Here is a 115,343-nt window from a genome sequence, read left to right on the forward strand (position 1 = left end):
GACTCTCTGCGCGCCGTTAGCTTTATATTAGAACATATCATGAACAAATGAGCCAGCCGTTGGTTCTTCTTTTGAGGCCACGGCATCCATCTTTAGGGAGCGGCGAGCATGAGTGGCGCACGCATGAGCGCGCTTGCGACCTTGCGCAGCCAGATCGAACGGATCGAGACAGCGGAAGTCGTGCATCATCACGACCGGGTCGCGCTCGGCCATAACGAGGTCGACCACGTCTTGAAGGGCGGGCTCGCGCGCGCGGCAATCCACGAGGTGTTTTGCGAGGGGCGTCAGGGCGCCGCCGCCACCGGTTTCGTGATGGGGCTTGCGGGCCGCGTCACGACACAGCGGCCGCTGCTCTGGGTACGGCAGGATTTTTCGGAGCTTGAAGCGGGCGCGTTATCGATGAGCGGGCTTGCCGAACTCGGCCTCGATCCGCGCCGCGTGGTGATGGTGCGTGCGGCTGACGTGGAGAGCGCGCTGCGCACCTCGGCCGACGCGCTCGCCTGCGATGCGCTCGGTGCCGTCGTGCTCGAGCTCTGGGGCGAGACAAGACAGTTCGATCTCGTGGCGAGTCGCAAGCTGACGCTGGCTGCGCAATCGTCCGGAGTCACCGGCCTGTTGCTGCGGATGGCCGCGCAGCCGCTGCCCTCGACTGCCGAAACCCGATGGATGCTGCGCGCGGCGCATTCGCCGCCGGGACCTGCGTGGAGTGCCTGGGGTGCGCCGCGCTTCGATGCCGAGCTGTTGCGCAATCGTCATGGCCCCTGCGGCCGCTGGATCATGGAATGGAATTGTGATGAGTGCCAGTTCAGTGAACCGTCGACGTATTCTCAGCCTGTGGCTGCCGCGCCTGCCCATCGACCGGATCCAGCGGTTCTTCAACAGCGCCGGGCTGGGTAAGAATACCAATGAGCCGAGTATCGTTGTCATCAAGAACAACAATGCGCTGGTGATCCACGCGCTTGACGAGGCCGCCGAGCGGCTCGGCCTGCATATCGGGCAGCCGCTGGCCAATGCGCGGGCGATGTGCCCGGATCTGAAAGTATTCGACGCCGATGTCGTGGCCGATGCGAAGACGCTCAGCGACATCGCCGATTGGTGCGACCGCTTCACGCCGCTGGTGGCGCTCGATCCGCCGCATGGGTTGTTCCTCGATATTACCGGTTGCGCGCATCTGTTCGGTGGCGAGGCGGCGCTGCTAAAGACGCTGATTCATGCGCTGGCGCGCCAGGGCTTTGCCGTCAGTGCGGCCATCGCCGGCACCTCGGTCTGCGCGCGCACGCTGACGCGGCAAGCCACAACCAGCATCGTCGCCGACGGCGGAGAGGCGGCGGCGATCGATAGGTTTCCGGTGTCCGCGCTCGGTGCGGACGAGGCCATCACCACCGGCCTGCGCCGCGCCGGCCTGAAGACCATCGGCGATGTCGCCTCGCGCGCCCCGAGCGAAATCACGGCGCGGTTCGGTGCGCGGTTCTCGACGCTGCTTGCGCATGCGCTGGGACAGGGCGATGCGCCGATCAATCCGCGAAAGCCGCTGCCCGATTACATCGTGGAAAAACGTTTTGCCGAGCCGATCGCGACCGACACCATGATCGCGATGACGCTGTCGCGGCTGGCCGACACGTTGATCGCATCCATGGAGAAGCAGGGCAAGGGCGCGCGACGGCTGGAGGCGGCGTTCTTCCGCACCGACGGCGCGGTGCGGGCGATCATGGTCGAGACCGGACGCCCCGTGACGCGAAGCGCGGTCATCGACCGCCTGTTCCGCGAGCGGCTCGATGCGCTTGCCGATCCCCTCGATCCCGGCTTCGGCTTCGACATGGTGCGGCTGTCGGCGAGCCGCACCGAGATCGTGGTGCAGGAGCAGCGCGATCTCGATGCCCATGTCCATGACAATGACGAGCTCGCCGCATTGATCGACCGCATCGCCGCGCGCATCGGCGGCAAGCGCGTTGTCGTGCACCTGCCGCAAGACACGCACATCCCCGAGCAGGCGGTGCTGGCCGCGCCGGCCCAGCATCATCTCACTGCTGCCATGCAGGCCGAATGGCCGGCGCACGCCGAGAGCGAGCCGCCGCTGCGCCCCCTCAGGCTGTTCGGCCAGCCGGAGCCGGTCACAGTGCCGTTCGCGACGGTGCCTGACGGCCCGCCGCATCAATTCACCTGGCGACGAGCGAAACATGCGGTGGTGCGGGTGGAAGGACCCGAGCGCATCGCCATGGAATGGTGGCGGCAGGACGGCAAGCAGCTGACGCGGGATTATTTCCGCATCGAGGATGCCGAGGGGCTGCGCTTCTGGATTTTTCGCGACGGTCTTTACGAGGGAGAGGTGTTCGACGCCGACGGCAAGCCCGCGTCTCCCAACTGGTATGTGCATGGTCTCTTCGCATGAATACGCCTGCTTATGCCGAGATCGGCATCACCTCCAATTTCTCCTTCCTGCGTGGCGGCTCGGATCCGCGTGCTTATGTGCATCAGGCCAGCAGGCTCAACATCCCCGTGATCGGCATCGCCGATCACAACACGCTGGCCGGCGTGGTGCGGGCCTACAAGGAGCTCGACAATGACAAGGTATTGCATAAACCAAAATTGTTAATCGGTGCCCGCATCGTCTTCATCGACGGCACACCCGACATTTTCGTCTATCCGCGCGACCGTGCTGCCTATGGCCGGCTGTGCCAGCTTCTCACCCGGGGCAAGCGCGGCGACAACATCACACGGATCGAGAAGGGCGAATGCCATCTCAGCTTCGCGGATCTGCTCGAGTTCTCCGAGGGGCAACTTCTGATCCTGAAGCTGCCGCATCGGTTCGATCAGGCGCAAGCGCTGGACCTTCTCGCAAAGCTGAAAGGAAGCCGTGCCGAGGGCGTGTGGCTAGCGGCGAGCCTGATCTATCGCGGCGACGACCGCCGCCGCCTGGCGCGGCTCGACGATCTCGCCGCCAAGGCAAAGGTGCCGCTGCTCGCGACCAACGAGGTGCTCTACCACGATCCCGGCCGCCGTCCGCTTCAGGACGTGCTGACCTGCATCCGGGAAAAGACCACGATCGAGGCGGTCGGACGCAAGCTGGAAGCCAACGCCGAACGCTTTCTGAAGGCGCCCCGCGAGATGGCGCGACTGTTTCGCGATTTCCCCGATGCAATCGCGGAGACCATGCGCTTTTCCGATCGTATCGATTTCTCGCTCGACCAGCTCAAATACCAATACCCGGACGAGCCGGTGCCGCCGGGTAAGACTGCGCAGGGGCATCTGGAGGATCTGACCTGGGCGGGTGTCGATAAATATTTCGGCGGCAAGATCGACGACAAGCTGCGCGCGACGCTCAAGAAGGAGCTCGCGCTGATCGCTGAGCTGAAATACGCGCATTACTTCCTCACCGTGCACGACATTGTCCACTATGCGCGCAGCCAGAACATTTTGTGCCAGGGCCGCGGCTCGGCGGCGAACTCGGCCGTGTGCTACGTGCTCGGCATCACCTCGGTCGACCCGACCAAGGTCGATCTGTTGTTCGAGCGCTTCATCTCCAAGGAGCGGCTGGAGCCGCCTGACATCGACGTCGATTTCGAGCATTCGCGGCGCGAGGAGGTGATGCAATATGTCTATCGCCGCTACGGCCGCCACCGCGCCGCGATCATCGCCACTGTCATCCATTATCGTCCGCGCAGCGCCATCCGCGATGTCGGCAAGGCGCTGGGGCTGACCGAGGACGTCACCGCCGCGCTCGCCGACACCGTCTGGGGCAGCTGGGGCAAGGGCCTCAACGACATGCAGGTCCGGCAGGCCGGGCTCGACCCCGGAAATCCCATGATCAACCTCGCGGTCGAGCTTGCGACCGAGCTGATCGAATTCCCGCGCCATCTCTCCCAGCATGTCGGCGGCTATGTGCTGACGCAGGATCGGCTCGACACCTATGTTCCCATCGGCAATGCCGCGATGGACGACCGTACCTTCATCGAATGGGACAAGGACGACGTCGACGCGCTGAATATGATGAAGGTCGACGTGCTTGCGCTGGGCATGCTGACCTGCATCAGGAAGTGTTTTGATTTGATCGATCAGCATAAGGGCGAGCGGCTTGTCCTGGCGACCGTCCCGCAGGATGATGAAAAAGTTTACGACATGCTGTGTGCCGGCGAGTCACTCGGCGTCTTCCAGGTCGAGAGCCGCGCCCAGATGAACATGCTGCCGCGGCTGAAGCCGCGGACCTTCTACGATCTCGTCATCGAGGTCGCAATCGTACGCCCGGGGCCGATCCAGGGCGACATGGTGCATCCTTATCTGCGCAGGCGGAATGGTCTGGAGAAGGTGAGCTATCCGTCTCCGTCGCCGGATCACGGCGACAAGAATGAGCTTTACAATGTGCTGCACAAAACGCTGGGCGTGCCTCTGTTCCAGGAGCAGGCGATGCGCATCGCGATAGAGGCGGCGAAATTCACCCCCGAGGAAGCCAACGGCCTGCGCCGCTCGATGGCGACCTTTCGCAATGTCGGCACCATCGGCCAATACGAGGAGAAGCTGATCGGCAACATGGTCGCGCGCGGCTATGATGCAAACTTCGCCAGAAGCTGCTTTGACCAGATCAAGGGTTTTGGAAGCTACGGCTTCCCGGAGAGCCATGCCGCGAGCTTTGCCCAACTGGTCTACATCTCGTCATGGCTGAAATACCATCATCCCGACGCCTTCTGCTGCGGCCTGTTGAACTCGCAGCCGATGGGCTTTTACGCCCCTGCGCAGATCGTCGGCGATGCCCGCAAGAACGGCGTCGAGGTGCGCGAGATCGACGTGTCCTACAGCTGCGCGCAGAACACGCTGGAGAACACCGACGACAGATATTGTGCCGTGCGTCTCGGATTTCGTCAGATCGACGGCTTCCACTGGCTGGACGAGGATGAGGAGAGGCTGAAGCGCTCACAGTCGTCATTCCGGGGCGCGCGTAGCGCGAGCCCGGAATCCGTCGGGCCGCATACGCTCGGCGGAATGGATTCCGGGCTCGACGCTGACGCGTCGCCCCGGAACGACAAGAAAGAAGATTGGGCCGACCGCATCATTGCTTCGCGCAATCGCCGGCCCTTCACCTCGCTCGAGGACTTCGCCCGCGACACCGGCTTGCCCAAGCGCGCTCTGATCCTGCTGGCGGATGCCGATGCGTTCCGCTCGCTCGGGCTCGACCGCCGCGAGGCGCTGTGGCAGGTGCGGCGGCTGCCCGATGACGTCGCGCTGCCGCTGTTCGAAGCGGCCACCGCGCGCGAGCAGCCGGATGAGCATGCCAAGCCGTTGCCTGAGATGCCGCGCCCCGAGCAGGTTGTCGCCGATTACCAGACCATCCGGCTGTCACTCAAAGGCCATCCGATGGAATTCCTGCGCGAGATGTTTACGCGCGAGCGGATTGTCGCCTGCAAGGACATCAGCCATGACAACGAGCGGCGCCGCGTCCGCTGCGCCGGCGTGGTGCTGGTGCGGCAGCGACCGGGCAGCGCCAGTGGCGTCGTGTTCATGACGCTGGAGGACGAAACCGGCATCGCCAATGTCGTGGTGTGGCCAAAAATTATGGAGCAGTACCGCAAGGAGGTGATGGGCGCGCGCCTTATCGAGGTGCAGGGCTATATCCAGAGCAGCCCCGAGAAGGTGACGCATCTGATCGCCCAGCGCATGATCGACCGCTCACACGATCTGATCGGTCTCGCCAATGATGCCCTGAGCCGCAAGCACCCGGTGCCCGCAGGCGCCACGGTAGTCGAACCGCTCAACGAAGACCCTCGCGCCCTCGCGGACATGCCGGCGCAAAAAATCCGCCACCCCCGCAACGTCCGCATCCTGCCGCCGTCGCGGGATTTTCATTGAGGTTGGTTCTACGCACAAACCTCTCACCGTCACCCCCGCGCAACGGCGGAGCCGTTGTTGCTGGAGGTGCTCGCCTCTTCGGCGAGCCTCGAAGGGCGACGGCTCGGTTGCGTCCGGGCCGTTCATCCTTCGAGGCTCCCCGTGCGCCGCGTTGCGCCGCACCGCTCGCACCTCAGGATGACGGGGCGAGATGCGCCCGCGCGCCAACCCTCTAAAAATTCACCCGGTTCGAGATCGCGCCATCCACGACGAGATTGGATCCCGTGGTGAATGCCGACACCGGGCTCGCCAGAAACACCGCGGCACTTGCGATCTCCTGTGGCGTCGCCATGCGCCCCGTCGGATTGCGCTTCATCGCGTCGTTGTAACGCTCCGGCATGTTCTTCTCGATCATCTCCCAGACGCCGCCCTTGAAATAGACGGTGCCGGGCGAGACCACGTTGACGCGGATCTTCTTCTTTGCGTATTGCCGTGCCAGCCCCTTGGCCATGTGGATCAGCGCCGCCTTGATCGGGCCGTAGGAGCTGGCCGTGTCGGCCTGGGCCGCCGAGATCGAGGAGATGATGACGAAGGCGGCATCGCCGCTGCTCGCCCCCCTGGCTTCGAGGAACGGCCGCGCGGCGTCGAACGCATGCACGGCGCCGAGCACGTCGAGTCGGAAATTCTGCTCCCACGACGCGGGATCATGGCCTTGCGCCATGGCCCCGGCATTGGAAAACAGCATGTCGATGCCGCCGAGCTCTTTTGCAGTGTCTTCGACCCACGCTTTCAGCGCGGCGCCGTCGGTGACGTCGAGCGCGCCGCCGGTGGCCCGAATGCCGCTCGCTTTCAGTTCATTGACGGTCGCTGCGACCTGCTCCGCGTTGCGCGCACAGACCGCGACATTGGCGCCTTCACCAGCCAGCGTCGCCGCAATCGCCCGACCGATGCCGCGCGTGCCGCCGAGCACGACCGCGTTTTTGCCTTTGAGACCGAGATCCATTGTGGGGTTTTCCTTCTTGTTGATCGCAGGGAGCTTAATTGTTTAAGCCAAGATGTCGAATTCGTTCTCGGTGTCATACCCCCCCGCGAAAGCGGGGTATCCAGTACGCTGCGACGTCTCGATTCTATCACCAGCGTCTCTGGAATACTGGATCATCCGCCTTCGCGGATGATGACATCGCGCAAGATTGCTAAGAGTGCCCCCCTCACTCCGGCGCAGCCCCCACCGGCGGACCGCCGGGCGGGCGGTGCAGGAAGGTCAGCGACGCATAGGCGCCGATCCAGGAACCGGCCGCCGCGAAAGCGACATAGATGGCGTTCTCGGTGTAGCTGATCACGGCGTAGGAGGAGAGCAGATACCAGATCGCGCTCCAGCTCGCCGCCGGCACGCGCTTGCGCGCGACGACCGCTGAGGTGAACATCACATAGACTGCGTCGGTGGCCGCTGTCGCGACGAACACGGCGCCTGCGGTGAGGGGATCGATGGCGGCCATTGCAATCCTTTCCGTGCTAATGGGATCATGGCAAAGCTAAAGGGAGAGAAGAAGCCATGCAAAGCCCCGCCGACATTCTCAAGGGTATCTGGACCTCCGTCGGCGGTGACGCGGCCGCGCTTCATCGCGTGCGCCTGACCGGCGAGGAGCCACAAATTCCATCCTCCTTCCGCGTTGCCGTCGCGGGGCAGGCAACGATCGCCGCCGCCGGTCTTGCAGCTGCCGAAATCTGGAGATTGCGCAGTGGCGAGGCGCAAGATGTCACCGTCGATATGCGTCACGCCGTCGTCGAATGCCGTTCCGAGCGTTACCTGCGCCTCGATGACAAGCCGCCTCCACCGGCCTGGGACGCCATTGCCGGCGTCTACAAGACCGGCGACGACCGTTTCGTCCGCTGCCACACCAATTTCCCGCACCATCGCGATGCCGTCTGCAAGGTGCTTGGCTGCGCGCCGGAGCGCGACAAGGTGCAGGCCGCCTTGAAGCAATGGAAAGGCGAAGATTTTGAAACGGCGGTCTATGCCGCCGGCGGAGTCGTTGCGCTGATGCGCTCCTACGACGAATGGTCCGCGCTGCCGCAAGCGCGCGCGCTCGCCCAGCTGCCGCTGATCTCGATCGAGAAGATCGGTGACGCCCCGCCAAAGCCTTGGTCTAAAAAGCCGTGGTCTGAAGGCGATCGGCCGCTCGCAGGCCTCCGCGTGCTCGATCTCTCCCGCGTCATCGCAGGGCCGGTCGCCGGGCGCACGCTCGCGGCGCACGGGGCGGATGTGCTGCTCGTTTCGGGGCCCGATCTGCCGGCCATTCCCTGGCTCACCATCGACACCGGCCGCGGCAAGCTCACCACCTTTGTCGAATTGAAGAGCGAAACAGGTCGGGCGCAAATGCGCGAACTGCTGAAAGACGCTGACGTCTTTTCGCAGGGCTATCGCCCGCGCGCACTCGCAGCTGTTGGCTTCTCGCCGGAGCACGCCGCGGAGATCAATCCCGGCATCGTCTACGTCACGTTGTCGGCCTATGGCCATGTCGGCCCTTGGGCCGAGCGGCGCGGATTCGATTCGCTGGTGCAGACCGCGACCGGCTTCAACGATGCGGAAGGGAAGGCCGCCGGCATCGATAGCCCGAAGGAATTGCCGGCACAGATGCTCGACCACGCCACCGGCTATCTGATGGCGTTTGGCGCGATGATGGCGAAGGCGCGCCAGGCGAGCGAAGGCGGCAGCTGGCACGTGCGCGTGTCGCTGGCGCAGACCGGACGCTGGCTGTGGAATCTCGGCCGGCTCGACGGCGGCCTCAACACCCCGGATATCAGGGGCGAGGCCGTACATGCTGCGTTCATGGAAACGGTGTCATCTGGCTTCGGCACGTTGAAGGCGGTGCGCCATTCGGCCGTGTTGTCGAGGACGCCCGCGCACTGGAGCCGTCCAGCGATGCCGCTTGGCAGCCATCTGCCGCAATGGCCGCGCTGAAGCTGACGTGAAGCTGACGGTGTCGCAAAATTTTAACGCAAACCGAAAGACGAGCTGCGTTTTTTAGGTTGTCTGAAATCTCAATTCGGCACTATTAGCGCGACCGATGAGGCAGTCGTCTGCCGAGATCGTCGCAGACATGTCCGGGCCCCATGGTAGCTGAAAATACCAAACGATTGCAGGTGCTTACAAAGCGACGGGTGATCACATCCGTAGTTTTACTGGCGCTTGCCGGGGCGGGTGTCTACGGCTTGATGTTTGCAGGCGCAGCCAAGGAGAAGAAGCACTCCGAAGTCTCCAGCCAGTCGCGCAAGAACGCTCAGAATTTCACGCCGACCCCGTCAGAATGGGCGACGCTGACGATCGAACCGGTCAATGCCAAGACCTTCCGCGCCGAGTACGTCACCGAAGGTAAGGTCGCGGTCGATGAGGACCGCTCGACGCCGGTGTTCTCGCCCTATGCGGGCCGGGTAACCAAGCTGCTCGCCAAGCCGGGCGAGAGCGTGACCCAAGGTCAACCGCTGTTCACAATCGAGGCCGCCGACACCGTGCAGGCCCAGAACGATTTCATCGCGGCGATGACATCGCAGAACAAGGCAAGGTCGGCGCTCGAGCTTGCCGACATCCAGTACAAGCGCGCCAAGGATCTGTACGAGGGCCGCGCCATTCCGCTCAAGGACTATCAGCAGGCGGAAGCGACCCAGGTCCAGGCGCAGAACGACATGCGTTCCGCGGTGACGGCGCTGGAGGCTGCAAACAACAAGCTGCGCATCCTCGGTTTCACCGACGAGACGATCAAGGCGTTCCAGAGCAAGAGCACCATTAATCCGGAGATCACGATCTATGCGCCGATCTCGGGCACGGTCGTGCAGCGCAAGATCGGTCCCGGACAATATGTTAGCGCCGGCGCCAGCGATCCGGTCTTCGTAATCGGCGATCTCTCCACGGTCTGGCTCACCGCCTTCGTGCGCGAGAGCGACGCCGCACAGGTCAGCGTCGGGCAGGACATCTCCGTGAACGTGATGGCGCTGCCGGGCCGTCCGCTGACCGCCAAGATCAATTACGTCGCCGCAGCGATCGATCCCAGCACCCGCCGCCTGCTTGTCCGTGCCACCATCGACAACAAGAACGGCGCGCTCAAGCCGGAAATGTTCGCCAACGTCACGATCTATTCGGCCGGTGACCGCGCGGCGCCTGCGGTGCCGAAACAGTCGCTGATCTACGAAGGCAACCAGGTCAGGGTCTGGGTTGCGCATGAGGACAAGTCGGTCGAGCTCCGCCAGATCAAGATCGGCCTGATCAACGGTAACCTCGTCGAGGTGACCAACAACCTGAAGCCCGGCGAACAGATCGTCGTCAAGGGCAGTCTGTTCATCGACCGCGCGGCGTCCGGTAGCTGATCGACGAGCCCCGAGAAACTGCGAAAAACCTGAATGGACCGTCTCGTCGCCCTTGCCGTCAACCGGCGCTTCCTGATGGTCGGCATGTTCGTCGCCGTGTTCATCGGCGGCCTGATCGCGTTCAACCAGCTCAACATCGAGGCCTATCCCGATCCGACCCCGCCGATGGTCGACATCGTGACGCAGAGCCCGGGCCTGTCGGCGGAAGAGATCGAGCGCTACATCACGATCCCGATCGAGACCCAGGTCGCGGGGCTGAAGAATCTCACGACCATCCGCACCATCTCGCTCTACGGTCTCTCCGACGTCAAACTCCAGTTCTCGTTCGCCTACACCTATGACGAGGCGTTGCAGCAGGTCCTGAACCGGCTGGCGCAGCTTGCGCCGCTGCCGGGCAATGTGCAGCCGCAGATCTCGCCTTTGAGTCCGATCGGCGAAATCTTCCGCTATCGCCTGGTCGGCCCGCCAAACTACAGTGTGCTGGACCTCAAGACCGTCCAGGACTGGATCCTCCAGCGCCGCTTCCGCGCCGTGCCCGGCGTGATCGACGTCACCGGCTGGGGCGGCAAGAGCAAGACCTATGAGCTCCAGGTCGACAACAACAAGCTGGTCGCCAACGGCCTGACGCTGCCGCAGCTGCTCCAGGCGGTCAGCAATTCCAACGTCAATGTCGGCGGCAACACCGTCAATATCGGCCAGCAATCCGCCGTGGTCCGCGGCGTCGGCCTGATCCGCTCGATCGACGACCTCGCCAACACCATGGTGGCGCAGACCAACGGCAATCCGGTGCTGGTGAAGGACGTCGCCACCGTTACCGTCGGCCAGAAACCGCGTCTCGGTATCGCCGGTCTCGACGATGCCGACGACATCGTGCAGGGCATCGTGCTGATGCGTCGCGGCGAGCAGAGCACGCCGACCATCAATCGCGTCGAGCAACTCGTCGCCCAGATCAACAATTCCACCATTCTGCCGCCGGGCGTGCACATCGAGCGCATCTACGATCGCAAGGACCTGATCGACCTCACCACCCACACCGTGCTGCACAACATGGTGGTCGGTATCCTCTTGATCGTGTTGTTGCAGTGGATCTTCCTCGGCGATCTCAGAAGCGCGCTGATCGTCGGCGCCACCATTCCGTTCGCGCTGTTCTTCGCCGTGATCATCCTGGTGCTGCGCGGCGAATCGGCCAATTTGCTGTCGGTCGGCGCCATCGATTTCGGGCTGATCGTCGATGCCACCGTCATCATGGTGGAGGCGATCTTCCGCCGCCTGACGCAGACGACGCCGACGACGGAGTCCGAGCATATGTCGCCCGAGACGCTGTTCGGCATGAAGAGCCACGCCATCCTCAGCGCCGCGGCCGACGTGTCGCGTTCGATCTTCTTTGCCGCCGCCATCATTATCGCAGCCTTCCTGCCGCTGTTCACGCTGTCGGGCGTCGAGGGCAACATCTTCGGGCCGATGGCGCGCACCTATGCCTATGCGCTCGCCGGCGGCCTGCTGGCGACCTTCACCGTCACGCCCGCGCTGTCCGCGATCATCCTGCCCGCGCATGTCGAGGAGACCGAGACCCGGGTGATGCAGGTTCTGCACCGGCTCTACATGCCGGTGCTGAATTGGGCCGTCGCCAACCGCACCATCGTGCTCGGCGGCGCAGCCGGCCTCGTGGTGATGACGATCGTGTTCGGCCGGCTGCTCGGCCTCGAATTCCTGCCCAAGCTTGAAGAGGGCAACCTCTGGATCCGCGCCACGCTGCCGCCGACCATCTCGCTCCAGGAGGGCAACTCCTACGTCAACGAGATGCGCAAGCTGATCCGTGCGCGGCCCGAGGTCGAGGCCGTGGTGTCGCAGCACGGCCGTCCTGATGACGGCACCGACGCCGCCGGCTTCTTCAATGCCGAGTTCTTCGCGCCGCTGAAGCCCGCAAGCGAGTGGCCGGGCACGCATGACAAGGAAGTTCTGACGGCAGAGCTGCTCAAGCAGCTCGACGACCGCTTCCCCGGTGTCGAGTTCAACTTCTCGCAATATCTGCAGGACAACGTTTCCGAAGCCGTCTCCGGCGTGAAGGGCGAGAACTCGATCAAGCTGTTCGGCAGCGACCTGCAGGCGCTGACCGACACCGCCAACAAGATCAAACAGGTGTTGTCGACGGTGCAGGGCGTCACCGATCTCGCGGTCTTCACCTCGCTCGGGCAGCCGACCGTGCAGATCGATATCGATCGCGCCAAGGCCGCGCGCTACGGGCTCGCGCCCGGCGATATCAACGCCACCATCAAGGTGGCGATCGGCGGCGACACGGCGGGCGATCTCTACGAGCCCGGATCCGACCGCCACTTCCCGATCATCGTTCGCCTTGCGCCGGAATATCGCCGCAGCGCCGAGGCGATCCAGAACATCCGGATCGGCGCGCCGGGGCCGAACGGCTCGATCACCCAGATTCCCTTAAGCGAAGTCGCCACCATCAGCCTCGTCTCCGGCGCCGCCTATATCTATCGCGAGCAGCAGGAACGCTATCTGCCGATCAAGTTCTCGGTGCGTGAGCGCGACCTCGGCAGCGCCATCCGCGAAGCGCAACAGAAGATCGCCGACCAGGTGCAACTGCCGCCCGGCTCGCACATGGAATGGGTCGGCGAGTTCGGCAACCTCCAGGATGCGATCCGACGCCTGTCGATCGTGGTGCCGATCTCGCTGGCACTCATCGGCATCCTGCTCTGGTTCAATTTCGGCTCGATGACCGACACGCTGCTCGCCATGAGCGTGATCCCGATGGCGATCTTCGGCGGCGTGCTTGGCCTCTTGATCTCCGGCACCGCCTTCAGCGTCTCCGCGGCGATCGGCTTCATCGCGCTGTTCGGCATCGCCGTGATGGACGGCATCATCATCCTCTCGCAGTTCAACCAGCTGATCGAAGAGGGCATGGACCGCATGAGCGCAGTGATCCGTACCGGCGAGTTGCAGCTTCGGCCCGTGCTGATGACCTGCGTGGTCGCAGGCGTCGGCCTGCTGCCGGCCGCGTTGTCGGAAGGCATCGGCTCGCAGGTGCAGAAGCCGCTCGCGGTCGTTGTCGTCACGGGCATGATGCTGGCGCCGGTCGTCATCCTCGTCACCTTGCCAGTGCTGATCTCCTTCTTCTCGCGCCGCGCGCGCTGACAGCCGCCGCGACTCAGAAGCCGTACAGTCGCGCAGGATTATCGACCAGGATCTTCTTGCGCACTTCGGCATCCGGCGCCCACGCCGGAAGCTGGTTGAGCAGACGGCCGTCGTCGATCTGATAGAGCGGCGCGATGTCGGTGGCTTTCCGCCCCTCGACGTGACTCGAATCCGGATGCGGCCAGTCGGTGCCCCAGACGATGCGGTCGGCGTTCGCAGCGATGAGCGCGCGGGCATAGGGCACCATGTCCTGATAATCGGGCGCGAGCTTCGAGGAGCGGTAGGCACCGGAGATCTTCACATAGGCCTTGCCGGATTTGACGAGCGCAACGAGGTCAGCAAAGCCGGGCTGCTCCAGTCCGAGCGAGGCGTCGAGACCGCCGAAATGGTCGAACACGGCGGGGACCGGTGAAGCCAGCACGAGATCCCTGATGGCGGAGATCATCGGCAGCGTGGTGTAGAGCTGTACGTGCCAGCCGCGTGCCTTCATGCGTTCGGCCGCGGCCGTGAAGCGGGCGCGACCGACATTGGGATCGCTGATGCCGCCGGTCGCGAGATTGATGCGGATCCCGCGAAAACCCTCCTGCTGCATCGTGTCGAGCTGGGCTTCCGTCGTCTTGTCGTCGATCACGGCGACGCCGCGCGCGTTCGCTCCGCGCGCCTTCATGCCGAACAAGGTCGAGGAATTGTCGGTGCCGTAGACGCTCGGGGTGACGATTACGACGCGCTCGATATGTAGTGCCTTGTGCAGGGCGGCCATCTCTTCCGGCGAGGCCGGTTCGGGCGTGTAGACCCGGCCCGGGAAGAAAGGAAATCTTTCGACATCGCCGTGGATGTGGGTGTGGCAGTCGCAGGCATGCGGCGGGACGTCAAAATTGACCGGCGTTCCGGGTTGCGACGCACGGGCGTGGACTCTGGTGGTCATGGCTACTCCGCCGGCGAGAGAGGCAAGCAGGACACTGCGTCGATTGAGCATGGCTTCTCTCCCTGCTTCGTTGCCTCATGTCTTGTTGTGAAGAACAGTATCACATCATCCGAGCAGTCGCTGTGCTTCGCTGCATAGCAGATCGACCAGCTCGGCAACGGGGCGTGAGCCGTCAACGCGGACCACCGGGCAGGGTAGGGGAGCGAGCCATGCCTCATCTCTTATCAGACTGCGTCCGTCGCGATCACCGGCTTCGTAGTGCGAGGCCCATTCTACGAACGCCTCCATCTCCTGGCCGCGCCAGCCCCCGGGCGCGACAGCGTCGGCACCGAAGTGCGTAGCTTCGCGGGCGCGCAGACGCTGCATGCGAAGCTCGCGCGGCGTGGCCACGAAGACGACAACATCGAAGAACTGGACGAGCTCGTCGCCCCAGCCGGTGACGGTGCCGCTGAGCACCCAATCGAGACGCGGCAGAAACATCTCACGCATCAGGCGCAACCGGTCGGCGGCAGGGCGGGTCGTCTGACAAGGCGGCGCAGTCGGCAGCCAGAAATAATCGTCGGTATCGTGATGCGGCAGGGCCAACCGGTTCGCAAGCGCGCGACCCAGCGTCGTCACGCCGGAACCCGAAGCTCCCATCAGATGAATGCGGCGGCTCTTCATCGATGCCGACCGAAAAATTACTGCCCCGACGGCGTACGCAGGCCGTGCCAGGCGTCGCGGACCTGATGGTAGTGCACTTCGGGCAGATAGTCCGGGGTGTTCAGGCTCAGCGTCTTGACGTCGAGATGGCCGACCGCGCTGAGCAGCGTGTAAGAGGCGATGACGCGATCGCGCAGGGCGCCGATCAGGCGGGCCCTGGCCTGGATCAGATCGGCTTGCGAGTTCAGCACGTCGACCGTGGTGCGCTGTCCTCCGGCGGCCTCGCGCTGTACGCCCTGGAGCGCGACGGTCGCCGCCTTCACCTCGGACTCCGAGGCCGAGACTGCGATCTTGGCGCCTTCATTGGCAACCCAGGCGCTGACCGCGGCGGTGCGCGCCTGGTTGCGCACCTGGTCGAGCACGAGCCGGCTCTGCGCCGTGACTTCCTTGGCCTGCCGGGTCTGCGAGGCGGCCTGGCCGCCGTCATAGATCGGCGCGGTGACGTTGGCGACGATCGAGGCCTGGTCGGTGGCGCGGGTGCCGAGTGTCTGGTCGCTGTCGCGGCTGCGGCTGACGCTGCCCTGGAGGGTGGCGCTCGGCAGCAGCGCGCCTTCGGCGACGCGGATGTTGGTCGAGGCGACGTCCACGTCGAAGCTCGCAGCCATGACCGCCGGATGCTCGCGGATCGCCATCGCGATCGAATCCTCACGGCTCTTCGGCAGATAGCGATCGACCACTTCGGCGGGGCGAAGCGCGGCGGGCGCATTGCCGATCACCTGGGCATAAGTCGCCTGGCTCACAGCGAGAGCGACCTCGGCGGCGTTGAGGTCGGCAAGGCCGCGATTGAGCCGCGCCTCGGCCTGGGCGGTATCGGTTGGGGTGACGTCGCCGGCGTTGAGACGACGCTGGGTGATGGAAAGCGTCTCGCGCAGGAAGGCGACGTTGGAGCGCTGGGCTTCGACCAGCGACTGGTTCGCCAGCACATTAGTGTAGGCTGTGACCGCGTCGAGCAGCACGCCCTGACCGACATTGCGCAATGCCTCGCGGCCGGACTGCACCTGGAGTTCGGCGACCCGCACGCTGTTGGCGGTGCGGAAACCGTTGAACAGGGTCTGCGACACCGTGACCCCGATGGTCCAGGGCTTCAGCGTCGCGGTCTGGATGGTGTTGTCAGGAAGCAGGTTGCGCACCGCCTGCAAGCCGGCGCTGAGGCTCGCCACGATCTGTGGCCGATAGCCGGCGAGCGCCTGCGGCACGTTCTCGTCAGTGGAGCGTTGTCTTGCGCGCTCGGCATTGAGTTGCGGATTGGTCTGGTAGGCTTTGACCAGCGCCTCGGGCAGAGCCTCGGCGTAGGCTGCAGCGGGCAGGGTGCAACAGAGCGCCAGTGTGGTCCATGTCGCCAGGACAGGACCCACGCCCGATCGACGCCGCGTCCTCACGCGACCAATTCTGGCGCCACCCCCAATCATGTAATCCCGCAAACCCCGGCTGTCCGCCCCCGCCGACGGCGGCTCTCTTAACTGTTTACCCAGCGCTGGTCGCGCAGGCAAACTGCCGCGGAGGAAACCCCCATGAAATCCGTGCTTGTTGCAGGCGCGTCACAGGGGTTCTGCGGGAAAGGGACGCAGCCTTACACCAGCCTGACCATTCGTCGGCTTTACCGGTTCTTGTTCACCGGCTTACGCTTCTCGATGAACGCGGCCATGCCCTCGGAGCGGTCTTCGAGCGCGAAGGTCGCGTGAAACAGGTTGCGCTCGACGCTCATGCCTTCATTGAGCGTGGTCTCGAAGGCGCGGTTGACCGCCTCCTTGGCCATGGCGATCGCGGGCCGCGACATCGCGGCGATCTTCTCCGCGGCCGACATGGTCTCCTCCATCAGCCTATCGGCCGGTACGATGCGGCTGACGAGGCCACTGCGCTCCGCTTCCGCCGCATCCATCATACGGCCCGTGAGACAGAGATCCATGGCCTTGGACTTGCCGATCGCGCGCGTCAGGCGCTGGGTGCCGCCGATTCCGGGGATGGTGCCGAGCGTGATCTCGGGCTGGCCGAATTTGGCGGTGTCGGCGGCGATGATGAAATCGCACATCATGGCGAGCTCGCAGCCGCCACCGAGCGCGTAGCCGGCGACCGCCGCAATGGTCGGTTTGCGACAGCGTGCGATACGGTCGCCGCCGATCGCGGCAAAGTCCTCGGAGAACATGTCGATGAAGCTCTTCGGCTGCATCTCCTTGATGTCGGCGCCGGCGGCAAAGGCTTTTTCGCTGCCGGTCACGACGATACAGCCGATGGCGTCGTCGGCCTCGAGGTCGTCGACGGCCGCGGCAATCTCGCGGAAAACGCCGAAGGAGAGCGCGTTGAGCATCTTCGGCCGGTTCAGCTTGATGATGCCGACCGCCTTGATGCTTTCGACGATGATGTGTTCGAACGTGCTCATGTTCCACCCACGCTTCTGATTGAGTGGGCAATGTGCCCGCTGGCGGGGTGGGCTTCAAGGGGTCAGAAGCCGCTGGAACGCGCGCAAGACGCGCGCTCCAGAAAAGGGGCTCAGGCCAAAAATCGGGCCAAAAATTCAGGCCATGAACATGCGCGCGGCGGAGGCCAGCGTTAGCAGCGTACCGACGCCAATGAAGATCTTGCCGATCAGCGAGCTCTGGTCCCAGGCCGAAGAGCTGAGCTGGCTGCTCGCCATCACGGGCGCCGGACGCGGCTGCGCATCGGTTGTGGCGATCACCGCTTTCTGGGCGGGCGGGTTGTCCTGTTGCAGGGCGCGATCGAGGTCGTTGAGCTGGTCGGGTGCGACCACCTGGTTCTCGGCATTGGGGCCCGCGGTATTATCGGCTGCCGCTTGAACGTTGTCGTTGGCGCGGCCCGTCATTGCGGAGGCTGCTGCTGCAGGCGGCGTATCGGCGGGAGCAAGCTGCGCATTGGCATTGGCGACTTGCGGGGGCATCTGGCTCGAGCCCGGCACATCGGTGCCGGCCTGTTTGCCAGCCTTGGTCTCGTCGGGCTGCGCCGTCGGATCCGTCTGGTCAGGCTTGTCGGCTTTGTCGTCGGATTTCTGCACCGTCTTGCTGTCGGTATGACGGCGAGACGAATGGCTCCGCTGCTTGGCTGGCTTGCTCGCATCGGCCTGTTTGCTGGCGCTCGTGCTGGCCGCAGAGCTTGGCGCGGCCTGCGCCGCCGCGCCAAACAGCAGCAATAGTCCGGCCAGAATGACCAATGCCGCGCGTTCGCTGGCTTTCATCATGTTGACGATCTCCCCAATACGCCCGTCCCGGGAGCGAACAGAGACCCTGGCGCATGACGACAGCGGGGCAAAAAATGGGAATCTTCGGGCCACACCGGGCAAAACCGGGGCAAAGCGGTCGGCCCGAGCCGTCCGGCCGCGTGCGGCAGGGACCGATCGGTGTTATGAGCCCTGACCGGAATTTCTGCGGTTGCTTCGGGGCGGGCCTGGCGACATCACGATTTCGTGATCTCTTGCGTCGTGGCGTAACAAGTTGAAAGAGCGGCCGAATTGCAATGGTGAGGGGCGCGCGTGCGCGGACGTGAGGACGAGTGGACCGGCCTGATGCGGTCGGCCATGGCTGGCGATGATGCGGCGTATCATCGCCTGCTGAAGGCGGTCACGCCGGTGCTGCGCGCCGCCGCGAGGCGCGGCCTGGCGAGGGCCGGGCAGCCTCCCGACCAGGCTGAGGATATCGTGCAGGAGATTTTGTTGGCGGTGCATCTAAAGCGGCACACCTGGGACAGCGAAGCGCCCTTCGCCCCCTGGCTGTTCGCGATCGCGCGCAACAAGCTCATCGACGCGCTCAGGCGCCGCGGCCGGCGTGTCTTCGTCAACATCGACGATTTCGCCGAGACGCTGCCCGGCGAAGCGCCGCAGGAGACGGCGTCCGCGGGCGAGGTTACCGCGCAGCTCAACACGCTGCCGCAGCGCCAGCGCGACGTGTTGCAGTCGATCGCCGTCGACAGCGCCTCGATCAAGGATACGGCGACGAAATTCTCGATGAGCGAAGGTGCGGTGCGGGTCGCGCTGCATCGGGGGCTTGCAGCCCTGACCGCCAAACTACGGGACCATTAGTCATGGACACCGATCAACTCATCCGCACGCTCGCGGCCGACAATACCCATCGCGCCCCGCGCGTCGGTGTGCTGCTGACCACGGGACTGCTGGTCGCCGCGCCGTTGTCGATCCTGATTTTCGCGACATTCCTGGGCGTGCGCTCGGACGTGATGAGCGCCATGCATAATCCGTTCTTCGATATGAAGTTCGCGGTCACGCTATCGCTCGCGATCCCCGCGATCATCATCAGCCTGCATCTGTCGCGGCCCGAGGCCTTGATGCGCGGCTGGGGCTGGCTCCTGCTGCTGCCCGTCGGACTGCTTGCGGTTGCCATCGGCAGCGAGGCGATGATGGCGCCGGCCATGCCGATGACGATGCGGCTCGTCGGCAAGAACTCACGGGCCTGCTTGTCGGCGATCCCCGCAATGTCGCTGCCACTTCTTGCCGGCGCCCTGTTCGGCCTGCGCCACGGCGCGCCGTCGCGGCCGGCACTTGCCGGCGCACTCGCCGGCCTGCTGTCGGCCGGGCTTGCCGCCACGCTCTACGCCTCGCACTGCACCGACGATTCGCCGTTGTTCGTCGCAACCTGGTACACGATCGCGACCGCGGTCGTGACGGCGATCGGCGCGGCGGTTGGGTCGAGGGTGTTGCGGTATTAGGCCGCCGGCGTCGTGTTCTGCATGCGATGGAAGCGCAGCACCTGCTGCGCGGTGGAGCTGCGCAAGGCCTCATAGGTATCGCGCAGCGACAGCATGTCGGTCTGCGAGCCGCCCGAGAGCTTTTCGCGCATGGCGATGATCGCGCGCACGCTCGACCATTGCATGCCGGCGACCTTGGCGAGGATCATGACGCCCTCGGTGCGGCTCTCGACCATAATATTCTCGGCAGTCTCGACCGCGACGCCGGCCAGCGCCGCGAGGCCTGCGTTGGTCTCGTCGAACTTGCCCTGTTCGGCGAAGGTCGTGATCTGGAACTCGTCGAGACGGCCGTCGTCGTGAAGCGACTTTACCAGCGCGCGTGCCATCTCGGTCTGCCGGGTCATGGCGGCGGTACGGACCCGCTGCGCCGCCTCCTGGACCACGCTCGACACCTCGTCGGCAAGTTCGGGGTGGGCGGCCTGCAGCTTCCTGCGCACGCTCATGGACGCCCGGGCGACCAGCTTCAGATAATGGTGGCGCGGCAGGTCGGGCCGCAGGCCTATGCAAGCGGCGAGGTCGTCGTCACGCTCGGCGCGGTTGACGAGATCGGCGAGGCTATCCTCGGAGAGCCTCGCGCCCGGATTGCTGACGGTCGACTGCACCACGTCTTGATCACCGCGAGTCACCAGCACATCGGTCAGCGCCTCCGACAGCACCCGCCGCAACGAGATCGCCTTGAGATGGGCCTGACTCTTGTTGCGCGCGATCTCGATCAGGGTCATCTCTTCCAACCGCTCCGACCTGGACAGCACGGGGCCGGCGACTTCGATAACGTCGTCGCGCGCGAGCGTGCGGATGATCTGGGGCGGTGCGGTGTTGATCGGCGCGAGCCGATCGGCGAGCAGCACCTTTGCCGATGTTTCGATCTGCTCGATCAGGCATTGGAAGACGTCGTCGAACACGCGGATATGGTCGTCGGAGTAATCCACCGCGTTGCCAACAAAGAGATCGGTGATGCGGCGCAGCGTCTCGACCCGGCGCGCGACGGTGCCGTGCGCGAGCGCGGTCTGCAATTCCTCGAGCAAATTTGCGGGTGATTTGACGGATCTGGATCTCATAGCCCTGTCCTGGAGCGTTCAGTCCGGCGCCGTCTTCTCACGCGCCGGCGGCAATTGAAGTGGTCAGCCCGTGGCAATGCGGTTGCGCCCTTGCGCCTTGGCGGAATAGAGCGCGCTGTCGGCGCGCGCGAGGAACGTGTCGGCAGTATCAACGTCGCGCAGCATCACGACGCCGGCGGAAATCGTCACGCTCATGCCGGGCGAGAATGCGCTCCAGTCGAGCTCGGCGACGATGCTGCGCAGCCGGTCGAGCATACGCGATGCGGCCTCGCTCGTGGTGCCCGGCAGCAGCAGCAGAAACTCCTCGCCGCCATAGCGGCCGAAGCGGTCGTCGGGCCGGATGTTGGCGAAGATGGTGAGGGCGAAGGTCCGCAGTACCTCGTCCCCAACGGGATGACCGTAGACGTCGTTGATGCGCTTGAACCAGTCGAGGTCGATCAGCGCGATGGCGCAAGGGCTGCCGTTCTGACGCGACTTCTCCATCTCCAGATCGAGAAGCCGCATGATGCAGCGGCGGTTATAGGAGCCGGTCAGCTCGTCGAGCTCGGCGAGCTCCTCGATGCGCCGATAGGCGGCCTTCAGCTCGTTGCTGCGCCGGTAAAGGATCTTGCGCAACGTGGCGCCGAACAGGCCGAGGAAGGCGCACTGCCCGATCACCAACGCGAAGCATAGCATCGAAGCGGCGCGCTCGAGGCGGCTCGCAACCGGTAGCCCGATCGGCAGGTCCGAGCCCAGGAACACGAAGGCGAGCCCGCAGGTGGCGAGCCCCCAGGTGATCATCGCCTGCCGCGAAGTCATGCGCAGTGTGCCGAATGCGAAGATCAGGAACAGCACCGCCAAAAAGGCGATCCCGAGGGTCGGCACCGACACCAGGAACACGAATTGCAGCGCCATATGCGCCGAGATCTGGAAGACGCTCAGATAGTGGTCGGCAAACCTGTCGCCGACGCCGGCTTCCGACAGCACCGTGAAGGTGCCGATGATCAGCAGGCCCCCGAACCAGAACAGCGTCGGAACATTGGTCGAGACGGCGCCGTCGAAGGCGTAAAGCAGCAGCACCGAGGCGCCGAGCGAATAGCTTGCGACCTGGCCGACATACATCTGGCGGCGCTGCCGTATCCGTCGCGCGCGCACGTCCGGGGACGCGGCATCGGACGCGAGCACGATATCCGCCACCTCAGCGGCATTCCGCTCCGGAAAGGACGTCGCGGCCGTGCTCATGGTCCCGCCAATGGTGGATGTCAGTCGAAAAAATCTACGTGGCAAGCCTTTAGGTTTGGTATCCTTTTCGAACCGAATCCGAAGGGGACACTGCGCCCGTGAGGGGTCTTCGGCGGCGCGGAATTTTGCAGCCAGTTAGGCATCGCAGGCGATATCGCGGACCAAAGCCGGCGCCGTGCGACATAAGGTGCAAGGGCGTGTTATGGACCGGCTCGATGGAGCCGTCTGTTCCGGCCCACGGTCCAGTCCGAAGAGAGTGTTTCCATATTATGTTACCGTTCCGGAGAAAAGCCGCGGACCGAGGGTGGGACAAGGGAACCGCGCGCATGTGGGGTAGATCACACAGGTCCCCGTATGACCGCGGTAGATTGAACAATTTTGCACCTCCCGTCGAACCGTCCCCCGCATCGACCCGACCAACTTTGCGAGACGGCCTTTGAGCGTGACACAGGCGGCTACGGACGAGGTCCTCATCGCCAGGATCGCCCAAGGTGACCGGCTCGCCATGCAGGTGCTGTACGGGCGGCACCATGTCAGGGTCTACAGATTCGGGCTCAGGCTCGTGCGGGACGAGCAGACGGCGGAAGACCTCATCAGTGAGGTGTTTCTCGACGTTTGGCGTCAGGCCGGCAAGTTCGAGGGGCGGTCCGCTGTCTCCACCTGGCTCCTGGCCATCACCCGATTCAAGGCCCTGTCTGCGCTTCGGCGCCGAAAGGATTTTGAGCTGGACGACGAAGCCGCCAACGCGATCGAGGACCAATCCGATGATCCCGAAACGGTGGTGCAGAAGAAGGATACCAGTGAAGCGTTGCGGGAGTGTCTGACGGGCCTCTCGGCGGACCATCGGGAAATCGTCGACCTCGTCTACTACCACGAGAAGTCAGTGGAAGAGGTAGCCGAAATCGTCGGCATCCCGGAGAACACGGTAAAGACGCGCCTGTTCTATGCGCGCAAGAAATTGGCCGAACTGCTGAAGGCAGCCGGCGTTGAGCGAGGCTGGCCATGATGGCATTGAGCAAGAAGATGCTGGAGCAAGAGCCCAGTGAGATCGAGATGCTGCTGCCTTGGCACGCCGCCGGCACGCTGAACGCACGTGATGCCCGCCGCGTCGAGGAAGCGCTCGCCAGCGATCCGGAGCTTGCAAAACAATATGCGGTGATACGCGGCGAATACGAAGAGACCATCCACCTGAACGAGAGCCTGGGTGCTCCCTCGGCCCGCGCGATGCAGAAGCTGTTTGCTGCGATCGACGCCGAGCCGGCGCGCACGACGGGCGCGCTGCCGCTGTCGGCTCGTGTTGCGACGTTCTTCTCGAGCCTTTCGCCGCGCACACTGGCCTGGTCGGCGAGCTTGGGCGCCATAGCGCTGCTGCTGCAGGCCGGCATCATCGGCGCCGTGCTGATGAAGACCCAGACAGCGACGTTCCAGACCGCATCGCTCTCGACCGGTACGCCGGTCACGCGCGAGCTCGGGATAGCTGCTCCTTCGCGGGCGCTGGTGCGTTTCTCGCCCGAGGCGCGCGTTGCCGACATCACCGCGCTGCTCGACAGCTACCAGGCCTCGATCATCGGCGATGCCAAAGGCGGCATGTTCCGCCTCCAGTTCGACAAGGCGATGAGCCAGGAAGAGCTCACCGCGCTGCTCGGCAGGATGCAGCGCGAGAAGTTCGTCAACCTCGCCGTGGCGTCGCCTTAAACCCGCCTCTGCACCCATGACGCGCAAGTCCGAGAGTCAGTTGCGAGCCGGGGCTCATGCTTCGTCGGTCGGAGCTGCGCTCCTGCTGGCCGCCTGCCTTGGTATCGAGGTGGCGCACGCCCAGGCGATCATGCGAACGCCCACGATCAGCGTTCCCTCGCGCACGCCAACGATATCGCCGAACGTCGCGGCACGCGCCATGAACGTCGATCGCGGTCCGCGCGTGACGCCGCCGACGGCTCATATCACCGCGCGAATGGCGCCGAACCTGGTTCAGCCCTATGTGCACTACTCGCCGAACCTCTATCCGGCGTGCTCCGCGCCCTATCGCGATGCCGACGGCGAGTGCCTCGGACAGCCAAGCGGCGGCGGCTCCGGATCCGGCAAATCGGCCAAGAAGAGCACCGGTAAAGGACGAGGAAACAATACGCCCGCCACCATCGACGCGCGCAGCTTCGCCAACGAATTCGTCGCCGAGATCGACAGCGCGCTATCACCGACCGAAGCCGACGAGCTCGCCCGACGTCACGGCTTGACCCGCGTTTCGTCAGAGAATTTCCTGCTCATCGGAGCCACGGTCGGCCTGTTTCGCATTACCGACGGCCGGCCCTATGAGACGGTGCGGCGCGAATTCGCCGCCGACGGCAGCGTGCGCTCGCTGCAGCCGAACTTCCGCTATCTGCTTCAGGATCAGAAGCCGCCTGTGCCGAGCGAAGGCGATCCGGCGCAATACGCGCTGTCGAAGCTGCGCCTGCCGCAGGCGCACACGCTGGCGCATGGCACCAACGTCACCATCGCAGTGATCGATTCCGGGATCGATGCCGGGCATCCCGAACTCGCCAATTCGATTGCCGACAGTTTCGACGCGCTCGGCAGCGGCGAGGGGACCCATATCCACGGCACCGGCATTGCAGGCGTCATCGTGGCGCATGCGAAGCTGATGGGCAGCGCGCCGGAAGCACGCATCATCGCCATCAGGGCCTTCGGCGGTACCACCGGCAGCGCCGAGAGCTCGTCCTACATCATCCTGCGCTCGCTCAATTATGCCGCCGAGCACGGCGCCCAGATCGTCAACATGAGCTTTGCTGGTCCGAAGGACGCGGTGATCGAGCGCGCGATCGCGGCAACCGCCGGCCGGGGCCTGGTGCTGATTGCGGCCGCCGGCAATGCCGGCGCCAAATCGCCGCCGCTCTACCCCGCCGCCAATCCCAACGTGATCGCGGTCAGCGCGACCGATCAGCAGGACAGGCTGTTCACCGCCTCCAACCGCGGCAACTACATCGCGCTGGCTGCGCCCGGGGTCGACATCTTCCTGCCGGCGCCGGACGGCAAATACCAGATGACGTCTGGCACCTCGTTCTCGGCCGCCTATGTCTCCGGCGTTGCGGCACTGCTGCTCGAGCGCAACTACGCCTTGACGCCGGAAGCGCTGCGCATGACGCTGGCAAAAACCGCGCGTGACCTCGGTTCCCCCGGGCGTGACGATCTCTACGGCGACGGCGAGGTCGATGCGTTTGCCGCGGTGTCGGCCGTTCCAGCCGACAGCGCGACGCCGCTCGCATCTTCATCAGGTACAACTAAACGTGAAGACGCCGAGAAGCGCCGCGAGGACCCCGGTGTGCGCGCGATCGAACAGCCCTCGCTATCCAGTGCGGACGATAAATCCACGATTTCTCAGGTAGATAGACCGGCGGCGCGCTAGCGCCTGCGACAACATTGCGCGCGGGTCAAACGTTAAAAAATCGAACGCCGCTTTTGAACGTTCAGCCAGCTGTCACGACCAAATTATGTGGGAGCGGTCATCCCTCCCCATCAGTCATATCAGGCGCGAGCGCCCATCCACCCCAAGCGCCCATATGGCTTGACCCGTCCGGTTGTCCCCCCGGACGGGTCTTTTCTTTTCGGGCATCTGATTTCTGGAACGTCGTGTGAGATCAGCTTTCGGTTGAGCCCGCAGGTGTGATCGTTGTCGGGACTCGGCAGCGCCGCGCGGCAAGCCCGCTATGCTTGTGCGAAGCTTGACTCGCAAACCTCTTAAAAGTCCGCACGACTACGGAGTTTTTTGACGAGAGCCGTGTCGTTGCTGGACAAGTCAAATCTTTTCCACAAAATATTCATGTCGCTTCTAAATTGATTCGTGTGCGTTGCGTCGCGTCCGTGTTTTCTCCAAACGGGCTTATTTATGACACATCGCCAAGAGTCGGTTCGTGCCGCGGCTGCAGGTCGCGACATCGCTGCACGTTGGTGTGCTCTTGCCGAGCAGCGGCTGCAGCATCTCTCCGAAATGTTCGAGACCGGACGCTGGCGCCGCTACCACTCCGAGCTCGCCTTCCTCGAAAACATCCAGGAAGCCAAACGTGCGGTCGAAACCTGGCGCGCACTTGCAACCGGTGGGGACGTCGCCGCGGCCGCCGCGAGCGTGACCTCGGCATTCGGCTGGTCGCCGGCGACGATGCCGCGCGTGTTTCCGCGCGATCAGGCCGAGACTGTGCAGGCTCAGACTGTGCAGGCTCAGACTGTGCAGCCAAAGGCCGTGCACATCGCGCCCGAGAGCGCCGTTCCGGTCAGGCTCGAGCCGAAGCCGGACGTGCTGGCCGAAATCGTCGAGGCGCCGATCGCACCGATAGCGCCGGTCACTCGGGCGGCGCCGGCCGGGCGGATGGCGGCGCCGGCGGCTCCGCTGGCGCCAGCCGCGCCGTCGATCGCGTCCTTCCTTCAGACGTTCTCGCCGCCTGCCGATGAAATCGTCGCGGCTCCCGAGCGCGTGGTCGAATTCACCTTCAGCCTCGACGGCATCGAGGCGAAGTACCCCTTGCTGCGGAATACGTTCTAAACGCCGCTAAGGCGTCCGCGTCCTCTCCGACCTATCACCTGAGGTGCGAAGCATGGGACGCAGCGCGTCCCATGGAGAGCCTCGAAGGATGAACAGCCCAGCTGCTGACCGCCTGCCTACTGCCGCACAGCATTTCCGCCGACCATCACCTGCGCGAAACGTTGCGCACCGTCCGCCGTCAGGTCGGAGGTCACGGCCCGTGCATGGTCAAGGCCGACCACGGCGCCGCGCGGGGTTTCCGAGATCATGTTGTTGTTGACGAGGGCGGTGCCGGCGCCGGGTACGACGGAGATGCCGATTCCGGCGAGCGCCTTGCGGATCACGTTGCCCGTGATCGCCACGTCGCGCAGATATTTGCCCCAGCCGGCGACGATGCCGTAGGACGGCGCATTCTCGATCACATTGCCCGTGACGGAGGTGTCGGCCTCGACATAGATGCCGATGCCGGCATCGTCGTCAGGCGCGGTGCCGATCGGCCGCTTCGGGATCAAATTGCGGATGATGTTGCCCTGGACCACCGCAAGGCGGCCGCCTTCGTTGAAATTGCAGACGGAGACGCCGACCGCGGCGCCGTCCACGGTGTTGTTGGCGATCACCGCGGCTTCGAACGCAAACTCGGAATAGAGCGCGACCTCGCGCACGTCGCTGATGCTGTTGCCCGATATGTGGATGTTGGAGGCCGAGTTGCCGCGCACGGCTGAGTAATCGCAATTCTTGATGCGGTTGCCGCGCACGATCACGTTGCCGGCCCGGAAGGCGTTGATGGCGTTGCCGTACTGGCCGGAGCCGCCCGGGCCCGCCTTGATATCCTCGATGCGGTTGTCCGCGACCAGCGTGCCGTCGTCGCCAATGGCCGTGCGCAGGATCTCGACGCCGTTGTCGCTGGTGCCGACAATGGTGTTGCGGGACACGCTGAGGCCCCTGGCATCGAACGAGACCACGGCGGTCACGGCGGTGTTGGTCAAGATGTTGCCGGAGATATCGCCGGAGACCTGCTCCAGCCAGATCCCGCTGCCGCCGGATGCGGTGATCTCGCAATCGGTGATGCGGACATCGCGGCCGCCGAGCACATGGATCAGCCCGCGCCGTGTCGGCAGCGGAATGCCGCCGCCCTCGAAGGTGAGACCGGTGAGGCCGATCGCATCAGAGCCATCGCTCTGGATCGCGGACGCTCCGCCAGTGAAGACGAGCTTCGTCGCGCCGCGCACGCCGATCAGCTGAGCACCATCAGGCAATCGCAATAGTCCGGTGCGGTAGACACCAGGCGGAAGTGCCAGCGGCACCTGCGCGCGGGCCGTCGCGTCGATCGCCCGCTGCACCGCGCGGGTCTGATCCTCGTTGCTGCCGGCTCGTACGCCATATTGGGTCGCATCGCGGCCGAGCAGCGACGTCAGCGGCGCCCCGCGGGCAGCGTCTACAGGCATGGCGAGCGCGCCGGCGATGCCGGCGGTCGAAGCTCCGATGAGATGACGGCGATTGAGGTCCATGACGGGTCCTCCGGCGGACGCGGGAGTGTCCGCAGAAGGTTAGGTAGCGCAGGGCGTGCGGGACCGTGAGGAATGTTCGCGGTAGGGTTAAATGTTTACCGCAAGGTGTGCGTGTTCCGCGCCTTCCTTGCCAGCTGCACCATCTCCATCAGCATCGCTTCGCCCGCATCCACCAGCTCCTCAAGTGTGATCCGCGGGGCGCCCTTGCGCCGCGCGGCGCCGCTACGCGTGAGCAGGGGAATGTGGACGAACGCCGCCAGCCGCGGCCCGCCAACCCTCACGTTCTCGATCGCGCGCCAGCTTAAGTAGTTGCAGAGATAGGCCCCCGCATCGCGCGAGGGCCGCGCATCGATGCCGGTGAGGCGCGCGGCGCGCAGCAGCCTTGCCGTGTGTGGGCCGAACGTCATGGCGTCGGCGTGACCGGCAATGCCGCGCTTGCTCGAGCGGGTGTTGGCGGCATCGGGCCACAGCATGGTGACGGCGTTGCGTGCGCGGCTCTCGATGCGCAGGTACGGCGTGCGCGCGGCGAGGCCGAACATCAGCAGCGCATCCGGCTTCACCTTTGCCAGCACCTCCGGCAATTGCCGGTCGACTGCGGCGTAGGTCACCGGAAAGATATGCTGCGATAGCTCGACACCGTCCAGCGCGGGACGGCGCAGCCGCGCCAGCCGTGCCACCAGCGGTTGGGTCGGATTATGCGGCGCACCCGGAAACGGTCCGAACCCGGTGAGGAGAATGCGGAGCTTATCGGACAATGGATGTGATCCTCTCGATCCTGCCGGGACGCTGGCATCCAGTAAACACCGGGACCAGCCGACTTCCAAGCGCGCAGGTGGTCAGGACTCCGATGTGGGATCGTGCCGGTGGCGTTCGCGGTAGGTCCGCGTCTTTTCCCGATTGCCGCACAGGGTGGTTTGGCACCAGCGCCGTGTGCCGGGCTTCGAGCGATCGAAAAACACCCGCTGGCACTCGTCGGCGGCGCACATCTTCAGCCGCCCGAGCATGCCGGCCGACGCCGCGTCGTACAATTCGGCGACGATCGCCGACAGCCCCGCTTGCGCATCGCTCATCACCGGCCGGAGCGCGAAACCATCCTTGCCGATCGTGGCGACACGCAGTGCAAACGGCTCCATCGCGGCATTGAGAGGGGCGGTGACGGCCGGTTTGCGATGACGCTCCGTGGGCTCGCATTTGAGGTAGTCACGGATCGCGGCGCGCAGTCGCAACGCCGCCTCGAATGTCTTCTGCGATGGCGCAGCACGTTCGATCAGCCCATGCTGACGCATCCACTCGCCGAGCGCGGCGGGATCTTGCAACGCGTCCGCCTGCTGATGCTGGACGCCGCGATGGGTGAAGTGCCGCAGATCCAGCGTATTGGCGAAATCGTAGAGATTCGCCAGCGCATCCGGCACATGGAACTTGCGCGATTCCTTCGACATGGAACACCATTTAATCTTGTTTACCGGTTGAAACAAGTAACAGGTATAGATCGTTTACTGGTGTGCAAGACAGAGAACGGAGTTTCATCATGTTGCACGTCAACCATCCCCCGATCTCCACCGAGGAAGTCACTTACCGGAAATACATCGAAGTGCTCGATACGCAGATGGCCTATGTCGACGTCGGAACCGGCGACCCGATCGTGTTCCTGCACGGCAATCCGACGCCGTCTTATCTGTGGCGCGACATCATCCCGCATCTGCTGCCGTACGGCCGTTGCCTCGCGCCGGACTATGTCGGCATGGGGAATTCGGGCGTTGCACCGAAGGGCTCCTATCGCTTCGTCGATCACCAGCGCTATCTCGACGCCTGGTTCGATGCGATGGGGCTGAGCAGGAACGTGATCCTTGTCGTGCACGATTGGGGTTCGGCGCTCGGCTTTCACTGGGCCCATCGTCATCCCGAGAGGGTCAAAGCGATCGTCTACATGGAGGGCATCGTGCGCCCGTTCCGTTCCTGGGCCGAATGGCCCGACGCGACGCGCGCCTTCTTCCAGGCGCAACGGAGTCCGCAAGGCGAAGACATGATCCTGCAGAAGAACCTGTTCATCGAATATCTCCTGCCGCTGCGCCATATCGCGCCGGAGGCGCTGGAGGTCTATCGCCGCTATTTCCGCAATCCCGGTCCGAGCCGCCAGCCGATGCTAACCTGGACGCGCGAATTGCCGATTGAGGGCGAGCCTGCCGATGTGATCGCGATCGTCGAGGCCTATGCGGATTGGATGTCGAAGAACCGGATCCCGAAGCTGTTCATCGATGCCGAGCCGGCAGGCTTCCTGATCGGCGCTCAGCGCGAGTTCTGCAGGGCATGGCCCAACCAGGAGACCGTCCTGGTGAAGGGATCGCACTTCCTGCAGGAGGAGGCGCCTCAGGAGGTCGGCGAAGCAACCGCGCGCTTCGTCTCGAAAGTGCTGGCCGGGCAGATCAGTTAGGTCATCGCGAGTTGGACTTCGCTTCACCTCTCCCCCGCCGGCGAGGGGTGAAGCGGCTTCATTGCAGAAGCTTCATGATCTCCTCGGCGGCGAGCGCCGGCGCGAGATGGCCATCGGCAACTTCGGTCTCGATCTTGCGGACCTTGGTCCGTACCGATGCCTCGCTGCGCAGCCGCGTCAGCATGCGCTGCTCCAGCATTGACCACATCCACTTGACCTGCTGGTAACGCCGGCGCGCGGCGAACTCGCCGCACGCGTTCATTGCCTTGCGGTGATCCAAAACCTTCTGCCAGAGTTCGGCGATACCGGTGCCGGCCAGCGCCGAATAGGTGACGACAGGCGGATGCCAATGCTCCGACCGTGGCGTCAGGATATGCAGCGCGCCGCGATAGTCGGCGGCGGTGATGTTGGCGCGTTTGAGATTGTCGCCATCGGCCTTGTTGATCGCAATCATGTCGGCGAGCTCGACCAGGCCCTTCTTGATGCCCTGCAGCTCGTCGCCGCCCCCAGGCAACATCAGCGCGAGAAAGAAATCGGTCATGTCGCAGACCGCAGTCTCCGACTGGCCGATGCCGACGGTCTCCACCAGCACGACATCGAAGCCGGCCGCCTCGCACAAAAGCATCGCCTCGCGCGTCTTGGCGGCGACGCCGCCGAGCGTGCCAGACGACGGCGACGGGCGGATGAACGCGTCGTTGGACGCCGACAATCGTGCCATCCGTGTCTTGTCGCCGAGGATCGAGCCGCCGCTGCGCGCGGAGGACGGATCGACTGCGAGCACGGCGACCTTGTGGCCCTGCTCGATCAGATAGGTCCCGAGCGCATCGATCGTGGTGGATTTGCCGACGCCGGGCGAGCCGGTGATGCCGACGCGAACCGCCTTGCCGGTGTCCGGCAGCAGCATCTGTACCAGCTCGCGCGCCAGCGCCTGATGGTCATTGCGCCGGCTCTCGACCAGCGTGATGGCTCGCGCCAGCGCCGCGCGATGGCCGGCGCGCAAGTCGCGAGCGAGGCCGGGAATGTCCATAGGCGTCTTCTTCTCAACCATGCCCTGCTTTACAACGGCGGAAGCAGGCAGGCGAGGGGCCAGCAGGCCTTCGTCATTCAGGACTTGGCAAAACCGGCCGCCCTCATGGCCTGACCCATCTGGCGATCCGCCTGCTCCATGAAGGTCTCGAACTCGCCGGCATCGCGCCACACCGTGCCGAAACCGCGTCCGGTCATGAAGTCCTTGAACGCGGAGGAGTCGGAGACTTTCTTCAAGGCCGTGGTGAGCCTGGTGACGATTTCCGGGGACACGCCCTTGGGAGCGGCAATGCCGCGCCAGGAGCTGGTGGAATAGTCGACGCCGAGCGTCTCTTTCAGCGTCGGGACGTCCGGGAAGCTCGGATTGCGCGCGTGCGCCATGATCGCAAGACTTCGCGCCTGACTGGCCTCGATGGTGGCGCGCGCCTCAGGCACCGAGCAGGTGGTGAGATCGAGGTTGCCCGCGACGAGATCCTGCATGGCGGGTGCGGCGCCGTTCGACGCCGACCAGGCGACTTGATTTGCCGGCATTCCCATCGCCTGCATCCAGCCGACCAGCGCGAGATGCCAGATGCCGCCTTGTCCCGTGCCTGATGCCCTGAACCGTCCCGGGGGCGAAGCCTTGATGGCATTCACGAGATCTTTCGCACTCTTGTATGGCGAGGAGGTGGAGACCTGGACGCCGGGCGGGTCTTCGTTCATCAGCGCCAACGGAGTGAAGTTCCGCGGCGTCAAATGCGTCATGGCTTGCCAATGCAGCATCGCGATTTCGACGGTCAGCATCCCGATGGTGTAGCCGTCCGGCCGCGCGGTTGCGATCTCGCCATGGCCAACGACGCCGGATCCGCCGGTGAGATTGACGACGTTGAACGGCTGGCCGAGCTCCTTCTCCAGCAGCGTGGCGATGATGCGCGCCGTTGCATCCGAGCCGCCGCCCGCGCCCCAGGGCACGATCAAACTCACCGGCCGTGCCGGATAGACCTGCGCGCGTGCGGGCGTGAACAGAGTGGACGCGGCGGCGGCCACAGAAGAAGCCGCAAAAACCCGGCGGGTGATCCCTGGCATCGATGAACCTGGCGGCGCCCTCGGGAATCGGGCTGGTGTCAAGCCGCCATTTTACGCGGCCTTGTACGGATGTCGCAGGCGGCCGCTCCGCGGCGCCATGAGCAACGGGTTTCGTCGGAGCTCATGGCTGTTCGTCAGAGTCGCCCTTTGGTCGCGCGCCGCCGAAAATGCGTGTCCCCTCCGGCGCAAGGAAGGGCTTCAGGCTCTCCCACGGGACGAACGCGACATATTGGCCCTCGGCGTAGGGGCCGACCGCATAGGGCGGGTAGTGGAAGGTGAGGCCGGAACTCCTGCCTGTTTCGGTCGATGGCGCGAGCGTCACGGCGCCGATCTTGAGCAGGCTAGGTGTGAGGTCTTTGAACCATTCCTCGGTCGCGGTCTCGCTGCTGTCGCGCTTCTTCTTCTCGATCTTCAGCGAGGCGATCACGGCTTTCACCATCGCCTTCATGGTCGGGCCATTGTCGGCGGTCTCGGTGAAGAACGGCCGGATCGAGATCCGCTTGTTCTCGGCCTTGTCCCAAAGATCGTATTCACGTCCGAATTGGGATGGGCGCCGTGGGTATCCATGTAGTCGTCGCGCAGGACGCTGATATAGCGGTCGCCAACCACCGAGCGGATCGAATATTTGCGCTCGAAATCCCAGCCGCCATCCCTGAAGAATTGCGGATCCTGCTTGCGCGAGGCGGCAGCTTCGGCGGCGTTCTTGTCGAGCCACTTCTTGCCTTCGGCGAGGCAATCGGCGGCGAGTGCAGCATCGGCCTTGATGTTGTCGTCGAGGAAGATTCGCGCGTCGATGTTCCTGTTCTTGACGACGGCATCGGGCTTGGGATCGGCGGCGAGGGAAGGGTAGCCCAGGGCGATCGTCGCGACAGCAGAAAGGATTGCGAGGAAGCCGGCCCGCGCATTTGCACGAAGATATGTCACTTCAATATCCATCAATCTGTATCCGACCGCCGTCAAGGTGCTCGGATCCCTGCGTGAACGTAGTGATTGCAAGATGAACCGGCGCAGAACGCGCGACGCGAATGACCGGATCGTGGAGATTGGTCGCGGCGGCGTGCTTGGCGGTTTGATACCGATTGAGCGCGGCCGATCTACTCCGCCGCCTCGCTATGCCCGAGCCGGGCATTCAGCTTGCGGATCAGCTCCTCAGCGGCGTCCGCGATCACGGTGCCCGGTGGGAAGATGGCCTCGGCGCCGGCGGCGTAGAGCGCGTCGTAATCCTGCGGCGGCACCACGCCGCCGACGATGATCATGATGTCCTCGCGTCCCTGCTTCTTGAGCGCGGCCTTGAGTTCAGGCACGGCGGTGAGGTGCGCGGCGGCGAGCGAGGAGACACCGAGGATGTGGACGTCGTTCTCGACCGCCTGCCGCGCCGCTTCGTCGGCGGTAGCAAACAGCGGCCCGATGTCGACGTCGAAGCCGATATCGGCAAAGGCCGACGCGATCACCTTCTGGCCGCGGTCGTGGCCGTCCTGGCCGATCTTGGCGACCAGGATGCGCGGGCGGCGGCCCTCGGCCTCCTCGAAGGCGTCGATCAGCGCCTGAACCTTCTCGACCTGGTTGCCCATGCTGGATGCTTCCCGCTTGTAGACGCCGGTGATGGATTTGATCTCGGCGCGGTGCCGGCCGAACACTTTCTCCATCGCGTCCGAGATTTCGCCGACGGTGGCTTTGGCCCGCGCCGCGTCGATCGCGAGCGCGAGCAGGTTGCCGTTGCCTTCGCCGGCAGAGCGCGTGATCGCGGCGAGCGCGGCATCGACGTCCTTCTGGTTTCGCTCCGCCTTCAGCCGCTTCAGCTTGTCGATCTGAAGCCGGCGGACATTGGTATTGTCGACCTTCAAAATCTCGATTCTGTCCTCGTCGGTCGGCCTGTACTTGTTGACGCCCATCACCGCCTGCTTGCCGGCATCGATCCGGGCCTGGGTCTTGGCCGAGGCCTCTTCGATGCGCAGCTTGGGCACGCCCGCCTCGATGGCTTTCGCCATGCCGCCGAGCTCCTCGACCTCCTGGATATGACCCCAGGCCTCGGCGGCGAGATCGCGCGTCAGGCGCTCGACATAGTACGAGCCGCCCCAGGGATCGATGATGCGGGTGGTGCCGCTCTCCTGCTGCAGGAACAACTGGGTGTTGCGGGCGATACGCGCGGAGAAATCGGTCGGCAGCGCCAGCGCCTCGTCCAGCGCGTTGGTGTGCAGCGACTGGGTGTGGCCCTGCGTCGCCGCCATCGCCTCCACGGTTGTGCGCATGACGTTGTTGAACACGTCCTGCGCGGTCAGCGACCAGCCCGAGGTCTGGCTATGCGTGCGCAGCGACAGCGAGCGCGGGTCCTTCGGGTTGAACGGTTTCAGCAGCTTCGCCCAGAGCAGGCGCGCGGCGCGCAGCTTGGCGACCTCCATGAAGAAGTTCATGCCGATCGCCCAGAAGAACGACAGCCGCGGCGCGAACCGGTCGACGTCGAGCCCGGCGGCCAGGCCGGCGCGTAAGTATTCGACGCCGTCGGCAAGCGTATAGGCGAGTTCGAGGTCCTGCGTCGCGCCAGCCTCCTGCATGTGATAGCCGGAGATCGAGATCGAATTGTACTTCGGCATCTTTTGCGAGGTGTAGGCGAAGATGTCCGAGATGATCCGCATCGAGGGCGCAGGCGGATAGATGTAGGTGTTTCGCACCATGAACTCTTTCAGAATGTCGTTCTGAATGGTGCCCGACAGCTTCTCCGGCGGCACGCCCTGTTCTTCGGCCGCTGCGACATAGAGCGCGAGGATCGGCAACACCGCGCCGTTCATGGTCATGGATACGCTCATCTGGTCGAGCGGAATGCCCGCAAACAGCGTGCGCATGTCGTAGATGGAATCGATGGCGACGCCGGCCATGCCGACGTCGCCGCCGACGCGCGGATGGTCGCTGTCATAGCCGCGATGGGTGGCGAGGTCGAAGGCGACCGAGAGGCCCTTCTGGCCGGCCGCGAGGTTGCGGCGATAGAACGCGTTGGAATCCTCCGCCGTGGAGAAGCCGGCATATTGCCTGACGGTCCAGGGCTGGTTGACATACATGGTCGGGTAAGGGCCGCGCAGGAACGGCGCGATGCCCGGATAGGTTTCGAGGAAATCGAGCCCGGCGAGATCAGCCTCGCCGTAAGCGGGCTTCACCAGAATGCCCTCGGGCGTCAGCCACGGCTCGGCGCTGCCTGACGGCGCGGCGGCTGCGGTGCGCTCAAAGGCGACATCGGCGAAGTTGGGAATGCGGCTCATGGCTTCAACCATCATAAACGCTCAATCATGATCCGGATGCTGATGGCTGACGATCGTCGCCATCTTCTCCGGTCCGTAATTCTGCTGCGTGGTTTGGCTCGGCAAATTGGAGATGCCGACCACCCAGCCAAGGCGGGATTCAGTTCCGTACTGCCGCGTCGGGATAACCCGGTCGGGGCGGTCGAACGCGCCGGTCATGATCTCGATCCGGTCACCGTCAATGCGACCAAAACTCAGCGGCGTGCCGCAGGCGGCGCAATAGCCGCGGTCGGCGATCGTGGAGGAACGGAAGAATGACGGCTCGCCCTTGGTCCAGGCGAAGTCGGTTTTGTTGATGTCGGCAAAGGAAGCGAAGGGCGCGCCGCTCGCCTTCTGACACATCCGGCAATGGCAGATCGAAACCCGGTTCGGTGCCGCGGTCAGCGCAAAGCGCACCGCGCCGCATTGGCAGCCGCCGGTGAGAACGGGTTTGCTGGCCTCGGTCATGCCTGCTCCATCCGAAGATAAGCGTCCTGTAGCGTTGCAAGCGCATCGCCACCGGCGAAGACGAAGCCCGTGACGCCAGCGGCCCGCAGGGCAGCCTCGGCCTCCCCGGGGCGGCCTGCCAGATAGATATGTCGCGCACCCGCCGTTTGCAGGGCCTTTGCCGCGGCTTCAGCGTGTTCCGCATAGACCTTGTCGCTGGAACAAAGGCAGGCAAGCCCGGCGCCGGAAGCCTTGAAGGCCGCGGCCAGCGCGGCGGGATCGGCACAACCCTCGCTGTCCGTGGCCTGGATGCCGCCGGCCTCGAAGAAGCTCTTGGCGAAGGTCGCGCGCGCCGTGAAATCGGCGGGCGTGCCGAGATTGGCCAGGAACACGCTTGGCCGCGCGCCGCGTGCCTTGAGGGCTGCATCGGATTTGTCGCGCAGCACTTCGAACGGCTGCGACAGCCGGATCGGCGGCAGCGGATCGAACTTGTACTTCTGCTCGCCATAAGGCGCGAGCGCGATCGGCGCCGCCTTCAGCACGGTCGCCTCGCTCTCATGCAGGTTCGGAAACTCACTGGCGCCGGTCAGCACGTCGCGGCGCTTGGCGATATTGGCCTCACGTGCTTTGCGCGTGGCGGCGACCTTGCTCTGGAACAGGCCCTGCTGAAGTGCCGCAAAGGCGCCGCCGGCTTTCTCACTCTCCTGGAACAACGCCCAGGCGGCGTCGCAGAGCTGTGCAGTCAGGGTTTCGATGCCGCCGGCGCCGGCTGCGGGATCGCTGACCTTGGCGAGGTTGCTCTCTTCGAGCAGCACGAGTTGCGTGTTGCGTGCCACGCGGCGCGCGAAGGGATCGGGCAGGCCGAGTGCCAGCGTGTGCGGCAGCACGGTGATCGCGTTGGCGCCGGCAAGGCCGGCTGCGAACGTCGCAATGGTCGCGCGCAGCATGTTCACGTAAGGGTCGCGCTGCGTCAGCATACGCCAGGCGGTATCGGCGGCGATGAACAACGGCTTCGGCGTCAGGCCGCATGCGGCTTCGATGCGCGCCCACAACAGCCGCAGCGCGCGGAACTTTGCCATCGTCAAAAACTGGTCGGCATCCGCGGCAAGCCGCGCATAGACCATGCCCTGCGCCTGCTCGAGGGGAATGCCGGCCCCTTCGATCGCGCGCAGATAAGCAACGGCGCAGGCGAGCACGAAGGCGAGCTCCTGCACTTCGGAGCCTCCGGCATCGTGAATCACGCGTCCGTCGGCGGAGGCGAATGGTCCCTTGAAGCCGAGCGCGGCAAGGCCCTCGATGGCGCCGGTGACGGCCGGAACGATCTCATCCCAGGTGTAGGGGCTATGACCCCACACCGCGCCGGCCGCAAGCGGATCGAGCCCGAAGCGGATGTTGCAGGCGGCAGGATCGAGACCATTGCTCTTCACATATTCCGCGACATGGATCGCGGCCATCCGCGATTGCGGACCGATCTCAAGCTCGATACCGATGTCGGCATCGAGATGAATGTCCTTCAACACTTTTGCGATCGCATCGGCCGAAGGTTCCAGGCCGAAGCCGCGCGCGCCGTTGGCGCCGGCGAAGACGAGCGCAAGTCCCGTCGCCCCGTTCTCCAGATCCTGCAACGCCTGCGCATTCGCGAGAGCCGCATCGGGATGGTCGATCCGCTGCATGATCTGCCATGGTGCGGCGGCCGGCCGTCCGACCACCGGCGCAATGCCCTTGGCGCGCGGATAGAGCGGCTCGATCTTCAGACCGTCATAGGTCTTGCCGACCAGCTTCTCGAACGGCGCGCCCTTCAGCACGCCGTCGACGAGCTTGCGCCAATCCTCGACGGTCGCCTTGGGAAAATCGGCCGCCAGCGGCAGATCGTCGGTCACGGAGGTCATACGGCCAAGGGCTCCCAAGCGGCTTGTTATTCGCAGGCGAAATTGCCACGGCGGACCGCCCCTGCAAACGGTTGTTTTTGGTTAACCGGTATCCGGAAGCCGCTCAATGCCTTGCGTCGAGACGCTGGCAAGCCCGTCTCGCACACGAATGCCTGAGATCACCCGGTCCGGTGCGATTTCGGCCAGCGGCACCAGCACGAAAGCGCGCTCGAACAGGCGCGGATGTGGCAGGGTCAGATCGGGCTTTTGCAGCGACACGTCGTCATAGGCGATCATGTCGAGATCGAGCGTGCGCGGACCCCAGCGCCGCTCCTTGGTTCGCGTGCGGCCGAATTTCTGTTCGACCCTCTGAAGCACGAACAGCAGTGCATGCGGATCGAGGTCGGTCTCGATCTCGACGCAGGCATTAATGAAGGGATCCTGGTCCTCATCGCCCCAGGGCGGCGTCGCATAGTCGGACGAGCGCGCGACCACCGCACCTTGCGCCATGCCGCAGATCTGGACGATCGCCTTAGCGAATGTCGCGCGGACATCGCCGACATTGCCGCCAAGCGCGATCAGCACGCTTGCCATGTCAGGGATGCCGCGAGCGCGTCAGCATGATGCCGACATCGTCGAAGATCGCGGCGATCGGCGCATGCGGCTTGTGCACGGTGATCTTCACGGCACGGATGCGCGGGAAGTGCGACAGGATGGCATCGGCCACTGCGCCGGCCGCGCGCTCCAGCAGCTTGTAATTGGTGTTCTTGAACGCCGCCGTCGTGGTCGCTACCACGTCGGCATAGGAGACGGTATCGGCGAGGCGGTCGCTGCGCGAGGGTTCCGACAGGTCGGTGTAGAGTTCGAGATCGATCACAAAACGCTGGCCGACTTCGGTCTCGTGATCCATCACGCCGTGGCGGGCGTGGATCGACAGGCCGGTGACGAAGATCGTATCGGTCATTGCTTGCTCTCGATTGCGTGTGCGACCCGCAGGGCCTGCAAGGTCTCGGCGACGTCATGGGTCCGGATGATTTTGGCGCCCTTCTGCGCGGCGATCAGATGCGCGGCGATCGAGCCGGCGAGCCGCTCTTTGGGCTCCGATGGCGACACCGAGGCGATGAAGCGCTTGCGCGAGGCGCCGACCAGGATCGGCAGGCCGAACATTTCGAGCTCGCGCAGGCGCGCCAGCGCGATCATGCTCTGCTCGGCGGTCTTGCCGAAGCCGATGCCGGGATCCAGCACGATCTTCTCGCGCGCGATGCCGGCCTTGGCGGCGATATCGAGCGAGCGCAGGAAGAACGTCTTCATGTCCGCGATGATGTCGATGGCGGAATCGACGCTGTCGCGGTTATGCATGACGATGACGGGAACGCCTCGCGCGGCAACCAGCGGCGCCATGCCGGCATCGCGTTGCAATCCCCAGACGTCGTTGGCGATGGCCGCGCCCTGATCGAGCGCGAAGTCCACGACCTCCGCCTTCATGCTGTCGATCGAGACCGGCACACCGAGCGCGATGATATCGGCCAGCACCGGCTTCAGCCGGGCCAGCTCGTCCGCCGCCGTCACCGGCTGCGCCCCTTTGTAGGGCCGGGTGGACTCGGCGCCGATATCGATGATGTCGACGCCATCAGCGATCATCGCTCGTGCCCGCGCCAGCGCCAGGTCCGGCGCGATGAAATCGCCGCCGTCAGAGAAGGAATCCGGCGTCACGTTGAGCACGCCCATCACCGCCGGCAGAGGCCGTTCCAGCAGGATCCGCAGCGCATCTGGCCCGGCCGAGCCGGCCGGCGGGACGGATGGGGAGGGCGAGGCGATCATGGGCCCGATGTGCGCGGTCGGGCAGGGGGAGTCAAGACCAACCCTTGGCTGTCATTGCCCGCGAAAGTGGGCAATCCAGTATTCCGAGGCAGTGCCGTGACATGGAGGAGCCGCAGCGTACTGGATACCCCGCTTTCGCGGGGTATGACACCAAGAGCTAAGGTTGGAGGTCGTATGCCGAGAGAGACGTCTAATACGTAATCTTCGGCGGCAGCTTCCTGGCCTTGGCGATGATGTCGCCAACCGACTTCTCGGAAGGCAGCATGCGGACGAGCTTTTTCCGGTCGTTGGCCTCGCGCATGCTCTGCGCCAGTCTTGCCGGATTCCGATAGGCGAGTTCGCGCACCGTAGTGACGCCGGCGGCACGGACGAGGCCGACCTTGGCCCGCCCCATGCCGGGAATGCGCATGTAGTCGGAGACGTTGGCCCACTCCAGGAGCTGCTGCTCGCTGATGCCGGTCTTGGCCGAGAGCGCCTTGCGGCCCTTGGCGGTGCTGGCGGCGTCCAGCAGCGCGTCGGTGGTGCGGATGCCGTGCGCCTTCAGCTTGTTGGCGGCAAAGGCCGGCAGGCCCTCAATCTCGGAGATCGGATATGTCATGATACTCGGTATAAAATTGCGACAGCTTCAGGCGAATTGGCTGAGGCCTGGCGTCCCTGCGATGATCTTGCCCATCTGATCCGCTCCGATTTTGTCTCGACCGAAACGGAAAAGTTCACGGGCCACGATCTGGATGTCGGACATGCCGAGCCCAAGGCCCATCAGGCGGGTGCCGACGGCCATGAGACCGCCGCCCATCAGCCGCGACAGTCCGCCGCCGCTCCTGGACGCTTCGATCGCCCCTTCCGCGCCCGGAATCTGGTCGATCAGGGCCTGCACGCTGCCGGACGGGCCTTCGCTGCGAAGGAAACCCAGGATAATGCCGACAGTCTTTTCAGCGACAGCACTATCTATGCTGGCGCTTGTCGCCAGCCGCCCGATCAGCTCGTCCATATTGACCGCCCCTCAGCCGGTTTGCACGCCGGAGATTATTTCGAAAAACGATCTTGAGCCGGTGCGATGTGAAATTCAAGCGATGAACGCACGCAACGTCCCGAAGACGCGGAAGGTGTTGCAGTGATGCAAGAGCGGAGAAGAAATTCATGAGAAATTGCCGCGATGCGAATGCGCGCTTCCGACTTTTGGCGCATGCCAGGCACATCTTCTCCGATAAAGTCGCATGTCGGCGGCGCCTTGAACGGTTTCATTCGGCTTGCGAGATGCGGTAAACTGGGGAACTGGCGGGCTCGGGTTTCAAACCGCGAAATCAACGATAGAGAGAGTGATGACGGCGCAGGACAACAAGCTCGGCGATACCGACGACAAGATCTTCGTCGGCAAGGGAGACGAGCAGGCCTGGCTGACGCTGGCGCTCGCCAATCGCCACGGCCTCGTCACGGGCGCGACCGGAACAGGCAAGACGGTCACGCTGCAGGTGATGGCGGAAGGATTTGCACGCGCCGGTGTTCCGGTGTTCGCTGCCGACATCAAGGGCGACCTGTCCGGCATTTGCGAGGTCGGCGAGGCAAAAGATTTCATCGTCAAGCGCGCCACCGAGATGGGGCTGACGTTCCAGCCCGACCAGTTCTCGACGGTGTTCTGGGACGTGTTCGGCGAGCAGGGCCATCCGGTGCGGGCCACCATCACGGAGATGGGGCCGCTGCTGCTCGCGCGCATGCTCGATCTCAACGACGTGCAGGAGGGCGTGCTCAACGTCGCCTTCCGCGTCGCCGACGACAACGGTCTTGCGTTGATCGACATGAAGGACCTGCGGGCGTTGCTCGACGCCATCGTGCCCGACAGCGGCAAGAAGGGACCGGACGCGGAGGAAGATCCGCTCGCACCGATCCGCAAGGCGGCCCAGGGTTTTGGCAACGTCACCAAAGCCACCGTCGGCACCATCCAGCGCCAGCTCCTGGTGCTGGAGAACCAGGGAGGCACCAAATTCTTCGGCGAGCCGGCGCTGACCCTGAAGGACTTCATGAAGACCGATCGCGACGGCCGCGGCATGATCAACATCCTCGTCGCCGACAAGCTGATGCAGAGCCCACGGCTTTACGCCACGTTCCTGCTATGGATGCTGTCGGAGCTGTTCGAGGAATTGCCCGAGGCCGGCGACCTGCCCAAGCCCAAATTGGTGTTCTTCTTCGACGAGGCGCATCTCTTGTTCAACGACGCGCCGAAGGCGCTGATGGACAAGATCGAGCAGGTGGTTCGCCTGATCCGTTCCAAGGGCGTCGGCGTCTATTTCGTCACGCAGAACCCGATCGACGTGCCCGACCGCGTGCTCGGGCAAATGGGCAACCGGGTGCAGCATGCGTTGCGCGCCTTCACCCCGCGCGACCAGAAGGCGGTCGCTGCCGCCGCCCAGACCTTCCGGCCCAACCCGAAGCTCGACACCGCGAAGGTGATCATGGAGCTCGGCAAGGGCGAAGCGCTGGTGTCGTTCCTGGAAGGCAACGGCACGCCGGCGATGGTCGAGCGTGTCATGATCCGTCCGCCGTCAGCCCGCATCGGGCCGATTACGCCGGAGGAGCGCAAGGCGATCATGGATGCGAGCCCTGTGAAGGGCAAATACGACACCGCTGTTGATGCCGAGTCCGCCTATGAGATCCTTCAGAAGCGCATCGCCGGCACCGCGGCGCCGGCCGACGGCGAGGCGGGAGCAAGCGGCGGCATAATCGGCCAGATCGGTTCGATCGTCGGCACCATCTTCGGCACCAATACCGGACGTAACCGGCTGACGACGGGGCAGCGTATCGCGCGCGATGTCACGCGCACGGTGACCAACAAGGTGGTCGGCGGCGTCGTGGCCGATCTCGGCAAATCGGTCGGCGGCCAGCTCGGCGGCTCGGTCGGCCGCGCGCTCGTCCGCGGCGCGCTCGGCGGATTGCTGCGAAGGTAGGCAGCTGGCCCGCAATTGAGGCGATTCATCCGCGAATGGGGGGCGGCTCGATCGGGGCCGGGACGGAGGTCGCGCGCGACGGTGCACAATCGGGTGAGGGGGACTCTCCAATCGTCCGTCGGTCTGCTACGTGCAGTTTGTTTCCGATTGGACATCATGTGACACTCTGGATTTCATCCGATAAGCCTCGTGCATTGCGGCTGCCCTCGCTGCGTGCGCCGCTCGACCTGCTTTTCCTGGTCTGCTGCGTCATCCTCACCGCCGACGTCCTCGGTCCCGAGATCTTCGGCCACGGCAAGACCAAGGATTATGCGCTGTGGTACTGGGCCGGGCAGCAGGTGCTGAATGGCGGCCCGCTCTATCCCAGCGATATCCATCAGCAGTTCGAGTTCATCTATCCGCCGTTGCCGGCGATCCTGCTGGCGATTCCGAGCTGGTTCGGCAAGATCCCGCTCTACCTGGTGCTGTCGGTGTTGAACGCTATCGCCTGGTGGTACACGGGCATCATCTCCAATGCGATGACCGGCTCGAACCGCAGGCCGGGCCCATGGCTCGAGGCGCTTCCGGCGTTCGCCACCGTAACTTTCGTGTTCGACATGTTCGACCTCGGTCAGCCGAACCTCGTGCTGCTGGCGATGATGCTCTACGGTTTCTGGAGTCTTCGGTATCGGCGATCCTGGTTCGCAGGGTTCATGTTCGCGCTCGCTTCCGCCATCAAGGTGTTCCCGATCGCGGTGCTGCCCTATCTGGTCTGGCGGCGGCAGTGGGCGGCCGTGGTCAGCATGATCGCCTTCATCGGCATCCTGCTCTACGTGGTGCCGGCGCCGATCCGCGGCTTCGAGCGCAACGCCGCCGAGCTCAACACCTGGTACCAGGGCATGGTCGGCTCGAGCTCGGAAAAGGGCTTTGGCCAGCGCGACGAGCAGAACTGGTCATGGGTGAACCAGTCCATCATCGCGGTCACGCACCGGCTGGTCCGGCCGATCAACTACAATCTCGACGATCCCAGCAAGCCGACGCGCACGATGAACGTCATCGATGTCGGCTACTGGACGGCGAACTGGATCGTGCTCGCGGTGTCGATGCTGGTCGGGCTCGGCTTCATCGCTGTCATGCCGTCGGCGCACAGGCGAACGGCACGATCGGACGCCGATGAGCTCGGCATCCTGTTCTGCCTGATGAGCGTGGCCTCGCCGCTGGCGCGACAATATTACTTCATGTGGTTGTTCCTGCCGTTCACGGTGCTGATGCATCGAGCCGCGTTCGACATGCGGCCGAGGGTTCGGCTGGGAACCTGGCTCGCGCTCGGCGCTGCCGGCATTCTCATGCTGCTGTCGCTGCCGTGGTTTCCGATCGCCTTCCAGGCCTGGGGCAACAACCTCGCGGCCACGGCAATCCTCGCCGTCAGCCTCGCCTGGCATATGCGGCATCCGCCAGTTGCGGCTAGCTCCGATGCCGCCGCAGGGCTAAAACCACACCCATCGTGAGACTCGAAAAGTGGGATATCCGACTATGGCCAACGCGCAGCTTCAATCCGTGCTCGACCACATCGACAAGGACTTTGACAACAGCCTTGAGCGCCTGTTCTCGCTGCTGCGGATCAAGTCGATTTCCGCCGATCCCGCCTATGCTGGAGATTGCAAAGCGGCGGCCGAGCATCTGGCCAAGGACATCGCCAGCCTCGGTGTCGCGACCGAGGTGAGGCCGACCGCCGGTCATCCCGCCATCGTCGGCAAAACCAGCGCCGGCGGACGGCCGCATGTGATCTTCTACGGCCATTATGACGTGCAGCCGGTCGATCCGCTCGACCTCTGGCATCGCCCGCCGTTCGAGCCCGTCGTGACCGACCATGCCGACGGCCGCAAGATCATCGTGGCGCGTGGCGCCGAGGACGACAAGGGCCAGGTGATGACCTTCGTCGAAGCTTGCCGCGCCTGGAAGAAGGTGACGGGCTCGCTGCCGATCGATATCACCTTCCTGATCGAGGGCGAGGAGGAGGTCGGCTCCAAGAACTTCGTGCCCTTCATCGAGGCCAACAAGGACGAGTTCAAGGCAGACTACGTGCTGGTCTGCGACACCGGCATGTGGGATCGCAACACGCCGGCGATCACGACGTCGCTGCGCGGCCTGCTCTATGAGGAGCTGAAGATCACCGCCGCAAACCGAGATCTGCATTCCGGCGTGTTCGGCGGCAGCGCGATGAACCCGATCCGGGTGCTGACCAAAATCCTCGGCGGCCTGTTCGACGACGACAACCGCATCACCATTCCCGGCTTCTACGACGGCGTGAAGGACCTGCCGCCGGATATCCTGGAGCAATGGAAGAAGCTCAATCTGACGCCTGAGATGTTCTTGAAGCCGATCGGGCTATCGATCCCGGCCGGCGAGAAGGGCCGGCTCCTGATCGAGCAGGCCTCCTCGCGTCCGACCTGCGACGTCAACGGTATCTGGGGCGGCTATATCGGCGAAGGCTCCAAGACGGTGATCCCCTCGCATGCTTCCGCCAAGGTCTCGTTCCGTCTGGTCGAGGGGCAGGATCCTCAGAAGATCCGCAAGGCGTTCCGCGACTACGTCACGGCGCGGCTGCCCGGCGATTGCAAGGTCGAGTTCGGCGACCACTCCGCCGCGCCCGCGGTGGCGCTCGACTGGAACATGAAGCCGCTTGCTGCTGCCAGGCAGGCGCTGACGGAGGAATGGGGCAAGGAGACCGTGCTGATGGGCTCGGGCGCCTCGATCCCGATCGTCGCCGATTTCAAGCGTACGCTTGGGCTCGACTCGCTGCTGGTCGGCTTCGGCCTCGACGACGACAACATCCACTCGCCGAACGAGAAGTACGATCTGCGCAGCTTCCAGAAGGGCATCCGCTCCTGGGCCCGCATCCTCGCCGCGCTGGCGGAGGTGAAGTAGGGCAAGGCGACGTGGGGGGCAAAGTCCGCCCTACGAATCTGGCAACAACTGAATTGTTCCTTCCGTCATCCTGAGGTGCGAGCTGTGGAGCGCAACGCGCTTCACGGCGAGCCTCGAAGGATGCACGGCCCCGCTGCTGCAGCTGGGCCGTCGCCCTTCGAGGCTCGCCGAGGAGGGCGAGCACCTCAGGGTGACGGCGATAGTGATCGCGCTTAGGCCCAAAATAAAAACGCCGCCCGGGATTGGACGGCGTTTCATTCCGAAATGTGTAGAGGTCGTTGGCGTCTACCCTACACGAAAATTCGAAAATCTCAAGACCGGTAGCCCGGCAGCTCGCGGTCGAGCTTGCGCAGCAGCGGCGGCCAGACGAGGTTCGTGGCGCGCAGTTCGGCGCGGTCGCGATTGGCGAGCAGCTCCGTGTTCTTCTCGATCGCGATCGGCTCGACCGGATAGACCGGCGTGCCCAGCGCGCGGGTGCGCACCTGCATCGAGCAGGCGCGCTCGAGGTGGTACATGCGCTCGAACGCCGAGGCGACCGAGCGACCGACCGTCAGAGTGCCGTGGTTGCGCAGCAGCATGTGGTTGTGGTCGCCGAGGTCCTTCTGGAGGCGTGGCCGCTCGTCGTGATCGAGCGCGATGCCTTCATAGTCGTGATAGGCGAGATCGTGGGTGACGAGCTGCGCGGTCTGGTTCAGCGGCAAGAGACCTTCGGCGCAGCTCGACACTGCGGTGCCGTCCAGCGTGTGGAGATGCAGCACGCAGATGGCGTCCTCACGCACCTCGTGGATCGCCGAATGGATGGTGAAGCCGGCCGGGTTGATGCTGTACTCGCTCTCGGAGAGCTGATTGCCGTGCAGGTCGACCTTGACCAGGCTCGAGGCCGTGATCTCGTCGAACATCAAGCCGTAGGGATTGATGAGGAAGTGATGGTCGGGGCCAGGCACGCGCGCGGAGATGTGGGTGTCGACCAGGTCATCCCAGCCGTACAGCGCGACGAGCCGATAGCAGGCGGCGAGATTGACCCGTTGCTGCCACTCGGCGTCCGTCATATCAGACGGCAATTCCTTCAGACGGGCTTCAGCTGGCGACATGGCAAGTCTCTCCGAACCTCATTGTTGCGGGGAGGGAGCCTAGTCGTGCCCTGGAGTGGCGGCAAGCCGCCTAAAGCGCGGCTGTTCAGCGTAGCCCGCATGGAGCGTAGCGAAATGCGGGGAGCCACGATCACGGTTCCGGATTGCGCTGCGCTCTGTCCGGGCTTCTGACGAGAATTATTACGGCGCCGGGATCGACAGCAGGCTGGATATGCTGCGGCCGCGGATGTCGTAGACGCGAGCGAACACGACGTCGTCGCGCTTGATCTCGACCATCACGGGCGCGCTGAGGCCCTTGCAGTAGAACTCACCGAGCGTCATCGCGAAATCGGCCGCGTTGGAATCCCATCCGATGGTGAAATCGGGGCCGAGCGCGACCTGGGCCGGGCGCTGCGGACCGCACACTGCGACCTTCCATTTACGATTGCGCGGCGGCACTTCCTGACGCTCGACCAGTTGCTCGCGCAGTCCGTCGGAAGCCTGCTTCAGCGCGAGGCCCCAATAGTCCAGCATAAATCGGTCGTCTGCGCCGCGCACCGTGCCGGCGATGTAGTTGAAGTGGGTGTACTGATAGGGATGCAGCCGGATCATCTCGGCGAGCGGTAACGCGAGGCCGAAGCAGAACAGGGCGAGCACGGCCGGCTGCCAGGCGCGGTGATTGGCGCGCAGGCGCTCCATGGTCCAGGCGAAGCCAACGCCGCCGAGCACCGCCATCGGCGGGATCACGAAGACGAAATGGCGGATGCCGTTGTAGAGCGCCGGACGCTTCACCATCGCGATCACGAGCGGCAGGGTAGCTGCCAGCGTCAGCATCAGCATGATGGTCTTGCGGCGGGCCGGAACCCCACGGCGCGGCAGCAGCACGAAGGTGCCGATCACGCTGGCTGCCATCAGCACCAGCATCACCTCGGGCAATTGCAGCGCGAACAGCGTCGGCAGATACGACCAGGGCATGTCGGGCACGGACACGATCGCGCCGTCGAACATCTCCTTCCAGGGCTTCTCGAAGAAGTGCGAAAAATAGGTCAAAGCCTCGAAGGGGTTGCCGGGCTCCATGATCGACCACGGCCAGATCAGGCCCATGACGAGATAGCCGAGCACGAGGCCGGGCAGCAGCACGTAAACGACATGGGCGAAGCGCCTGACAGCCTCGCGCGCGCCTTCGGTGCGCAGTTCCTCCAGGAACAGCGGGACGAAGCCGATCATTGCGTAGACCAGTGCGAGCCCGCCGAGAATGCGTGAGCCGATCGACAGGCCGGCACCAAGGCCGACGATCAGGATCGTGCGCGGCGAGGGATTTGGATATTCCTCGGCGAGGCGGACCAGGCCGAGCATCAGGACGATCATCGCCACCGCGAAGGGCGCATCCTTCGGGTTCATGAACATGTGGCCGTAGAAGATCGGGCAGAGCGCGAGCAGCAACAGCGCGCCAAGACCGGCAAGAGGTCCCCCGACGCGACGACCGAGCCGCCAGGTCACCGCAAGTCCGATCACGCCGACGATCGCGCCGACCAGGCGTCGCGTTTCGAACAGCTCGAGCGGAATGACCTTGTGCAGGAGCGCTGCGACCATGTCGAAGCCGCCGCCATACATATAGAGGTTGGCGAACGAGAGCGCGGCGGTGTCCCTGAAACCGGAGCCGTACATCCGCAGCAGCAGGTCGGCATATTCGGCATGGGTGTAGTCGTCCCAGCCGAGGCCGTAATCGCGGAAGGTCACGCCTGCGACGACGGCGACCGCAGCCAGAACCAACATGGCGAGATCGTCGCAAGTCCGTTCAACCGAGCGCCCGAGAGGCGTGTCGATCGCCGAGGTCGTGATGGATGTCATGGCTATTGGTGACCCGGAATCCCCTCTTGGCCCCGTCGGTGCGCGCGGGCCTGTTCCCCGGAATCCCTATAGCGCAGTTCCATTACCAAGTAATTGGGCATTATGGCTAAATTCCTGATGCGACGCAGCAATTTCCGATAACTTGGGAGCACATGACACCTAGCGGACCGTTGCTGAAGGGAATGTGAATAAGTCCCTGATATCCTTCCCTTTGGGAACGGTGGCGGCAAATGGTCGTTGGCGTGCAACGCAGGATGACGGTATCGTGGCGTAACGGGTGTCGCGCGTGGATGCGCGGCCGGGGGTGTGTTCGATGAGCGTGGCTTTGTTGATCGCTGGGATTTTCGCCGTCGTGGCGGGCCTCCTTGCGGTCGCGTTCGGCTATTCGATCCGGGACTTCAGCCTCGGCAGCACGCTCATAACGAGCGGAACGATTGGCGTCTGCACCGGAATGCTACTGGTCGGCCTCTATGCCGTGCTGCTCGAGCTGCAAGCCATCGCGCGCCGTCTGGCCGGAGCAGCCGCAGCGTCGGAGGTTCGCGTCAAGCCGGTGCTGCCGGGCCTTGCCGGATCGGGCGCGCCAGCGCCGGAGCCCGCTCCAGTGATGCGGGCTGAGCCGGCGCCGCCGCCATCGCCGGCCGCGCCGCCATGGCAGGCCGAGGCGCCGGCGCGCCTGGGCGCCGAGGCACCTGCCGAGCCGGAAGTGCCTCCGCCCTCGCCTGCAGCTCCGGAAGCGCCGCGCAGACGCAACCTGTTGTTCGCCTCGAGCTCGCGCAAGGAGCGTGAGCGCGCCGAATCCAAAGCGGCGGAGAGCGCGCCATCCCCACCACATGCAGAGCCTGCGGCGCCTGATGCTCCGCACGCGAGCTTCGACGACGCCTGGCCGAAGCTGGACCGCGCGCGGCCGCCGGAGCCGCCTCCGGCGCGCCGGCCGCCGCCGCGCCCGTCGTCGACCTTCGAACCCGCTGTGTCTCAGCCTGCCGCCCCACCACCGGCGCCCCAGCCGTCGGCGCCCGAGCAGCCGGCCGTGACCGTACTGAAATCCGGTATCGTCGACGGCATGGCCTATTCGCTTTATTCCGACGGCTCGATCGAGGCGCAGATGCCGGAGGGGATGATGCGCTTTGCATCGATCGACGAGCTCCGCGCCCATCTCGACCAACGCGGCTGAAGACCCCCGGCGTTCAAGTCCCCCTGGCGTTCAAGTAAAGTCTCGCAATTCTTGTGGCGAGATCAGTAATTAGTTCCTGTTGGTAAGTTGTCCTATTTCGGCCAAACGTATTGTTGACAGGAATTACTTCACTGTCGCCAATGCAGCGACGCACCCCTGACTGGAGAAAGGTCGCGCCCATGTCGGATGCCGGGGCCAAGAATTTCATCGAGCTGACGGCGAGCATCGTGTCGGCCTATGTCGGCAACAACCCGACGCCGGCCGCCGAGATTCCGAACCTGATCAGCCAGGTGCACGGCGCGCTGACGCGGGTGTCGTCGGGCCGTACCGAGACGACGCCGCTCGAGCCGGCAAAGCCTGCGGTGTCGCTGAAGAAGTCGATCGCGCCGGACTATCTGGTGTGCCTGGAAGACGGCAAGCGCTTCAAGTCGCTGAAGCGTCATCTGCGCACCCAGTACAACATGACGCCGGAGCAATACCGCGAGAAATGGGGCCTGCCCGCCGACTATCCCATGGTCGCGCCGAACTACGCGGTGGCGCGCTCGCAGCTGGCCAAGAAGATGGGGCTCGGACAGCAGCAGCGAAAGAAGGGGAAGTAGTGCGGTGCCCGAGATGTCGTAGGGTGGGGTTAGCCGAAGGCGTAACCCACCTCTTGGATTTCGGCGGAAACAGCAGTTACGCTGCGCTAACCCGCCCTATGAAGCTACGAAGCTCCCTCACGACGCTTCGGCGAGCGCCTCTTTCGCATCCGTCTTGATGCGCTCGACCATCGAGCGCAGGCCGTTGGAGCGCTGCGGCGTCAGATGGTCGCGGAAGCCGAACTCGTTGAACACGGCAATCGCGTCGGTATTGAGGATCTCTTGCGGCGTGCGGCCGGAGTACAGCGCTAGCACGATAGCGACCAGGCCGCGCACGATATGTGCGTCGCTGTCGCCGCGATACTTCAGGACCGGCGCGCCGCCGTCGCGATCGACCAGCTTCTGGAGCCAGACCTGGCTGACGCAGCCCTGCACCTTGTTCTCGGCCGAATGCTCTTCCTCAGGCATTGGTTCCAGGGTACGGCCGAGCTCGATGACGTACCGGTAGCGGTCGTCCCACTCGTCCAAAAGCTCGAAATTGTCCCTGATTTCGTCAATCGTCGTCATTGATGGCCCGTGGTTCCAGTTCAGGCCAATATAGGCACGCGAAGCCTCGAAATCGATAGGACTGGGGGCCTAATTCGCCGTCTCCGGCCCGTGCCATTCCAGCGCGAGATCGTCCTGCGTGAGCGTGTCGTGCGGCGCCTCGGTTGCTGCGGCCTCGCCTTCACCGGCAACCGCGATCGAACCAGTGCGGTCGGGCATCTTCTTGTCGTTCTTGTCGTTCTTCTCGTTCCTGATCTGCTCTTTTTTCTCGTTGATGATCTGGTAGATCTTGCGCGCACCGTCCTGGGCCCGCTGGCCGATGATGGTCGCGGCCTGTCCACCGACCTCGCAGGCCGCCGGCTGGCGCTTGCAGAATTGAGTCATGTCGGAGACGGCCGCAGTTGCAGCCTGCACCGCATCGGCGGCGCCGATCTGCGGCAGCTTCTCCGATTCGGGCGTCTTGTCCCGCGGCAGGAGCACCAGCACCAGCCCGAGCCAGAATGTGATGCGAAGTAGAAAGCGCATCCTATCGACCTGTATGTTAGATCCCGCGAGGGCGATTTCCGCACGCGTTTCGACCTAGCAACTCTCGATAGATCGCAAGTCATTGCCTTGAGCTTAATTCGCGGAAAATTTACGCAAGAATCTTCGCGGATCGAGCTGTCGTAAATATTCGATTGACGCGGGCGCCCGTGGTTGTCCGGCGCTGCATGTCCACCAATTCGAAACCATGAGCGGGGCGACGAAACCCTGTGTTCACCATCATCCGATGATGACATCGCCAAATCGCCTAAAAATCTCCGCGACGACACGGTGGCGGGCGGCGGCCCGATCCGCCTTAGCACTCGTTTAAGGTCGCTCTGACACGGTGGCTCAACGACAAGGAGGCGTTCCGGCGCGTCTTCTAAAGACGATTGAGCCGAAGCGCGAGACCCGTGACAGTTTTGAGTATCATCCGCGATTGTCTCGATGCACTGCTGCATCCCTCCGCGCGTTACGATGCGCTGACGCGTGCACGTCATCGGGCTTTCATGGCGCCGCGGCTTCTCGGAAGCCTGGCTGCCTTCGCCGCATTCCCGGTCTATCTCGTGCTGCGCGGCGCGCCGAGCGCCATTGAAGTCGCGGCCTTTGCCTGGCTGGTCGCGCCGATCCTGCTGTCCTGGTTCCTGTCGCGTACCGGCCGCTATGAAGGGGCCCATGTGCTGTCGTCGCTGGCGCTCGCCGGCCTGATCATGGCGATCGCGGCCACGACCGGCGGCATCGAATCCTTCGCTGTGATCTGGCTGGTCGTGGTTCCCTTGGAGGCCGCTCTGTCGGCCTCGCGCCGCGTTGCGGCCTTTGCTTCCCTGCTCGCGCTGTCCTGTGTCGGCCTGTTGATCCTGCTCAGCCAGCTCGGCTGGCTGCCGGACGGCGAGCTCGGCGCCGTCGACCGCGGTGTGATGATGGCGCTGGGCGTCGCCTCGGCGACGCTCTATGCCACGGGCCTCGCCTTCGGCGCGGAGTCGCTCACGCGTACCAGCGTTACGCTGCTGTCGCGCGAGGAGGAACGCTATCGCCTGCTGGCGCGCAATATGAGCGACGTGATTTCGCGCCATCAGCGCAACGGCGCGGCGCAGTTCGTCTCGCCGGCGGCGGAAGCCATGCTCGGCATTCCGGTCGCCCAATTGCTCGGCCATGGCCTGTTCGATCGCGTCCATGTCGCCGATCGTCCGGCCTATCTCACCGCGTTGTCCGACGCCGCGCGCGGCGACGTGCGCAGCGTCGAATTCCGGCTTCGGCGCGAGGCTTCCGGTTCCGAGCCTGGCCAAGGAAATTATCACGTCGATTTCATCTGGGTCGAGATGCGCTGCCGGCCGCTCGATCAGGATCCCGGCCGCGATCCCGCCCGCGAGGCGGAAGTCGTCGCCGTGATGCGGGACGTCACCGATCGCAAGCTGTCGGAGCAGGCGCTTGATCAGGCGCGCAGCGCGGCGGAAGCCGCCGATGCCGCCAAGACGCGCTTCCTCGCCACCATGAGCCACGAGCTGCGCACGCCGCTCAACGCCATCATCGGCTTCTCCGAGATGATCGCGCAGGAGCAGACCCTGATGCTGGCCGCCGGCCAGCGCAAGGAATATGCCGAGCTCATCAACGCCTCCGGCCAGCACCTGCTCTCGGTCGTCAACGGCATCCTCGACATGTCGAAGATGGAATCGGGCAATTTCGAGATTTCGGCGGAGCCGTTCGCGCCACGCGCCTCGCTGATGCATTGCTGCAATCTGCTGGCGCTGAAGGCGCGGGAGAACGGCATCGACCTCATCACCGACGCGCCTCAGGACCTGCCCGTGATGACGGGCGATCCCAGGGCCTTCAAGCAGATCGTGCTCAACCTCGTCGCCAACGCCGTCAAATTCACCGAGCGCGGCGGCCAGGTTACCGTGTCGGCATCGGCATCGGCCTCACAACTCACGCTGCGCATCAGCGACACCGGCGTCGGCATCGCGCCCGACGATCTCAAGCGCATCGGCGCGCCGTTCTTCCAGTGCGGCAAGACCTATCAACGCCGTCACGAAGGCACTGGCCTTGGCCTTTCGATCGTGAAGAGCCTCGTGGCGTTGCATCTCGGCGAATTGACGGTACAAAGCAAGCTCGGCGAGGGCACCGCCGTCACCGTCAAGCTGCCGCTCGTCTATATGCCGCCGCAAGCAAAGCCGGCCGAGAGCAAGGTCGCGACGCTGGCGCCGGCGCTCCGTCACGAAATTCAGGACCAACCTGCTCCGGTGAAGAAAAGTGCCTAGAAAATCTGCCAACGACGAAGCCGTTCCGCGCCGCCGTGGCGCCAAAGCTGGTGTCAAGGCCGCGGTCGTGGATGTCGAGACCGAGCGCAATCTCGTGATGCGCGTGCTCTTGCACAGCCCCAAGGATACGCTGGCAGGTTTCGTCGCCGCCGCCGCCATCAGCGCCATCGTCGCCAACGCGCTGTTCCTGCAGACCGGGCGGCATCCGGCGCCGATGTTCGGCACCGTGATCAACCTTCCTGCGCCGTCCTCGGTGTCGCTCGCCAATCCCTTGCCGCGCCCACGTCCCGTCGGCGCCGACACGTCGCCGCTCGAGCCGAAGGCGACCGAGTTTCGCGTCGAGCCGAAGCCGGCCGAGAAGCCGGCGGAGAAGCCCGCCGAGACGACGGCTTCGACACCGCGCTCGGGCGATCCCATGACCAATCTGGTGATCAAGTCCACCACGGCGACGCCGCCGGCCGTCGCCATCGCGCGTCCGCCGGCGCCGATCCCGGTGCAACAAAGCCCGGCGGCGCGTCGCCTCGCCGGCGTGCAGCGCGCGCTGTCCGAATATGGCTACGGCAATTTGAAGATCACGGGCACGATGAGCGGCGAAACCCAGTCGGCGATCCAGACCTTCGAGCGCCAGCACAAGATGCCCGTCACCGGCCAGGTGTCGGAGCGTCTGTTGCGCGAGCTTGCCGCGGCGATCGGCCATCCCGTCGAATAATCGGCAGCATCTGACAAAGGCGGAAGGCTGGTGCTGCTTGCAGCACTGGCCTATCCTGCGCGCATGCGTTTGAAATCAAGTATCTGGGTCTCTGCCTATTTGCGCCGGTGCCAGACCGACGGCGTGTTCGGCGCGGTGCGCCATCGCGGCGCCGAGGAGGCGGGCGCAGTGTTCGTCAAAGTGTCGCTGCTCGATGGCAATGCGATGCTCTACGTGCCGGCGCCGCAGACGTCTTATGACGACGGCCGGCCCGCCGATCGCTTCTTCGTCCCGGCGGCGCCGCAGCCGATGCCGGAGTCCGCCGTAGAGGAGCGCCTGGCCAAGGAGCTTCGCTTCGATCCGGATGCCTGGATCGTGGAGACCGAGGACCGCGCGGGGCGGCACTTTCTCGATCTCGCAAGGACCTGACTATCGCTCCGACGATCCGCTGCTGCCCGTGCGCACCGCCGGGTTCGAGCCGGGCTGCACGCTTGGCCGGGACTGGCTGGCGCCGGCGCGTGCGCGCTGGCGGTCGCTGTCATGCAGCGACGGCTGGTACTTGGCGCGCGTGACGGCGAGGGTCGAGCCGCGCCAGGCGGCGAGCATCACCAGCGCGGAGCGGTCGCTGAGGCGGTCGTAGAGCCGCGACAGGCGGTAGACCTCGTTCACGGAATTGCCGATCGCGGGCTTGAAGAACAGCAGAATGCGCTGGAAGTTCGGGCTCGGCATGTCGAGCGCGCGTGCGGCGACCGCAAGCGCCTCGCCGCCGGCATCGTCGACGATCTGCGCCGCGACGCGCGAGGGCAGGATCAACGTGTCGCCGAGCTCGTAGGCGAAGCTCTCGACATCGCCGGCAATCGCAGCCATCTCAAGGATCTGGATCGCCCGCTTGGCGTGCACGGTCGGAATCCGCGGCGCGGCCTTCAGCGGCGTCTGCGCCAGATTGTGCAGGATCTGCGCGCGCTGGGTCGCATCGGCGCGGAAGAACATGTCGTGAATTTCGGCCGCTTCCTTCGGCTGCATCGCCATGCTGGCGGCCATGCGCTGCTCGGCTTCGGTCGGCGTGCGGGCAGGCGAGGGGGCGGGCGTGGGCTGCGGGATTTCGCGCGCGAGCGGCACCCTGCGGCCTTCCTGCGCTGCGACCAGCCCAAGCTTCTGGAGGACCGGGACCGGCGTCTGTGGATAGACCGCAAGCTTCGCCTTGACGGCCGCGCGCGTCGCGTCGTCGACCTGGTCGATCAGCCGCGTCGCAAGCTCGATGAATTGCCGCTGCTCGTCGTCGCTGTGGGTGCTGGCCTGGACATACAGATCGGTCAGCACGCGCAGCAGCGTCGGGCGAACGTCGACGCCCTCGCGGCGGGAGAGTGTCATCAGCCCGTCGAATCCGGGAAACAGCGACTTGGTCATGAAGGCGTACGCAACTCGGAAGAACTGTTGCATCAGCCTATCAGCGGTTCCTTTAAAGGCTCCTTAAGGAAAACGAAGTGTGAAGCAAATCGGCGCATTTCGATCGTTCTCGTCTCGCTGCGGGACGGCTCGCGCCGGCCCGTGTGGCTACGGTCCGAACACTGCGTTTACATCCCGTTAACCATAAACTGATCCTAATGACCTCCATGTTGCGGGGGGCGCGTTCGGTCGCGCGGCAATCGAGAGAGCTGACATGGGGACCATCATCGAATTTCCGGCCGGTCGCCGGGTGGGCTCGTCGGGGGATGTCACACCGCGCACGGACATGGGAACGATCCTGATTCTTCCCGTCATCCGTATCGAGCGCGAAGCGGACGAAACCAGCGGCGACCGTGGACCGGAGCAGGGCACCGCGCCGGGGCGCCGTCGTCGTCGCCGCTAGCTTTGCGGCTGTTGCAATGCCGGACTCCATCCGCCAGATTCGCAGCGTTACGTCGGCCATCCTGCTCGCAGCGGTCGGCGCCTCGCTTGCCGCGTGCAGCGGCGGTGATTTCGGCCGCACCCGCGCCGACATGCGCAGCGACGACATGCATCGCTGGCTCGGCGCTGAAGTTACCGGCAGTCTCGGCCTGCAACCCTCTCAATTCCAGCTCACCGACGAAGAGCGCCAGCTTCGCGACCTGGCCTATCCCATGATCGAGCCGCCGCTGTCGCGGCCGGCCTGGAAGAGCGTGTTCGGCGACTACAAGGCAATCCCCTCGCCGTGGCGCCAGAAGATCGTGTTCGACCGCACCATGTACGGTCGCACGCTGATCGACGAGCCGCACCGCTCGCACGCCTCGCGCTACGCGCAGCTGATCGAGGACGTCCGCAACGACATCACCCGCTTCGAGCCCTTCTTCGCCAGCGCCATCCGCGTCATCGATCTCGACAGGAAACGCGACGCCAGCATGGCGCGCGTGTCCGCGCTCTCGCCGCAGGAGAGGACCGATGCGGTCGAACGCATGCGGGAGAATGCGCTGATCATCCAGTGGGTGCAGCTGTCGCTCGAGCAGCGCGTCTCCTCCTATCGCTGGGCGCTCGAGCGGCTGGTGATCCAGGCGCCCGACGGCATGGCCGCCGACGCCGATCGCCTGATCGGCGAGCTCGCGGCCCAGACCGCCAATCCGCCGGTTCAGTCGCAGCCTCCTGACGGCCGCGCTGTCGTCTCGAAGGGCTGAGCGCGGGTCGTCGCGCAGACGCGGGGCCTGTCCGGAATGCGCGTCGCAGGAGCCGCTGTTTGCCGCAGCCGCTGACCTCCCGGGTCATCCAACACCCTACCGATTGGTGATTGTGCTCCCGGGCGATAGGGGTAGAATTGTCTCGTTTTTGAATTCATTTCACCCAAGGCCTTCGCGATGATGAGCTTAAACGCCGCGAGTCCGTTTAAGAGCCGCGCCATCCTGCCGCTAAAATTGCTGGCCTTCGCCGTCCTCCTGGGATCATCAGGCTCGGCTGCCGCGCTGACCAAGGAGGCCGCACTCGAGAACTGCCGGATGACGGTCGGCAAGCCAATCGTGCAGGCCTGCATGCATTCGGGTGGCGGCGCCGATCGCGAAGCATGCCGCGCCAAGGCTTCGCCGCAGGTCAAGGCCTGTGTGCTTGCCGCTCTAAACGCCGCCAACGGACGTGCCAACGTGGCGGTCGAGCTTCCCAAGGAAGCTGCGCCTAAGCTGGAGCCTGGTACGGCCCTGCCGAAGGGGTTCGTCGCCCCGCCGCGAACCATCTCCGACATCACCGCGATCCTCGATGGCGAAAAGCCGGACGAGAAGCTGATCGCGGAACTGAAGGCGGACGCGGAGTCGACACCCACGGGGAAGGAATCGCGGGAGGATCTGGCGCAGTTCTATTTCGACCGCGCCAATGCCCGCTCCCAGCTCGGGCGGCTTGCCGAAGCCCTCGCCGACGCCAACAAAGCGGTGGAGGTCGGACGCGGCGCCATCAGCGCAAATATGATGGGTCGGCTGACACAGCTTGCCGCATTGCAATATCAGGCCGTCGGCGATCCAAAGCGCGCACTCGAGATCATGCAACGGCAGTTGCGCGAGGTCGCCATCATGCCGGGCGCCAAGGGGTATCTCTTCAACGCCAATCGCTCGGTTGCTGGCATACTGATTCAGATGGGCGACATCCCGCAGGCCGAAGCCTATCTGCGCCGCAGCTTGGCCAGCATCCAGGAGGCTCGCACGAGCGGCCTCCCGGGATGGCGCGCCTCCTACGCGAAGCTGGGACAGAATTGGGAGGCGGAAATCGAGGGCACCCGCGCCATGATCTTCGAGGCGCGCGGGCAGTTCAAGGAAGCCGAAGTCTCCTATCGCCTGGCCGAGCAGCGCAAGCGCGCGGGCATGCAGGGCGTTATGGACTCCGACAATCCACCCGCCGAAACCGTCATGTTGCAGTCGATCGACTATATGGTTCTGAGCCAGGCCCGCATGAAGGCGCGGCAGGGCCGGCTTGCCGAAGCCGAGGTCGATGCCCGCCGGGCCCTGTTGTCGCGTCTGAAGGATACCGGCAAGTACAATCCGGTGACGCCGCGCTATGTGATGGGTTTGGCCGGAGTTCTGGTCGACGAGGGCCGCTACGATGAAGCCGAGCAACTCGGCCGCGTCGCGCTCGAGATCAACAAGACGGTCGGCGTGCCTGATGACTCGCAATCGACCGTGCAGCTGCTCTCTCAACTCGCCGGCATTCTGAACCTGCAGCGCAAGAATGCCGAAGCCAACGAGATGTTTGCGCGTATCGACAAAGCGATCGCCACCTGGGATCCGCAGCGCCGCCAGGTATTCGAGCTCAACCCGTCGCGCATTCTCTCGCTCTACGCCTCCGGGCAGCTCGATGCCGGCATCGCTGCGGCCGAGCAGCTGGTCAAGAAGCAGGTCGGACGCGTGGGCGAAAACCATTTCGACGCCGCTTCGGCGCGCGGCACCCTGGCCATTGGATTGATGCGCGCGCGGCGCGATGCCGAGGCGATCCGCGAGTTCAAGGCCGCCATCCCGACCATGATGGCGAATGCGAACGAGAACGCCGACGACGAGAACACGACCGTGGTGGCCGCGCGCAGCCAGCGGCTGCAGACCATCGTCGAGAGCTACCTGCTGCTGCTCGCGCGCGCCGAGGGCACCGGCGGCGCAGTCGGCGAGGAGACCTTCAGCCTTGCTGACGCCGTTCGCGGCCGCTCGGTGCAACAAGCGCTGGCGGCCTCCAGCGCCCGTGCGGCGGCAAAGGATCCGGCCCTCGCCGAGCTCGTGCGCAAGGAGCAGGATTTGACGAAACAGGTCAACGCCCAGCTCGGCACGCTCAACAACGTGCTTGCCATTCCCTCCGCGGAGCGCGACGAGAAGGGGGCGCAGCAGATCCAGGCTTCGATCGCCGCCTTGCGTACCGAGCGCGACAAGGCACGCCAGGAGATCAAGCAGAAATTCCCTGTTTACGCCGACCTCGTCTCGCCGAAGCCGCCGAGCGTTGCCGAGATTCGCGCGACGCTCGCCGACAACGAGGCGATGTTGTCGTTCTATTTCGGCCAGAACGGCAGCTTCGTCTGGGCCGTGCCGAAGTCGGGCTCAGTGGCGTTCGCCGCCGTCAAGGCGGGGATCGGTGACATCGAGACCAAGATCCGCAAGCTGCGCGAGGCGCTCGAGCCGCAGGCGGCGATGATCTCGGACATTCCGCCGTTCGATCTCAAGCTCGGCTATGAGCTCTACGAGTTGTTGCTGAAGCCGGTCGAGAGCGGATGGAAGCCGGCCAAGAATCTGATCGTGGTGACCAACGGCGCGCTCGGCCTGCTGCCGCTGTCGCTGCTGCCGACCGCGCCTGCCGAGGTGGCGGCGGATGACGATCCGTTGTTCGTCGGCTATCGCAAGGTGCCGTGGTTGGCCCGGACCCATGCGGTCTCGACGGTGCCGTCTGCGGCTGCGTTGCGCACGCTCCGGCAGCTGCCGCCGGGCAAGCCCGGCCGTGGCGAACTGGTGGCGTTCGGCGATCCCTATTTCAACAGGGATCAGCTGGCGGAGGCGGAAAGCGCCGAGGCCAAGGTCCAGGTCGCCGATGTCGGCGGCAACGTCACCCGCGGCATGCCGCTGAAGCGCCGCAGCAGTCCGAAGCTCGAAGGCGTCGACAGCGCCGAGATCGGCCTCTTGCCGCGTCTTCCTGACACGGCCGATGAGCTCAAATCGATCGCGCTGGCCTTGCAGGCAGATCCTTCAAAGGTGCTGTTCCTCGGCAAGAACGCGACCGAGAGCGCGGTGAAGACGATGAATCTCTCCGGCTTCAGGATTCTGGCGTTTGCTACCCACGGTCTCGTGCCGGGCGAGCTCAACGGCCTGACCCAGCCGGCTCTTGCCTTGTCGTCGCCGGCGGTGACCGGCGAGAGCGGCGACGGCCTGCTCACGATGGAGGAGATTCTCGGCCTCAAGCTCGATGCCGACTGGGTCATCCTGTCCGCTTGCAACACCGGCGCTGGTGCGGGTGCGGGTGCGGAGGCGGCGTCCGGCCTCGGCCGGGCGTTTTTCTACGCCGGAACGCGCGCCTTGCTGGTGACGAACTGGTCGGTGCATTCGCAATCGGCGCGGCAACTGGTCACTGACCTGTTCAAGCGGCAGGCGGATGATCCGAAACTGTCGCGGAGTGAAGCGCTGCGCCAGGCGATGATGGCCCTGGTCGATGGTCCCGGTTACCTCGACAACGAGGGCAAGACCGAGTTCGCCTATGCACATCCGCTGTTCTGGGCGCCGTATACGATCATCGGGGACGGCGGCGTGCGATGAGTGACACGAGAGGGTTGGAAGGGACAATGACGCGGAATATCATGCTTGGGCTCGTCGCGGCGGGTCTGCTGTTTTCGGGAACGTCGCGGGCAACGCAATTGATCACCGAAGAGGAGGCCAAGCTGCCACCCCCGAAAGGCGCGGTCGCAGCCGACCGGCGCGGTATCCTGCGCGGCCCGAAGGTGGAGTTCGTCTCGCCGGCCGAGTCGGTCGCCTCTCCCATGAAGCTTCAATTGAAGTTCGAATCGTTCGGCGGCGCCAAGATCGATCCTGACTCGGTCAAGGTGATCTTTCTCCGCACGCCGAATGTCGATTTGACGCCCCGGGTCAAGCCGTTCGTGCACGCTGACGGGATCAACATGCAGGATGCGGAGCTGCCGCCGGGCGATTACACCGTCCGGGTCGACATCAAGGACAGCGACGGGCGGCCGGGCACTGCCGTTTTCACCCTCAAGGTCGCACCGAAGTGATGTGTCCTTACTGCCAGGCCGAGAATGCGGACAGCGCGCTGGTTTGCGCATCCTGCGCGCGAGACATCGCGGTCCCTGCGACGCTGATTGCGGAACGCGACGATCTGCTGCGCAAGCGCGACCAGCTGCGCGCTGAGCTGGCACAGGCCAGGGACGAGCTCGAGGCCATCATGCGGCGTGGGAAGTCGCGCTGACGATGGAGTGTCCGTTCTGCGCCGAAACGATCAAGGACGAAGCCATCGCGTGCAAGCACTGCTCGCGCGATTTGCGCGTCGTTCGCCCGACGCTTCTCGAGATCGACGACATCGTTGCCGAGCTGGACAGGCTCCAGCGCGATCTCGACCGTGTCAACGTCCGGCTCGAGCGCTACAAGAATCCGCTGCGCTATTTCGGTACGCATGCCGTTCTCTATGTCGTCATTCCCGCCGTCCTGCTGACGATCACGCATGTTCTGATCACCATCACCTTCAACCTCTCTCCGATCCCGCTGCGGATCGCCTCGATCGTGGTTCCCCTGCTGTTCGGCTTCGCAGCCTATCCCTTGCATCGGGTCTCGGCGCTGGGCGCGTTCGTGCTGGCGTTGCTGCTCGCCAGCGTCAGCATCCAGGCGATGCTGCGCTCGGTGAGCCGACGTTGCGCAGGTCGGGGCTCTGCGCGCCGTCCCTTGAGCTTGCCGACAAAGTCTTTCAATGCGTCCGTGAGGGGCATTGACGCGCGGTAGGCTAACCCGACCTCCCATTTGACCCTCACATCGATCTCCCTGATCGCAACGTCCGGATGGCCCTTTGCAACGCCCTCGGGGATGATGGCGATACCGACGGCGGCCGCGACCAGGGCCATCGCCCAATCTTCCGACTGTGCGATCGCTGCAGGCTGGCGCCGCCGGGCAGTGCGGCCGAAGAACGCGCTCTGTTCGCAATGACAGCGGTCGATCATGTCCGCGTCGGCAAGGTCGGCGGCGCGAAGCTTCTCCTTCAGCGTCAGCGGATGCGACGGCGGCAGGGCCGCGACATATGGGGCAATGGAGCCACCGGCCGAATTGGGAACGACAAACGGCTGCTGCATGCCGGCGACAGCTATTTCCATCATGCCCAGCTCGATGCGTCACCCCGCGCGCCGCTGGTGCTCGGTTATTTCGAGCGCCGTGCCGACGTGGATCGCAGCGCCGGCCTCGCCAATCAGCGAGGCTGCGCGAGTTGAAGCTCAGCCATGGCGGCCGCGTGACGATTTTCAACAGCCATGATCCCGAGGACTACGAGAACTGCCGGTGCGGGGCGCATTAGCCGGCGGCGCGAAGTCAACCGTCGCGATCCAATCGCGAGAAGCGGAAATTGCAATGGCTGGCACCGCCAGCCAGCGTCTGTGTCCGTTCCAGATGGATGCCAAGCGTTGCATAGGCATCGAAATCGAGGCCGCATATGCCCGGCAGGATGTCCTTGTCGCCATGGCGGCTCGCGAATTTGCAGAAGCCGCAGGCCCTGTAATTGATGCCGAATTCGAACTTGTCATCAGGGCCCGGCTCGACGAAATCGTAGACGAAATCCTCCGGAAATTCGGCCTGGTGGTCCTCTGTCGTGCTTCTTGTCGCCTGCTCGCGCAGCACGGCCTGATTTTCCGGGGACATGAATTGATCTCCCGCGGCGAGGCGCTTTGGCCTCGGGCACCGCGAGCAATTGCGCCTTGTAGGTCTCCCGTTCGATGTCGCGGATGTCAGGCAGCGGCACGCCGTGTCGCCGCAGCACGCGGCTGGTCGCCATGAAGCCGGTGAGGCGCACGAAGACATCGCTCATACGGCTCGTAGCACCGCCGACATAGGGCATCTGGGTGAGCACGATCTCGAGTTCGTCCATGACCTCCCGCTTGATGCCGTCGATGTCGGACAGTTGCGTGCGCTCGCGCAACATCGCCTCGGCGAGGTCGAGTCGGCGGCGCATCGCCGCCTCCATGGCGCCGCGATGCTTCTCGTAGAATGGATGGACGGTCTCGGCCATTGGATCCTCGCGTGATTGCCTCATTGCAAAGTCGGTGAAGTCCGTCTCATTCGGCGGCGATTGCCTCGATCTCCAGCAGCCATTTGCTGTCGACGGTCTCGGCGATCATGACCGTCAGCGCGGGCCGATGATCCCCGAGCATCCTGCAACGAACCATACGGTTGGCCACGACTTGGCTGCGGTCGGTCAGGAACGTGGTGACCTTGACGAGGTGCGCGATGCCCAGACCGGCTGCGGCAAGCACCGCCATGACGTTATGCCAAGCCTGTTCGCATTGTGCTTCAAACCCTTCGGGCACGCTGCCGTCTGATCTCTCGGGCACCTGGCCGCTGACGAACAGCAGGCGGCGATGCTGCGTCAACTCCAGGCCCAGGCTGTAACCGCCGACGGGAGGAGAGACCGTTGCAGGATTGTGGCTGACGATGTGAGCTGCAGTCATGAGGTGTTTCCGGATTGTTGGCTGACCGTATCCGGCGGCATCCTCGCGGCGCAAAGCATCTTTCCTTCGCTTCAGCACTAGAAAATCTATTGCAAGATCGGAGCCCATCAGTGTCAAACTGCGGCGCGATGACCTATGCCCTTCCGCCACTCAACGCACTGCGCGCCTTCGAAGCCGCCGCGCGCCATCTCAGCTTCAAGCTGGCCGCGCACGAACTGCACGTGACGCCCGCCGCAGTCGGACAGCAGGTGAAAGCGCTGGAGGCGCGCCTCGGCGTGCAGCTGTTCGAGCGACAAGCAGCTCATCCTGACCGCGGCAGGCCAGGCCTATCTGCCCGGCGTCTCCGAAGGTTTTCGTCACATCGCGGATGCGACCTCGCAGTTGAGACCGGCAGGCGCGGTGCTGCTGCAATTGGGCGTGCATGCGAGCTTCGATCTGCGCCGCCTCGATCTGGCGGCGTTTCGCGAGACGCATGTGGAGATCGGCTTGCGCGTGCTCCAGCCTGCCGGCTTGCACGAATTGATCGAAGGCAAGGTCGATCTGCTGATCGCCCGCGGCCTCGGCCATCATCCCGGCTATCGCTGCGACCGCATTGGCGAGGGATCCGGTCTGGGCGATTGGCTGATCGCGCCCGAGGGCACCGCAGATTGCCCGGAGATCGTCAGCTTTCGCGAATGGCTGCGCGCCCAGGCCGCCGGGAAAGCAAGCGCAAAGCGTCCGCGACTGGTCGGTGGCCTCGGGTAGGTCCCGGTCACGGATGGTTGACCGGGATCAACGACTGTTTTCCGTGCCCGGATATGTTAGTGAGGTCGTGTTCCGGCCTGACAAGGTAAGTCGTTCTTGATGCGGTTCGTCCGTACCATTCTGGCTCTCGCAATCGCCATATCCCTGGCGATGCTGCCCGTTGGCACGTCCGCAGCCCAGCTTGCCATGTCGCCTGGCGACATGCAGACGACTATGCACATGGGCGGCGATGCCGACATGTCGATGGACGATTGTTGTCCCGATATGAAGAACACGGGCTTTCACGCCGGCTACAAGTGCGCGATGGGCTTTTGCTGCGTTGGCGGGATGATCGCGCTCGGCGATGTCAGACCCGTTGCTTTCCAGCATCTTATTGTCGCCGCGACCAAGATCGCCATTCCTGCCGATCAGGTCGTCTCCTACCGCGGTAGCAGTCCTCCTTTCCGACCTCCTCGAATCTGATCCTCCAAGAGCCCGAGACGCGAGCGGCATGCCTGCTTGGCGACGACGACTGACGTGCGCGCAGCCCTGCGCCACGGCGAAGATCAGATCATGAGGACAGGACTATGCTTTCCAAATTCACCACTGCGGCTCTGGCCGCCACCCTTTCGCTTGCCGCAACCGCCGCCCTGGCAGGCGCTGGCGACTACACCTTTGAGCCGGTCAAGGCGGAGATGAAGAAGGGCGACGACGTCATGCTCGCCGTTCGCCTGACCAACAAGCAGACCGGCAAGCCGGTAGCGGACGCGGTTGTCTTCAAGACCCGCGTCGACATGGCTCCTGACGGAATGGCCGAAATGGAGTCGGCGGTCGCACCGCTTCCCTCCAAGGAGCCAGGTGTCTACGCCTTCAAAACGGACCTGCCGATGGCCGGCCGCTACCAGGTGACGATGTCCGTGAAGGTGCAGGGCGAACCGGAGACGGTCACCGGCAAGGTGGTCGTCACCGCGACCAAGTGAGCATTCGGGCGCTGCCTGGCGGCGCCCGACATTCCCCTTTTTGATTCACACGGACGCGTGCTCGAAGGGTGCGCGGAGTACCCACTATGAAAACGCTGCGTCTCCTGATGGCTCTTGCGCTGGGCGGTGGCCTGATCCTGAGCTTCTATTGGCCTTCAAAGGGTGCGCGCTCGCTTGCCGGCGCCGGGTTCACCTCGGCTGCATCGGCGGCGGATCGACCGCCGCTCTACTACCGTGACCCCAGCGGCGCGCCGTTCTGGTCAGCGGGTCCGAAGCAGGACGACCGCGGACAGGATTACCTGCCGGTCTACGATGATCATCAGGCCGTGCCGGCGGAGATGGAGATGAAGCCACAGCTGCAGGCGGGGGCACGGCGAAAGATCCTGTACTACCGCAATCCCATGGGGCTTCCCGACACCTCGCCCATGCCGAAGAAGGATTCGATGGGGATGGACTACATCCCCGTTTACGAAGGGGATGATACGGACGACGGCATGGTGAAGCTTTCGCCGGGCAAGATCCAGCGCACTGGCGTGAAATCCGAGCCCGTCGAACGCCGCGCGATCCGCGTTTCGGTGAAGGCGCCGGGCACGATCCAGCTGGATGAGCGCCGCGTATCCGTCATCGCGATGCGCGCGGAGAGCTTCGTGCAGAGGGTCGCCGACGTCACCACCGGCACACGCGTGAAGGCCGGCCAGCCGCTGATGGAGATCTATAGTTCTGCGGTCACGTCGGCGGCCGCGGAATATCTGGCGACGATCACCTCCAAGGTGGTTGGCGGCGTCGAGATGTACGGCCGCGGATCGCGTCAGCGTCTGCTCAACCTCGATGTGCCTGAGCCTGTCATCGCCGAGATGGAGAAGACGCGCGTTGCGCCCGTCACGATCGGCTGGTCGGCGCCGCGCGACGGGATTGTCCTGGAGCGCAACGCGATCGAAGGCATGCGGGCCAATCCCGGCGATGTGCTGTTTCGCATCGCCGACATTTCGGTGGTCTGGGCGCTGGTCGACGTCGCTGAGCGCGATCTCGGAAACATCGCGGTCGGACAGCCCGTGGCGGTGCGCGCGCGCAGCTTTGCCGGTCGGACCTTCACCGGCAAGATCGCGGTCGTTTATCCCCAGGTGAACCGCGATACCCGGACCGTTCGGCTCCGCGTCGAACTCGCCAATCCCGACGCGCTGCTGTTGCCCGACATGTATGTCGATGCCGACATCGACACGGCTGGCGCGGCGCCCGCGCTGGCGGTGCCCGACAGCTCGGTGCTCGACACCGGCAGCCGGCAGGCCGTCCTCGTCGACAAGGGGGAGGGGCGCTTCGAGCCGCGAGAGGTCAAGCTTGGCCGTCGCGGCGGCGGCTATATCGAGGTGCGGGACGGGCTTGCGGAAGGCGAGGCGGTGGTCACCTCCGCCAACTTCCTGATCGATGCGGAAAGCAATCTGAAGGCGGCGCTCAAGGGTTTTGCCGAGGCCGCGCCTCAGGCATCCGAACCGGGCCATGCGATGGGAGAGCACAAATGATCGCCCGTATCATCGCCTGGTCGGCGCGTAACCTGCTGCTGGTGCTGGTCGGCACCGGTTTCGCCGCGGCAGCCGGTCTCTACGCGTTGATCCACCTTCCGCTGGATGCGATTCCGGATCTCTCGGACACGCAGGTCATCGTCTACACCGAATATCCCGGCCAGGCGCCGCAGGTGATCGAGGATCAGGTCACCTATCCCCTGACGACGGCGATGCTGACGGTGCCGAAGTCAAAGGTCGTGCGCGGCTTCTCCTTCTTCGGCGTGTCGTTCGTCTACGTCATCTTCGAGGACGGAACCGACATCTACTGGGCGCGCTCGCGTGTGCTGGAATTCCTCAATGGCGCAGCATCGCGCCTTCCGGCCGGCGTCACGCCGACCATCGGGCCCGATGCGACCGGTGTCGGCTGGGTCTACCAATATGCCGTGATGTCCAGGGAGTTGAATCTTGCGGACACCCGCACGATCCAGGACTGGAATCTGAAGTTTGCGCTGGCCAAGGCCGAAGGCGTTGCCGAGGTCGCCAGCATCGGCGGCTTCGTCAAACAGTACAATGTGGTGCTCGATCCGCAGCGGATGCGCGACCGCGGCATCAGCATGCAAAAAATCCGTGAGGCGATCCGTGCCAGCAACGCCGATGTCGGCGGGCGCACCGTCGAACTCTCCGAGTTCGAATACGTCATCCGCGGCAGGGGCTATCTCAAGAACATCAATGATCTCGGCAACATCGTCCTGAAGGCCTCTGGCGGCACGCCCGTGCTGCTGCGCGACGTCGCCAGCGTCGAGCTTGGTCCGGATGAGCGGCGGGGGATCGCCGAGCTCAATGGCGAGGGCGAGGTCGCCAGCGGCATCGTGCTGCAACGCTTCGGCGTCAATGCCCTCGACGTCATCGAGAACGTCAAGAAGCGATTCAAGGAGATCAGCAGCCTGCCGAAATCGGTCGAGATCGTCCCGGTCTACGACCGCTCCAACCTGATCTACGCCGCCATAGACACGCTCAAGCATACGCTGTTCGAGGAAAGCATCGTCGTTGCCTTCGTCTGCATCGTATTCCTGCTGCATGTCCGCAGCGCGCTGGTCGCCATCCTGATGCTGCCGGTGGGCGTGCTGATGGCATTCGGCGCCATGAAGCTGCTCGGGCTCGGCTCCAACATCATGAGCTTAGGGGGCATCGCCATCGCGATCGGCGCCATGGTGGACGCCGCCATCGTCATGATCGAGAACGCCCACAAGCACCTCGAGCGCGCCAGGCCCGATCAGTCGCGCGTCGAGATCCTGGTCGATGCCGCATCCGAGGTTGGACCTGCACTGTTCTTCAGCCTGCTGATCATCACCGTCTCGTTCGTGCCGATCTTCACGCTGGAGTCGCAGGAGGGGCGGCTGTTCGGCCCGCTGGCGTTCACGAAGACCTTTTCGATGGCCGCTGCGGCCCTGCTGTCGGTCACCCTGGTGCCGGCGCTGATGGTGATCTTCGTCCGCGGCAAGATCGTCCCGGAGAGCAAAAACATCATCAATCGCTTTCTGATCTGGGTTTACCGCCCCGTGATCAAGGGCGTGCTGCGCGCCAAGACACTGGTGATCCTCGTCTCCATCGCAGTCCTGGCCGTGACCATCTGGCCGGCTCGCCAGCTCGGCACCGAATTCATGCCGGCACTGAACGAGGGCACATTGCTCTACATGCCGACGACGCTGCCCGGCATCTCGGTCACCAAAGCCGCCGAGCTGATGCAGATGCAGGACCGCATCATCAAATCGTTTCCGGAAGTCGCTTCCGTCTACGGCAAGGCGGGCCGGGCTGCCACGGCGACCGACCCGGCGCCGACCGAGATGTTCGAGACGATCGTCAATCTCAAGCCAAAGGAGCAATGGCGCCCTGGGCTCACCGTCGACGGTCTGATTGCCGAGATGGACAAGGCGCTGCAGTTTCCGGGCGTCTCGAACGCCTGGACCATGCCGATCAAGGCGCGCATCGACATGCTCTCCACGGGAATCCGCACCCCCGTCGGCGTCAAGGTCATGGGCACCGATCTCGTCGAGATCGATCGTCTCGCCAAGCAGGTCGAGAGGGTCCTCAAGACCGTACCCGGCACCTCGTCGGCCTATGCCGAGCGCGGCATCGGCGGCTACTATCTCGAGATCGTGCCGGATCGCGAGGCGCTCGCCCGCTACGGCCTCCTGATCCAGGACGTTCAGGACACCATCGCGGCCGCACTCGGCGGCCAGACGGTGACGACGACCGTGGAGGGCCGGCAGCGCTTCACGGTGAACATGCGCTATCCACGCGACCTCAGAGACAATCCCAAGGCGATCGCCAGCGACATCCTGGTGCCGATGCCTGCGGGCGGCGCGGTGCCGCTCGGGGAGGTGGCGAAGGTCGAGCCGGCGCGCGGGCCGACCTCGATCCGGACCGAGAACGGCCTGCTTGCGACCTATATCTATGTCGACATCAGGGATCGCGACATCGGCAGCTATGTCGCCGATGCCCAGCGTGCCGTTACGGAGAGCATCCAGTTTCCGTCCGGCACCTACGTCGTGTGGAGCGGCCAGTACGAATATCTCCAGCGCGCCGCCGCCCGCCTGAAGATCGTCGTGCCTGTCACGCTCACCATCATCTTCCTGCTGCTGTATCTGAACTTCCGCGCGACGACCGAAACCCTGATCGTGATGCTGTCGCTGCCGTTCGCGCTGGTCGGCGGCATCTGGATGATGTGGTGGCTCGGCTTCAACCTGTCGGTTGCCGTGGCCGTCGGCTTCATCGCGCTTGCCGGCGTCGCCGCCGAGACCGGTGTCGTGATGCTGATCTATCTCGAGCAGGCCCTCGCCGAGATGAAGGCGAAACGAAGTGCGGTCGGTCGCCCCGTTACGCGCCGGGATCTGCACGATGCCATCATGGAAGGCGCGGTCGAGCGTGTCCGTCCCAAGATGATGACGGTGGTCGCGATCATGGCTGGGTTGCTGCCGATCATGTGGAGCAGCGGCACCGGATCGGAGATCATGCAGCGGATCGCGGTGCCGATGATCGGCGGCATGATCTCCTCGACTCTGCTGACGCTGATCGTGATCCCGGCGATCTTCGGGCTGGTCAAAGGCTTCCGCTTGCCTCCTGAGAGCAAGAGCAAGCCACCATCGCCCGTGAGGACGAAACCGACGGTAACAAGATTGCGAGCCATCGAGCCCGCCGAATGAGGTGAGCCACGATCAATGATATTGGGAGATGGGCTCGACAGGATTGATCACTGCACTGATCGTCAAAGACCATTGAGCACGATCGTCGGAGATGCGCATGGGCTTCTACAACGACGTCATTCTGCCACGGCTTTGCGATCTTGCGATGCGCAACAAGGAACTTGCGCCGTACCGGCAACGCGCGACCCGCTCGGCTCAGGGCCGTGTCCTTGAGATCGGCATCGGATCCGGGCGCAATCTGCCGTTCTATGGCGCGACGGTGAAGCAGGTTGTGGGGCTTGAACCCGGTCCAAAGCTTCTCGAGATGGCGCGACATGCACCGCATCCGGAAACTCCGGTTGAGCTTGTCGAAGCGTCAGCCGAGGCGAATCCGATCGAGGACCGCAGCATCGACACCGTCCTGACGACCTGGACCATGTGCAGCATTCCGGACGTGGATCGCGCGATGACGGAAGCGCGGCGTGTGCTGAAGCCGGGAGGAAAGCTGGTCTTCGTCGAGCATGGTCGCGCGCCCGAACCGCACGTGCGCTGGTGGCAGGATCGCCTGACGCCCGCCTGGAGGCGCATCTCCGGCGGTTGTCACCTCAATCGGGATATTGCGGATATCCTGATCCGGAACGGCTTTCGCATCGACGAGATGCGCACCGGATATATGAACGGGCTGAAGCCCATGACCTTCATGTACGAGGGCCAAGCGAGCCCTCGTTGATGCCTGCGGCGCGCCGCCCCCGTCGAACAAAGAGCCGTTCGTTTGCCTGCGTGACCCGTATCACAGTCGAAGCGAACGGCTCACGGTACACCTGCGACCACCGGATGAGAGGGGGAGGCCCCTCCTAGGAGAAGCGGGAGACACACATGACTGAGCATAGCAATCGGAAGCACAAAGAGCTGGACGAGTGTGAACTGGATGCCGTGTGCGGTGGCTTCATCGATGATGGCGGCTGCATCGGTCCCTGGATTGTGAATGGAAAGATCACCACCCATCAGCCGATGGGTCCAAACCCCTGGCTGCCCGGCGGCATCTTTCACGGCTGAGCACCAAACGTCACAACATCTCTGACACACAATCTGAACAGGAGCGACCACCATGCTGAATCTGGAACATGAAAAGTCCGGCGTCATCGAACTGACGGATGCGGAGCTTGAAATGATTGTCGGCGGCAACTGGCTCGGCGACGCCTTCCGCGCCATCGGCGGCGCCATCAAGGGCGCCGCCGAGTGGGTCGGCGGCGTGATCTATGGTGCCTTGCAGGGCCTGGGCGATTTGCGCGGCCCATTCGGTCCGGGGTCGGGGCCCGGCCACCCGCCGCTCTGATCTCATCCCTTTAAACGCGTTCGCGACATGAGAGGCCGTCCCCGTTGGCGGCCTCTTTTCTTTCCGACGGCAATTCGGATTGATCATCGCTGTCCCAAGAAAGCATTGAGCGGAATTTGCGCTTCGTACTGGCGAGCTTTTTCCAGGAGAATGTCTCGCAATTGCCCGTCCGGGAGGAGCTGCGCCTGCTCGCGCGCTTCACGCGCAGCGTCAGCGAGCCTTTCGCTCAACGTCTTCTCCTGCCGGACTCTTCGTCGTACCTGGCTCATTTGTCCCGTAACGCAGGAAAAATCCGTCGGTTCCGCTTGGCCCGCTACGACTTCCGGCGCCGGAACGGGAGCTTCGCCGGCGCGTTACCTCTCATATGCAAGGAGGACATCATGAGTGTTGAAGGCAAGATCAAGGAAGGCGCCGGCTATATCAAGGAAGAGATGAACGAGCACGGCAAGGATGCCAAGAGCCAGCGCAAAGCCCAGGAGGGGCGTGATCTTCGCAACGAAGGCCGCATGGAAGACGGCAAGCCGCCGAAAACCACCAAGCCGGGCACCGGTCACTAATCCGGTTTGATTTGGAAACCGCCCTTGGCCTGCGCCGAGGGCGGTTTTGTGTGAGCTGGAAGCACCGCCGCGCGCACGTCTGCGGATTTCCACAGCATCACTTGTCCACACCCACGACACGCAGTAGCGAGTCGCGGATCCAGCCTACTAGCCATCGATATCTTGCAAAACGTGCTCGCGTGTCGTTTTTAATCCCGGCATGAGCACCAAGTCGCGCGAGGTCATCTGGAGCGGCCGCATCATGGGCGCGGAGATTTCCGCCAAGCACGCCCGTGAAGAGGCCAAGAAGGCCGTGCGCGAGGCCGACCGGGCCGAAGCCGAAGCGTGGTCGGTGCGCATGGAAGGTTACGGCGGTCCCGCGCAACCGTCGCCGACGATCGCGCAATGTCTCAACGGCGGCCTCTGCTGGCTCGAGGTCGAGTGCGTCAGGTGCAAGTCGCGCGCGAGCCTGCCGCTCGATGCGATCCGTCGTCCCCGCGACACGCCGATCTGGAAGCTGGAGGCTTCGCTGAAGTGCCGGTCATGCCGGAAGGGACGGTCCGCGCCGCCGGTCCACATGATCAAGCTGACCGCCACGCGGAGCATCACGCCGTACAAATGGGTGCATCCGACCGAGGAGCGCTAGAATTTGCCGATCGAGGCGCGCCAAGGATCGACTTGATCTGGAGCATCTACTCATCAAACGCGATGTCCGGTCATCTCGAGAGCGGCTGAAGAGCGGAGGCTCGGCAACACGCCGACGCATAAACCCGCGATCTCCGGGGCCGGTTGGAGGAGATCGGGAAAAGGTAAGCGTCCGCGCGCTGGATTGCTGGCCAGCCATTGTCCGCTCGTTTCCAGGGACCAACAATGCAGTAACGCCGCAGCTACGCGATCTCGTTAAAATGGCATGGCTTACCTTCGCGCACAATCGAGCTCCTTGGCCACTCCTGGGTTTGCGGCACGCGCGAGCACGATCGCCGCGGCGATCACTTCCAGCGCAATGGTCAACAGCAGCGCAGCGCCGTAATCGCCTCTCCAGCCGCGGATGAGACCGATCAATCCGGGACCGAAAGCGCCGACCGTGCCGCTGATCGAGGTGAACAGCCCCATCACCACTGTGAAGTTTTGGACTTCGAACTCGCGATGGATGATCAGCGGCGGCAGTGTGATGAGGTTTCCGATCGAAAAGCCGAACACTCCAGAAGCAAGCAGCACGAGATGGACGTTGTCGCTCAGGTGGATGGTGAACACCGCCACGGACTGGCTCACCAGCGAAATGGCGGCAACAAGCCGCGGGTCGAGGAGGTCTGCGACGACGCTGAGCGAGACCCGTCCGACGATCGCCATCAAGGTCATTACACTGACCGCGAGCCCCGCCTTAAGAGCCCCGATCTTCGGCTCAAGTATCGCGATCTGATGCACGATGAAGCCGACCTGCGCGATGATCCCGAGCGCAAAGGGAATCGCGATTGTCCAAAACGCCGGCCGGCGCACTATCTCGCCACGGGAGATACCAGTGCCAGGCGCCGGCGAAGATTGGTCAGCGCTCGCGGCCGTCGCGCTCACATTCGGCGGCGGGCCGATCCAGGCGAACGTGGCCGGAAGCAGAACGATCAGGAGGACTGCGCTCGCGGCCACCATTGCGGTCTGAAATCCAAGGTGGCTCACCAGAACCATCAGCAATGGCGTCACGATGATGCCGCCGGAGCTCGCACCGAGGAAGGCTAGGCTAATTGCAAGACCTCGGCGCCGCACGAACCAGGCGCCGATCACCGCCGGAATGATGACGGTGCCCATGCCGACCCAGCCGAGCGACATCAACGCGAATGCCGCGTACAGGGTCCACGGTGCGGCCGCGAAGGGGAGCAGCACCATGGAGGTGGCAAGGCACGCAATCCCTGCCAGCGCCAAGCGCTTCAGGCCGAGCTGCCCCACGATCTCGTCGGTGAAGATGACGACGACGTTGCCGATCAAGAGCGACAGCGTGCTGGCGCCCGAGATCAGCGGGGGCGGCCAGCCGTTCAGACGCTCCAGCTCGATCAGGTAAATGCCCTGCGCGTACAGTGCAAAGCCGAAGATCGATAGCGCCAGCAGGAAACATGCAAGCACCACCCGCCAGCCCGCGTAGCGCGGTGACGTCTCGTCGTACATGTGCGGCCCGAGCCCCCGCCGCTTCCCGAGCGGCGCGCACTACATACACGCAGTAGTCGTGGAAAGCGAGTCACGAATGATGGCGCGAATGTAACGTCTATTCATTGCGAGAGAAGCGCCTTGCGCCTCGAAGCGTCGACGAAGGCGGGAACGATCATCCCGTCGTTGCACGAGCGTGTCCCAAGAGCGCGCGTGCTCCGGATGGACGAACGGCAATGAACATTCCGCCGGCATCCATCTATCGAATCCGGCGGCGCCATCGATTTTTGGCAATGTCCTGAAAATTCAGGGGCCACCGGCGACATCTCGCGCGGGCCCTTCAACCTCTCGGTTCTCGATGGCGGCACTGTGCGCCGCCGAACCAGGTTTGGAGATGCGCGAGGTTCTATTTCGGGACAGTGCAACGTTTAAGGGTGTTTTGCGCGGCTGAAGTGGGAAGAGATCGCGGCGAAGTAGGCCGCCCGCCCAAGCCTCGCGGGGCGGCACGGAAGAAGCCCGCCCGAGCCGTGGCCGTGACTCCGGATCGAAGAAAGAGTAGCTTGGAGTGGAGACATTCGAAAGCCGGTTGAGAAGGTGGGATCGGAACGTTTCGGAGGCGCGCCATGGGATAGCGCCTGATCGTGCGCTGAGCAGCACCAACCGCGAGCAGACGGTTTCGGTCCAGAACCGCCTGCTGGCCGGACTTGCGCCACCTTCCTTCGAGCGACTTCGCCCTTTCCTTGAGCCGATCGCGCTCAAGCGCCACGCGGTTCTTCAGGACTATCACTATCCGATTGAGTACATCTACTTCATCGAGCGCGGCGTTGCATCGATATTGATGCGGACGCAGCACGACGGCCCGGTGGAGATCTCGATGGTTGGGCGGCTGGGTTTCGTCGGTGTGGCGGCCGTGCTCGGCATACAGCGGTCCCCCAACCGATGCCTCATGTTGGTCCCCGGCTATGGATTGCGCATCGCCGTCTCCGACCTGCAAAGGATCGCGCAACGTTGCCCCGACGTCCAGCAACAGCTGTTCAACTATATCCATGCGCTGCTGGTGCAGAACGCCCAGACAAACCTTTGCAGCGCCCGCCACGGCCTCGAAGAAAGGCTAAGCCGCTGGTTGCTGCTTGCGGTGGACCGGCTGGACGACCACATCATTCCCGTCACGCATGACATGCTGTCGGTCATCCTGGGCGTGCGGCGAGCCAGCATCACGACCACGCTGGCCGAGCTGGAACAGACAGGTGGACTGGTCAGGCAGCGCGGCGGGATCAATGTGTGCGATCGCGCAGCACTCGAACGTCGAACCTGTGAATGCTATCGGATCATTGCATCGGAATACGGATACCTGAACCGCGGCGGCTTGCATCAGCATTGCATTTCCGCTGACATCGGACTGATCCGCAGCTGTCTTTGCTGCATCTGACACAATCATTCGAACATCTTCCAAATCCTTGTTCGACTTGGCGGCTGCCGATCTCCGTACGGCAGCGTACCGAGTGACCGGCTTTAGTAGAACGGCAATCAGAGCCTGAAAGCTTTAGTTATTTCGAAACAAAGAGATCCAGGACGGAGCCAGACTGATCCCTCATCTGGATGAGCCTTCTCCAACTGGCGACATCCAGAGGAGGATTGAAGATGGGCATGGGTAGATCCCTGCGCGTCACGCGACGCCGTTTCCTCGAGCAAGCCGGTCTCTCCATTGCTGCCGCCTCGGCGACCTCCGTGACCGCGCCATTCATCTCCAAAGCTCTCGCGGACACCAAGTCGCTCTCCATTGTGCAATGGAGCCATTTTGTGCCGGAGTACGACAAATGGTTCGATCAGTTCGCAAAGGACTGGGGTACGAAAAACAACATCAGCGTCAGCGTCGACCATATCCCGGTCGGCAACGTCGCCGCGCGTGCGGCTGCCGAAGCCTCGGCCCAATCAGGTCACGATCTGTTCGGCTGGAACGGCGCGGGCGGAGCACATCTCTACCGGAAATTCCTGGTGGACGTGACGAGCCTCGTCGAAGCGACTGAAAAGAAGTACGGCAAAGTCAGCACGATCGGCCGACAGATCGGCTACAACCAGGACGACAGGACCTGGTCTGCGTTTCCCGATTTCTACATCAACTTTCCCGCCATGTATCGGAAGAGCATGTGGGACGAGATCGGCATGAAGCCGGACACCTGGGACGACGTGCGCAGCGGCGGAGCCAAGCTGAAAGCCAAGGGCCATCCGGTCGGAATCTCACTCGGGCACAGCAATGACCCGAACACGACTTGGCGTGGCCTGCTGTGGAGCTTTGGAGGTGCGCTGCAAGATGCCGAAGGCAAGAGCGTCGTGCTCAACAGCAAGGAGACGGTCGAGGCCGTCAAGTTCGTCACCGCGCTCTACAAGGAGGCGATGACGTCGGAAGTCCTGTCGTGGGACGACTCCAGCAACAACCGCTATCTTGTTTCGGGTATCGGCTCGATGATCGTCAATCCGATCTCTGCCTATCGGACGTTCCAGAAGGCAAACAAAAAAGGCGCTGACGACACCTTCGTGATGGCTCCGCCGAAGGGACCGGTACGCCAGATCATGGGCGGCGCCTCCGAGTTTTACGGCGTCTGGAAATTCGCCAGGAATCAGGAAGGTGCAATCGAATTCCTCAAATATTACGCTGATCACTGGCCAGAGGCATTCAAAGCGAGCGAGGGCTACAACAATCCGTGCTTTGCGAACCTTGTGCCGAAGCCGATGCCAATTCTCTCGAACGATCCGACCTCGAGCCCGGCTGACAAACTGTCGGTGCTGCAGGATTCCGAGCAGTGGTCGGCATCTCCGGGATATCCCGGTCCATCCTGGCCCGCGGTCGACGAAGTCTACAACGACTTCGTCATCTGCGACATGATGTCCAAGGCTGCGACGGGCCAAATGTCCGCCGAGGACTCGGTCAAGTGGGCGCATCAACAGTCCGAGGCGATCTTCACGAAGTGGCACGGGAAAACCTGATGCCGCGCCGCGCATCGGTTCCGGGAGGTTTGATGGCAGCAGTTTTAACCAGAAACATCGTCAAGACATTCGCCGACGTCGCCGCTGTCAATGGCATTTCGCTCAACGTGCCGGACGGCGAGTTCATGGTTCTGCTCGGCCCCTCGGGGTGTGGCAAGACGACTTTTCTGCGCATCATTTGCGGTCTCGAGCAACAGACGAGCGGCGATCTCCTGATCGGCGGCAACGTCGTCAACGACATCCCGCCACGCGCCCGCGGCGTGGCGATGATGTTCCAGAGCTATGGGCTCTATCCGCACTATACGGTACGCAACAACATTGCCTTTCCGTTGCGTACGCAACGAGTGTCGCGCGATGAAATCAAGAAGAAGGTCGAGTGGGCATCGCAATTGCTTGGTATCGATCACCTTCTCGATCGGCGGCCGCGGCAGCTATCCGGCGGCGAGCGGCAGCGTGTGGCACTGGCGCGCGCACTCGTTCGCGAACCGACGGCGCTCTTGCTCGACGAACCGCTGTCCAATCTCGACGCCAAGCTGCGCACCTCGGCCCGTCAGGAAATCAAGAATTTTCAGCAGCGGGTTCATCTCACCACCATCCATGTGACCCATGATCAGGTTGAAGCGATGGGCATGGGAGACCGTATCGCAGTCATCGACCATGGGCGGGTCCGGCAGGTGGGAACTCCGACCGAGATCTACCAGAATCCCGCTGACCTGTTCGTCGCCACCTTCGTCGGCGCACCTCCAATGAATATCGTTACTCGCAATGGCGGCGGCTATCTCGGATTCCGGCCGGAAAATTTACTGCCCAGGCGTATGATCGAGGATGACGCGGCGACTGAATTCTCGTTTCGCGTCGATCGTTCCGAATACCTAGGGTCCGAGCGTATCGTGTACGGCGTGATTGATGGCTACGAGTCAAAGCAGCCGATCACGGCCAAGTTGCCCCCCGCCCACGTAGCTGAAGACAGCATTCGCCCCGGCGAGTGGCACGAGTTTGCGGTGAAGAACAGCGCGCTACGTCATTTCGATAGCAGCGGCCGTCATCGCACGCGCAATTGAGGCGGGGGGACTTGTATGGCCGTCATCGCGGAACCTGTTGCCAAGCCGGTTTCACGCTTTCACTTCATCTTCGACCGTCGCGGGGTGTTCGAAGCCGTGTTGGTCGCACCGGCGATACTGTATGTTCTCCTTCTGGTTGGCTTGCCGCTCCTGCTCGCGATCTACTACTCACTCAGCGCCTATACGATATACAATCCGACCTGGAAATTTGTTGGCTTGGCGAACTTCGAGCAGATTCTGCAAGATCCGACTTTCTTCGATACCCTGCGCAACACCTTTGTTTTTACGTTCGGCTCGCAACTGCTGGGCCTCGTGCTCGGAAAATTCGGAGCCTTCTTGTTGTTGCGGCCGTTCCGCGGCCGCAAGATCGTGCGGGCGCTGATCATCCTGCCGTTTGCGGTGCCGGTCGCGCTGGCTACGATCGCCTGGCAATGGATGTTCGATTCGTTGTACAGCGTGATCAACTGGACGCTGATTGCGTCCGGCATCCTCACGCGTGAACAAGCACCGAACTGGCTCGGCAATCCCCACCTCGCGATGCTGTGCATCGTCATCATCAATGCCTGGCGTTTCTTTCCCTTCGCCATCGTGATCTTCCTGGCCGGCATCACCGCCGTTCCGCAGGACGTCATTGACGCCGCCACGGTTGATGGTGCGGGCTTCTGGCGTCGCAACTACCAGATCATCCTGCCGATGATCCTGCCGATCATGGCTATCGGCCTGATCTTCGGCATCGTCTTCACGTTCACCGACCTTTCCATCGTCTTCTTGCTGACGATGGGGGGGCCCGGCGGCGCGACTTCGGTGCTCGGATTTGCCGGCTTTCAGACCGGCATCGTATCCGGGGACGTGGCGCACGGCGCTGCCATATCGCTGTTCATGCTGCCGGTGCTGCTCGTCGTGGTGGTCTTCATGCTGCGCTTCATTCGTCGTCGGGAGATCTGACATGTCCCGCTTTGTTGCCCGCTCGGCCCGCGAGACCGGATTTTTCCTTGGCATAGCGTTCTTTGTCATCCTGGCCGCGTTTCCGTTCTATTGGATGGTGATCACGGCGTTCAAACAGAACAGCGACCTCTATAACATCGCCAACACTCCGTTCTGGTTCAATGAGCCGCCGACGTTGGACCACATCAAGTACCTGTTCTCGCAGACCCTGTTCACGCGGTGGCTGTTGAATTCACTCATCATAGGTCTCTGCGTTACAGCCATCACGCTGCTAACCGCGGTGCCGGCTGGCTATAGCCTTGCTCGCATGACCAGCCGGAGGGGCGAAGCTCTCGGAATCTTCATCTTCCTGACATACCTCGTGCCGCCGACCCTGCTATTCCTGCCGCTGTCGCGGATCATCGCTGAACTCGGTCTGCAAAACTCGATGTGGTCGCTGGTCCTGGTTTATCCGACCTTCACGATCCCGTTCTGCTCGTGGTTGCTGATGGGATTCTTCAAGGCACTACCGGTCGAGATCGAGGAAGCTGCAATCGTCGACGGCTGCAGTTTGTTCGGCGCCTTCATCAAGATGGCAGTCCCGCTGTCGGTACCGGCGATCCTCACGGTGGTGATCTTCACGTTCACCTTGACCTTACAGGAGTTCGTCTACGCTCTGACCTTCGTTTCGTCATCCGACCAAAAGCCGATCACGCTGGGCGTATCGACCGACTTGATTCGCGGCGACGTATTCTTCTGGGGCGAGATCATGGCCGGCGCATTGATCGCCGCCATACCTGTGGCTATTGCCTACAATCTATTCCTCGATCGCTTCATCGCCGGCATCACCGGCGGCGCCGTCAAGTAGTTGCAGGAGTGCTCGACGTCTGCTCCAACATGAAAAACCCCGCGGCGGAGTTTCTCCGCGCGGATGTTACGAACGTTCGACGTTGCCATTCTGCCGGTGTTTTGCCCGAAGTGTCAAAGTCGAGCGAGCGAGGCTTGGAAGGTCCGTCGGTCTGCATGATCAAGCTGATCGCAACGCGGAGCATCACGCCCTACAGATGGGTGCATCCGACCGAGGAGCGTTAGAATTTTACGGAGCTAGAGGCGACGAAGATTCAGTGCTGCGGGGGAGGGGAGTTGCTGCATCTCTTCAGAATATTACCTTCTCGGCATTGCGAGCGCAGCGGAGCGATCCAAAATCTTCGCTGCGCTCGCAACGATTTGCTGATGCTTCGCTACGTTGCACGCGGGAAACGTCCTGCTGCGGAAACAGTGAGGCCGAGCAAGAGGTTTCTTAACGGCACACCCACGCGCCGTTGACAAGCACGCGGACGCAGGCAGGTGCCGCGACAGCGGCCCCGGCCGCTGCTGCCCCTACGGCCGCTCCGCCGACTACGGCCCGGCGCGTTGTTCGGCGCGCGACGCCAGCGACACTCGCAGGAGTGGCCGGCCGTCCGACGCGGGCCTGTGCGCTCTGGACGGAAAATGAAGGGCCGTCGTCTGACGACCACTGCACCGAACCTGTTGCTGCAAACGCAAGTACGGCAGCGGCAAGCAACCATTTTCTATCACGTCGCATAACAGCCTCCTTTTGCTTGACCTTGAAAAACTCCTAAGTTCGGAAGCAGCGAGACATCGCACGACGACTTAGGCGTTGACCTGGATCAACGTCCGTGCGGCAAGCGAATACCATTCAATAGCTGGCAGCGCCCTCGCGGATTCCGGGCTGAGTGCGGGCGAACAAGTACATTCAACAACTTGCGCCCAGAGATCAGCGAGATCCTCGCCGCTTCGTGGCATTCGCGCCATGTTGGCACTTTTTTCGGGACGATCAGCTGAAGCGGTGCGTAGGCACCAGAACGAAAGTTCATACGAGCGTCCCACAAACGCATTTTCGACCGAGCACACGGAGGACACGACGTGCCGTGACGTTGATGTGCATCAACGCGCGGCATGTTTCACAAGGTTTCACTGCAGGTGGGCAGCTGCGCGCCAGGTGAGCGCACGCCTTACAACGAATGAAAACTTCGCGCGGGGACACCAGGTCTGAATCTCTCATGCCTTAGCTACGATCAAAACACCGGAGCAAGCTCATGCATTTCACACGCCGCCATCTTATGACTGCTTTGGGCACGGCGTTTTCCGCTGTCGCCCTATCGTCGAGCCGCGCCGACTATGAAGGGCCGTTGCTTCGCGCGATCGAGGGGGGTGAGGAGTTCTGGCTCGCCACCGATGCCTATGTTTATGGCTATCCGCTCGTGACGATGGAACTGACTCGCCGGGTGATCACGAACGTCTCCGCGGTCGAGGGCACGCGAGGCCCGCTGGGGCAATTCATCAAGCTCCGCTCCTATCCCGACGCCAGCTTCAGGGACGTCACGGCGCCGAATGCCGATACGCTGTACACCACGGCGTGGCTCGACGTTGGAGACGAGCCGTGGGTCCTGAGCATGCCCGACATGAAGGACCGCTATTTCCTGTTTCCGATGCTCGATGGCTGGACGAACGTCTTCCAGGTCCCCGGAAAGCGAACCACGGGCACCAAGGCTCAGACCTACGCAATCACCGGCCCAGGCTGGAAAGGGACGCTTCCGTCAGGTGTCAAGGAGTACAAGTCGCCGACCAGCATCGTCTGGATTCTGGGGCGCATCTATTGCACGGGCACACCCGAAGACTATGCGGCCGTTCATGCTGTGCAGGATGAGTTCAAGCTCGTGCCGTTGAGCTCCTACGGCAAGACGTTCGCGCCGCCAGCAGGCAAGGTCGATCCTTCGATCGACATGAAGACGGCAGTGCGCGATCAGGTGAACCGTATGGATCCCGTCGCCTATTTCACGCTTCTTGCTCAGCTGATGAAGCGCAATCCACCCGCGCCGGCTGATGCAGCGGACGTGGCGAAGTTCGCGAAGATCGGGCTGGTGCCCGGCAAGGATTTCGACGCTAGCAAGCTCGACGCCGCATTCTCCAAGCGCATTCCGCAGGTCGCGTTCGATCGGATCATGCTGCAGTTCAAGGTCAACAAAGCGGTCAAGAACGTCAACGGCTGGATGTTCGACACCGAAACCGGCATCTACGGCACCGAGTATCTCAATCGCGCCTTCGTCACGGCCATTGGTCTTGGCGCTAACCGCATTCAGGACGCTTGCTATCCGACATCCCAGAAGGACGCCGACGGCAGGGCTTACGTCGGCAGCAACAAGTATGTCCTCCGCTTCCCGAAGGGACAACTTCCGCCCGTTGGCGGCTTCTGGTCCCTCACGATGTACGATGAGAACTATTTCTTCGTGGCGAATCCCATCAACCGCTACTCGATCAGTGCCCGCCAGAGCCTCAAGCCCAATGCCGACGGTTCCGTGGATCTTTACATTCAAAAAGACTCGCCTGGAGCTGACAAGGAAGCGAACTGGCTACCGGCACCAGCCGGCAAGTTCGTCTTGATGTTGCGAATGTACTGGCCGAACGAGAAATCGCCGTCGATCATCAACGGAAGCTGGTCGCCGCCAGCCGTTCAGAAAGTAGCCGGCACCTAGTTCATGCACCCCAGCCCGGGCGGTTCGCGCCGCTCGGGCTCACTAGGAGTTCGATGATTGCGCAGTCGATTTGAGGCTTCTACGCGTTTGCACCGACGATCATGGGAGGGATCGATGCCGTTTCCAGACACCCCGTCCGTCGAGCAACTTTCGCAGGTGATTGTTCAGGTCACCGCGCCATCGTTCCTCCTCGGAGCAGTTGCTGGATTCGTCTCACTGCTCGTTTCGCGCATGAACCGGGTCGTCGACCGCATACAACTGCTCAATTCTATATCGACTGGCGATGAGACCAGGGCGCGTCTGAAGGAAGACATTCCTCGGTTGAAGCGCCGTGCCCAACTGTTGAACAAGGCAATTCTCTTCGCGGGGACTAGCGCGATATTGACGTGCCTGTTGGTCATGGTGGCCTTCGTCAGCGCATTCTATCAGCTGCGGCACGAGTACGGTGTGGCCGTGCTGTTCATTGCTGCAGTCGGAGTCTTCACCGCGGCGCTTGCGAATCTCATACGTGAGACCCGGATTTCGTTGCACGAGTACGACATGTATAATTGACGTTTGAAGTCGGACGGGCGACGGCGAGGGATCGAGCATTCTGTCCGGCGCTCCTACCCGATTGCGGACGTGATTCCGCCAGCTTGAGTTTATGGCGGTGAACTTTGGCCCGACGACTTGACTAGCCGCGGGCGCAATGCCGATCATCTCATTTTGACACCTCCATCCAGGCATGAAAAAGACCCGCGACGGATTTTTCCGCACGGGTCTGACAAACTCTCGATGATGCCATTCTGCCAGTGTTTTGCCCGACGTGTCAAAGGCGTTCAAAGCGGTCTTGTTGCCGCCGTCGCGCTGGTGTCGATCGGTCGTCTGGATTAGCCAATAGTTTCAACACCTCTGCTACTGTGCATGGGGTTGTTTTCAGCTTTTGGTACGCGTGGGGCTCAACGCCCGCGCCTCAGCGCCGCCCGCGCGGTGCCTCGGCCTTGGCCGGCGCCTCGGTCTGCGGCGCGCAGGTCGCGGCTTGAAGCGTTGCTTGCGCCTGCGGCATCAGGCCGGGTTCGGCGGCCAGCGCCTTCATCACGATCAGGCCGGTGGTGCTGGGCGAGTCGATGATCAGGCGGTCGGCCGCGGTGACCTCTTCGTCCTCGGGCAGCGCGTTGTGCTGCGCTTCCGTCATCAAGTCGAGCTCGATCACCTTCTTGCCGGCCGAGCGGTCGTTGATGGCGTAATAGGCGATCTCGTTGCGGGTGTAGAACGACACCGAGGTATAGGCCTGGCTCACCGGCACGGTCAGCTTGATCGGGCCGCCCGACAGGTCATAGCGGCAGATCGCGAGCGCAAAGGCCGGATCCATGAACGGCATCGGCGAGGTCTGCGGATCAGCCAGCGGCAGCTGCGTCACGCCGTTGAGCTTGGTCATCGGCGTCAGTCGCGAATAGGCATCTTGCGTTGCGATCCGCGGCAGCGCCAGCACGCTGACGAGATGGACCACGAGGCCCAGCACCACACCGGCAAGGATGGTGAACGCCAGACGGATCATGAGCAACCCACAGTGGAGATGCTGGGCATCGGCGCATCGCGCTGGGTGCGCGTCGCAACTCCGACCGGCGTGTCGTAGAGACGGAACATCAGCGCATAGCGCTCGATGCCGCCGGTCGGCAGCCAGTTGCCGGCCCGCGAGCGCGCGGCGATGTGGATCTCGAACGAACCGTCGGAGGCGCGCACGACCTCCTGGCTGGTGAAGCCGTAGCGCTGGAGCGAGTTGGCGACGAGGTGTCCCTGGCGGTCGTATAGCGTCAGCGTCCAGAACCGTGCCGGCGGCGTCACGCCTGACACGACGACGTCGCAGCGGCCGTCGAGCGCCTTCTTCTTGTCGTCGGTGGTCGCGGTGAAGGCGACGCCGTCGCCGGTTCCGATCGGCAGCTCGCCGTTGCGCACGATGGTGGCGCGTGAATAGGGATCGACGTCGGCGGTGCCGGTGCGCGGACGCGCGGTCCAGGCGCCGATCGTCAGCGCGCCGATTTCGGTGCCGCGCGTCGTCGTCATCCAGGTGGCGCCGACGCCGACCACGGTCGCGAGCAGGAGGGCCGTTAATGTGATCAGGATCAGCCGCACGGGTCTCGATCAGTTCTTGCGCGGGGCGGATGCGTTTGCGTTCTCTTCCGCATAGTTCTGCGGGAAGGCGAGCGCGCTCGTCGACGATGCGGGCCTGGCCGGCTTGCTGTCGTCGGAAGCCGATTTGTTCGCTGTCCTGGCGGCGTCGTCGAGCAGCTTCTCGACGCGGACCAGGATGTCGGCGCCGCGCTTGGTCAGCACCGGCGGCGGACCGGGTTTGGTCTCCAGCACCTTCGGCGCCGCATTGGCCTGTGCGTTGGCGATCTGCTCGCGCGGCAGCTTCTGGCCCATGCCGACGCCGGGAATTTCCCGGACTTCGACGCCCTGATGCGCGGCGACCATGATGTCGTGCCAGGTCTGCGCCGGCAGCGAGCCGCCGGTCATGCGGTTGGTCGGCGAGTAGTCGTCGTTGCCGTACCAGACCGCGCAGGTGAAGTTGCCGGTGTAGCCGACGAACCAGGCGTCGCGATACGCATTCGTCGTACCGGTCTTGCCCGCGGTCGGAATGCCGTCGAGCGCTGCGCGCCGCGCGGTGCCCTCGCTGACGACGTGACTCATCATGCCGGCCATGTCGGCGGCGATGTTCGCAGGAATCGCCTGCCTTGGCTTCGGGCCGTCGCGGTCCCAGCGCCAGACCAGATCGCCCGCGCCGGTTCGCACTTCGAGGACGGCATGCGGCGTCACGGCCTTGCCGCGGTTCGGGAACGTGGCGTAGGCGACCGCATGCTCGAGCACGGTGACTTCATCGGAGCCGATCGGCAGCGATGGCGTGTCGGGCAGGGGCGCCTTGATGCCGAAGCGGCGGGCGACCTCGACGATCTTGGCGCGACCGATCTTGGCCGGGTTCGGCGCCTTCGGTTGCTCTTTCTGGCCGATCGCGATCGACAGCTTCACCGGCACGACGTTGATCGAGCGCGTGATCGCCTGCGTCAGCGTCACCGAGCCGGAATAGGAATGGCCATAGTTCTGCGGACACCAATTGCCGATGCAGACCGGGCCGTCGACCACGACCGAGTTCGGCGTGAAGCCGTTCAACAGCGCCGTGGTGTAGACGTAAGGCTTGAACGAGGAGCCGGGCTGGCGATAGGCGTCGGTGGCGCGGTTGAACTGGCTCGCGCCGTAATCGCGGCCGCCGACCATGGCGCGGATGCCGCCGTCGAGATCGGCGACGACGGTTGCGGCCTGCGTCGCGTGATAGTCGCGGCCGAACTGGCGGAGCTGGTTCTCGATGGCGTCTTCGGCTGCCTTCTGCACGTTGGTATCGATCGCGAGGCGAACGACGAAGACGCGCTCGGTGTAGGATTTCGGGAAGGTGTCGACGAGCTTGCGCATCTCGTCGAAGGCGTAGTCGAGATAATAGTTCGGCGAAGCCTCGTCGCGGCGGTCGACCGCGAAGGCCGGGTTGCGCCGGGCGCCGAACACCTGGCCCTCGGTCATGAAGCCGGCATCGACGAGATTGTCGAGCACGACGTTGGCGCGGGCGCGCGCGGCGGGCAGGTTGATGTGCGGGGCGTATTTCGTCGGCGCCTTGAACAAGCCGGCAAGCATCGCGGCCTCGGCGAGATTGACGTCGCGCGCCGACTTGTTGAAGTAGAAATGCGCCGCGCCGTCGACGCCGAAGGTGCCGCCGCCCATATAGGCGCGGTCGAGATAGAGCTTCAGGATCTCGTTCTTGGTCAGGCGCCATTCCAGCCAGACCGCGAGAAAGGCCTCGTTGATCTTGCGCTCGATGGTGCGCTCGTTGCTCAGGAACAGGTTCTTGGCGAGCTGCTGGGTGATCGAAGAGCCGCCCTGGCGGACGCCGCCGGCCTGGGCGTTGGTGACGAGCGCGCGGGCGGTGCCTGCGATGTCGATGCCGAAATGGTCGTAGAACCGGCGGTCTTCGGTCGCAAGCGTCGCCTTGATCAGCACATCAGGGAAATCTTCCAGCGGGATCGAGTCATTGTGCTTGATGCCGCGGCTGCCGATCGGGTTGCCGTAGCGGTCGAGGAACGTCACCGCGAGGTCGGACTTCTTCAGCCAGTCCTCGTCCGCGGTCTCGCGGAAGGCGGGGATGGCGAGGATCAGCATCAGCAACATGCCGCCGAGGCCGATGGTGGCGGCCTCCGACAGCGGCTCAATGAACACCCAGCGCTTCCACCGGCCGACATAGAAGCGGTCCATGAAGGTCGAGTAGCGCTCGTAAAGCTCGCGAATGCCCTTGGCCGAGGAGAACAGCGAGGAGTCGATGCGTGCATCGAGGTCCAGGAAGAAGTTCCTGACTCTGCTCTTCCAGTTGGATGGCGTGTTCTGGACCACCTAGAACCCTTGAGGCTCGGTTCGAAAGCGTTCAAGCACCCGGCCGGGGCGGCATCGAGACGTCTTGCGGGATTGTTGCGGCAAACCCAAGGCGCCCGTTTCGCGGACCTCAGGGGACTTGCTGTTCTTCTAGCCGAGCAGGGCCTATAAACCAATGGTCACGCTCGCAATTTTGAACAACAGGCCTAATTGAACCCCGGTTCATTACGGGCCTTTTGGGCGCGTTGCTTGCAGCTTTGCGCCTGCGCCCCCTAGATGGTGCAGGCCGCAGCTCTTTGGATCAATATCAGTCGCATGACCGCAGCTCGCAAACGACCTTCAGATCAGGATGGATTCTTCTGGAAAACCAAGAAGATGGAGGACATGTCGCCGGCCGAATGGGAGAGCCTGTGCGACGGCTGCGGCCGCTGCTGCCTGAGCAAGCTCGAGGATGAGGATACCGGCGAGATCTATTTCACCGATGTCAGCTGCAAGATGCTCGATTCCTGCACGGCGGGCTGCAAGGACTACACGAATCGCTTCGACCACGTTCCGGACTGCGTTGTCATGACCCCCGAGAGCGTCCGCGTCCTGAAATGGCTGCCGCCGAGCTGCGGCTACAAGCTGGTCGCGGAAGGGCGCGATCTCTATTGGTGGCACCCGCTTGTCTCGGGCGATCCCAACACGGTGCACGAGGCCGGCGTCTCCGTGCGCGGCCGGGTTGCCGGTACGGAAGAGGAGATCCCCGACGAGGAGCTCGAGAACAACCTCGTGCAATGGCCGGGGCAGCTCCCCAAACGGGCACGCCTGAAGCGACGCCCCGAGGATTGATCAAGGCCTGATCCGCCAGCCATTTGAGATCACTTGTTCGGGATGACCGCAGTGCGGGATGCACCCATGCGCCGCGGTGCCTGCCCGAGAAGAACTTTGCTGTCTAGATTGGCTTCATAGCACGAATCCCTCGCGGCTTTGCACCGCAATACGATCCGACAGCCCGAGATGAATAAGTTCATACGGCAGAGCAGCCAGTCTGCCGACATCCAGACATTGCCCGACGATCTCGCCGAGGAACTGACCCGCCGCCTTCCGGGCGAGGTCATGAGCGTCAGCGACTCGCCCTCGATCTCGCCGCCGGCGCCGCTGACCTCGGACGAGGTCCGCACCATCGTCATGAGCCTGATGCTGACGATGTTCCTGGCCGCCCTCGACCAGACCATCGTCGCCACCGCACTGCCGACCATCGGCCGCCAGTTCCAGGACGTCTCCAACCTGTCCTGGGTCATCACCTCCTATCTGCTCGCCTCGACTGCGGTTGCGCCGGTGTTCGGGACCCTGAGCGACATCTACGGCCGCAAGGCCATGCTCATCACCTCGCTCAGCCTGTTCATTGCCGGCTCGATCCTGTGCGCGATCGCGCCGAGCATGCCGATGCTGATCTTGGCGCGCGGCCTTCAGGGGCTTGGCGGCGGCGGCATCATGCCTGTCGTTCAGACCGTGATCTCCGACGTCGTCTCCCCGCGCGAGCGCGGCCAGTACCAGGCCTATTTTTCCAGCGTTTGGATGGTCGGCGGCATCCTCGGTCCCGTCATCGGCGGCGTGTTCGCCGAGCATCTGCACTGGTCGATGATCTTCTGGATCAACCTGCCGCTCGCAGCTGCGGCGCTCGCGCTGCTGCTGCCGAAGATGAAGAAGATCCCGGTGTTCCACCGCAAGCGCAAGGTCGACTGGATCGGCGGCGTGCTGCTGATGGCCTCCGCCGTCGTCTTCATGCTGGTGCTGACCTGGGGCGGCACGCGCTATCCCTGGCTCTCGCCGACCGTGCTGTCGATGGTGGGCGGCGCGGTCGCGCTCGCGCTCACCTTCATCTGGCACGCGCGCCGCGCTGATGAACCGTTCCTGCCGCTCCCGCTGCTCGGCGGATCCGTCGCGCCGTTCGCACTGACCGCCGGCGGCTGCGGGCTCGGCGCCATCACCGGCCTCACGGTGCAGCTGCCGCTCTATTACGAGTCCGTCTATCACCTCAGCGCCAGCGAGGCGGGGCTTGCGTTGATTCCGCTCGCGGCGGTTTCGACCTGCGGTGCCGCGATCGCCGGACGCACCATGGCGCGTGCCAAACATTACAAGCGGGTCGCCATCATCGGCACCTCATGGGCAGCGATCTGCGGCCTCGGGCTCACGGTCACGACGCTGCCGCTCTGGGGCCTCTTGACGCTGATGGCCGCGTTTGCGCTCGGGCTTGGCACGACCTTCCCGGTTTGCGTGGTCTCGCTGCAGAATTCGGTGGCACGTCCGCAGGTCGGCACCATCACGGGCGCGATGAATTTCTTCCGTGCGCTGATGTCCTCGTTCACGGTCGCTGCGTTCGCCGCCATCTTGCTGATCGCGCTCGGCGCCGACATTCCGCTGGCGGGCGAACATCATGCCGCTGGCGGCATCCCCGCGATCCCTGTGGAGGACATGCGGCATGCCTTCCGTTATGTCTTCGCCGCCGCGACGGCGCTGATGACCACAGCTTCGCTCTGCCTGATGCTGATGGAGGAGCGGCCGCTGGCCGGTCCCTCCGCCACGCAGGCCGTCGAGATGGCGGAATAGGGTCGGCTAGCCGCTGCCGTCCGCGAAGCTGCTTTTTCGCGGCAGCACAATCGTGAATTCCGTGAACTGGCCGGGCTCCGTCGCGACCTCGATCGTGCCGCCGTGCTGCTTCACCACGATGTCGTGGCTCATTGACAGCCCGAGGCCGGTGCCTTCGCCGGCCGGCTTGGTGGTGAAGAACGGATTGAACATCTTCGCCTTCACATCGTCCGGAATGCCGGTGCCGTTGTCGCGGATGCGGATCTCGACGCTGTCGCCGCGGTCGCGGGTCGTGGCTGTTAAGGTCGGCTCGAACGTGCCCGCGCCGCTTTCCGCCTTGCGCTTTGCCGCCGCATAGAACCCGTTCGAGACGAGGTTCAGCAGCACCCGCGTGATCTCCTGCGGGAACAGTTCGGCGGAGCCTGCCGCCGGATCGAACGAGCGTTTCAAGGTGACGTCGAACTGCGGCTGCTCGGCGCGCGCGCCGTGATAGGCGAGGTTGAGGCTCTCCTCGAGCAGCGCGTTGATGTCGCTCAACCGATACTCGCCGCCGCCTTCGCGGGAATGCAGCAGCATGTTCTTGACGATCGAATCGGCGCGCTTGCCGTGCTGCACGACCTTTTGAAGATTGTCCTTCAGCATCCCAGTCAGCTCGTCGACCTCGCTGCGAACCTCGCCCGCAAGTGAAACCGGCGCAAGCACCTCGTTCAGTTCGTCCGCCAGCTCAGTCGACAGCGCGGCGAAATTGTTGACGAAGTTGAGCGGGTTCTTGATCTCGTGTGCGATGCCGGCGGTGAGCTGGCCGAGCGAGGCCAGCTTCTCGGTCTGGATCAGCCGGTCCTGCGCCGCGCGCAAGTCATCGAGAGATTTGGCGAGCTCGATGGTGCGGGCCTGAACCTGGTTGAACAGGCTGACATTCTTGACCGCGATCACCGCCTGGTCGGCGAAGGTTTGCAACAGCCGCACGTGATGCTCGGCGAATGTGCCGGCCGTGCGCCGCGTGGCGATGATGACGCCTTTGGCCTTGCCTTCGCTCATCAGCGGCGTGAACAGCATGCTGCGAAATCCACGGGCGCGCGCGATGTCGCGTGCGGCCGGCTCGAGTTCGGTATCGGGCAGCTGCGCCTGTCGACCATTGGCCGTGAGCTGGTAGGCCGGGAATTGCGCGAACGGTACCGGGAACGATGCTTTCAGCACGCGGTCGCCCTCGGGATCGCCCGGCGTGAAGGCCGCCAGATGCGCTTCGCCGTCGATATAGCGCAGCACCGCAGTGGAGAAGCCACCGATCAGCCGGTTGGCATTGGCGGCGACGGCGTCGAACACCGGCTGCACGTCAGAGGGCGAGGCCGCCATCACCCTTAAGATGTCGGCGGTAGCGGTCTGGCGTTCCAGCGTCTCGCGCGTCTCGTTGAAGAGCCGGGCGTTCTCGATCGCGATCACGGCCTGATCGGCAAAGGTCTGGAGCAACTCCACGAGATCCGGCGTGAACGCACCGGGTTGAATGCGCGTGACGCTGATCATGCCGACCGCCGCGCCACGATTCATCAGCGGCATGAACAGCACGCTGCGAAAGCCGCGCAGCCGTGCAAGGTTGCGGTTCAGCTCCGGGACGTCCTCAGCCTCGGCATCGGGAAACTGGATCGTCTCGCCGCCGCGAACCAGCGCGAAAGTTGGAAAATCCTCGATCCGCCGCGGGAACGACGCCTTCAGCCCTTCGTCGGCTTCCGGGCTGGTCGGCGTAAACGCGACCAGATGCAGCTCGTCGCCGATGAACTGGAGCACAGTGGCGGAGAAACCGCCAAGGAGACGTTTCGAGCTCGATGCGATCGCCGCGAACACGGGCCGGGCATCCGACGGGGACGCTGCGATGGTGCGCAAGATTTCGGCGCTGGCATTTTGCCGATCGCGCAGCCGGGCATTTTCGGCCGCGGCCAACTGCACTTGCCGCTTGAGCTCGTCGATCTCGGCGATGTCGTTAGACGGGATGGTCATTCGCAATCCGGCTCGATGCCACTGCATGCGCGGCACGAGAGCCGGATACCACATCTCCTGCAGTTGGAGCCAGCGCCCTCGGCGCTGCGGTCGCCTCACGTCCCCGGTCGCGACACCTCGGTCTCCTTGCCGGTGATGAACTCGAGCAGCACCGGCACGCCTTCCCTTGTCTTCTGGATGCCGCGCTTGATCGCGGGGATGATGTCCTCCGGTTTGGTCACCCGCTCGCCATAACCGCCGAAGGCGCGCGCCATCGCGGCGTAGTCGCCGGAAATGTCGGTCGAGCGATATTTCTCGGTCGAGATCGGCATGACCTTCAACTCGATCGCCATGGAGAAGTTATTCAAGAGGATCGACATGATCGGGATGCGCTCGCGCACCGCGGTCTCGAAATCCATGCCGGTGAATCCGATCGCCGCATCGCCCCAGACATTGATGCAGAGCTTGTCGGGTTTTGCCAGCTTGGCGCCCATTGCAAGGCCAAGGCCGTAGCCGAGCTGCGTCGTCTTGCCCCAGCCGAGATAGGAGAGGGGCGTCACAGCTTTCCAGAATGGCGAGAGCTGGTCGCGCGGGCTGCCGGCATCATGGGTGATGATGGTATTGTCGATGTCGACGGTGTGCTGGAGATCCCAAAGCACGCGGTAGGGGCTAAGCGGCACATCATTGCTGGTGAGTTTGGGCATCCATTTCGCCAGCCATTCCTTGTGCGAGGCCGCGATCTCGGCCGCAACGGCCGACGCATCTCGATCCGTGGTGACCGTCTTATTGATCTCCTCCAGCAGGGCATCGAGCACGAGCCCGGCGTCGCCGACGAGGCCGATTTTTGCCTCGACATCCTTGTTGAGATGGCTCGGATCGAGCGTGGAGTGGATGATGGTCTTGCCCTTCGGCATCGCGATGCCGAAGCTCGTCTCGGTGAAGGAACAGCCGATGCCGAAGATGATATCGGCCTCGCCGAGGAATTTCGGCACTGCCCGCGGCACCGCGAGGCCGCCGGAGCCGAGCGAGAGCGGATGCGTCTCCGGAAACGACGATTTGCCGCCGAGACTGGTGGTGACAGGGATGGCCAGCCGTTCCGCAAGCCGTTTCAGCTGCGGCCATGCCTGCGCGTAATGCACGCCCTGACCCGCATAGATCACCGGCCGCTTGGCGTTGACGAGCAGGGCGGCTGCTTCCTTCACATGGACGGGATCCGCGCCATAGCGGGTGCGCAGCACCGGCGTGTAGTTCAGCGGTTCCGGCACTTCCTCGTTCCACATGTCGGCGGGAATTTCGACGATCACCGGCCCACCGCGTCCGTTCTTGAGCTTGGTGAAGGCGCGGCGGAAGATGTTGGTAACCTCGGCGGCCAGGATGATCGGCTCCGAGGATTTCGAAAACGGCTTCATCGCCTCGCTGGATCTGAAGTTCGGTTCGATATGCGCCAGCCGGCGCTGATAGCCCATCGGCAACACCAGCACTGGAACGGATTCGCCAAAGCATTGCGCGACGCCGCCCATCGCGTTCTCCGCGCCGGGCCCATGCTGCATGCAGAATGCGCCGATCGTGTGCCCCGAGGTCACACGCGAGATCGCATCCGCCATGTGCACGCCGACGCGCTCCTGCCGCACCATCACGGGACGGATCTCGGCCTTTGCCGCATGTTCGATCAGATGATTGACGGGATAACCGCAGAGGATCTCGATCCCCTCGCGCCGCATGATTTCCGCAATGGCGGTGCCGAGCTTCATGGCGTCTCTCTCCCTGAGGCAGGCCGGTTGATCCGGCCGATTGGGGAGAGAGGATCAGGAAAAGCGGGGAGCGTAAAGCGGAGGTGGCAAGCGCTGCGGTAGGTCAGCCATGCAGCGAACCATCAATCTTCCTATTTGCAGTTCCTGCAGATCGTCAGCTTGCGCTTCAACGCTTCGTCTTCCTGATCAATCGATGACTGCGCGTCGAGGCTATTCATATCCCGATTGGAGCCCGTCGCTGCGCGTGACCTCACGGGCGGCGTCACCTGGCTGGGTGCGTCGTTGTCGTCGGTGCCAGCACTGAAACCATCGTAATCGGCCGCTGGGTTGGGCAATGCCGCAGGCTCGCCGATCACAGGCAGCGGAGGCTCTCCGCGGGACGTCGCCGATGCGCGGCTGTCGTTCGTTCCCAAGCCCGGCCGCCTCGTGGACTTGGCGGTGTTGGCGCCCGCCCGCGGCGGCGATGCATTCGGCGGGGTGAGCGAAACCGGCGGCGCGGCCGAATTCTGCGCTCTCGCGCCGTCCTGGGACGATGCGCCGACAAACATCAGGCTGAGCGCAAGCAGCGTGGCGCGTTTCATCGGCATCCTTCAATAGCCCTGGTTTGACGGCTGACCGCAAGGCTCATCGAGCCACGCCGGGAAGATATCAGCCCTGTTATGGCCGTCAAAGTCGACGGAAATAGGAGTGATGGCGCTATGTCGCGTGGACGTTTGACCCAGGTCAAGCCGGTAGCCGGTAGCAGCATGGCATGATGACGAGATAGCGCGCTCTCATCGTGCAAGGGCCCTTAGGAATCTTCATGAAATCGACGGCGATGCAGGGGCTGTCCGCATCCGAAGCACAAGCCCGGCTGCAGGCCGAAGGCTTCAACGAGCTGCCTCGCACGGGCCGGCGGACGATCCTCCGCCTCATCATCGAGGTGCTGCGCGAGCCCATGCTGCTGCTCTTGCTGGCGGGCGGGCTGATCTATTTCGTTCTGGGTGATCTCGGCGAGGCGCTGCTGCTTCTGGCGTTCGGGTCGATCTCTATCTTCATCACGATCGTGCAGGAGGCGCGCACCGAGCGCGTACTCGACTCGCTGCGAGATCTGACCAGCCCGCGTGCGCTCGTGATCCGTGGCAGCGAACGCATCCGTATTCCCGGTCGCGAGGTCGTTCGGGGCGACCTGATCATTCTCTCCGAGGGGGATCGCGTGGCCGCCGACGCTGTGGTCCTTCAATCCGTCGATCTCCTGCTGGATGAATCCCTGCTAACGGGGGAATCGGTTCCTGTTCGAAAACAGGCTCGAGCGGCGCACGAAAAATTGATGGCGCCGCATGCCGGCGGCGAAGATCAGCCCTTCGTGTTCTCCGGCACGCTCGTGGTGCGCGGCAGCGGACTGGCCGAAGTGACCTCGACCGGCGTATTGAGCGAGATCGGCAAGATCGGGCAGTCGCTGCGTTCGCTGGCAACCGAAGCGCCCCGCCTGCAACAGCAGACGACGCGGTTGGTAGGGACATTTGCCGTCGCCAGTGCCTTCGTGATCGCGTTGACCGTTCTGCTGTACGGACTCTATCGCGGCGGCTGGCTGCAGGGAGTGCTCGCCGGCATCGCGCTGGGCATGTCGATGCTTCCGGAGGAGTTTCCGGTCGTGCTCACTGTGTTCCTCGCCATGGGCGCCTGGCGCATCTCACAGGCTCGCGTGTTGACGCGGCGCGCCTCGGCGATTGAATCGCTGGGCGCCGCGACCGTGCTCTGCACGGACAAGACCGGCACGCTGACGGAAAACCGTATGACGGTCGCGCGCCTAATGCTGCCCGACGGCACGCAATATACGCCGGACGCCGCAACCCGCACGGAGCCCGCGTTCAATGCGCTGATCGAAACCGGCGTGCTGGCCTGTGCCCGCGAGCCGTTCGATCCCATGGAGAAGGCGCTGCACGCGCTCGGCCCGGATGCTGGCGGCGCGTTACGGCTGGTGCAGAGCTACGGCTTGCGTCCCGACCTCCTAGCCATGTCGAACGTGTGGCGCGGCAGCGGCGATGATTGCGTCGTCGCGGCGAAGGGCGCCCCCGAGGCGATCGGCATGCTTTGCGGAATGAGTGCGGACCAGCTGGCCGAATTGCGGGCGCGGGTTGACGCGCTCGCACGCGAAGGGCTCCGTGTGCTCGGTGTGGCACGGGCGAATTGGGCGGAGCCGAATTGTCCCGAAACGCAACGCGGTTTTCCCTTTCGCTTTTGCGGCCTGATCGGCTTTGCCGATCCGTTGCGGCCCGAAGCTAAGGACGCCATCGTCGAATGCTGCTCCGCAGGCATCCACGTGGTCATGATCACGGGCGACTATCCCGCAACTGCGTCCGCAATCGCGCTGCAGGCGGGCCTCGCCCCCGAACGCGTCCTGACGGGAACGGATGTCGAAGCCATGACCGATGCCGAACTCGCCCGCGCGGCGCGAGGGCGAGTCGTCTTCGCCCGAATAGCGCCGGCCCAGAAACTGCGCATTGTCAATGCGCTCAAGGGCGTGGGCGAGATCGTCGCCATGACAGGCGACGGCGTCAACGATTCACCTTCGCTGAAGGCCGCCCATATCGGCATCGCCATGGGCGGTCGAGGTACCGACGTGGCGCGCGAAGCGTCCTCGATCGTCCTGCTCGACGACGATTTTGGCTCGATCGTGAAGGCGATCCGGCTCGGCCGCCGGATCTACGACAATCTGCGCAAGGCGATGAGCTTCATCCTCGCGGTCCACGTTCCGATCGCCGGACTTGCACTGTTGCCACTGGTCACAGGGATGCCATTGTTGTTCGGCCCGGTTCACATCGCGTTTCTCGAGATGATCATCGATCCCGTCTGCTCGTTGGTTTTCGAGGCCGAGACCGAGGAGAGCGACGTGATGCTGCGGCCGCCGCGTGCACCGGACGAGCCGTTGCTGCCAAGGTCGCTGCTGGTCTGGTCGGCGCTGCAGGGCGGCCTGGCGCTGGTCCTGACCGGTGGCGTGATGGTGACGGCAAACCGATACGGCATGCCGGCGAGCGAGGTGCGCGCGCTGACGTTCTTCTCGCTGGTGCTGGTGATCGTGAGCCTGATCTTCGTCAACCGCTCGTTCTCGACGTCGCTTGTCGAAGCCTTTACCCGGCCGAACCGCACGCTCGTCATCATCGTCGTGTTCGTGACGTCAGTGCTTGCCCTCAGCCTGGTGTGGCCGGCCGCGGCGGACCTGTTTCGCTTTGGCCCCCTACATCCGGACGACCTCGCCGTTACGGCGGTGGCCGCGTTGATTTCCCTGGTGTTGCTGGAGCTGTCGAAATTTCCACTACGTCGTCGCGTACGGGCCTCTGGGGGGGCTTGAGTCACGTGTAACGAAGGGATTCATGCGACTGCTTCCGCGAGCAGGCGGACATCCTGCCTGCAACAATTGGAGCGCGACAACGAAAATCAAACGATTATCCGGTTGGAGTGGCGGTCCGGTCAGCCTGGAGGCGCCTGCGAAACAAGATGGCGTCCTCGGCGAAGTTAGCCACACAGTCGTGGCTTTTTGCGAAATTACGCAAGCGCCCCAGAGCTGCATCATTCTCGCCAAACAGCCGCTCGTAATCGCATCGCAGCATGCGGTGGACCGCGCCTTCATGCAGATTGAACAGCTCTTGCTCAAGCTCGGGTAGCGTGAAATTGCGTCGCATTGGCCGGCCCATCGAAAACCTGCAAAGATATATCGGGCAGGAGAGGTTCCGGATTGACCTGGGTCAAGGGAACCCAGGACGCCGCGATGATGGCTCCGACGGCGTTGAGTCGAGTGTCGCTCTATCCGTTCTCCAGCAACGCCCGCCGCAGTCTTCGGATGATCACGCCGCGGGCGCGGTCGTCGGCGGCGGCGCCAACCCTGTCGTTGATGTCGAGCATCAGCTCCGACATCTCGTTGTGCCAGTCGAGATGGGTCACGGCCTCCGGCGCGAGGCGCCGGCGATGATCGGCATCCATCATGCGCGGCTCGGCAGCGGCGAGCTCATAGATGTCGTCCAGCCTTGGCTGGTAGACCTTGGCCGCGGGGATGATGCGTTCGGCGACGCGTTCGGCCAAGCCAGAGATGGCGCCTTCTTCGCCGTGGACCAGGAACAGCCCGCGGGCGATGGGACGGCGTGCCGCGATCCAGCTCGCCATGCCGGCGCCGTCGGCGTGGCCGGAATATTCGTCGATCATGCGAATCCGTGCCGCCACCCGGATTTCCTCACCCTGGATCCGCACGGCCTTGGCGCCGTTCTGCAGGAAGCGGCCGAGCGTGCCGTTGGACTGGAAGCCGGCGAGAAGCACCGTCGCGCGCTCGTTCCAGAGCCAGCGCTTCAGATGATGGCGGATGCGGCCGGCATCGCACATGCCGCTGGCCGCAATGATGATGTGGAAGCCGCTGAGTCGCATGATCGCCTTGCTCTCATCGGCGGTCTCGGTGAATTTGAGATGCGGCGAGTTGAGCAGACGCTCGGCGTCGACGGTCGGGTCGAGGCTCGCGGCGTGCCGCCGGAACACCTCGGTGGCGCGGATCGCCAGCGGCGAGTCGAGGAAGATCGGCGCGCTCGGAATCTCGCCGTGCTCCATCAGCTCAACGAGATCGACGATCAGCTCCTGCGTGCGTTCGACCGCAAAGGCGGGCATCAGCAGCGCGCCCCCGGCCTTCGCCGCCTCGCGCACCTCGGTAGCGAGGTGCTGCCTGCGGACCGCAGGCGTCGTGGCGGCGCGCTGGCGGTCGCCATAGGTGGATTCGCAGATCACATAGTCGAGCCCGCTTGGCGCTTCGGGATCGGGCTGGAGCAGCTTTGCCTCCGGGCCGACATCGCCGGAGAGCAACACGCGCAGCGGACGCTGCGAACCTTGTTCGGCGATCTCGAGCTCGATCGAGGCGGAGCCGAGCAAATGGCCGGCGTTCCAATAGCGCGCGCGGATACCCGGGATCACGTCGGTCCAGTGTTCATAATCGACCGCGCGAAACGATTGCAGCGATGCGACCGCGTCGGCCTGCGTGTATATCGGCTGCACTTCCTTGTGGCCGCGGGCCTTGTTGCGCCGGTTGAGCTGCGCGACTTCGGACTCCTGGATGCTGCCGGCGTCCGGCAGCATGTAGGAGCAGAGGTCGATGGTGCCTCGCGTTGCCAGGATCGGTCCGGCAAATCCTTCGCGCACGAGCTTTGGCAGCAAGCCGCTGTGATCGATATGGGCGTGCGTGAGCAGGACCGCTCGGACATTAGCGGGGCGAAAAGGGAAGGCGCCATAATTGAGCTCCTTGAGCGTTTTCGGCCCCTGGAATAGGCCGCAATCGACCAGGAAGGCGCCAGCGGCGGTCTGGAACAGATAGCTGGAGCCGGTCACGGTGCGGGCGGCCCCGCAGAAGCGAACGGTGATGCTCATCTTGTCGTCTCCAGGGAATGTGCAGCTTGTCGTTGGGTTGATCGAGCGGCGCATAGAGGATGGTCGTCTTTGCCGCAGGGGCGATCGTGACGCGCAGCTCGCCATCCGGAAAGCGGTGCAGGGCGATCTCGTCGCAGCCAAGTTCAAGTCGGGCCGCCAGCCGTTTCGCCGCGCCGGTCGCCGAAGGCAGGGTTTGAAGTGCGATCGTTCTCACGACGGCGTCCTGACCTGGAGAGCGTCATGGCCGTTGAGGACGTAACCGGTCTCCTGCAGGGCGGCAGACGCGGCAAGATCATGCTCGGGCCCGTCGAACGTGTAGACCCGATAGAGTGGTTCGCCTTGCTCGACGCGGTCGCCAATCTTCTTGAAGAGGCGGATCCCGGCTCCCTTGTCGAGCGGCGCGCCGGCAGTGCGGGCGAGGCGGTTGAGGCGCAGGCAGTCGATCGCGGATACCACGCCGTCATGTTCTGCCTTGACGTCGAAGCTGCTGGGTCCGAGCTCGGTGCTGCATTTCGACGGCCCCTGGGCGTCGATGATCTTCTGCATCTGTTTCAGGGCGGCTCCGCTCTCGAGCAGCTCGTGCGCGCGTGCATAACCGGCGCCGCCGCGCAGCTTCGGATCATATTCCAGCAAGTTAGCGGCGAGCCGCAGTGACTTCTCGCGCAGGTCGCGCGGCGCATCCTTATCGTTGCCGAGCACCGCCATCACGTCGTTGGCCTCGAGCACCGGTCCGATGCCGTTGCCGATCGGCTGACGGCCGTCAGTCGTGATCACCTCGACCGTGCGGCCGAAGCGATCGCCGACGAACTCGAACAGCTTTCGCAAGCGCATCGCCTCGGTGGCGGTGGTGACTTTCGCGGTCGGCCCGACCGGAATGTCGATCAACAGGTGGGTCGATCCTGCGGCGATCTTCTTGGACATGATGGAGGCGACCATCTGCTCGCGGGTGTCCAGGCTGAGCGGACGTTCGACCGAGATCAGCACATCGTCGGCCGGCGACAGGTTCACGTGCCCGCCCCAGATCAGGCATCCGTTGCAGGACGAGACGATCGATTTCATCTCCTCCACGCCGACATTCACCCGCGCCAGCACCTCCATCGTGTCGGCGGTTCCGGCCGGAGAGGTGATGGCGCGCGAGGAGGTCTTCGGAATCGGCAGGCCGTGAGCGGCGACGATCGGCACCACGACCATCGAGGTTCGATTGCCGGGAATGCCGCCGATACAGTGCTTGTCGACCACGATCGGGTCCGGCCACACCAGCTGCGTGCCGGCCTGCGCCATGGCACCCGTGAGCGCCAGCAGCTCATCACTGGTGATGAAGCTCGCCGAGCCGATCAGGAATGCGGCGATCTCCATGTCGGAATAACGAAAATGCGCGAGGTCGTTGATGATCGCCCCGATCTCGGTCTTGTCGAGCGTTCGGCCGCGAATCTTGGCGCGCACCGCTTCGAGGCTTTCGGGAGGCGCGGCCGGTGCGACCGTGACCAGGGTGCCGACCGGTTTGGCGAAGCGGTGAAATGCGGGCTCGGAAAGGCCTATCTCGTCCTGGGCCGCCAAAGCGTTATCATCGGTGATCAGCAGCGTTGCGAGCATCGACTTGTCGTCGAGACGCAATTCAACCCGGCTGAAGCCGCGAAAGATGTCCGCACGCAACGCCTTCGAGCGCCTGGAGATGACGATGACGTTCTCGCGGCCGGTATCGAGATGAACGCGGCGTATCTTGAGCTGGGAGCGAGAGAGATCTGGATGCATGGCGCGGACCGCAGGAAGCTCGGTCCGTCATGCTTAGCTGCCGCCGGTTCGACAGGCTTGACTCAGATCATGGTGTGCGAGATCGGACGGCCCCGTCCTCGCAAAGATGAGCGGAATTACTTCGTGGCCGCGCTGATCGAGTTGAACTTGTTGCTGAGGAGGGCGCTGCCCGTGTTGGTCACGACGGTCACGATCGCGAGCGCGATACCGGCGGCGATCAGGCCATACTCGATCGCGGTGGCGGCACTCTCATCGGCAAGAAAAGACCTGAGCAAATTCATCGCCAACTCCTTTTCATTCGGTCCAGTGTAGGCGTGCGGTGTTATTAAAATGGTAAAGTGATCGACGAGGCTCTTGCGCGCAATAATAAGGGCAGGATTGGCCGAGCTGGCCTGATGTCTCTTAAGGTAACAGCCGTTAAGCGAAGGTTTCATTATCCAATCAAATGAATGGAAGCGGGCCGCTCTCAACCCGTGGTGGTGAAACTGACTGGGCCGCTTAAGGGATTGTTGATGCTGTTCGTCAACCGGTCGGCAAGCATGCCGATCGCAGCTCACCGAGCCCGGGCATCCGCGCTCAACGCGCGCAGCATGCCAATGCGGGCGAACATCAGCCAGCCGCCGCCGGTCTCCGCTGCATTGATCAGCATCTCGATCGCGATCTGCCAGTGCGGCTCCTGCTGCTCGGCCTCGGGCAGCCGCATGATGAAGTCGGCGGCCTCCTGCAACGTGCGCAGCTTGCGTCCGCCGCGCAAGCCGATCGGGTCGTCGAACGGCGTCGACCAGGGCATGTCAGGCCGCCCGATCGGTGAGGAGAGACGTCACGGCGCGATCGGTGATGAGATGCCGTCAGCCGGCCTTTTTCGTTCGTGTCGTCGCGCGCACAGGCTTGTCGGCCTTCCTGGGGGCGGCTTCCTTGGCCGCAGCTTCCTTGCCGCCCTTGCCGGAGATCGGCAGCAACATCTCGCGCTGGCCCTCGACGCGCTTCTTGGACTTCTTGGCCTTTGCGGTTTCCTTGCCGGACTCTTTGGCGACCTTCGCCGCAGGAGCTGCATCTTTCTCGCTCGCGAGACTCTTCTTCAGCGCGTCCATCAGATTGATGACGTTGCCGCCGGTCTTCGGCGTGGACCTGGCTGCGATCGGCGTGCCCGCGCGCTTCTTGTTGATGAGATCGATCAGCGCGGTTTCGTAATGATCCTCGAACAGCTCGGGCTCGAAGGCGCCGGACTTCTTCTCGACGATATGCTTGGCAAGGTCGAGCATGTCCTTCGTCAGCTTCACGTCCTGGATGTCGTCGAAATATTCCTGTTCGCTGCGCACCTCGTAGGGGTAGCGCAGCAGCGTGCCCATCAGTCCGCTCTCGAGCGGCTCCAGCGCGATGATGTGCTCGCGGTTGGTCAGCACCACGCGGCCGATCGCGACCTTGTCCATGCTGCGGATGGTCTCGCGGATCACCGCATAGGCATCGTGGCCGACCTTGCCGTCGGGCACGAGATAATAGGGGCGGATCAGATAGCGGTTGTCGATGTCGGCCTTCGGCACGAACTCGTCGATGTCGATCGTGTGGGTGGAGTCGAGTGCGATGTCGTCGAGCTCGTCCTTGGTGACCTCGATGTACGTGTCGGTGTCGACCTTGTAGCCCTTGACGATGTCTTCGGAGGTGACCTCGTCACCAGTCTCGGCGTCGACCTTGAGGTACTTGATCCGGTGGCCGGTCTTGCGGTTGATCTGGTTGAACGAGACCTTCTCGGTATCCGATGTGGCGGGATACAACGCGACCGGACAGGTCACGAGCGAGAGGCGCAAAAAACCCTTCCAATTGGCACGGGGGGCCATGGGTTACTCCAAACGCAACAGGGACAGCCTGATAAGGATACCATCGGGGAACACCGAATCATAGCAAGTCGGGGTGCTGAATCTTGCAACTGTGTTAACCGGTCGCTGACCGTGCGAGTTGACCCCCGATCCCAGGGCCAAGGCGGAACATCAAATTGGATCGGGCGTTGGCTCAGGACACGAGGCCGCGAGGAGGTCGCGGCCATCGGAGACGACATCCAGAGATTGAGGTCATCATGGCAACCACGCGCGAGGACCGTCAGATCGTCGAAACTGCGACCGAGGCGCGCCAGGGCGAACCTGGGCCGTCGGTGGCCGCGCTGCTCGCCATTTCGACCGGGCTAGCGATCCTGATTCTCGCCGTCATCTGGTTCGTGTTCTTCCGAACCTGACGGTCAAACTGACGGGAAGGGCGGACCTTCCTCTTCGCCGCATAGCGCGGCACATTGCGCCCATCATGCCGCCGGCCTGCCCGGTGGTGTGGTGGGCGCAGTCGCGTCAGCTGCGAACTCAGCGTATATGACCAAAAAGTAACGCGGCCGGTTCCCGGCGTTCATATTCAGTTCACGCCGGAATTGCTCATCTGGCATGGTGTTCATGCAGCCTATTTCTGGAGAGAAGCGTGCGCCTGCTCGTTGTTGAGGACGACCCCGATCTCAATCGCCAGCTCACCAAGGCGCTGACGGACGCCGGCTATGTCGTCGACCGGGCCTTCGACGGAGAGGAGGGGCATTATCTCGGCGACAACGAGCCCTACGACGCCGTGGTGCTCGATATCGGCCTGCCCAAGAAGGACGGCATCTCGGTGCTGGAGGCTTGGCGCCGCAACGGCCGCACTATGCCGGTGCTGATCCTCACCGCGCGCGATCGCTGGAGTGACAAGGTCCAGGGTTTTGATGCTGGCGCCGACGACTACGTGCCCAAGCCGTTCCATTTGGAGGAGGTGCTGGCGCGCATCCGCGCGCTGCTGCGTCGCTCGACCGGCCATGCCCAGAGCGAACTCAGCTGTGGCCCTGTTACGCTCGACACCCGCACCGGCCGGGTCAGCGTCTCCGGCAATCCCGTCAAGATGACCTCGCATGAGTATCGGCTTCTGGCCTACCTCATGCACCACGCCGGACGCGTGGTGTCGCGCACTGAGCTGGTCGAGCACCTCTACGACCAGGACTTCGACCGCGACTCCAACACGATCGAAGTGTTCGTCGGGCGCATCCGCAAGAAGCTCGACGTCGACATCATCCAGACCGTCCGCGGCCTCGGCTATCTCCTGACCCCGCCGGCCTCCGGCGCCTGAGGAACCCTTCAAGGATCTTGGTAAGGATCTTGGTAAGGATCTTGGCTTGACGGGCGGCCCGACACGGGCCTTGGTCCGGTCATGACTGCCGATGCCATGCCGCCCCCTCGCGCCCCCGGGATCATTCCGATGCCCGCCAGCTCGCTTGCGAACCGCCTGTTCCTGTCGGCGACCGCCTGGCTCGTGGTGATCCTGGCCATCACCGGCGTGGTGTTGTCGTCGGTCTACAAGAACGCCACCGAGCGCGCCTTCGACCGCCGGCTCAATCTCTATCTCCGCACCCTGATCGCCGAGGTGGCCACCCCCGACGAGCCGCCGGACCGCCAGTTTCAGTCGCTCGGTGAGCCCCTGTTCGAGCTGCCGCTGTCCGGCTGGTATTGGCAGATTACGCGCACCGATACCGAGAAGCCGGAGGTGCGCTCCTCGCGCTCGCTCTGGGACAAGAAGCTGCCGAAACTGGAAGACCAGGGCGCCGAGCTCACCGCCGCCGGCATTCGCCTGGCTTACGTCGACGGGCCGGAAGGACAGAACCTCCGCATGGTCGAGCGTCCCGTCGATCTCGGCGCCGACGGCAAATACCTGGTCAGCGTCGCCGGCGATTCCACCGAGATTTTCGATGAGACCCGTAGCTTCGACTACTATCTCGGCGGCACCTTTACGGCGCTCGGCATCGTGCTGTTGCTGACGACCGTGTTCCAGGTTCGCTTCGGTCTCGCGCCTCTCAAGCGCATCTCGGAATCCATCGCCGATATCCGCTCCGGGCGGGCGGAGCGCCTCGAGGGCGAGTTTCCCGTCGAAATCGCGCCGCTGGCCCGTGAGACCAACGCACTGATCGATGCCAACAGGGAGATCGTCGAGCGCGCGCGCACCCATGTCGGCAATCTCGCTCATGCGATCAAGACGCCGCTGTCGGTGATCGTGAATGAGGCCGGTTCGCACACGGCCGACCCGTTTGCGGCCAAGGTGATGGAGCAAGCGGACGTGATGCGGAACCAACTCGCCCATCACCTGGAACGCGCCCGCATTGCGGCAAGGGTCTCGATCGTCGGCACCGTGACAGAGGTTGCGCCTACCATCGAAGCGCTGCGGCGGACCATGGAGAAGATCCACCGCGGCCGCGGCATCGCCGTCGAAGCCAAGGCCGATCCGTCGGCGAAATTCCGGGGGGAGCGGCAGGATCTGGAGGAGATGGTCGGCAACCTCGTCGACAACGCCTGCAAATGGGCCGCTTCGCGCGTCTTCATCGAGGTTTTGATAGAGGCCCCGCAGCAGGCAGGCGCGGGCCCCCGGCTGCGGCTGATCGTCGATGATGATGGGCGCGGCCTCTCGGAGGCCGAGCGCGGCCAGGTTTCCCGGCGCGGCCAGCGGCTCGACGAGTCCAAGCCGGGCTCGGGCCTTGGCCTGTCGATCGTGACTGACCTCGCCGCTCTCTACGGCGGCAGCCTCTCGCTTGGCCGGGCGCCGATCGGGGGGCTGCGGGCCGAGCTGGTGCTGCCGGGAATATAATCCTCTGATCTCAAACGATTATTTTGGTTCCCGTGTGAAACCGGAGGGATTCGGAGCAACGTCCTCAACTGGTTCTTAAGGCACCCTCACCTATGATCGGAGAGGACGGATCCCACGTCCGCCATTTTACCGTGCATCACCCGGGCGCATGAGCCAGACATCGATCGAGCGGCTGAGGGAATATCTCGCACAGCTTCCGCCGCAGGCGCAGGCGCTGCTGATGCGGGAGTTCGAGCGCGCGCTCGAGCGCGGTCAGGACACCGCTGTGGCGACCCTCGTACTCGAGCAGCTGCGCAAGATCGTACGCAAGAGCGAGACGGACGACGCACCGCCGCCACGCACCGACGACCTGTCGCGGTTGCTGTTCCAGGTCGTGGAACCATTCCTGGTCGAGGCGGGCGCCCCGCTCCGGGTCGGCCAGATCCGTCGCTCTTCGCTGCATCCGATCTGGCAATGGCTCGGCCGTGATGGTGCTCCGGACAAGGTCACTGAATTCGAGGCGGCGCTGGCGCGCATGCCGGCTTCAGACAGCGCGGGCCAGGTGGAGGCGCTCGCGCAAAAGCTCCAGGCCGTAGCCGCGGACGCCATTTTCCAACTGACCGGGCCCGGCGGCGGCGATAAGTCGCGCGCGCTCGCCCGCGTCGGTCCGCCCAACGTGATCGAGGACCTCTATTCGATCGGCGCGGTGCTCGCCGTCCGCGAGGCCCTCGGCACGCTCAATGAAAAGCTGCCGCGCTTCCTGCGCGCGTTCGGCGATCCCCAGATCGCCTCGGTGACATCAGCGCTCAATATTCCCGTGCTCCAGACCCCGCAGATGCTGCCATTCGCACTGTCGGTGGTGGTCCAGCGCATGACCGCGCCGTGGCAGATCATTCGCCTCGCCATCAAGATCGCAGCGTCCGACGACGAGATCCGCGTCGCGGCGACGCCTTATGGCGTCGCCGTCACGATAGCGCTGCACGATCTCTCCCGCGTTGCGGCCATTTTGCGCATGGACATCAAGCGCGGCCATTTCGAAAATGTCGCCGACAATCTCAAGGCGCTGCACGACGGTGTCCGCGGCCTGCGCACGGAACTTGACCTGCGCAACGATTCCGCCTGGGGCAAGCAACTGACCTCGATCCGGGCCGACATCTCCAACGCGCTGCAATCGGAGATCGACAGTGTTCCCGGCCGCGTCCGCCGCATCCTGCGTCAGCGTCCGGAGAAGGATATTCCGCCGGGAGCGCGGATCGACAGCACCGAGGTCGAGGAAACGGTCGCGCTGATCGACTTCGTCGCAACCTGCCGCAATTACGCCAGCGAGCTCGCGATCAACGAGGTGACGCTGCGCACCTATTCCGACCTGCAGCAATATGTCGAACGATCAACCGAGCAGCTGGTGCAGTCGCTGCGGGCCGCCGATCATAAGGTTCGCACCTACCGGCAACAGCAGGTGCAGGCCGCGATCCGCTTCTGCCAGGTGCTATTCGGGGACGATTATGCATCGCTGATGAGCCGCGCTGCCGAGAACGCGGTGACCGGCGAGCGCAAATCGACACGCGCGAGCTGATCCGAGCGCATTTTTTTGAATCACAATTTATAGTTGACCGTGCCGGTCGTGGGCTCTACGGTCGCCGTGCAATTTTTGGAATTTCTATTTGTGGGCGCATGAAACCCGTTATCAGCTCCATTGAAATCGAAAACCGCGTCATTGTTGCCAAGTATCGAAGGCTGATGGTCGGTGCGAAGGTGGTGCTGGTTGATAAGGCAAGCGGTCGGCAATTGTCTGAGACCGTCACCAGGGTCGCATCACCCGTTCCGGTCGGGGCGCTGCGCATTCGATTGCCCGATGTGATCGAGCCTGGAACATACTTCTTGAGGGCCCTCAATGGGCACGGCGAGGACGCCGCGCAGAGCGTAGACTTCGAGATCAGCTAAGTCGTTGGATTTTCACCGTTTCGGGATTGTGCGCGCTCGCGCCAATTTGACAATTGTCAATTGCCGCATCGTCCGGCCGTGGTGTAAAGGCACCTATGGGCGCGGTTTACGCGCTGCCGGAAGCTTGCCAGATGACGCTATGGTTCGTGTTCGCGCTGATGACGGTCGCGGCGATATTCGCCGTGCTCTGGCCGCTCGGCCGTGGCGGGCGCGACCAAAATCAAGGCAGCGAGGTCACGGTCTACAAGGATCAGCTCGCCGAGATCGAGCATGATCTCGCGGCAGGCCTGATCGCGCGACCTGAAGCCGAGGCGGCGCGCGTCGAGATCAGCCGCAGACTGCTCGCCGCTGATAGCAGCGAGTCCGCCCTTGCGCCGACATCCAATCTCAAATGGCGCCGCGGGGCGGCCGTGCTGGCCTTGGTGGGCCTGCCGCTGGTCGCGGCTGCGATCTATGTTCCACTCGGCTCGCCCGCGCTTCACGACTTTCCGCTGGCGCAACGCGAGCCGGCCCGTCCCGGCATGGCGCAGTCGCTCGAGAACCTCGTCGCGCAGGTTCAGCAGCACCTGGAGAAAAATCCGACCGATGGCCGCGGCTGGAACGTGCTTGCACCGGTGCTGGAGCGGCTCGGCCGCTTCGACGAGGCTGTGCGCGCCTACCGCAATTCGATCACCTACAACGGCGAGAGCGCGGAGCGCCGCTCCGACCTTGGAGAGGTCATCGCGGCCGCTGCCGGCGGCGTGGTGACGGCGGACGCCAAGGCCGAGTTTGAACGTGCGCACGCGCTCAACGCCGACGACCCCAAGGCGAACTATTTCCTCGGGCTCGCCGCCGAGCAGGACGGCCGCAAGGATGAGGCGGCCAACATCTGGCGTGCGCTGCTGGCGAAGGCTCCGGCGGACGCGCCGTGGCGACCGCTGGTGCAGACCTCGCTCGCCCGGGTTGGCGGTGGCGGCACGATGCCGGCCCTCTCGGACGAGACGATCGCGGCCTCCAAGGAAATGAACGACGGCGATCGCAACGCGATGATCCGCGGCATGGTCGAACGTCTCGCCACGCGGCTGAAGCAGAACGGCGACGATGTCGATGGTTGGCTGCGTCTGGTGCGTGCCTATCTGGTGATGGGCGATCGCGACAAGGCGCTTGGCGCCTCGACCGATGCTCGCCAGGCGGTCGCGAACAACGCCGAGCGGCTGCGCCAGCTCAACGAAGGCCTCAAGACTCTCGGGCTCGACGGATGACAAGTCGCAGAACGGGCCGAGCGGAGAACGGATACGCCATGACGCGCAAGCAGCGACGGATGACCATCATCGGCGGCTCGCTCGCCGTTCTCGCGCTCGCGGCCGCGCTGGTGCTCAATGCCTTGCGCGACTCGATCGTGTTCTTCTCCACCCCCACCATGGTGGCCGAAAAGCACGTTCAGCCCGGCAAGCGCTTTCGCCTTGGCGGCCTGGTGCAACCGGGCTCGCTCCAGCGCGGCGACAATCTCGCCGTGACGTTTGAAGTTGCCGATGGCAGTGCGAAGCTGCCCGTCGCGTACAAGGGCATCCTGCCCGACCTATTCCGCGAAGGGCAGGGCGTCGTCGCCGAAGGTGCGCTCGATGCCAACGGCGTGTTCAAGGCCGACACGGTGCTTGCCAAGCACGACGAGACCTACATGCCCAAGGACGTCGCCGACGCCCTGAAGAAGCAGGGGCATTGGAAAGACGATTACGGCGCCCAAGCTTCTGACAAAGCGTCTGGTGGCGCCAAGCCTTCCGGCGATGCAAAGCCGGCGACGACGGCGCAAGGCAATTCGCAGGGAGCGGTGCGGTGATCGCGGAAGCCGGACATTACGCGCTGGTGCTGGCGCTCGCGCTGGCGCTGATCCAGTCCTTCGTGCCTGTCATCGGCGCGCGCTTGCGCGATCCCGCGCTGATGAACGTGGCGCGCTCCACCGCGCTGGCGCAGCTCCTGTTCGTCGGCGCATCTTTCATTGCGCTCGTGACGCTACACGTGAACTCGGATTTCTCGGTCGCCAATGTCTACGAGAACTCCCACTCCATGAAGCCGCTGATCTACAAGATCACCGGCGTGTGGGGAAACCATGAAGGCTCGATGCTGCTGTGGGTGTCGATCCTGGCGCTGTTCGGCGGCCTCGTCGCGGCCTTTGGCAACAATCTGCCGCTGTCGCTGCGTGCGCATGTGCTGAGCGTGCAGGCCTGGATCGCAAGTGCCTTCTATCTCTTCATCCTGATCACCTCGAATCCCTTCCTGCGTATCGCCAATCCGCCGATCGAGGGGCGCGATCTCAATCCGGTGCTCCAGGACATCGGCCTCGCCGTGCATCCGCCGATGCTCTATCTCGGCTATGTCGGCTTCTCGATCTCGTTCTCCTTCGCGATCGCGGCGCTGATCGAGGGACGGATCGACGCGGCCTGGGCGCGCTGGGTGCGGCCGTGGACGCTGGTCGCCTGGATCTTCCTGACGCTGGGCATCGCGATGGGCTCCTACTGGGCCTATTACGAGCTTGGCTGGGGCGGCTGGTGGTTCTGGGATCCGGTCGAGAATGCCTCGCTGATGCCGTGGCTTGCGGGCACTGCGCTGTTGCATTCGGCGCTGGTGATGGAGAAGCGCAACGCGCTGAAGGTATGGACCATTCTTCTGTCGATCCTGACCTTCTCGCTGTCGCTGCTCGGCACCTTCCTGGTGCGCTCGGGCGTCATCACCTCCGTGCACGCTTTCGCCAATGATCCGACCAGGGGCGTGTTCATCCTCTTGATCCTCTGCCTGTTCATCGGCGGCAGCCTGTCGCTGTTCGCGGGGCGTGCGACCTCGCTCAAGCAAGGGGGCCTGTTCGCGCCGATCTCGCGCGAGGGCGCACTGGTGCTGAACAACCTGCTGCTCACGGTGGCCTGTGCCGTCGTGCTGTTCGGAACGCTCTATCCGCTGGCGATGGAAGTGCTCGCCGACTTCAAGATGTCGGTCGGCGCTCCCTTCTACAATCTCACTTTCGTTCCGCTGTTCGCGCTGCTGCTGCTCGCCGTGCCGTTCGGGCCTATGCTGGCGTGGAAGCGGGGCGATCTGCTCGGTGTCACTCAGCGCCTGCTTGCCGCCGGCGTCGCAGGCCTCGTCGTGGTCGCCATCGTCTGGGCCTGGACACGGGGCGGCAGCGCGCTGGCGCCGTTGGCGATCGGGCTTGGCGTCTTCGTCATCGCGGGAGTCGTGACTGATATAGTTGAACGAACCGGCCTGTTTCGCCTGCCGTTCGCAACGGCGCTGCACCGGGCCCGTGGCCTGCCGCGTTCGGCCTGGGGCACGGCGTTTGCCCATGCCGGTCTCGGAATCGCGCTGATCGGGATCGTCTGCGAGACCACCTGGAACAGCGAATATATCGCGACCATGAAGCCGAACGACGTTGCACAGGTCGCTGGATATGATCTGAAGCTCGATGGTCTGCTCGAGCGCCAGGGGCCGAACTACCGCGAGATGGTCGCACAGTTCAATGTCAGCCGGGGTGGCGAAGCGCTTAGCGTCATGACGCCGTCGAAGCGCAGCTTCACCACACGCGGAGCGTCCACCACGGAAGCTGCGCTTTTGACCCGTGGCGCGAGCCAGCTCTATATCTCGCTCGGTGATGTCACCGCCGAAGGCGCGATCGCCGTGCGCATCTATCACAAGCCCTTCGTGCTGCTGATCTGGTGGGGACCAGTGCTGATGGCGTTCGGCGGCATGCTGTCGTTGTCGGACCGGCGCCTGCGCGTCGGCGCCCCGAAGCCGGCGCGGGCCAAGCAGCGCCTGCAGCCGGCGGAGTGATCCGATGCGCCGGATGATCGCCGCGATCGTTGCACTCGTGCTGCTGGCCGTACCTGCGGTACACGCCGTGCAGCCCGACGAGATCATGTCGGACCCGGCGAAGGAGGCGCGCGCGCGCGACTTGTCGCGTGAGCTGCGCTGCATGGTCTGCCAGAACCAGTCGATCGACGACTCCGACGCGCCGCTCGCGCGCGATCTGCGGCTCCTGGTCCGCGAGCGGATCGCAGCCGGCGACAGCAATTCGCAGGTACTCGACTTCCTGGTCGCGCGTTACGGCGAGTTCGTGCTGCTGAAGCCGCGCTTCGAACGACGTACCCTATTGTTGTGGCTGCTCGCGCCGCTGCTGCTGGCCGGTGGCGGCTTTGCACTCTGGCGGCAGAATCGTCGTCGCTCTCGAAGCGGTGTAGATGTACCGGCGCCCCCGCTGACGCCGGATGAAGAGGCCCGGCTCGCCGCGTTGATGGCGGACGAACCCAAGTCTCCCTAGCCGCTCTCCCTGGCTGCACCAAAATCGTCCTGGCTAAGTAGTGCTACTTAGACCGCGGGCTGGCGCCGTGGTTCATGCTATCTTGATCTTTGTCTGGAAGCTTGTCGCAAGATTTGCTTCCAGATTTTGAGTCTCCCCATGTTCACGAACAGCAATCTGACGATCCGCTTTCTGGTCGGCGCCGTCGTCGCTGCATTATTGTTCCTGCTGGGCATCGGCGGCGGCACTGGCTTCGTTGCCGTGCTCTATCTCAACAACGAGATCACCAGCCTGTCGTCGGACTTCGCCGCGCTGAGCGGTCCGGCGCGCGACCACGCGATGCAGATCTACCAGCAGGCCCAGGGTGCCTTCTCCTGGTTCCTGGTCGCTTGCGGCGTCATCGCGGTCCTCGCCTTTGCCATCTGCCTCACCACCTGGTTCGCTGTGCGCAACGGCATCCTCAGTCCGCTGGCGGCGATCGTGCATGCGATGCGCGAGGTCGCCGATCAGAAGTTCGAGACGCCAGTCCCGGGCCTCGGCGGCACCAACGAGATCGGCTTGCTCGCCGGCGCGCTGGAGGTGTTCAAGACCAGCGGTATCGAGCGGCGGCATCTGACGGAGCAGCAGCTGCACGAAGCGCAGCACCAGGCCGAGCGGTCGAGATACCTGGATGCCCGGATCAAGAGCTTCAACGATCTCGTCGCCAGCGTCGTCGACAGCGTGGCGTCGTCGGCCGAGCATCTGAAGCGCAACGCCGAGACTTTGTCGCAGACCGCGAACGACACCAGCACCAAGGCTAATGCCGTCGCGAGCGCCGCGAGCCAGGCCAGTGCCAGCGTGCAGACGGTCGCGGGCTCGGCCGAGGAGATGACGAACTCGATCGGCACGATCAGCCGCCGCGTCACCGACGCGACCCAGCGGGCCGAGGGTGCGGCGACGCAGGCCGAGAAGAGCCGCGACACCATCCACACGCTTTCGGATGCCGCCGACAAGATCGGCGAGGTCGTGCAGCTCGTGCAGGCGATTGCATCGCAGACAAACCTTCTGGCGCTCAACGCCACCATCGAGGCGGCGCGGGCGGGGGAGGCCGGCAAGGGTTTTGCCGTGGTTGCTTCCGAGGTGAAGAGCCTTGCGCATCAGACCAGCAAGGCGACGGAAGAAATCACCTCGCACGTCGCCAGCATCCAGGGCATCACCGCGGAGACGCGCGGGGCGATCGACGCCATCTCGAAGACGCTGTCGGAGATCTCGTCGATCATGTCCGGCATCGAGGTGGACACCGCCCAGCAGCGCAACGCTACTCAGGACATCAGCCGCAGCGTCCAGGACGCCGCGCGCGGAACGCTCGACGTCTCCAATCACATCGTCCAGATCACTTCGACCTCGGCCGAGACCGGCCGGATGGCGGCCGAGGCCCGCGATTCCGCCGTGGATCTGTCGCAACAGGCCGAGACCCTGAAGCGCGAAGTCGACGAATTCATCGTCAGCGTCAGGGCGAGCTGAGGCAACGGAAAGGCGCATCCGTCGCTCGTCACCGGAACTCTGTTAAGTTCCTGTAAAAACGTGACTTTCGGGTTGCGGTAAACTGCCGCATCCGCGACCGTCCTTTATTACGAAAGTTTAACCCCGCAGCCAGCGCGCGGTAAGGCGGAAGCCCCCATCTTCAGGTCCGTAAGGTGCTGCCATCAGGCACCAAAAGGATTTCAAGGCCCTGGAGACCTCTGCATGACCGACCGTCCCGATCTCACCAACCTTCCGTCCTACCGGCAGCCCCGCCGTTCGGTGTTGTCCGCCCGCAGGATTGCGCTGCTGGCCTCGGTCGTCGCCGGCCTCGGCGTTGCCGTCCACGGCTTCAGCCCGTCGACGTCGCCCGCCGATTTGTTCTCCAGCCCGGCGCACGCGCAGGTCAACAACGAGGTCAAGAAGGTCGAGCGTCCGATCGGTTTTGCCGACATCGTCGAGCGGGTTAAGCCCTCGGTAATCTCCGTCAAGGTCAACATCAAGGAGAAGACCGCCAGCAACGACGACGGCGATGATTCCTTGCCGTTCCAGCCGGGCTCGCCGATGGAGCGCTTCTTCCGTCGCTTCGGCGGTCCGGACGGCATCCCGGGTCTGAAGGGTGGCCGTGGCCGCGTCGTGCAGGGCCAGGGCTCCGGCTTCTTCATCTCGGCTGACGGCTATGCTGTGACCAACAATCATGTGGTCGACGGCGCCGACAAGGTCGAGGTGACCACCGACGATGGCAAGACCTACAGCGCCAAGGTGATCGGCACCGACCAGCGTACCGACCTCGCCCTGATCAAGGTCGAGGGCGGCTCCAACTTCCCCTTCGCCAAGCTCGCTGACGGCAAGCCGCGCATCGGTGACTGGGTGCTCGCGGTCGGCAATCCGTTCGGCCTCGGCGGCACCGTGACCGCCGGCATCGTCTCGGCCAGCGGACGCGACATCGGCAACGGTCCCTATGACGATTTCATCCAGATCGACGCGCCCGTGAACAAGGGCAATTCCGGTGGTCCGGCCTTCAACACCGACGGTGAGGTGATGGGCGTCAACACCGCGATCTATTCGCCCTCGGGCGGCAGCGTCGGCATCGCCTTCTCGATTCCCGCCAGCACCGTCAAAAGCGTGGTCGCCCAGCTGAAGGACAAGGGCTCGGTCAGCCGCGGCTGGATCGGCGTGCAGATTCAGCCGGTGACCTCTGACATCGCCGACAGCCTCGGCATGAAGAAGGCCGAAGGCGCGTTGGTGGCGGAGCCGCAGGCGAACGGTCCGGCGGCGAAGGCCGGTATCGAGTCCGGCGACGTGATCACCGCGGTCAACGGCGAATCCGTCAAGGACGCCCGCGAGCTCGCCCGCACCATCGGCGGCATGGCTCCGGGCGCAACCGTGAAGCTCAACGTGCTGCACAAGGGCCAGGACAAGGTCGTGAACCTCACCCTCGGCCAATTGCCGAACACGGTCGAGGCCAAGGCCGATACCGACAACGACAGTGGTAAGGGCGCGAGCAAGGGCACCGACGTGCCGAAGCTCGGCATGACCGTTGCGCCCGCCAATTCCGTGGCCGGTGCCGGCAAGGACGGCGTCGTGGTCACCGAAGTTGATCCGAAGAGCGCCGCGGCCGATCGCGGCTTCAAGGAGGGCGACGTGATTCTCGAGGTCGGCGGCAAGAGCGTGAGCACCGCCGGCGATGTCCGCGACGCCATCAACACGGCGCGGTCCGACAACAAGAACAGCGTCCTGATGCGAGTGAAGAGCGGCGGCCAGTCGCGCTTCGTCGCCGTGCCCATCGCCAAGGGCTGAGAAGGGCTCAGCCTCAGGAGGCTTACGAGATGAAGGGTGTTGCCGGCATCAGTCGCCCCCGCCGCCGACGCTCTTCCGGGGAGCTGAGCCTCGCTCGCTCCCCACGCCTACCTTCCGGTGGAAACACGCCCCCCTCCGTCGGAAGGCCTAGGGCGGTGAGGTCCCCCCAGCTTCACCGCCCGCCTTTTTGCCTAGCCAAGTCTCGTCCGCCTGGCTTGCATGCGATTGCCGCTCGCGCCATGTTTAGAGAAGGGTGACCTCCTTGACCGCCGCCGAACGCACGATGCGCCTCCTCATCATCGAAGACGACCGCGAATCCGCCGACTATCTCGTGAAGGCGTTTCGCGAGGTCGGACACATTGCCGACTACGCCGGTGACGGCGAGGAGGGCCTCGCGATGGCCGAGAACGGCGATTACGACGTGTTGGTGATCGATCGCATGCTGCCCAAGCGCGACGGCCTGTCGCTGATCGGAGCGCTGCGCGACAAGGGCGACACGACGCCGGTGCTGATTCTCTCCGCGCTCGGTCAGGTCGACGATCGCATCAAGGGCCTGCGTGCCGGCGGCGACGACTATCTGCCGAAACCCTATTCGTTCGCCGAACTGCTGGCCCGCGTCGAGGTGCTGTCGCGCCGCCGCGGGGGACCTGCGGAGGATACGCTCTATCGTGTCGGCGATCTCGAGCTCGACCGACTCTCTCACCGCGTTGCGCGCGGCAAGGACGAGCTGACGCTCCAGCCCCGCGAATTCCGCCTGCTTGAATATCTCATGAAGCATGCCGGCCAGGTGGTGACGCGCACCATGCTGTTGGAGAATGTCTGGGACTATCATTTCGATCCGCAGACCAACGTGATCGACGTGCACATTTCGCGGCTGCGCTCCAAGATCGACAAGGGTTTCGAGCGGCCGCTGCTGCACACGATCCGCGGTGCCGGGTACATGATCCGTGACGGGATCAGGTAAGGTCCGGTTCGAGAACAAAAGCCCCGCCTAGG

General features: G+C 64.0%; 99 protein-coding genes and 4 pseudogenes. 60 read left to right on the forward strand and 43 right to left on the reverse strand.

The window, feature by feature from the left end; all coding sequences use genetic code 11:
- Positions 1-108: 108 nt before the first annotated feature.
- From BM374_RS21910 to BM374_RS21920, 3 genes are read left to right on the forward strand one after another with little or no spacing between them, the layout of a single operon-like run.
- Positions 109-897, forward strand: a complete 789-nt coding sequence (locus BM374_RS21910; protein ID WP_092296314.1) for an ImuA family protein — start codon at positions 109-111, stop codon at positions 895-897.
- The gene (locus BM374_RS21915; RefSeq protein ID WP_177248451.1) at positions 794-2,389 is read left to right on the forward strand and encodes a Y-family DNA polymerase; all 1,596 of its coding nucleotides are present in this window, start codon (positions 794-796) and stop codon (positions 2,387-2,389) included. The genes BM374_RS21910 and BM374_RS21915 overlap by 104 nt, the downstream gene beginning before the upstream one ends.
- Positions 2,386-5,838, forward strand: coding sequence for an error-prone DNA polymerase (locus BM374_RS21920; protein WP_092296317.1), 3,453 nt, complete (start codon positions 2,386-2,388; stop codon positions 5,836-5,838). Before BM374_RS21915 ends, BM374_RS21920 begins: the two co-directional genes overlap by 4 nt.
- A gap of 211 nt (positions 5,839-6,049) precedes the next feature.
- Here BM374_RS21920 and BM374_RS21925 read toward each other — a convergent pair whose 3' ends face one another.
- Together BM374_RS21925 and BM374_RS21930 are read right to left on the reverse strand one after the other, a co-directional pair.
- A complete protein-coding gene (locus BM374_RS21925) occupies positions 6,050-6,820 on the reverse strand; it encodes an SDR family NAD(P)-dependent oxidoreductase (RefSeq protein WP_092296320.1) in 771 nt (256 codons plus the stop codon).
- 205 nt (positions 6,821-7,025) lie between these two features.
- A complete protein-coding gene (locus tag BM374_RS21930; protein WP_092296323.1) occupies positions 7,026-7,313 on the reverse strand; it encodes a hypothetical protein in 288 nt (95 codons plus the stop codon).
- Positions 7,314-7,369: 56 nt separating this feature from the next.
- Between BM374_RS21930 and BM374_RS21935 the strand changes: the two genes are divergently transcribed.
- The 3 genes from BM374_RS21935 to BM374_RS21945 all read left to right on the forward strand — a co-directional run bounded on the left by BM374_RS21935 (position 7,370) and on the right by BM374_RS21945 (position 13,329).
- A complete protein-coding gene (locus BM374_RS21935; RefSeq protein WP_092296326.1) occupies positions 7,370-8,779 on the forward strand; it encodes a CoA transferase in 1,410 nt (469 codons plus the stop codon).
- 152 nt (positions 8,780-8,931) lie between these two features.
- Entirely contained in the window at positions 8,932-10,179 is a 1,248-nt protein-coding gene (locus BM374_RS21940; RefSeq protein ID WP_092296329.1) for an efflux RND transporter periplasmic adaptor subunit, read from the forward strand.
- 33 nt (positions 10,180-10,212) lie between these two features.
- On the forward strand, positions 10,213-13,329 hold the full coding sequence (locus BM374_RS21945) for an efflux RND transporter permease subunit (protein ID WP_092296332.1): 3,117 nt from the start codon (positions 10,213-10,215) through the stop codon (positions 13,327-13,329).
- 13 nt (positions 13,330-13,342) lie between these two features.
- Here the strand turns inward: BM374_RS21945 and BM374_RS21950 are convergent, their stop codons facing one another.
- From BM374_RS21950 to BM374_RS21970, 5 genes are all read right to left on the reverse strand, one after another.
- Positions 13,343-14,305: an amidohydrolase family protein gene (locus BM374_RS21950; protein WP_092296335.1), complete on the reverse strand. Its 963-nt coding sequence runs from the start codon at positions 14,303-14,305 to the stop codon at positions 13,343-13,345.
- A gap of 54 nt (positions 14,306-14,359) precedes the next feature.
- Complete coding sequence (locus tag BM374_RS21955) at positions 14,360-14,917, reverse strand: P-loop NTPase family protein (protein ID WP_092296338.1); 558 nt, start codon at positions 14,915-14,917, stop codon at positions 14,360-14,362.
- A 17-nt stretch (positions 14,918-14,934) separates the two neighbouring features.
- Positions 14,935-16,365 (reverse strand): TolC family outer membrane protein, encoded by a 1,431-nt coding sequence (locus BM374_RS21960; RefSeq protein WP_092296342.1) that lies wholly within the window; start codon positions 16,363-16,365, stop codon positions 14,935-14,937.
- 188 nt (positions 16,366-16,553) lie between these two features.
- On the reverse strand, positions 16,554-17,333 hold the full coding sequence (locus BM374_RS21965; RefSeq protein ID WP_092296345.1) for an enoyl-CoA hydratase: 780 nt from the start codon (positions 17,331-17,333) through the stop codon (positions 16,554-16,556).
- A gap of 135 nt (positions 17,334-17,468) precedes the next feature.
- Positions 17,469-18,146: a hypothetical protein gene (locus BM374_RS21970; protein ID WP_092296348.1), complete on the reverse strand. Its 678-nt coding sequence runs from the start codon at positions 18,144-18,146 to the stop codon at positions 17,469-17,471.
- A gap of 291 nt (positions 18,147-18,437) precedes the next feature.
- On the opposite strand from BM374_RS21970, the gene BM374_RS21975 reads away from it, so the two are divergent.
- Positions 18,438-18,983, forward strand: coding sequence for a sigma-70 family RNA polymerase sigma factor (locus tag BM374_RS21975; protein WP_092296351.1), 546 nt, complete (start codon positions 18,438-18,440; stop codon positions 18,981-18,983).
- A 2-nt stretch (positions 18,984-18,985) separates the two neighbouring features.
- Positions 18,986-19,624: an NrsF family protein gene (locus BM374_RS21980; protein WP_092296354.1), complete on the forward strand. Its 639-nt coding sequence runs from the start codon at positions 18,986-18,988 to the stop codon at positions 19,622-19,624.
- On the opposite strand, the gene BM374_RS21985 is transcribed toward BM374_RS21980, so the two are convergent.
- Both BM374_RS21985 and BM374_RS21990 read right to left on the reverse strand, forming a co-directional pair.
- Entirely contained in the window at positions 19,621-20,721 is a 1,101-nt protein-coding gene (locus tag BM374_RS21985; protein ID WP_092296357.1) for a DUF2336 domain-containing protein, read from the reverse strand. The genes BM374_RS21980 and BM374_RS21985 overlap by 4 nt on opposite strands.
- Positions 20,722-20,784: 63 nt before the next feature.
- Entirely contained in the window at positions 20,785-21,942 is a 1,158-nt protein-coding gene (locus BM374_RS21990; protein WP_092296360.1) for a GGDEF domain-containing protein, read from the reverse strand.
- Between the two features lie 436 nt (positions 21,943-22,378).
- On the opposite strand from BM374_RS21990, the gene BM374_RS21995 reads away from it, so the two are divergent.
- From BM374_RS21995 to BM374_RS22010, 4 genes are all read left to right on the forward strand, one after another.
- On the forward strand, positions 22,379-22,948 hold the full coding sequence (locus BM374_RS21995; protein ID WP_177248452.1) for a sigma-70 family RNA polymerase sigma factor: 570 nt from the start codon (positions 22,379-22,381) through the stop codon (positions 22,946-22,948).
- Positions 22,945-23,637 (forward strand): hypothetical protein, encoded by a 693-nt coding sequence (locus BM374_RS22000; protein ID WP_092296363.1) that lies wholly within the window; start codon positions 22,945-22,947, stop codon positions 23,635-23,637. Before BM374_RS21995 ends, BM374_RS22000 begins: the two co-directional genes overlap by 4 nt.
- 16 nt (positions 23,638-23,653) lie before the next feature.
- A complete protein-coding gene (locus BM374_RS22005; protein WP_092296366.1) occupies positions 23,654-25,339 on the forward strand; it encodes a S8 family serine peptidase in 1,686 nt (561 codons plus the stop codon).
- A gap of 480 nt (positions 25,340-25,819) precedes the next feature.
- On the forward strand, positions 25,820-26,470 hold the full coding sequence (locus BM374_RS22010; RefSeq protein ID WP_092296369.1) for a TIGR03809 family protein: 651 nt from the start codon (positions 25,820-25,822) through the stop codon (positions 26,468-26,470).
- Between the two features lie 116 nt (positions 26,471-26,586).
- On the opposite strand, the gene BM374_RS22015 is transcribed toward BM374_RS22010, so the two are convergent.
- The 3 genes from BM374_RS22015 to BM374_RS22025 all read right to left on the reverse strand — a co-directional run bounded on the left by BM374_RS22015 (position 26,587) and on the right by BM374_RS22025 (position 29,369).
- Positions 26,587-27,957, reverse strand: coding sequence for a TIGR03808 family TAT-translocated repetitive protein (locus BM374_RS22015; protein WP_092296375.1), 1,371 nt, complete (start codon positions 27,955-27,957; stop codon positions 26,587-26,589).
- Positions 27,958-28,052: 95 nt separating this feature from the next.
- Positions 28,053-28,712 (reverse strand): pyroglutamyl-peptidase I, encoded by a 660-nt coding sequence (locus BM374_RS22020; protein ID WP_092296378.1) that lies wholly within the window; start codon positions 28,710-28,712, stop codon positions 28,053-28,055.
- Positions 28,713-28,793: 81 nt separating this feature from the next.
- Positions 28,794-29,369 (reverse strand): CGNR zinc finger domain-containing protein, encoded by a 576-nt coding sequence (locus BM374_RS22025; protein WP_244552658.1) that lies wholly within the window; start codon positions 29,367-29,369, stop codon positions 28,794-28,796.
- A 116-nt stretch (positions 29,370-29,485) separates the two neighbouring features.
- Here BM374_RS22025 and BM374_RS22030 point away from each other — a divergent pair, with 116 nt between their 5' ends.
- Positions 29,486-30,388 (forward strand): haloalkane dehalogenase, encoded by a 903-nt coding sequence (locus tag BM374_RS22030; protein WP_092296384.1) that lies wholly within the window; start codon positions 29,486-29,488, stop codon positions 30,386-30,388.
- Between the two features lie 58 nt (positions 30,389-30,446).
- Here the strand turns inward: BM374_RS22030 and meaB are convergent, their stop codons facing one another.
- The 11 genes and pseudogenes from meaB to BM374_RS22085 form a co-directional block, all read right to left on the reverse strand.
- Positions 30,447-31,436, reverse strand: coding sequence for a methylmalonyl Co-A mutase-associated GTPase MeaB (gene meaB / locus BM374_RS22035; protein WP_092296387.1), 990 nt, complete (start codon positions 31,434-31,436; stop codon positions 30,447-30,449).
- Between the two features lie 56 nt (positions 31,437-31,492).
- Positions 31,493-32,479 (reverse strand): tripartite tricarboxylate transporter substrate binding protein, encoded by a 987-nt coding sequence (locus BM374_RS22040; protein ID WP_092296390.1) that lies wholly within the window; start codon positions 32,477-32,479, stop codon positions 31,493-31,495.
- Between the two features lie 121 nt (positions 32,480-32,600).
- A pseudogene (locus BM374_RS22045) lies at positions 32,601-33,415 on the reverse strand (RsiV family protein).
- Positions 33,416-33,573: 158 nt separating this feature from the next.
- On the reverse strand, positions 33,574-35,730 hold the full coding sequence (gene scpA, locus BM374_RS22050) for a methylmalonyl-CoA mutase (protein ID WP_092296980.1): 2,157 nt from the start codon (positions 35,728-35,730) through the stop codon (positions 33,574-33,576).
- Positions 35,731-35,751: 21 nt separating this feature from the next.
- Positions 35,752-36,216 (reverse strand): GFA family protein, encoded by a 465-nt coding sequence (locus BM374_RS22055; RefSeq protein ID WP_092296393.1) that lies wholly within the window; start codon positions 36,214-36,216, stop codon positions 35,752-35,754.
- Complete coding sequence (locus BM374_RS22060) at positions 36,213-38,084, reverse strand: methylmalonyl-CoA mutase subunit beta (protein WP_092296396.1); 1,872 nt, start codon at positions 38,082-38,084, stop codon at positions 36,213-36,215. Before BM374_RS22060 ends, BM374_RS22055 begins: the two co-directional genes overlap by 4 nt.
- Before the next feature lie 81 nt (positions 38,085-38,165).
- Positions 38,166-38,657 carry a 2-amino-4-hydroxy-6-hydroxymethyldihydropteridine diphosphokinase gene (folK, locus tag BM374_RS22065; protein ID WP_092296400.1) on the reverse strand — a complete coding sequence of 164 codons (492 nt, stop codon included), beginning with the start codon at positions 38,655-38,657 and terminating at the stop codon, positions 38,166-38,168.
- A 1-nt stretch (position 38,658) separates the two neighbouring features.
- The gene (folB, locus tag BM374_RS22070; protein ID WP_027533885.1) at positions 38,659-39,027 is read right to left on the reverse strand and encodes a dihydroneopterin aldolase; all 369 of its coding nucleotides are present in this window, start codon (positions 39,025-39,027) and stop codon (positions 38,659-38,661) included.
- Entirely contained in the window at positions 39,024-39,884 is an 861-nt protein-coding gene (gene folP, locus BM374_RS22075) for a dihydropteroate synthase (protein ID WP_092296403.1), read from the reverse strand. Before folP ends, folB begins: the two co-directional genes overlap by 4 nt.
- 190 nt (positions 39,885-40,074) lie before the next feature.
- Positions 40,075-40,482 carry a DUF4332 domain-containing protein gene (locus BM374_RS22080; RefSeq protein ID WP_092296406.1) on the reverse strand — a complete coding sequence of 136 codons (408 nt, stop codon included), beginning with the start codon at positions 40,480-40,482 and terminating at the stop codon, positions 40,075-40,077.
- 27 nt (positions 40,483-40,509) lie between these two features.
- A complete protein-coding gene (locus BM374_RS22085; RefSeq protein ID WP_092296409.1) occupies positions 40,510-40,875 on the reverse strand; it encodes a hypothetical protein in 366 nt (121 codons plus the stop codon).
- Positions 40,876-41,206: 331 nt separating this feature from the next.
- Between BM374_RS22085 and BM374_RS22090 the strand changes: the two genes are divergently transcribed.
- The 3 genes from BM374_RS22090 (at position 41,207) to BM374_RS22100 (ending at position 45,733) form a co-directional block, all read left to right on the forward strand.
- The gene (locus tag BM374_RS22090; RefSeq protein ID WP_092296412.1) at positions 41,207-42,826 is read left to right on the forward strand and encodes a helicase HerA-like domain-containing protein; all 1,620 of its coding nucleotides are present in this window, start codon (positions 41,207-41,209) and stop codon (positions 42,824-42,826) included.
- Between the two features lie 158 nt (positions 42,827-42,984).
- Positions 42,985-44,313 (forward strand): glycosyltransferase family 87 protein, encoded by a 1,329-nt coding sequence (locus tag BM374_RS22095; RefSeq protein WP_244552659.1) that lies wholly within the window; start codon positions 42,985-42,987, stop codon positions 44,311-44,313.
- Between the two features lie 25 nt (positions 44,314-44,338).
- Complete coding sequence (locus tag BM374_RS22100; protein ID WP_092296419.1) at positions 44,339-45,733, forward strand: M20/M25/M40 family metallo-hydrolase; 1,395 nt, start codon at positions 44,339-44,341, stop codon at positions 45,731-45,733.
- A gap of 311 nt (positions 45,734-46,044) precedes the next feature.
- Here BM374_RS22100 and BM374_RS22105 read toward each other — a convergent pair whose 3' ends face one another.
- The gene (locus BM374_RS22105; RefSeq protein WP_092296422.1) at positions 46,045-46,824 is read right to left on the reverse strand and encodes a class II aldolase/adducin family protein; all 780 of its coding nucleotides are present in this window, start codon (positions 46,822-46,824) and stop codon (positions 46,045-46,047) included.
- A gap of 180 nt (positions 46,825-47,004) precedes the next feature.
- The gene (locus tag BM374_RS22110; RefSeq protein WP_092296425.1) at positions 47,005-48,654 is read right to left on the reverse strand and encodes a glycosyltransferase family 39 protein; all 1,650 of its coding nucleotides are present in this window, start codon (positions 48,652-48,654) and stop codon (positions 47,005-47,007) included.
- Between the two features lie 313 nt (positions 48,655-48,967).
- On the opposite strand from BM374_RS22110, the gene BM374_RS22115 reads away from it, so the two are divergent.
- Positions 48,968-49,825, forward strand: coding sequence for a DUF308 domain-containing protein (locus BM374_RS22115; protein WP_177248453.1), 858 nt, complete (start codon positions 48,968-48,970; stop codon positions 49,823-49,825).
- A 179-nt stretch (positions 49,826-50,004) separates the two neighbouring features.
- Positions 50,005-50,424 carry a Ros/MucR family transcriptional regulator gene (locus BM374_RS22120; RefSeq protein WP_092296431.1) on the forward strand — a complete coding sequence of 140 codons (420 nt, stop codon included), beginning with the start codon at positions 50,005-50,007 and terminating at the stop codon, positions 50,422-50,424.
- 117 nt (positions 50,425-50,541) lie between these two features.
- Here the strand turns inward: BM374_RS22120 and BM374_RS22125 are convergent, their stop codons facing one another.
- Together BM374_RS22125 and BM374_RS22130 are read right to left on the reverse strand one after the other, a co-directional pair.
- Positions 50,542-50,970 (reverse strand): SufE family protein, encoded by a 429-nt coding sequence (locus tag BM374_RS22125; protein WP_092296434.1) that lies wholly within the window; start codon positions 50,968-50,970, stop codon positions 50,542-50,544.
- Between the two features lie 69 nt (positions 50,971-51,039).
- Positions 51,040-51,474, reverse strand: coding sequence for a DUF5330 domain-containing protein (locus BM374_RS22130; RefSeq protein ID WP_092296437.1), 435 nt, complete (start codon positions 51,472-51,474; stop codon positions 51,040-51,042).
- Positions 51,475-51,884: 410 nt separating this feature from the next.
- Between BM374_RS22130 and BM374_RS22135 the strand changes: the two genes are divergently transcribed.
- The 3 genes from BM374_RS22135 (at position 51,885) to BM374_RS22145 (ending at position 54,843) form a co-directional block, all read left to right on the forward strand.
- On the forward strand, positions 51,885-53,726 hold the full coding sequence (locus tag BM374_RS22135) for a sensor histidine kinase (RefSeq protein WP_177248454.1): 1,842 nt from the start codon (positions 51,885-51,887) through the stop codon (positions 53,724-53,726).
- Positions 53,719-54,435: a peptidoglycan-binding domain-containing protein gene (locus BM374_RS22140; protein WP_092296443.1), complete on the forward strand. Its 717-nt coding sequence runs from the start codon at positions 53,719-53,721 to the stop codon at positions 54,433-54,435. The genes BM374_RS22135 and BM374_RS22140 overlap by 8 nt, the downstream gene beginning before the upstream one ends.
- Positions 54,436-54,498: 63 nt before the next feature.
- A complete protein-coding gene (locus BM374_RS22145) occupies positions 54,499-54,843 on the forward strand; it encodes a DUF1491 family protein (protein ID WP_092296983.1) in 345 nt (114 codons plus the stop codon).
- Here BM374_RS22145 and BM374_RS22150 read toward each other — a convergent pair whose 3' ends face one another.
- Positions 54,844-55,821, reverse strand: coding sequence for a DUF2336 domain-containing protein (locus BM374_RS22150; protein WP_092296446.1), 978 nt, complete (start codon positions 55,819-55,821; stop codon positions 54,844-54,846).
- 253 nt (positions 55,822-56,074) lie between these two features.
- Between BM374_RS22150 and BM374_RS22155 the strand changes: the two genes are divergently transcribed.
- From BM374_RS22155 to BM374_RS40280, 6 genes are all read left to right on the forward strand, one after another.
- Positions 56,075-56,263, forward strand: coding sequence for a hypothetical protein (locus tag BM374_RS22155; RefSeq protein WP_092296449.1), 189 nt, complete (start codon positions 56,075-56,077; stop codon positions 56,261-56,263).
- A gap of 16 nt (positions 56,264-56,279) precedes the next feature.
- A complete protein-coding gene (locus BM374_RS22160) occupies positions 56,280-57,041 on the forward strand; it encodes a hypothetical protein (protein WP_092296452.1) in 762 nt (253 codons plus the stop codon).
- A gap of 180 nt (positions 57,042-57,221) precedes the next feature.
- Positions 57,222-60,623 (forward strand): CHAT domain-containing protein, encoded by a 3,402-nt coding sequence (locus tag BM374_RS22165; protein WP_092296987.1) that lies wholly within the window; start codon positions 57,222-57,224, stop codon positions 60,621-60,623.
- Between the two features lie 26 nt (positions 60,624-60,649).
- Positions 60,650-61,093 (forward strand): hypothetical protein, encoded by a 444-nt coding sequence (locus BM374_RS22170; RefSeq protein ID WP_092296455.1) that lies wholly within the window; start codon positions 60,650-60,652, stop codon positions 61,091-61,093.
- Positions 61,093-61,287, forward strand: a complete 195-nt coding sequence (locus tag BM374_RS22175) for a hypothetical protein (RefSeq protein WP_092296458.1) — start codon at positions 61,093-61,095, stop codon at positions 61,285-61,287. The genes BM374_RS22170 and BM374_RS22175 overlap by 1 nt, the downstream gene beginning before the upstream one ends.
- Before the next feature lie 2 nt (positions 61,288-61,289).
- Complete coding sequence (locus BM374_RS40280; RefSeq protein WP_502689455.1) at positions 61,290-61,814, forward strand: hypothetical protein; 525 nt, start codon at positions 61,290-61,292, stop codon at positions 61,812-61,814.
- Between the two features lie 2 nt (positions 61,815-61,816).
- Here the strand turns inward: BM374_RS40280 and BM374_RS40285 are convergent.
- The 3 genes and pseudogenes from BM374_RS40285 to BM374_RS22200 form a co-directional block, all read right to left on the reverse strand.
- A pseudogene (locus tag BM374_RS40285) lies at positions 61,817-62,182 on the reverse strand (LysR substrate-binding domain-containing protein); the annotation flags it as partial.
- Positions 62,183-62,390: 208 nt separating this feature from the next.
- Positions 62,391-63,084, reverse strand: a pseudogene (locus BM374_RS22195) (L-2-amino-thiazoline-4-carboxylic acid hydrolase).
- A gap of 46 nt (positions 63,085-63,130) precedes the next feature.
- On the reverse strand, positions 63,131-63,523 hold the full coding sequence (locus BM374_RS22200) for a RidA family protein (RefSeq protein ID WP_177248480.1): 393 nt from the start codon (positions 63,521-63,523) through the stop codon (positions 63,131-63,133).
- A 128-nt stretch (positions 63,524-63,651) separates the two neighbouring features.
- Between BM374_RS22200 and BM374_RS39990 the strand changes: the two are divergent.
- From BM374_RS39990 to BM374_RS22255, 10 genes and pseudogenes are all read left to right on the forward strand, one after another.
- A pseudogene (locus BM374_RS39990) lies at positions 63,652-64,267 on the forward strand (LysR family transcriptional regulator).
- 99 nt (positions 64,268-64,366) lie between these two features.
- Positions 64,367-64,729 (forward strand): hypothetical protein, encoded by a 363-nt coding sequence (locus BM374_RS22210; RefSeq protein WP_092296464.1) that lies wholly within the window; start codon positions 64,367-64,369, stop codon positions 64,727-64,729.
- Positions 64,730-64,833: 104 nt separating this feature from the next.
- Positions 64,834-65,226, forward strand: a complete 393-nt coding sequence (locus BM374_RS22215) for a FixH family protein (protein WP_092296467.1) — start codon at positions 64,834-64,836, stop codon at positions 65,224-65,226.
- An 86-nt stretch (positions 65,227-65,312) separates the two neighbouring features.
- Positions 65,313-66,743, forward strand: a complete 1,431-nt coding sequence (locus BM374_RS22220; protein WP_092296470.1) for an efflux RND transporter periplasmic adaptor subunit — start codon at positions 65,313-65,315, stop codon at positions 66,741-66,743.
- Positions 66,740-69,928 (forward strand): efflux RND transporter permease subunit, encoded by a 3,189-nt coding sequence (locus BM374_RS22225; RefSeq protein ID WP_092296473.1) that lies wholly within the window; start codon positions 66,740-66,742, stop codon positions 69,926-69,928. The genes BM374_RS22220 and BM374_RS22225 overlap by 4 nt, the downstream gene beginning before the upstream one ends.
- A 97-nt stretch (positions 69,929-70,025) precedes the next feature.
- A complete protein-coding gene (locus BM374_RS22230; protein ID WP_092296990.1) occupies positions 70,026-70,637 on the forward strand; it encodes a class I SAM-dependent methyltransferase in 612 nt (203 codons plus the stop codon).
- 146 nt (positions 70,638-70,783) lie between these two features.
- The gene (locus tag BM374_RS22235) at positions 70,784-70,963 is read left to right on the forward strand and encodes a hypothetical protein (protein ID WP_092296476.1); all 180 of its coding nucleotides are present in this window, start codon (positions 70,784-70,786) and stop codon (positions 70,961-70,963) included.
- Between the two features lie 52 nt (positions 70,964-71,015).
- The gene (locus tag BM374_RS22240; RefSeq protein ID WP_092296479.1) at positions 71,016-71,243 is read left to right on the forward strand and encodes a hypothetical protein; all 228 of its coding nucleotides are present in this window, start codon (positions 71,016-71,018) and stop codon (positions 71,241-71,243) included.
- A gap of 116 nt (positions 71,244-71,359) precedes the next feature.
- Positions 71,360-71,800, forward strand: coding sequence for a hypothetical protein (locus tag BM374_RS38675; protein WP_177248415.1), 441 nt, complete (start codon positions 71,360-71,362; stop codon positions 71,798-71,800).
- 199 nt (positions 71,801-71,999) lie between these two features.
- A complete protein-coding gene (locus BM374_RS22255; protein ID WP_092296488.1) occupies positions 72,000-72,425 on the forward strand; it encodes a hypothetical protein in 426 nt (141 codons plus the stop codon).
- Between the two features lie 269 nt (positions 72,426-72,694).
- Here the strand turns inward: BM374_RS22255 and BM374_RS22260 are convergent, their stop codons facing one another.
- The gene (locus tag BM374_RS22260; RefSeq protein WP_092296491.1) at positions 72,695-73,933 is read right to left on the reverse strand and encodes an MFS transporter; all 1,239 of its coding nucleotides are present in this window, start codon (positions 73,931-73,933) and stop codon (positions 72,695-72,697) included.
- A 544-nt stretch (positions 73,934-74,477) separates the two neighbouring features.
- Between BM374_RS22260 and BM374_RS22265 the strand changes: the two genes are divergently transcribed.
- From BM374_RS22265 to BM374_RS22305, 7 genes are all read left to right on the forward strand, one after another.
- Positions 74,478-75,341, forward strand: coding sequence for a Crp/Fnr family transcriptional regulator (locus tag BM374_RS22265; RefSeq protein ID WP_092296494.1), 864 nt, complete (start codon positions 74,478-74,480; stop codon positions 75,339-75,341).
- A gap of 218 nt (positions 75,342-75,559) precedes the next feature.
- The gene (locus tag BM374_RS22270; RefSeq protein ID WP_177248455.1) at positions 75,560-76,897 is read left to right on the forward strand and encodes an extracellular solute-binding protein; all 1,338 of its coding nucleotides are present in this window, start codon (positions 75,560-75,562) and stop codon (positions 76,895-76,897) included.
- Positions 76,897-77,958 (forward strand): ABC transporter ATP-binding protein, encoded by a 1,062-nt coding sequence (locus tag BM374_RS22275; RefSeq protein WP_244552661.1) that lies wholly within the window; start codon positions 76,897-76,899, stop codon positions 77,956-77,958. The genes BM374_RS22270 and BM374_RS22275 overlap by 1 nt, the downstream gene beginning before the upstream one ends.
- A 15-nt stretch (positions 77,959-77,973) precedes the next feature.
- Complete coding sequence (locus tag BM374_RS22280; RefSeq protein ID WP_092296501.1) at positions 77,974-78,903, forward strand: carbohydrate ABC transporter permease; 930 nt, start codon at positions 77,974-77,976, stop codon at positions 78,901-78,903.
- 1 nt (position 78,904) lies between these two features.
- Complete coding sequence (locus BM374_RS22285) at positions 78,905-79,750, forward strand: carbohydrate ABC transporter permease (RefSeq protein ID WP_092296505.1); 846 nt, start codon at positions 78,905-78,907, stop codon at positions 79,748-79,750.
- A gap of 1,231 nt (positions 79,751-80,981) precedes the next feature.
- Positions 80,982-82,418 (forward strand): DUF1254 domain-containing protein, encoded by a 1,437-nt coding sequence (locus BM374_RS22300; RefSeq protein WP_092296511.1) that lies wholly within the window; start codon positions 80,982-80,984, stop codon positions 82,416-82,418.
- 114 nt (positions 82,419-82,532) lie between these two features.
- A complete protein-coding gene (locus BM374_RS22305) occupies positions 82,533-82,970 on the forward strand; it encodes a DUF2721 domain-containing protein (protein WP_092296514.1) in 438 nt (145 codons plus the stop codon).
- A gap of 400 nt (positions 82,971-83,370) precedes the next feature.
- On the opposite strand, the gene BM374_RS22310 is transcribed toward BM374_RS22305, so the two are convergent.
- From BM374_RS22310 to BM374_RS22320, 3 genes are read right to left on the reverse strand one after another with little or no spacing between them, the layout of a single operon-like run.
- Positions 83,371-83,955 carry a DUF1254 domain-containing protein gene (locus tag BM374_RS22310; protein WP_092296517.1) on the reverse strand — a complete coding sequence of 195 codons (585 nt, stop codon included), beginning with the start codon at positions 83,953-83,955 and terminating at the stop codon, positions 83,371-83,373.
- Positions 83,952-84,530 carry a DUF1214 domain-containing protein gene (locus BM374_RS22315; protein WP_092296520.1) on the reverse strand — a complete coding sequence of 193 codons (579 nt, stop codon included), beginning with the start codon at positions 84,528-84,530 and terminating at the stop codon, positions 83,952-83,954. The genes BM374_RS22310 and BM374_RS22315 overlap by 4 nt, the downstream gene beginning before the upstream one ends.
- 9 nt (positions 84,531-84,539) lie before the next feature.
- Positions 84,540-86,828 (reverse strand): transglycosylase domain-containing protein, encoded by a 2,289-nt coding sequence (locus BM374_RS22320; protein WP_092296523.1) that lies wholly within the window; start codon positions 86,826-86,828, stop codon positions 84,540-84,542.
- A gap of 294 nt (positions 86,829-87,122) precedes the next feature.
- On the opposite strand from BM374_RS22320, the gene BM374_RS22325 reads away from it, so the two are divergent.
- Together BM374_RS22325 and BM374_RS22330 are read left to right on the forward strand one after the other, a co-directional pair.
- The gene (locus BM374_RS22325) at positions 87,123-87,638 is read left to right on the forward strand and encodes a YcgN family cysteine cluster protein (protein WP_092296995.1); all 516 of its coding nucleotides are present in this window, start codon (positions 87,123-87,125) and stop codon (positions 87,636-87,638) included.
- Positions 87,639-87,806: 168 nt separating this feature from the next.
- Positions 87,807-89,399 carry an MDR family MFS transporter gene (locus tag BM374_RS22330; protein ID WP_092296998.1) on the forward strand — a complete coding sequence of 531 codons (1,593 nt, stop codon included), beginning with the start codon at positions 87,807-87,809 and terminating at the stop codon, positions 89,397-89,399.
- 6 nt (positions 89,400-89,405) lie between these two features.
- On the opposite strand, the gene BM374_RS22335 is transcribed toward BM374_RS22330, so the two are convergent.
- The 3 genes from BM374_RS22335 to BM374_RS22345 form a co-directional block, all read right to left on the reverse strand.
- Positions 89,406-91,370: a GAF domain-containing sensor histidine kinase gene (locus tag BM374_RS22335; protein ID WP_177248456.1), complete on the reverse strand. Its 1,965-nt coding sequence runs from the start codon at positions 91,368-91,370 to the stop codon at positions 89,406-89,408.
- Positions 91,371-91,465: 95 nt separating this feature from the next.
- Complete coding sequence (locus BM374_RS22340) at positions 91,466-93,100, reverse strand: thiamine pyrophosphate-requiring protein (RefSeq protein ID WP_092296526.1); 1,635 nt, start codon at positions 93,098-93,100, stop codon at positions 91,466-91,468.
- Positions 93,101-93,231: 131 nt separating this feature from the next.
- On the reverse strand, positions 93,232-93,681 hold the full coding sequence (locus tag BM374_RS22345) for a hypothetical protein (RefSeq protein ID WP_092297004.1): 450 nt from the start codon (positions 93,679-93,681) through the stop codon (positions 93,232-93,234).
- Between the two features lie 221 nt (positions 93,682-93,902).
- Here BM374_RS22345 and BM374_RS22350 point away from each other — a divergent pair, with 221 nt between their 5' ends.
- Both BM374_RS22350 and BM374_RS37990 read left to right on the forward strand, forming a co-directional pair.
- On the forward strand, positions 93,903-96,431 hold the full coding sequence (locus BM374_RS22350; RefSeq protein WP_244552662.1) for a cation-translocating P-type ATPase: 2,529 nt from the start codon (positions 93,903-93,905) through the stop codon (positions 96,429-96,431).
- Between the two features lie 22 nt (positions 96,432-96,453).
- Positions 96,454-96,744, forward strand: a complete 291-nt coding sequence (locus tag BM374_RS37990) for a hypothetical protein (protein WP_143270227.1) — start codon at positions 96,454-96,456, stop codon at positions 96,742-96,744.
- Positions 96,745-96,883: 139 nt separating this feature from the next.
- On the opposite strand, the gene BM374_RS22360 is transcribed toward BM374_RS37990, so the two are convergent.
- The 5 genes from BM374_RS22360 to ku form a co-directional block, all read right to left on the reverse strand.
- Positions 96,884-98,479 (reverse strand): MBL fold metallo-hydrolase, encoded by a 1,596-nt coding sequence (locus BM374_RS22360; protein WP_092296533.1) that lies wholly within the window; start codon positions 98,477-98,479, stop codon positions 96,884-96,886.
- A gap of 210 nt (positions 98,480-98,689) precedes the next feature.
- Positions 98,690-100,231 (reverse strand): thymidine phosphorylase family protein, encoded by a 1,542-nt coding sequence (locus tag BM374_RS22370; protein ID WP_092296536.1) that lies wholly within the window; start codon positions 100,229-100,231, stop codon positions 98,690-98,692.
- 116 nt (positions 100,232-100,347) lie between these two features.
- Positions 100,348-100,512, reverse strand: a complete 165-nt coding sequence (locus BM374_RS22375; protein ID WP_092296539.1) for a Flp family type IVb pilin — start codon at positions 100,510-100,512, stop codon at positions 100,348-100,350.
- A 272-nt stretch (positions 100,513-100,784) separates the two neighbouring features.
- Positions 100,785-101,021 (reverse strand): hypothetical protein, encoded by a 237-nt coding sequence (locus BM374_RS22380; RefSeq protein ID WP_092296542.1) that lies wholly within the window; start codon positions 101,019-101,021, stop codon positions 100,785-100,787.
- Between the two features lie 58 nt (positions 101,022-101,079).
- Complete coding sequence (gene ku, locus BM374_RS22385) at positions 101,080-102,066, reverse strand: non-homologous end joining protein Ku (RefSeq protein WP_092296545.1); 987 nt, start codon at positions 102,064-102,066, stop codon at positions 101,080-101,082.
- Positions 102,067-102,302: 236 nt separating this feature from the next.
- On the opposite strand from ku, the gene BM374_RS38680 reads away from it, so the two are divergent.
- From BM374_RS38680 to BM374_RS22440, 12 genes are all read left to right on the forward strand, one after another.
- A complete protein-coding gene (locus BM374_RS38680) occupies positions 102,303-102,458 on the forward strand; it encodes a hypothetical protein (RefSeq protein WP_177248457.1) in 156 nt (51 codons plus the stop codon).
- A gap of 230 nt (positions 102,459-102,688) precedes the next feature.
- Positions 102,689-103,360 (forward strand): response regulator transcription factor, encoded by a 672-nt coding sequence (locus tag BM374_RS22390; RefSeq protein ID WP_092296548.1) that lies wholly within the window; start codon positions 102,689-102,691, stop codon positions 103,358-103,360.
- Between the two features lie 129 nt (positions 103,361-103,489).
- On the forward strand, positions 103,490-104,866 hold the full coding sequence (locus BM374_RS22395; RefSeq protein WP_092296551.1) for an ATP-binding protein: 1,377 nt from the start codon (positions 103,490-103,492) through the stop codon (positions 104,864-104,866).
- A 148-nt stretch (positions 104,867-105,014) separates the two neighbouring features.
- Positions 105,015-106,418, forward strand: a complete 1,404-nt coding sequence (locus BM374_RS22400) for a hypothetical protein (RefSeq protein WP_092296554.1) — start codon at positions 105,015-105,017, stop codon at positions 106,416-106,418.
- A 98-nt stretch (positions 106,419-106,516) separates the two neighbouring features.
- Positions 106,517-106,786 carry a hypothetical protein gene (locus tag BM374_RS22405; protein WP_092296558.1) on the forward strand — a complete coding sequence of 90 codons (270 nt, stop codon included), beginning with the start codon at positions 106,517-106,519 and terminating at the stop codon, positions 106,784-106,786.
- 131 nt (positions 106,787-106,917) lie between these two features.
- A complete protein-coding gene (ccmI, locus tag BM374_RS22410) occupies positions 106,918-108,027 on the forward strand; it encodes a c-type cytochrome biogenesis protein CcmI (RefSeq protein ID WP_092297009.1) in 1,110 nt (369 codons plus the stop codon).
- A gap of 38 nt (positions 108,028-108,065) precedes the next feature.
- Positions 108,066-108,602 carry a cytochrome c maturation protein CcmE gene (ccmE, locus tag BM374_RS22415; protein WP_092296561.1) on the forward strand — a complete coding sequence of 179 codons (537 nt, stop codon included), beginning with the start codon at positions 108,066-108,068 and terminating at the stop codon, positions 108,600-108,602.
- Positions 108,599-110,581: a heme lyase CcmF/NrfE family subunit gene (locus tag BM374_RS22420; protein WP_092296565.1), complete on the forward strand. Its 1,983-nt coding sequence runs from the start codon at positions 108,599-108,601 to the stop codon at positions 110,579-110,581. Before ccmE ends, BM374_RS22420 begins: the two co-directional genes overlap by 4 nt.
- A gap of 4 nt (positions 110,582-110,585) precedes the next feature.
- On the forward strand, positions 110,586-111,068 hold the full coding sequence (locus BM374_RS22425; RefSeq protein ID WP_092296568.1) for a cytochrome c-type biogenesis protein: 483 nt from the start codon (positions 110,586-110,588) through the stop codon (positions 111,066-111,068).
- A 138-nt stretch (positions 111,069-111,206) separates the two neighbouring features.
- Positions 111,207-112,550: a methyl-accepting chemotaxis protein gene (locus BM374_RS22430; protein WP_092296571.1), complete on the forward strand. Its 1,344-nt coding sequence runs from the start codon at positions 111,207-111,209 to the stop codon at positions 112,548-112,550.
- Positions 112,551-112,772: 222 nt separating this feature from the next.
- Complete coding sequence (locus tag BM374_RS22435) at positions 112,773-114,347, forward strand: Do family serine endopeptidase (protein WP_092296574.1); 1,575 nt, start codon at positions 112,773-112,775, stop codon at positions 114,345-114,347.
- A 283-nt stretch (positions 114,348-114,630) separates the two neighbouring features.
- On the forward strand, positions 114,631-115,311 hold the full coding sequence (locus tag BM374_RS22440; RefSeq protein WP_092297012.1) for a response regulator transcription factor: 681 nt from the start codon (positions 114,631-114,633) through the stop codon (positions 115,309-115,311).
- The last annotated feature ends 32 nt before the right edge of the window (positions 115,312-115,343 follow it).

The organism is Bradyrhizobium sp. Ghvi, from assembly GCF_900115265.1.
Taxonomy (GTDB): domain Bacteria; phylum Pseudomonadota; class Alphaproteobacteria; order Rhizobiales; family Xanthobacteraceae; genus Bradyrhizobium.

What these genes read in the sequence shown, in the direction of transcription:
- BM374_RS22080 (WP_092296406.1), bottom strand. Translation starts at nt 40,482, where the DNA reads ATGACATATCCGATCTCCGAGATTGAGGGCCTGCCGGCCTTTGCCGCC.
- BM374_RS21955 (WP_092296338.1), bottom strand. Translation starts at nt 14,917, where the DNA reads ATGAAGAGCCGCCGCATTCATCTGATGGGAGCTTCGGGTTCCGGCGTG.
- folB (WP_027533885.1), bottom strand. Translation starts at nt 39,027, where the DNA reads ATGACCGATACGATCTTCGTCACCGGCCTGTCGATCCACGCCCGCCAC.
- BM374_RS22005 (WP_092296366.1), top strand. Translation starts at nt 23,654, where the DNA reads ATGACGCGCAAGTCCGAGAGTCAGTTGCGAGCCGGGGCTCATGCTTCG.
- BM374_RS21910 (WP_092296314.1), top strand. Translation starts at nt 109, where the DNA reads ATGAGTGGCGCACGCATGAGCGCGCTTGCGACCTTGCGCAGCCAGATC.
- BM374_RS22015 (WP_092296375.1), bottom strand. Translation starts at nt 27,957, where the DNA reads ATGGACCTCAATCGCCGTCATCTCATCGGAGCTTCGACCGCCGGCATC.
- folK (WP_092296400.1), bottom strand. Translation starts at nt 38,657, where the DNA reads ATGGCAAGCGTGCTGATCGCGCTTGGCGGCAATGTCGGCGATGTCCGC.
- BM374_RS22375 (WP_092296539.1), bottom strand. Translation starts at nt 100,512, where the DNA reads ATGAATTTGCTCAGGTCTTTTCTTGCCGATGAGAGTGCCGCCACCGCG.
- meaB (WP_092296387.1), bottom strand. Translation starts at nt 31,436, where the DNA reads ATGGTTGAGAAGAAGACGCCTATGGACATTCCCGGCCTCGCTCGCGAC.
- BM374_RS21940 (WP_092296329.1), top strand. Translation starts at nt 8,932, where the DNA reads ATGGTAGCTGAAAATACCAAACGATTGCAGGTGCTTACAAAGCGACGG.
- BM374_RS22155 (WP_092296449.1), top strand. Translation starts at nt 56,075, where the DNA reads ATGGGGACCATCATCGAATTTCCGGCCGGTCGCCGGGTGGGCTCGTCG.
- BM374_RS22285 (WP_092296505.1), top strand. Translation starts at nt 78,905, where the DNA reads ATGTCCCGCTTTGTTGCCCGCTCGGCCCGCGAGACCGGATTTTTCCTT.
- BM374_RS22200 (WP_177248480.1), bottom strand. Translation starts at nt 63,523, where the DNA reads ATGACTGCAGCTCACATCGTCAGCCACAATCCTGCAACGGTCTCTCCT.
- BM374_RS22220 (WP_092296470.1), top strand. Translation starts at nt 65,313, where the DNA reads ATGAAAACGCTGCGTCTCCTGATGGCTCTTGCGCTGGGCGGTGGCCTG.
- BM374_RS22440 (WP_092297012.1), top strand. Translation starts at nt 114,631, where the DNA reads ATGCGCCTCCTCATCATCGAAGACGACCGCGAATCCGCCGACTATCTC.
- BM374_RS22170 (WP_092296455.1), top strand. Translation starts at nt 60,650, where the DNA reads ATGACGCGGAATATCATGCTTGGGCTCGTCGCGGCGGGTCTGCTGTTT.
- BM374_RS22145 (WP_092296983.1), top strand. Translation starts at nt 54,499, where the DNA reads ATGCGTTTGAAATCAAGTATCTGGGTCTCTGCCTATTTGCGCCGGTGC.
- BM374_RS22085 (WP_092296409.1), bottom strand. Translation starts at nt 40,875, where the DNA reads ATGGACGAGCTGATCGGGCGGCTGGCGACAAGCGCCAGCATAGATAGT.
- BM374_RS21960 (WP_092296342.1), bottom strand. Translation starts at nt 16,365, where the DNA reads ATGATTGGGGGTGGCGCCAGAATTGGTCGCGTGAGGACGCGGCGTCGA.
- BM374_RS22215 (WP_092296467.1), top strand. Translation starts at nt 64,834, where the DNA reads ATGCTTTCCAAATTCACCACTGCGGCTCTGGCCGCCACCCTTTCGCTT.
- BM374_RS22425 (WP_092296568.1), top strand. Translation starts at nt 110,586, where the DNA reads ATGCGCCGGATGATCGCCGCGATCGTTGCACTCGTGCTGCTGGCCGTA.
- BM374_RS22030 (WP_092296384.1), top strand. Translation starts at nt 29,486, where the DNA reads ATGTTGCACGTCAACCATCCCCCGATCTCCACCGAGGAAGTCACTTAC.
- BM374_RS22380 (WP_092296542.1), bottom strand. Translation starts at nt 101,021, where the DNA reads ATGCCCTGGTCGACGCCGTTCGACGACCCGATCGGCTTGCGCGGCGGA.
- ccmI (WP_092297009.1), top strand. Translation starts at nt 106,918, where the DNA reads ATGACGCTATGGTTCGTGTTCGCGCTGATGACGGTCGCGGCGATATTC.
- BM374_RS22010 (WP_092296369.1), top strand. Translation starts at nt 25,820, where the DNA reads ATGACACATCGCCAAGAGTCGGTTCGTGCCGCGGCTGCAGGTCGCGAC.
- BM374_RS22100 (WP_092296419.1), top strand. Translation starts at nt 44,339, where the DNA reads ATGGCCAACGCGCAGCTTCAATCCGTGCTCGACCACATCGACAAGGAC.
- BM374_RS21930 (WP_092296323.1), bottom strand. Translation starts at nt 7,313, where the DNA reads ATGGCCGCCATCGATCCCCTCACCGCAGGCGCCGTGTTCGTCGCGACA.
- BM374_RS22275 (WP_244552661.1), top strand. Translation starts at nt 76,897, where the DNA reads ATGCCGCGCCGCGCATCGGTTCCGGGAGGTTTGATGGCAGCAGTTTTA.
- BM374_RS22225 (WP_092296473.1), top strand. Translation starts at nt 66,740, where the DNA reads ATGATCGCCCGTATCATCGCCTGGTCGGCGCGTAACCTGCTGCTGGTG.
- BM374_RS22165 (WP_092296987.1), top strand. Translation starts at nt 57,222, where the DNA reads ATGAGCTTAAACGCCGCGAGTCCGTTTAAGAGCCGCGCCATCCTGCCG.
- ccmE (WP_092296561.1), top strand. Translation starts at nt 108,066, where the DNA reads ATGACGCGCAAGCAGCGACGGATGACCATCATCGGCGGCTCGCTCGCC.
- BM374_RS22395 (WP_092296551.1), top strand. Translation starts at nt 103,490, where the DNA reads ATGCCCGCCAGCTCGCTTGCGAACCGCCTGTTCCTGTCGGCGACCGCC.
- BM374_RS22325 (WP_092296995.1), top strand. Translation starts at nt 87,123, where the DNA reads ATGACCGCAGCTCGCAAACGACCTTCAGATCAGGATGGATTCTTCTGG.
- BM374_RS21990 (WP_092296360.1), bottom strand. Translation starts at nt 21,942, where the DNA reads ATGAGCACGGCCGCGACGTCCTTTCCGGAGCGGAATGCCGCTGAGGTG.
- BM374_RS21980 (WP_092296354.1), top strand. Translation starts at nt 18,986, where the DNA reads ATGGACACCGATCAACTCATCCGCACGCTCGCGGCCGACAATACCCAT.
- BM374_RS22335 (WP_177248456.1), bottom strand. Translation starts at nt 91,370, where the DNA reads ATGACCATCCCGTCTAACGACATCGCCGAGATCGACGAGCTCAAGCGG.
- BM374_RS22120 (WP_092296431.1), top strand. Translation starts at nt 50,005, where the DNA reads ATGTCGGATGCCGGGGCCAAGAATTTCATCGAGCTGACGGCGAGCATC.
- BM374_RS22370 (WP_092296536.1), bottom strand. Translation starts at nt 100,231, where the DNA reads ATGCATCCAGATCTCTCTCGCTCCCAGCTCAAGATACGCCGCGTTCAT.
- BM374_RS22400 (WP_092296554.1), top strand. Translation starts at nt 105,015, where the DNA reads ATGAGCCAGACATCGATCGAGCGGCTGAGGGAATATCTCGCACAGCTT.
- BM374_RS22430 (WP_092296571.1), top strand. Translation starts at nt 111,207, where the DNA reads ATGTTCACGAACAGCAATCTGACGATCCGCTTTCTGGTCGGCGCCGTC.
- BM374_RS22405 (WP_092296558.1), top strand. Translation starts at nt 106,517, where the DNA reads ATGAAACCCGTTATCAGCTCCATTGAAATCGAAAACCGCGTCATTGTT.
- BM374_RS22435 (WP_092296574.1), top strand. Translation starts at nt 112,773, where the DNA reads ATGACCGACCGTCCCGATCTCACCAACCTTCCGTCCTACCGGCAGCCC.
- ku (WP_092296545.1), bottom strand. Translation starts at nt 102,066, where the DNA reads ATGGCCCCCCGTGCCAATTGGAAGGGTTTTTTGCGCCTCTCGCTCGTG.
- BM374_RS22235 (WP_092296476.1), top strand. Translation starts at nt 70,784, where the DNA reads ATGACTGAGCATAGCAATCGGAAGCACAAAGAGCTGGACGAGTGTGAA.
- BM374_RS21950 (WP_092296335.1), bottom strand. Translation starts at nt 14,305, where the DNA reads ATGCTCAATCGACGCAGTGTCCTGCTTGCCTCTCTCGCCGGCGGAGTA.
- BM374_RS40280 (WP_502689455.1), top strand. Translation starts at nt 61,290, where the DNA reads ATGGAGTGTCCGTTCTGCGCCGAAACGATCAAGGACGAAGCCATCGCG.
- BM374_RS38680 (WP_177248457.1), top strand. Translation starts at nt 102,303, where the DNA reads ATGGCAACCACGCGCGAGGACCGTCAGATCGTCGAAACTGCGACCGAG.
- BM374_RS22280 (WP_092296501.1), top strand. Translation starts at nt 77,974, where the DNA reads ATGGCCGTCATCGCGGAACCTGTTGCCAAGCCGGTTTCACGCTTTCAC.
- BM374_RS21925 (WP_092296320.1), bottom strand. Translation starts at nt 6,820, where the DNA reads ATGGATCTCGGTCTCAAAGGCAAAAACGCGGTCGTGCTCGGCGGCACG.
- BM374_RS22125 (WP_092296434.1), bottom strand. Translation starts at nt 50,970, where the DNA reads ATGACGACGATTGACGAAATCAGGGACAATTTCGAGCTTTTGGACGAG.
- BM374_RS22175 (WP_092296458.1), top strand. Translation starts at nt 61,093, where the DNA reads ATGTGTCCTTACTGCCAGGCCGAGAATGCGGACAGCGCGCTGGTTTGC.
- BM374_RS22255 (WP_092296488.1), top strand. Translation starts at nt 72,000, where the DNA reads ATGAGCACCAAGTCGCGCGAGGTCATCTGGAGCGGCCGCATCATGGGC.
- BM374_RS22310 (WP_092296517.1), bottom strand. Translation starts at nt 83,955, where the DNA reads ATGATCCGTCTGGCGTTCACCATCCTTGCCGGTGTGGTGCTGGGCCTC.
- BM374_RS21935 (WP_092296326.1), top strand. Translation starts at nt 7,370, where the DNA reads ATGCAAAGCCCCGCCGACATTCTCAAGGGTATCTGGACCTCCGTCGGC.
- folP (WP_092296403.1), bottom strand. Translation starts at nt 39,884, where the DNA reads ATGATCGCCTCGCCCTCCCCATCCGTCCCGCCGGCCGGCTCGGCCGGG.
- BM374_RS22040 (WP_092296390.1), bottom strand. Translation starts at nt 32,479, where the DNA reads ATGCCAGGGATCACCCGCCGGGTTTTTGCGGCTTCTTCTGTGGCCGCC.
- BM374_RS21965 (WP_092296345.1), bottom strand. Translation starts at nt 17,333, where the DNA reads ATGAGCACGTTCGAACACATCATCGTCGAAAGCATCAAGGCGGTCGGC.
- BM374_RS22270 (WP_177248455.1), top strand. Translation starts at nt 75,560, where the DNA reads ATGGGTAGATCCCTGCGCGTCACGCGACGCCGTTTCCTCGAGCAAGCC.
- BM374_RS22340 (WP_092296526.1), bottom strand. Translation starts at nt 93,100, where the DNA reads ATGAAGCTCGGCACCGCCATTGCGGAAATCATGCGGCGCGAGGGGATC.
- BM374_RS22240 (WP_092296479.1), top strand. Translation starts at nt 71,016, where the DNA reads ATGCTGAATCTGGAACATGAAAAGTCCGGCGTCATCGAACTGACGGAT.
- BM374_RS22055 (WP_092296393.1), bottom strand. Translation starts at nt 36,216, where the DNA reads ATGACCGAGGCCAGCAAACCCGTTCTCACCGGCGGCTGCCAATGCGGC.
- BM374_RS37990 (WP_143270227.1), top strand. Translation starts at nt 96,454, where the DNA reads ATGCGACTGCTTCCGCGAGCAGGCGGACATCCTGCCTGCAACAATTGG.
- BM374_RS22060 (WP_092296396.1), bottom strand. Translation starts at nt 38,084, where the DNA reads ATGACCTCCGTGACCGACGATCTGCCGCTGGCGGCCGATTTTCCCAAG.
- BM374_RS22160 (WP_092296452.1), top strand. Translation starts at nt 56,280, where the DNA reads ATGCCGGACTCCATCCGCCAGATTCGCAGCGTTACGTCGGCCATCCTG.
- BM374_RS22150 (WP_092296446.1), bottom strand. Translation starts at nt 55,821, where the DNA reads ATGACCAAGTCGCTGTTTCCCGGATTCGACGGGCTGATGACACTCTCC.
- BM374_RS21945 (WP_092296332.1), top strand. Translation starts at nt 10,213, where the DNA reads ATGGACCGTCTCGTCGCCCTTGCCGTCAACCGGCGCTTCCTGATGGTC.
- BM374_RS22130 (WP_092296437.1), bottom strand. Translation starts at nt 51,474, where the DNA reads ATGCGCTTTCTACTTCGCATCACATTCTGGCTCGGGCTGGTGCTGGTG.
- BM374_RS21970 (WP_092296348.1), bottom strand. Translation starts at nt 18,146, where the DNA reads ATGATGAAAGCCAGCGAACGCGCGGCATTGGTCATTCTGGCCGGACTA.
- BM374_RS21915 (WP_177248451.1), top strand. Translation starts at nt 794, where the DNA reads ATGAGTGCCAGTTCAGTGAACCGTCGACGTATTCTCAGCCTGTGGCTG.
- BM374_RS22350 (WP_244552662.1), top strand. Translation starts at nt 93,903, where the DNA reads ATGAAATCGACGGCGATGCAGGGGCTGTCCGCATCCGAAGCACAAGCC.
- BM374_RS22105 (WP_092296422.1), bottom strand. Translation starts at nt 46,824, where the DNA reads ATGTCGCCAGCTGAAGCCCGTCTGAAGGAATTGCCGTCTGATATGACG.
- BM374_RS22115 (WP_177248453.1), top strand. Translation starts at nt 48,968, where the DNA reads ATGAGCGTGGCTTTGTTGATCGCTGGGATTTTCGCCGTCGTGGCGGGC.
- BM374_RS22300 (WP_092296511.1), top strand. Translation starts at nt 80,982, where the DNA reads ATGCATTTCACACGCCGCCATCTTATGACTGCTTTGGGCACGGCGTTT.
- BM374_RS21985 (WP_092296357.1), bottom strand. Translation starts at nt 20,721, where the DNA reads ATGAGATCCAGATCCGTCAAATCACCCGCAAATTTGCTCGAGGAATTG.
- BM374_RS22330 (WP_092296998.1), top strand. Translation starts at nt 87,807, where the DNA reads ATGAATAAGTTCATACGGCAGAGCAGCCAGTCTGCCGACATCCAGACA.
- BM374_RS22210 (WP_092296464.1), top strand. Translation starts at nt 64,367, where the DNA reads ATGCGGTTCGTCCGTACCATTCTGGCTCTCGCAATCGCCATATCCCTG.
- BM374_RS22000 (WP_092296363.1), top strand. Translation starts at nt 22,945, where the DNA reads ATGATGGCATTGAGCAAGAAGATGCTGGAGCAAGAGCCCAGTGAGATC.
- scpA (WP_092296980.1), bottom strand. Translation starts at nt 35,730, where the DNA reads ATGAGCCGCATTCCCAACTTCGCCGATGTCGCCTTTGAGCGCACCGCA.
- BM374_RS22260 (WP_092296491.1), bottom strand. Translation starts at nt 73,933, where the DNA reads ATGTACGACGAGACGTCACCGCGCTACGCGGGCTGGCGGGTGGTGCTT.
- BM374_RS22345 (WP_092297004.1), bottom strand. Translation starts at nt 93,681, where the DNA reads ATGAAACGCGCCACGCTGCTTGCGCTCAGCCTGATGTTTGTCGGCGCA.
- BM374_RS22305 (WP_092296514.1), top strand. Translation starts at nt 82,533, where the DNA reads ATGCCGTTTCCAGACACCCCGTCCGTCGAGCAACTTTCGCAGGTGATT.
- BM374_RS22110 (WP_092296425.1), bottom strand. Translation starts at nt 48,654, where the DNA reads ATGACATCCATCACGACCTCGGCGATCGACACGCCTCTCGGGCGCTCG.
- BM374_RS21920 (WP_092296317.1), top strand. Translation starts at nt 2,386, where the DNA reads ATGAATACGCCTGCTTATGCCGAGATCGGCATCACCTCCAATTTCTCC.
- BM374_RS22090 (WP_092296412.1), top strand. Translation starts at nt 41,207, where the DNA reads ATGACGGCGCAGGACAACAAGCTCGGCGATACCGACGACAAGATCTTC.
- BM374_RS22360 (WP_092296533.1), bottom strand. Translation starts at nt 98,479, where the DNA reads ATGAGCATCACCGTTCGCTTCTGCGGGGCCGCCCGCACCGTGACCGGC.
- BM374_RS22230 (WP_092296990.1), top strand. Translation starts at nt 70,026, where the DNA reads ATGGGCTTCTACAACGACGTCATTCTGCCACGGCTTTGCGATCTTGCG.